This is a genomic window from Nocardia sp. XZ_19_369 (assembly GCF_015355715.1).
Classification (GTDB): Bacteria; Actinomycetota; Actinomycetes; order Mycobacteriales; family Mycobacteriaceae; genus Nocardia.
On record NZ_JACVED010000011.1, the window covers coordinates 1 to 115343 of the forward strand.

The 115343-nt window shown below is 66.6% G+C and carries 78 protein-coding genes and 1 tRNA gene (1 of these 79 running past the window's edge); 29 read left to right on the plus strand and 50 right to left on the minus strand.

Going from position 1 to position 115343, the window contains the following annotated elements; genetic code table 11:
- The coding region (locus tag IBX18_RS34740; protein WP_194837711.1) for a hypothetical protein at positions 1-185 on the plus strand (185 nt) is incomplete at its 5' end.
- A gap of 123 nt (positions 186-308) precedes the next feature.
- Positions 309-830, plus strand: coding sequence for a hypothetical protein (locus IBX18_RS34745; RefSeq protein ID WP_194837712.1), 522 nt, complete (start codon positions 309-311; stop codon positions 828-830).
- Between the two features lie 185 nt (positions 831-1015).
- Here IBX18_RS34745 and IBX18_RS34750 read toward each other — a convergent pair whose 3' ends face one another.
- From IBX18_RS34750 to IBX18_RS34765, 5 genes are all read right to left on the minus strand, one after another.
- Complete coding sequence (locus IBX18_RS34750; protein WP_194837713.1) at positions 1016-1168, minus strand: hypothetical protein; 153 nt, start codon at positions 1166-1168, stop codon at positions 1016-1018.
- Between the two features lie 50 nt (positions 1169-1218).
- Positions 1219-1926: a GDP-mannose 4,6-dehydratase gene (locus tag IBX18_RS34755; RefSeq protein ID WP_306796546.1), complete on the minus strand. Its 708-nt coding sequence runs from the start codon at positions 1924-1926 to the stop codon at positions 1219-1221.
- A 687-nt stretch (positions 1927-2613) separates the two neighbouring features.
- Entirely contained in the window at positions 2614-3477 is an 864-nt protein-coding gene (locus IBX18_RS34760; protein WP_194837715.1) for a hypothetical protein, read from the minus strand.
- Positions 3478-3604: 127 nt separating this feature from the next.
- Entirely contained in the window at positions 3605-3835 is a 231-nt protein-coding gene (locus IBX18_RS43515) for a helix-turn-helix domain-containing protein (protein ID WP_373889252.1), read from the minus strand.
- A gap of 131 nt (positions 3836-3966) precedes the next feature.
- Positions 3967-4623: an HAD family hydrolase gene (locus IBX18_RS34765; protein WP_194837716.1), complete on the minus strand. Its 657-nt coding sequence runs from the start codon at positions 4621-4623 to the stop codon at positions 3967-3969.
- An 847-nt stretch (positions 4624-5470) separates the two neighbouring features.
- On the opposite strand from IBX18_RS34765, the gene IBX18_RS34770 reads away from it, so the two are divergent.
- Entirely contained in the window at positions 5471-6388 is a 918-nt protein-coding gene (locus IBX18_RS34770) for a hypothetical protein (protein WP_194837717.1), read from the plus strand.
- A gap of 12 nt (positions 6389-6400) precedes the next feature.
- On the opposite strand, the gene IBX18_RS34775 is transcribed toward IBX18_RS34770, so the two are convergent.
- The 5 genes from IBX18_RS34775 to IBX18_RS34795 all read right to left on the minus strand — a co-directional run bounded on the left by IBX18_RS34775 (position 6401) and on the right by IBX18_RS34795 (position 10349).
- A complete protein-coding gene (locus tag IBX18_RS34775; protein ID WP_194837718.1) occupies positions 6401-7084 on the minus strand; it encodes a class I SAM-dependent methyltransferase in 684 nt (227 codons plus the stop codon).
- 197 nt (positions 7085-7281) lie between these two features.
- Positions 7282-8448: an oxygenase MpaB family protein gene (locus IBX18_RS34780; RefSeq protein WP_194837719.1), complete on the minus strand. Its 1167-nt coding sequence runs from the start codon at positions 8446-8448 to the stop codon at positions 7282-7284.
- Positions 8449-8482: 34 nt separating this feature from the next.
- The gene (locus IBX18_RS34785; RefSeq protein ID WP_228542283.1) at positions 8483-9559 is read right to left on the minus strand and encodes a polyprenyl synthetase family protein; all 1077 of its coding nucleotides are present in this window, start codon (positions 9557-9559) and stop codon (positions 8483-8485) included.
- Positions 9522-9803, minus strand: a complete 282-nt coding sequence (locus IBX18_RS34790) for a polyprenyl synthetase (RefSeq protein ID WP_107654679.1) — start codon at positions 9801-9803, stop codon at positions 9522-9524. The genes IBX18_RS34785 and IBX18_RS34790 overlap by 38 nt, the downstream gene beginning before the upstream one ends.
- A gap of 186 nt (positions 9804-9989) precedes the next feature.
- Positions 9990-10349, minus strand: a complete 360-nt coding sequence (locus IBX18_RS34795) for a chitin binding peritrophin-A domain-containing protein (RefSeq protein ID WP_194837720.1) — start codon at positions 10347-10349, stop codon at positions 9990-9992.
- A 752-nt stretch (positions 10350-11101) separates the two neighbouring features.
- Between IBX18_RS34795 and IBX18_RS34800 the strand changes: the two genes are divergently transcribed.
- From IBX18_RS34800 to IBX18_RS34810, 3 genes are all read left to right on the plus strand, one after another.
- Positions 11102-11695, plus strand: coding sequence for a transglycosylase SLT domain-containing protein (locus tag IBX18_RS34800; protein ID WP_107654677.1), 594 nt, complete (start codon positions 11102-11104; stop codon positions 11693-11695).
- A gap of 142 nt (positions 11696-11837) precedes the next feature.
- The gene (locus IBX18_RS34805) at positions 11838-12152 is read left to right on the plus strand and encodes a hypothetical protein (protein WP_194837721.1); all 315 of its coding nucleotides are present in this window, start codon (positions 11838-11840) and stop codon (positions 12150-12152) included.
- Positions 12153-12236: 84 nt separating this feature from the next.
- The gene (locus tag IBX18_RS34810) at positions 12237-12746 is read left to right on the plus strand and encodes a DnaJ family domain-containing protein (protein ID WP_228542284.1); all 510 of its coding nucleotides are present in this window, start codon (positions 12237-12239) and stop codon (positions 12744-12746) included.
- A gap of 71 nt (positions 12747-12817) precedes the next feature.
- On the opposite strand, the gene IBX18_RS34815 is transcribed toward IBX18_RS34810, so the two are convergent.
- Positions 12818-13285, minus strand: a complete 468-nt coding sequence (locus tag IBX18_RS34815; protein WP_194837722.1) for a MarR family winged helix-turn-helix transcriptional regulator — start codon at positions 13283-13285, stop codon at positions 12818-12820.
- A gap of 62 nt (positions 13286-13347) precedes the next feature.
- Here IBX18_RS34815 and IBX18_RS34820 point away from each other — a divergent pair, with 62 nt between their 5' ends.
- Positions 13348-14325: a pirin family protein gene (locus IBX18_RS34820; protein ID WP_194837723.1), complete on the plus strand. Its 978-nt coding sequence runs from the start codon at positions 13348-13350 to the stop codon at positions 14323-14325.
- 100 nt (positions 14326-14425) lie between these two features.
- Complete coding sequence (locus tag IBX18_RS34825) at positions 14426-14722, plus strand: excalibur calcium-binding domain-containing protein (RefSeq protein ID WP_107654673.1); 297 nt, start codon at positions 14426-14428, stop codon at positions 14720-14722.
- Positions 14723-14787: 65 nt separating this feature from the next.
- Here IBX18_RS34825 and IBX18_RS34830 read toward each other — a convergent pair whose 3' ends face one another.
- On the minus strand, positions 14788-15009 hold the full coding sequence (locus IBX18_RS34830; RefSeq protein WP_194837724.1) for a DUF3618 domain-containing protein: 222 nt from the start codon (positions 15007-15009) through the stop codon (positions 14788-14790).
- 243 nt (positions 15010-15252) lie between these two features.
- Here IBX18_RS34830 and bcp point away from each other — a divergent pair, with 243 nt between their 5' ends.
- Entirely contained in the window at positions 15253-15726 is a 474-nt protein-coding gene (bcp, locus tag IBX18_RS34835; protein ID WP_194837725.1) for a thioredoxin-dependent thiol peroxidase, read from the plus strand.
- Here bcp and IBX18_RS34840 read toward each other — a convergent pair.
- Complete coding sequence (locus IBX18_RS34840; protein ID WP_306796547.1) at positions 15723-16472, minus strand: TetR/AcrR family transcriptional regulator; 750 nt, start codon at positions 16470-16472, stop codon at positions 15723-15725. The genes bcp and IBX18_RS34840 overlap by 4 nt on opposite strands.
- Before the next feature lie 97 nt (positions 16473-16569).
- Here IBX18_RS34840 and IBX18_RS34845 point away from each other — a divergent pair, with 97 nt between their 5' ends.
- Both IBX18_RS34845 and IBX18_RS34850 read left to right on the plus strand, forming a co-directional pair.
- Positions 16570-17526 carry an ATP-binding cassette domain-containing protein gene (locus IBX18_RS34845; protein WP_194837726.1) on the plus strand — a complete coding sequence of 319 codons (957 nt, stop codon included), beginning with the start codon at positions 16570-16572 and terminating at the stop codon, positions 17524-17526.
- 5 nt (positions 17527-17531) lie between these two features.
- Entirely contained in the window at positions 17532-18296 is a 765-nt protein-coding gene (locus tag IBX18_RS34850; protein ID WP_194837940.1) for an ABC transporter permease, read from the plus strand.
- Positions 18297-18357: 61 nt separating this feature from the next.
- Here IBX18_RS34850 and IBX18_RS34855 read toward each other — a convergent pair whose 3' ends face one another.
- The gene (locus tag IBX18_RS34855; RefSeq protein WP_194837727.1) at positions 18358-19653 is read right to left on the minus strand and encodes a hypothetical protein; all 1296 of its coding nucleotides are present in this window, start codon (positions 19651-19653) and stop codon (positions 18358-18360) included.
- A gap of 242 nt (positions 19654-19895) precedes the next feature.
- Between IBX18_RS34855 and IBX18_RS34860 the strand changes: the two genes are divergently transcribed.
- Together IBX18_RS34860 and IBX18_RS34865 are read left to right on the plus strand one after the other, a co-directional pair.
- On the plus strand, positions 19896-20516 hold the full coding sequence (locus IBX18_RS34860) for a TetR/AcrR family transcriptional regulator (protein ID WP_228542308.1): 621 nt from the start codon (positions 19896-19898) through the stop codon (positions 20514-20516).
- 102 nt (positions 20517-20618) lie between these two features.
- Positions 20619-21725 carry a CdaR family transcriptional regulator gene (locus IBX18_RS34865; RefSeq protein WP_194837728.1) on the plus strand — a complete coding sequence of 369 codons (1107 nt, stop codon included), beginning with the start codon at positions 20619-20621 and terminating at the stop codon, positions 21723-21725.
- An 86-nt stretch (positions 21726-21811) separates the two neighbouring features.
- On the opposite strand, the gene IBX18_RS34870 is transcribed toward IBX18_RS34865, so the two are convergent.
- Entirely contained in the window at positions 21812-22249 is a 438-nt protein-coding gene (locus IBX18_RS34870) for a holo-ACP synthase (RefSeq protein WP_194837729.1), read from the minus strand.
- Between the two features lie 11 nt (positions 22250-22260).
- Positions 22261-31659, minus strand: a complete 9399-nt coding sequence (locus tag IBX18_RS34875) for a type I polyketide synthase (RefSeq protein WP_194837730.1) — start codon at positions 31657-31659, stop codon at positions 22261-22263.
- 387 nt (positions 31660-32046) lie between these two features.
- On the opposite strand from IBX18_RS34875, the gene IBX18_RS34880 reads away from it, so the two are divergent.
- The 5 genes from IBX18_RS34880 to IBX18_RS34900 all read left to right on the plus strand — a co-directional run bounded on the left by IBX18_RS34880 (position 32047) and on the right by IBX18_RS34900 (position 34945).
- Positions 32047-32128 (plus strand) — tRNA-Leu (locus tag IBX18_RS34880).
- Between the two features lie 457 nt (positions 32129-32585).
- Entirely contained in the window at positions 32586-32849 is a 264-nt protein-coding gene (locus tag IBX18_RS34885) for an SDR family oxidoreductase (protein WP_194837731.1), read from the plus strand.
- A gap of 153 nt (positions 32850-33002) precedes the next feature.
- On the plus strand, positions 33003-33539 hold the full coding sequence (locus tag IBX18_RS34890) for a GNAT family N-acetyltransferase (RefSeq protein WP_228541461.1): 537 nt from the start codon (positions 33003-33005) through the stop codon (positions 33537-33539).
- Between the two features lie 46 nt (positions 33540-33585).
- A complete protein-coding gene (locus IBX18_RS34895) occupies positions 33586-34119 on the plus strand; it encodes an N-acetyltransferase (RefSeq protein ID WP_194837732.1) in 534 nt (177 codons plus the stop codon).
- Positions 34120-34303: 184 nt separating this feature from the next.
- Positions 34304-34945: a LysE family translocator gene (locus tag IBX18_RS34900; protein WP_194837733.1), complete on the plus strand. Its 642-nt coding sequence runs from the start codon at positions 34304-34306 to the stop codon at positions 34943-34945.
- Here IBX18_RS34900 and IBX18_RS34905 read toward each other — a convergent pair.
- On the minus strand, positions 34942-35547 hold the full coding sequence (locus tag IBX18_RS34905; protein ID WP_194837734.1) for a TetR/AcrR family transcriptional regulator: 606 nt from the start codon (positions 35545-35547) through the stop codon (positions 34942-34944). The two genes, IBX18_RS34900 and IBX18_RS34905, sit on opposite strands and share 4 nt — an antisense overlap.
- A gap of 190 nt (positions 35548-35737) precedes the next feature.
- Here IBX18_RS34905 and IBX18_RS34910 point away from each other — a divergent pair, with 190 nt between their 5' ends.
- From IBX18_RS34910 to IBX18_RS34920, 3 genes are all read left to right on the plus strand, one after another.
- Positions 35738-35932, plus strand: coding sequence for a DUF5708 family protein (locus tag IBX18_RS34910; protein ID WP_194837735.1), 195 nt, complete (start codon positions 35738-35740; stop codon positions 35930-35932).
- 131 nt (positions 35933-36063) lie between these two features.
- Positions 36064-36798: a TVP38/TMEM64 family protein gene (locus IBX18_RS34915; RefSeq protein ID WP_194837736.1), complete on the plus strand. Its 735-nt coding sequence runs from the start codon at positions 36064-36066 to the stop codon at positions 36796-36798.
- 54 nt (positions 36799-36852) lie between these two features.
- Complete coding sequence (locus tag IBX18_RS34920) at positions 36853-37437, plus strand: dihydrofolate reductase family protein (protein WP_194837737.1); 585 nt, start codon at positions 36853-36855, stop codon at positions 37435-37437.
- A 176-nt stretch (positions 37438-37613) separates the two neighbouring features.
- Here IBX18_RS34920 and IBX18_RS34925 read toward each other — a convergent pair whose 3' ends face one another.
- From IBX18_RS34925 to eccA, 5 genes are all read right to left on the minus strand, one after another.
- Complete coding sequence (locus IBX18_RS34925) at positions 37614-38060, minus strand: nitroreductase family deazaflavin-dependent oxidoreductase (RefSeq protein ID WP_194837738.1); 447 nt, start codon at positions 38058-38060, stop codon at positions 37614-37616.
- A 279-nt stretch (positions 38061-38339) separates the two neighbouring features.
- Positions 38340-39530 (minus strand): cytochrome P450, encoded by a 1191-nt coding sequence (locus IBX18_RS34930; RefSeq protein ID WP_194837739.1) that lies wholly within the window; start codon positions 39528-39530, stop codon positions 38340-38342.
- Positions 39527-40270 carry a tRNA-dependent cyclodipeptide synthase gene (locus IBX18_RS34935; protein WP_306796548.1) on the minus strand — a complete coding sequence of 248 codons (744 nt, stop codon included), beginning with the start codon at positions 40268-40270 and terminating at the stop codon, positions 39527-39529. Before IBX18_RS34935 ends, IBX18_RS34930 begins: the two co-directional genes overlap by 4 nt.
- A gap of 517 nt (positions 40271-40787) precedes the next feature.
- Complete coding sequence (locus IBX18_RS34940; protein WP_194837740.1) at positions 40788-41030, minus strand: hypothetical protein; 243 nt, start codon at positions 41028-41030, stop codon at positions 40788-40790.
- A gap of 112 nt (positions 41031-41142) precedes the next feature.
- Positions 41143-42960, minus strand: a complete 1818-nt coding sequence (gene eccA, locus IBX18_RS34945; RefSeq protein WP_194837741.1) for a type VII secretion AAA-ATPase EccA — start codon at positions 42958-42960, stop codon at positions 41143-41145.
- Positions 42961-43159: 199 nt separating this feature from the next.
- On the opposite strand from eccA, the gene eccD reads away from it, so the two are divergent.
- The 3 genes from eccD to eccCa are packed head-to-tail and all read left to right on the plus strand — an operon-like array spanning position 43160 to position 50048.
- Positions 43160-44614, plus strand: coding sequence for a type VII secretion integral membrane protein EccD (eccD, locus tag IBX18_RS34950; protein WP_194837942.1), 1455 nt, complete (start codon positions 43160-43162; stop codon positions 44612-44614).
- Positions 44607-45995 (plus strand): type VII secretion-associated serine protease mycosin, encoded by a 1389-nt coding sequence (gene mycP / locus IBX18_RS34955; RefSeq protein ID WP_194837742.1) that lies wholly within the window; start codon positions 44607-44609, stop codon positions 45993-45995. Before eccD ends, mycP begins: the two co-directional genes overlap by 8 nt.
- A gap of 15 nt (positions 45996-46010) precedes the next feature.
- Entirely contained in the window at positions 46011-50048 is a 4038-nt protein-coding gene (eccCa, locus tag IBX18_RS34960) for a type VII secretion protein EccCa (RefSeq protein ID WP_194837743.1), read from the plus strand.
- An 88-nt stretch (positions 50049-50136) separates the two neighbouring features.
- Here the strand turns inward: eccCa and IBX18_RS34965 are convergent, their stop codons facing one another.
- The 10 genes from IBX18_RS34965 to IBX18_RS35010 all read right to left on the minus strand — a co-directional run bounded on the left by IBX18_RS34965 (position 50137) and on the right by IBX18_RS35010 (position 94304).
- Complete coding sequence (locus tag IBX18_RS34965) at positions 50137-50523, minus strand: hypothetical protein (RefSeq protein ID WP_194837744.1); 387 nt, start codon at positions 50521-50523, stop codon at positions 50137-50139.
- 164 nt (positions 50524-50687) lie between these two features.
- Entirely contained in the window at positions 50688-52814 is a 2127-nt protein-coding gene (locus tag IBX18_RS34970; RefSeq protein WP_194837745.1) for a hypothetical protein, read from the minus strand.
- A 9-nt stretch (positions 52815-52823) separates the two neighbouring features.
- Complete coding sequence (locus tag IBX18_RS34975) at positions 52824-85223, minus strand: C2 family cysteine protease (RefSeq protein WP_194837746.1); 32400 nt, start codon at positions 85221-85223, stop codon at positions 52824-52826.
- Between the two features lie 3 nt (positions 85224-85226).
- Entirely contained in the window at positions 85227-86435 is a 1209-nt protein-coding gene (locus IBX18_RS34980; protein WP_194837747.1) for a hypothetical protein, read from the minus strand.
- Positions 86436-86581: 146 nt separating this feature from the next.
- Positions 86582-87982 (minus strand): HAMP domain-containing sensor histidine kinase, encoded by a 1401-nt coding sequence (locus tag IBX18_RS43270; RefSeq protein ID WP_194837748.1) that lies wholly within the window; start codon positions 87980-87982, stop codon positions 86582-86584.
- A gap of 12 nt (positions 87983-87994) precedes the next feature.
- Positions 87995-88654 (minus strand): response regulator transcription factor, encoded by a 660-nt coding sequence (locus IBX18_RS34990; RefSeq protein ID WP_107660100.1) that lies wholly within the window; start codon positions 88652-88654, stop codon positions 87995-87997.
- A gap of 74 nt (positions 88655-88728) precedes the next feature.
- Positions 88729-89088 (minus strand): hypothetical protein, encoded by a 360-nt coding sequence (locus IBX18_RS34995; protein WP_194837749.1) that lies wholly within the window; start codon positions 89086-89088, stop codon positions 88729-88731.
- A gap of 305 nt (positions 89089-89393) precedes the next feature.
- Complete coding sequence (locus IBX18_RS35000; protein ID WP_194837750.1) at positions 89394-90989, minus strand: MFS transporter; 1596 nt, start codon at positions 90987-90989, stop codon at positions 89394-89396.
- A 48-nt stretch (positions 90990-91037) separates the two neighbouring features.
- Positions 91038-92471 carry an aspartate ammonia-lyase gene (locus IBX18_RS35005; RefSeq protein WP_194837751.1) on the minus strand — a complete coding sequence of 478 codons (1434 nt, stop codon included), beginning with the start codon at positions 92469-92471 and terminating at the stop codon, positions 91038-91040.
- 36 nt (positions 92472-92507) lie between these two features.
- Positions 92508-94304 (minus strand): serine/threonine-protein kinase, encoded by a 1797-nt coding sequence (locus IBX18_RS35010; protein WP_194837752.1) that lies wholly within the window; start codon positions 94302-94304, stop codon positions 92508-92510.
- Positions 94305-94582: 278 nt separating this feature from the next.
- Between IBX18_RS35010 and IBX18_RS35015 the strand changes: the two genes are divergently transcribed.
- The 4 genes from IBX18_RS35015 to IBX18_RS35030 all read left to right on the plus strand — a co-directional run bounded on the left by IBX18_RS35015 (position 94583) and on the right by IBX18_RS35030 (position 99916).
- Entirely contained in the window at positions 94583-95329 is a 747-nt protein-coding gene (locus IBX18_RS35015; protein ID WP_194837753.1) for a MerR family transcriptional regulator, read from the plus strand.
- A 121-nt stretch (positions 95330-95450) separates the two neighbouring features.
- A complete protein-coding gene (locus IBX18_RS35020; RefSeq protein ID WP_194837754.1) occupies positions 95451-95765 on the plus strand; it encodes a hypothetical protein in 315 nt (104 codons plus the stop codon).
- Between the two features lie 9 nt (positions 95766-95774).
- Positions 95775-98594 carry a hypothetical protein gene (locus IBX18_RS35025; RefSeq protein ID WP_194837755.1) on the plus strand — a complete coding sequence of 940 codons (2820 nt, stop codon included), beginning with the start codon at positions 95775-95777 and terminating at the stop codon, positions 98592-98594.
- 74 nt (positions 98595-98668) lie between these two features.
- Positions 98669-99916, plus strand: a complete 1248-nt coding sequence (locus IBX18_RS35030) for a hypothetical protein (RefSeq protein WP_194837756.1) — start codon at positions 98669-98671, stop codon at positions 99914-99916.
- A 21-nt stretch (positions 99917-99937) separates the two neighbouring features.
- Here IBX18_RS35030 and IBX18_RS35035 read toward each other — a convergent pair whose 3' ends face one another.
- Genes IBX18_RS35035 through eccB form a run of 4 tightly spaced genes read right to left on the minus strand, consistent with a single transcriptional unit; the run spans position 99938 to position 103294 of the window.
- On the minus strand, positions 99938-100294 hold the full coding sequence (locus IBX18_RS35035) for a YbaB/EbfC family nucleoid-associated protein (RefSeq protein WP_194837757.1): 357 nt from the start codon (positions 100292-100294) through the stop codon (positions 99938-99940).
- A 36-nt stretch (positions 100295-100330) separates the two neighbouring features.
- Positions 100331-100795: a YbaB/EbfC family DNA-binding protein gene (locus IBX18_RS35040; RefSeq protein WP_194837758.1), complete on the minus strand. Its 465-nt coding sequence runs from the start codon at positions 100793-100795 to the stop codon at positions 100331-100333.
- Positions 100792-101865, minus strand: coding sequence for a hypothetical protein (locus IBX18_RS35045; protein ID WP_194837759.1), 1074 nt, complete (start codon positions 101863-101865; stop codon positions 100792-100794). Before IBX18_RS35045 ends, IBX18_RS35040 begins: the two co-directional genes overlap by 4 nt.
- 28 nt (positions 101866-101893) lie before the next feature.
- Positions 101894-103294 (minus strand): type VII secretion protein EccB, encoded by a 1401-nt coding sequence (eccB, locus tag IBX18_RS35050; RefSeq protein ID WP_194837760.1) that lies wholly within the window; start codon positions 103292-103294, stop codon positions 101894-101896.
- Between the two features lie 81 nt (positions 103295-103375).
- Between eccB and eccE the strand changes: the two genes are divergently transcribed.
- On the plus strand, positions 103376-105106 hold the full coding sequence (gene eccE, locus IBX18_RS35055; protein WP_194837761.1) for a type VII secretion protein EccE: 1731 nt from the start codon (positions 103376-103378) through the stop codon (positions 105104-105106).
- Between the two features lie 47 nt (positions 105107-105153).
- Here the strand turns inward: eccE and IBX18_RS35060 are convergent, their stop codons facing one another.
- The 14 genes from IBX18_RS35060 to IBX18_RS35125 form a co-directional block, all read right to left on the minus strand.
- Positions 105154-105447, minus strand: a complete 294-nt coding sequence (locus IBX18_RS35060) for a hypothetical protein (RefSeq protein ID WP_147128986.1) — start codon at positions 105445-105447, stop codon at positions 105154-105156.
- Between the two features lie 40 nt (positions 105448-105487).
- A complete protein-coding gene (locus tag IBX18_RS35065; protein ID WP_135235261.1) occupies positions 105488-105799 on the minus strand; it encodes a WXG100 family type VII secretion target in 312 nt (103 codons plus the stop codon).
- 73 nt (positions 105800-105872) lie between these two features.
- A complete protein-coding gene (locus IBX18_RS35070) occupies positions 105873-106658 on the minus strand; it encodes an ESX secretion-associated protein EspG (protein ID WP_194837762.1) in 786 nt (261 codons plus the stop codon).
- 102 nt (positions 106659-106760) lie between these two features.
- The gene (locus IBX18_RS35075) at positions 106761-107831 is read right to left on the minus strand and encodes a PPE domain-containing protein (RefSeq protein ID WP_194837763.1); all 1071 of its coding nucleotides are present in this window, start codon (positions 107829-107831) and stop codon (positions 106761-106763) included.
- 4 nt (positions 107832-107835) lie between these two features.
- A complete protein-coding gene (locus tag IBX18_RS35080; RefSeq protein WP_107654631.1) occupies positions 107836-108141 on the minus strand; it encodes a PE domain-containing protein in 306 nt (101 codons plus the stop codon).
- A 14-nt stretch (positions 108142-108155) separates the two neighbouring features.
- Positions 108156-109502, minus strand: coding sequence for a hypothetical protein (locus tag IBX18_RS35085; RefSeq protein ID WP_194837764.1), 1347 nt, complete (start codon positions 109500-109502; stop codon positions 108156-108158).
- The gene (locus IBX18_RS35090) at positions 109499-109819 is read right to left on the minus strand and encodes a type VII secretion target (RefSeq protein WP_107654629.1); all 321 of its coding nucleotides are present in this window, start codon (positions 109817-109819) and stop codon (positions 109499-109501) included. The genes IBX18_RS35085 and IBX18_RS35090 overlap by 4 nt, the downstream gene beginning before the upstream one ends.
- Positions 109820-109923: 104 nt before the next feature.
- The gene (locus IBX18_RS35095) at positions 109924-110241 is read right to left on the minus strand and encodes a YbaB/EbfC family nucleoid-associated protein (protein WP_194837765.1); all 318 of its coding nucleotides are present in this window, start codon (positions 110239-110241) and stop codon (positions 109924-109926) included.
- The gene (locus IBX18_RS35100) at positions 110235-110705 is read right to left on the minus strand and encodes a hypothetical protein (protein ID WP_228542286.1); all 471 of its coding nucleotides are present in this window, start codon (positions 110703-110705) and stop codon (positions 110235-110237) included. Before IBX18_RS35100 ends, IBX18_RS35095 begins: the two co-directional genes overlap by 7 nt.
- Positions 110698-111483: an ESX secretion-associated protein EspG gene (locus IBX18_RS35105; protein WP_194837766.1), complete on the minus strand. Its 786-nt coding sequence runs from the start codon at positions 111481-111483 to the stop codon at positions 110698-110700. Before IBX18_RS35105 ends, IBX18_RS35100 begins: the two co-directional genes overlap by 8 nt.
- Positions 111480-113153, minus strand: coding sequence for a hypothetical protein (locus tag IBX18_RS35110; protein WP_194837767.1), 1674 nt, complete (start codon positions 113151-113153; stop codon positions 111480-111482). The genes IBX18_RS35105 and IBX18_RS35110 overlap by 4 nt, the downstream gene beginning before the upstream one ends.
- Positions 113154-113166: 13 nt before the next feature.
- On the minus strand, positions 113167-113916 hold the full coding sequence (locus tag IBX18_RS43275; RefSeq protein ID WP_194837768.1) for a YbaB/EbfC family nucleoid-associated protein: 750 nt from the start codon (positions 113914-113916) through the stop codon (positions 113167-113169).
- 43 nt (positions 113917-113959) lie between these two features.
- On the minus strand, positions 113960-114784 hold the full coding sequence (locus IBX18_RS35120) for an ESX secretion-associated protein EspG (RefSeq protein WP_194837769.1): 825 nt from the start codon (positions 114782-114784) through the stop codon (positions 113960-113962).
- Positions 114784-115343: the 3' end of a hypothetical protein gene (locus IBX18_RS35125; protein WP_194837770.1), read on the minus strand. It continues 1336 nt past the right edge of the window; 560 of the gene's 1896 nt are visible here — the last part of the coding sequence; the start codon falls outside the window, past its right edge; it ends in the stop codon at positions 114784-114786. Before IBX18_RS35125 ends, IBX18_RS35120 begins: the two co-directional genes overlap by 1 nt.

The following is a 115343-nucleotide window of genomic DNA, read 5'->3' on the forward strand; positions in this document are numbered from 1 at the left end:
CGGCCGGTGCGCTCACCGGCCTCGGCATCGCCGCAATCCTGTGCATTCCCGCCGTGCTTGCCTTCATCATCGGCTACTTCGCCTGCATCGTGGCCAGCGGGATCAGCTACGTCGTGTTCGCTGCGGTAATCGGCGCGATCCTGGGCGCGGTTGCACCAGATGTGATCCCGCAGGTCCTGCCCTGATCGACGATTCGCAGTGGTCGTGACCGAAGCCATGGAGCCGCTAGCCCTCGTGTCGAACTTCTAGATCGTGCAATTACTACATCGCACGAGCCGAATGGTTGGGCAACGAGTAAACGTACGTCCGTGGTTCCCCGTGAATGGCCAGACCGCCGTGTCGGCGATCTGGCCATTCACGGTGGCCGCAATGCGTCACCGTTCCAGATACCGGGAACGGGATCATCAACAACCTTCGCGCTGTCGTATCGACTGTGCGTTTGGGCCGTCTGCCTCAGCGTAGCTACTGGCCCCGTCCAATCCGCTCCTGCAGCGGTGGTGATGTGCCCGCGTTGCACGGCAGGTGCTGGTGCCGGTACGGGGGCAGCACCTAGCGCCGACCCGGCCCGTCCGGCGGGTCTGCTGGCAGCGATCGGGGACGGGCTCAGCACGCGCCTCGGCATCGACATTTCCGTGCTTTATTTTCCCTACGGCGCCGCGCCGCTGGGCTATGCCGCGGCGAAGACCACTGGTGTGGAGGGGCTTCGAGCCGAGCTGGCCGCGCAGTTTGACTCCGCGGACACCACCTCCGCCGCCGCGCAGGTCGTCGACATCCTCGCCCGAGTTGACGTCACCCGCATTGCCACCGATATCGGTATAGGCCAGGAATGAACAGAACTGGTTTCCGGCCCGTCGGCTGTCTGCTGCCCTGGTGGAAGCTGGCCAGCCGCGCGCATCGGCCCGCACCGACACAACACGGGACTTACTCGCCGGCCCGGCCAGGGAAACCGGCATCCGCTTTCACTCGGGCACGAGGACCGTTCTGGCACACCGTGATCCGCTGTCGGCCTGTCCGTTTACAGCAGTCGGCTCACGATGATCGCGTCCCAGAGCTCGCCGTTTCGGCGGCGGAAGTGTGCGCGCAGAGTGCCTTCGGTGTTGAATCCGGCGCGCTGGTACAGATCGCGCACAGCGTCGGCGCCGAGATAGCCGACTGGTTCACCCGCCACGGCGGACCGTGGCGGGACTCGAAGGGCTACCCGGTGTTGACCGCCAACACCTAGCGTGGGGTCGCCGTGGCAGCCCGGCTCCAGTCGAACCCGAGCTCACCTTTGTCGGCGATGATCTGCTCCCACCACGGGCGGTGCTCGATATACCAGGCAACGGTCTCGGCGATCCCGCTCGCGAAGTCGTGGGTGGGTGCCCAGCCCAGCTGGGACTCGATCTTGTCCGGGTTGATCAGGTAGCGGCGATCGTGGTTCGGACGGTCCGGGATGTGCTCGATCCACTCGTCCGGGTTCAGGTCGAGCGCGGTGACCACCCTGCGGGCGATATCGAGATTGGTGACCTCGAAGCGGGCACTGATATCGAAGATCGGCATCAGCCCCGGATCGGTGGCCGCCGCGGCCGGGATCGGGTCGAGTTCCGCGTGCAGCACCTGGTGCACCGCGGCACAGTGATCGGCCACATGCAGCCAGTCCCGGCTCTGTAACCCGTCGCCGTAGACCGGTACCTTCTTCCCGCGCAGCACATTCGTCACCGCGAGCGGGATCAGCTTCTCCGGCAGCTGGAAAGCGCCATAGTTGTTGGCGCAGTGCGTCATCCTGATATTCATCTCCGGGTAGGTCTGCATGTACGCGCGCACCATCTGATCCCCGGCTGCCTTCGCCGCCGAGTACGGCGTCTTCGCGTTCAGAGGCGATCCCTCGGTGAACCACTTGTCCCCCTCGGCCAGCTCCCCGTACACCTCGATCGTGGACACGTGCACGTGCGAGCGGGACCGGCACCAACCGGCTGCATTCGGCCATCACCTGCGCCCCGAGGGCATTGCTGCGCATGAACGACGACGGCCCCAGAATCGCGCGGTCGTTATGCGACTCGCCGCGAAATTCACCACATAATCCGGCCGGTGCTGACGATAGAGGGCTTCCATCACCTCAAGATCGGCGATATCGGCCTTCTCGAAGGTGGTTATCGGACGGTTACACTGGCCCATCCACCATAGCCTTGAACTGCCCCGGATTCGATGCACACCGGTTTATCTGTCACCGACCGATCGATGGAATCATCCCCGACAGCGTCAGTGACTCACTGAACCGCATCGACGGGTGTTGCGGACCCGGCATCTAAGTGATGAATTGTATTGTCCGACAATGGAAAAGTTCGATGGTCTGCTCGAGTTGGTGTTCTAACGTTCGAGCTCGAGGGTCTCCCGCGCCGCCGCTGCCGAGGTCCCTTCGGATTGCCCGTGGTCAACAGCCGCCTGCCAGACCGAGTTCCGCAGTGTTTCTGCGTTCATCCCCAGCCGGCCCGAGACCGCTGTGATCGCGCCGCGCAACCACGCGTACCACTACGGGGCCATGTCAAACAGCCTGACCCGGCGGGGAGGACCTGTAGTGGAAGGCTCATGGCGACGCACCGTAAGCCCACAGCCCCCATCTGATCAATCTTGCACTCAGGCCGAAAGCGCGATTTCTACCACCTCGGGCACCAGGGCGCGAATCCGGTTCAGGGCTTTGTCAGTTCGGACCGAGTCGACTGCGGCAAGGGTAGGTACGATGTCACGCCAGACATCTACCGCACCACCCTGATCGCCGGTCAGCCACATACCCATACCCGTATCGGCCACTGCTATCGAGTGAACCCGTTGATGAGTACCGGGGTTCCAGATCGACGCGGCTTTACCGAAGTAGTGTTCAGCATTCGGTGTATCCCCCATCGCCACAAACGCTTTCGCGATCTGATTGGCAATGGTCGCCTTATTCCGCATCCACACCGAAACGTAGCGGGGAAGCACTGTAGTCACCTCCGTGCCCGCCCATGGCCCGGCCTCGAGTTCACGCAGAGCAGCCAGTGCTTCGCGGTGGTTCCCCTGCTCTGCATGACAGCGCACGAGCGCCACTCGGAACACCGCCTCAGCATCGCCACCGACGACACCGCGCGCCAGCCGCAACGCCTCCTCTGCCAAGGGTACCGAGAACCCGCGTTCATCCGGCTTGGCCACGTCCACATTCTGTAACGCCAGAATTCGGGTAACGAAGCCCTCATGTCCAGGAAGGCCCATGCGGGCTAGCTCGCGAGCGCCTAGGTAGTACTTCTGCGCGACTCCGTCCATGTCCGCGTCATGGCTCTTGAATCCCACCAAGTATGCCAATTCTGCTGCGGCACTGAATGCTTCGTGCTTTGCGCGGGGGTCCTCGAACCTACCTCGTAGCATCGTCGCCACCTCGGTACCCAAGAACTCCGCGATGGCCGTCCGGCCGGTGCCGCCGCCCATCGCTTCATCCAGCTGGTGGAAGCCGTCCGCGATCTTGTGCACGGCCCGAACCTCCGCCATGCCTACTCGTGACGACGAGGTGATGTTGGCCAGTCGCTGTAAGTCCTCATCTACATCTCTTACTGCCAGCGCCGTTGCCGAGTACCCAACGGTCCGGAGGAACGACCGCCTATCCACGTCGGCTGTCCGAGAGCCACGAGTGAGGTAATTGGGTCGACTGCCGGTCCACATACTCTTTGGTACCTGCGCCGATATCAGCCGGGTGCGTCCGTTCGCCAGTCTCGAAGTACGCCAACGCGGACCGACTGTAGGGAACTCGGGCCGCCATCGCAGTGAGCGACAGTCCAGCCGCCCGGTCCTGGTGGAGCTGGAATCCGAATATCGCCTGGTCGCCGCCCACATGAGCAGCGTAGGCCGTATGTGGACGGCTGTGGATGCGTTTCGGTTACCGAAACCGGCTAGTGCCGGGCCAGCCTTTGGTTGATCCGAAGACCGGCACGTGGAGAAACACCGAACAGCGGGTTGCACTGGTCATCGGAGATCATTTTCTGCCGCAACGATTTCCGGCAGCCCCGCGAGATCGCGGATTCGCCAGTCGGACAGATCTGCGACATCCTGATTGTTACGGAGAATCCATCCCCACGGACCGCGCTGCAAATATGCGGTGCGCATGCCCGCCTTCTTCGCTGGAGCTACATCGTTGTCGATCCGGTCGCCGACATAGATGATCTGCTGAGCGGCGCACGGCGCGACCTCGACGACCTTGGCGAAGAACTCCGGCGAAGGCTTCTCCACACGCCAGTCGTCGGAGGTCGCGATGAAGGCGGCCGGCAGGCCCAAGCTCCTGAGAATTTGGCCGGAGCGCGCCGTTTGGTTACCGACGATCCCGACCCAGACGTCCATCTCCCGCAGCTTCGACAGTGCCGGTCGGACATCCGAGTAGAGGTCACTCTCGTCGTAGGTTTCTGGTTGGCCGGCGTCAGCGCGGGCCTGTCTCTCATCGGCGAGGTCGAATCCGGGCCGGAACACCTGGAACGCCTCGCGGTAATCCTGTCCGGTCGCGATGACAGCGCCGAAAACCGCAGCGAAGGTATGGCGAGGCACACCAAGCCAATCGGCCCATGCCCCGTACTCTCGTGTCTCGTCGACCAATGTCTCACCTACGTCGAACACGACTGCCGAAATCATGGGCGCAACCGTACCTAGTGGCCGCGAAGCTGTCCGGGCCTTCGCACTCCATCCGCCGAAGCGCTCGATGTGACGGCGATCATGACCGCGCGGGCAAGGCCGTCGTCCAGGGCTGCCTCAGACATGGCCGCCGCTGTGGACGCCTCATGGAGCACGTTCGCCGACATGGCGACATCACACCCCAATGCAGTTCAATTCGTCTGTGATCGTTTGGGTTTGCGGTACTCAGGAGACAATGAAGTGTACTCGGCACTGTTCTCGAGCATCGTCCTGCTTGCCGGAGTCAGCCAGGGTGCCGCCGACGCCAACGAGACGACCCGCGATGACAAACGACTTACACCGTCGCCGTGCTCCCACCGGCTGATGCCGTAGGCGATCAGCACCGGATTCGGGCACAGCAAATGAGCTATCTGATCCGCCGGCTTCTTCGCTTCGGCCTACGTGTCCACAACGCCTATTCGAGCTCCCACAACATCTTTCTCTCTGACAGGGGCTCAGACCTCCATGCAGTACCGTCCTGAAGTCGGATGCGCCACAGAAGGTCTCGGTTCCCAGTCCGTGCTGTGATCTAACGTCTTGCATCATTCCGGGCGTCTCGCGATCTACGAACATGCGATGGTCATCATCGACCCGCCTACGGCGCACTGACAACACTGGCCGGTGTTGTAATCGGTGCCATTATTGGTCACAGCGCCAGTAGCAGGGTCGTTGGACCGGCAACAATGCGTGTTGCTCATGGTCGTAGGCTCTCGGCATGCGGGTACCAGGGGTGTGGATTGGGTGCGATGTCATCGCGACTCGGATGCGGCGCGAGACCCGGCTCAGGCGCAGCGGGGAGCACCCCCGATTGAGCCGCAGCGACATCGTGGTGCACTCCGCCGATGGAGAACGCGTCGCGAGGGTGCTGACGCGGTGCGCCAGCACCCTCGGGTTCGATCTCGAAGGCGAGCAGTTCTGGGCCGGAATGGTCGCTGATCTCTTCGACGGCCCGTACGAGGACCGAGCGGCCGACGATGCCGGGATCGCGCTACGCGCACACTGGGTCACCGCGCCCGATGGCGAGCCCATTGGTCTCGTCGTGTGGTTGGCGCCGGGTGCGGTCACGCCTCGCCCGGTCTACAACAGCTGGATTCTCGATCTCGATGCGGTCACCACCAGCAGCGCCGGAGACAACCTCGCAATCCTGGGCACCGACCGCAAAGTCGGCGAACCGCGACCCATCCACGACCTGCTGCGATACGCGAACGCGGACGATGTGCCGAGGTTTCTCGCGTTGTACTGGGATGCCGCGACAGGTACGCAAGGCCTTGCGGCCGAGGCGATTTGGTCGATCCAGCCGCCGGGCGCCCCTGACTGGATGCATTTCTGGAGTGCCGCGCACGCCGGCGTCGGCCCTACCGAGCGAACCGTCTACGGTATGAGCCTGCAGCTGGCCCGGCGTCCCGAGCCGGTCGTATCCACGTTGCGGCACATAGTCCAGTTCACCCGGTCTTCGCTCATCCTGGTCGATGCAGAACGCCGGGTCACCCTGCACACAGAGGGGGTGCTGCGTGCCGAACTGTGCGACAGCAACATTGCCAACCTGCTGGATGAGCTGCAGATCGGGCGGATCGTTTCCGGACCGGAAACCAGCGTCGAAGCGATTGTGACGATCAACGGCCGCCGGTACCAGGCCAGCGCGTGGCCACTGCCGAGCGTGCAGCACAAACCCGTTCGGCCGGCCGCGATCGTTATCCGGCCCGTCGATAGCGACTCCGCAGCTTGACCGCCGCCACTGCTAGGTACTGCGGCGCGGGCCGCGCGCAGTCCACAGTGCGGTCCGGCCCACACTGGTAACCGACACGTCCGACCACGCTCGGTCGAGGGCGTAGCGCAGCCCGTCGAGATCGTCGCGCGGGTCGTCGAAGGCATTGTGCGCCCGGAAGTAACCGCCGACGGCCCGACTCGGCGGCGTTGCGGGCTCCGCCAGGGCTGTGGCGCCGAAAAACACGCCGTCGGCGCTGGTCACATCGGCAACGCGCTGGAACGCTCGCCCCTTCTCGCTCCACGTACCCGGCACACAGTGCATCAGCAAACTGGCCGCGACCGAGCCGAACCGCTGATTCACAGGCAGTTCGCCTAGCACGGATCCATAATGCGCTCTGGCTTCGATTCCGCGTTTCCGGAGGCGCCGGGAGGCTTCTTCTAGTGCATGCACAGACAAGTCCACCAACTCGACTACCGGAGTCCCCGCGGCGCCGAAGGGTTCTCGTTCGAGCAGGTATCCCGTGCCGGGACCGATATCCAGGTGCACCACAGACGACAGTCGCGAGTACTGGTCAAGCAGATGCGTTGTCTCACAGCGCCAGACGACCTTGTTGTTGATGCCCAACACAATACGGTCGTAGACACGCAGTAGACCGGGCGTATACGGACCAGCGCCATCAAGTTCTTCTTGGGTGAATTGGCTGACCTGAACCATATGATGGACTCCAAGAGGCACCGGGGCAGCCGGAAGCGCCCCATTCGAGAATGGGATCTGCTTCCGGGCTCGGGAATCACTCTCCGGCCGGTGCGAGAGGAATAATAGCAAGATCAGTCCCGCAGCTCAGGCCGCCGACTGGGGACCATCGTTCCGGCACCCAGCCGACCAGTGATTCCAATGTGGTTCTGCAGGCGCTAGCCGGTGGCGAAGGTGGGGTCCGGCGGGATCCAGCGGCTGGTCCGTGCGGCTGAGGACGCGAATCCGAAGTCGTGTTTGAGTTCCTCGGGGATGGCGTACTGCATGACGCGACCTCGGGTGAGGGAGCTGAGTTCGAACCAGGTGGTGAGGTGGCCGAGGCGGTCGAGGGCCCATTCGCCCAGGGGGGAACTCTCTTCGATGGTTTCGAGGATGCCGAGTAGGGCGGGGACGGTTTTGATGGCGGTGTCCCAGGCGGTGCGGGGTACTTCGAGCCAGTCGGCGCAGGTGTCGCCGATGAGGTAGCGGATGAGGGCGGAGACGACGGGGTCGAAGAGGGTGCCGGGGACGACTTCTTCGTAGAGGTCGATGAGTTGGCGGGTGAGGTTCACGCCTTCCTGGCTCGGCCCCATGTGTCGAATCATGTAGAGGTCCAAGAATTCTCGGGCGGACTCGATGTCCTTCGGTGCGTGTTCCTGGTCGACGCCGAGCATCGCGCCGACCACCCGCCATGCGTAGAAGTAGGCTTCGGCGCCGTCGACGCTCATGTGAATGTTCAAGCGGTGCAGGCTGTCCAGGACCAGCATCGAGAACAGCAGCTGGCCGCCGATCATGTCCTCCTGGCAGATCGGCGTCCCCCATTTGGCTGTGTCCCAGCGGTTTTCGCGGGAGAGGTGGTGGCGGATCGCGGCGTGCAGCAACCGCACCTTCTGCACGGCGGGAATGAAACGACTACCGGCTTCGAAGGCGTCGGGCTGCATCAGGTAGACGGTGAACTGTCCGGTCTCGGCCATCCGTTTGGACGGATACTCCAAAGAGTGGGTGGCCGACAACAGCTTCGCGACCTGCGGGATGACGTAACAGGCGGGCATGGCGGCGAAGGACAACGCGGTGGAGATGTGCACGTTGTTGTCGATGAAGAACAGCCTGGCCTTCTCCATCTCGTCCCAGTCCACCCAGGCGGGCGGAGCGGCGGTCGTGTGCAGATACTCGCGGGCGACCTCGGGCAGGTCGTCGGGCAGCGGCGAACCGGCGGTGGAGACGTAGCGCATGAGCGTGTTGAACTTGCCCACCTCCCCGCGTTCGAACAGGGTGGCCACGGTGGCATCGGCGAGTTCGTCACCGTGCAGGCGCAGCGCGTCCATCGACGTTTGTGTCTGATTCATCGAGACTCCTTGTGTCGGTGGCGAAGTGGTGCGGTCAGTAGCGGCGCGCGGTGGCGGCGGTGGCCAGTTCGGTCAGCGCGCGGGCGGCGGGTGCGGGCACGTCGGCCAGGGCGTGCGTGGCTTCCGCGACCCGGTCGGTGATCATCTGCTCGATGCGGGCAGGCGCGCCGACCCTGGTCATCAGGTCGCGGACCTCGCACAGGATGTCGTCGTCGGGTTCGCGGTGCTCCAGTAACCGGGTCAGCTGTTCGCGCTGCGGGCGGTCGACCGCCTGCCAGGTCTCGGCGAGCAGGGCGGTGGGGCGACGGGCGCGCAGATCGTCGAGATTCGCCTTTCCGGTACGGGCTTGGTCGCCGTACAGTCCGAGCAGGTCGTCGCGCAGCTGGAAGGCTTCGCCGAGCGGTAAGCCGTACGCGGAGAACGCTTTCCGCAGCGCGTCACTCGCGCCGCCGAGCGCGCCACCGATGAGCAAGGGCTGTTCGACGGTGTACTTGGCCGTCTTGTACCGAACCACCTTCAGCGACTCGGCCACATCCGGAACCCCACCGGTGCAAAGGATTTCGAGGCACTCACCGGCGATCAATTCCCGCGCCAGCACCGCCCACAGTGGGCGCGCCCGCGACAGGTAAGCCGCGGGCAGACCACTGGTGACGAACAATTGCCCGGCCAACGCCATCAGCAGATCCCCGACCAGCATGGCGAGCGCCTTGCCGGTCTGCGCGAATTCCGGTGCGCTGCGCAGCGGTTCGTGCAGGGCGATCTGTGCGGTCGGCAAGCCGTGCCGCAGCGGGCTGTCATCGATGATGTCGTCGTGCACGCTCGCCGCCGCGTGCACCAATTCCAGTGCCGCGGCAGCCCGGACGAAGGCATTACTGTCCGGCTGCCCGGCCGCGCGCCAACCCCAATAGCAGAACGCCGCCCGCAGCCGTTTGCCCTGCCCGCTCGCCGCTACCAGCTGGTCGGCCACCGGACGTAGTCGCGGATCGATGGCGAGCAGCTGGTCGCGTTCCTGTCCGACGAACTCCTCCAGGATGTCGTCGACGCGAGCCTTGAAAGCGCAGGCGTCGTGCCGATCAGGGCGCACCGGAACCGGTTTCGCGCGCGACGACATGCTGCGCGAGGATCTCGAGGTGAGCGGGCGGCAGCAGCGAGGTCCGGTCCAGCGCCAGCCGTCCACGCGCTTTCAGATCGCTCTCCGCCTCGCCGGCCATGCCGGTCAAGTCGGAACGCCGCAGAAAACCCAGCGCCCGATTCACCACCGGGCCTACCCGGCTGAGCGCCAGATCCGCGAGACCCGCCGCCAGGAGGACGGCGTCCTCACCTCGGGATCCGCGCTGATTCGACCTCTGCGACATGCGATCACGCTCCTGTCCACCCGAACGGCACCCACACCGCGACCCGGAAACGCTGAACAGGCCCGGCACCGTCAGTGTCGCAGCGGCGACCCGGTGACGTGCCGAGAATTCGCAGGACAACCAGTTGTCCTCTTGAATGTCGGCTCCGCACATGGTCTTCGGCGCAACACTTCAGCGCCGGGGTTTTCAGCGGGGAGTTCGGCCCACACAGACCAAGCGCCGCTCGTCGTACCACCCGTCCTCCGCACAGCGGAACTGATACGTCGCCATGGGTTGCGTTCGGGAACTCACGCACCGATAGAACACCGCCCGATCGGCCGGATCGACGTAATGTCCGGCACTCTTGCCGTCGCAGAAGTCCGAGCGCGCCTCGATCGGCACCACCGCGTACTGCCGAGCGGCGATATCGCGCCCGGTCCCCTCGGGCATATCCACCGCGGTCATGGTGCCGAGCGTCATGGCCGCGACGCCGAGGGGTGGCAGCACTGCGAGCACGGTCCCGGCGGCAAGGACGCCGGTGCGGCACGCCAGGCTGTTCGATTTCATGGACGGCGGTTCCCTGTCTCCCCGGTCGCGGGGCGTCGGCGGCTAGCGGCTCCCCTGTATTCGGTCCCGCGGACCGACCGGATCGGATCTTCCGACGGAAACGCCGTGATCTGGCGTTTTCCTCGACGTCTCACCGTTCTCAATCCGGACGAACATCCCGGTCCGGCAGCAGATGTCCGGTTTGTCAGCCGAAAATTTCTGTGACGTGTCGCACAATCGGTTTAGCAGCAAACTCCCTGCGTAGGTAACGGTTCGGCAACTACCAGGGAGGTGTTCCAAGATCGGTAGCACCTGTCATTTGCTATTCGTTTACCGTGCGTTCACCTAGCGTGACCATTCTGCGATCAGGTCATAAAGCGACCTGGAGTTTGGTTACACCGAGGAGTTGTTCACACACATTCGGAAAACGACCGCAACGGCAGGCCCCATGCCAGCCGCGGTCGGCGGACCGGGATCCGGCAATGGACCCGCTAACCCCAACCTTCCGCCGAATGGGCGCGCCGAGAGGCCGTCTTTCTCTCCGCATCGAGGATGCGGAGTCCCGCGCGACATCGCGGCCGGGCTCTCAGCGAGCGCCCCGGCACCGCACCACTGAACCGTCGCGTTCCGGGGACCACCGCGTCCCCCACAACAAAACCCGACAACAGCACACAGCCGTACCGGCGAGCGCCCACCGCGTGCCCGCCTTGGATCCGTGCTGCCTGCGCGCGCCCGGACCGAAACCTGTCCCCGACAAAGGAACCGATTTCGTCATGCCTGACAGACGCTTTTTCCCGCTCCGCCGCTCGACGCTTCGCGAGGGCATGACCTTCGCCATCGCCGCCGCCGGCGTCGTGGCCGTTGCCGCCTCCTCGGCGGTCTCGGTGGCCGACGACAGCGTCCCGTCCCGCATCGCGATGGTCGCCGAGCAGCATCCGGCCGCCGAGCCCGTCGCCGCCCCCGCGCCCATGCCCGCGCCGCTGCCGATCCCGATCCCCGTGCCCGAGCCGATCCCGGCGCCGCTGCCCGCACCGGCCCCCAGCTACCCGGACAACCTCGACGGCTGGATCCGCCAGGCCCTCGACGTCATGGCGGCCAACAACATCCCCGGCAGCTACGACGGCATCTTCCGCAACGTGATGCGCGAGTCGACCGGTAACCCGCAGGCGATCAACCTGTGGGACTCCAACGCCGCCGCGGGCATCCCGTCCAAGGGCCTGCTCCAGGTGATCGACCCGACCTTCAGCGCCTACCACGTCGAGGGCACCTCCTGGGACATCTACGACCCGGTCGCCAACATCGTCGCCGCCTGCAACTACGCGGCGCGCACGTACGGCTCGATGGACAACGTCAACGGCGCGTACTGACCCACGCAGCTCCCCGTCCGGCCACGCAACGACGCCTGGCCAGGTAGCGACGACGCCTCCCCACCTGACCGCGGGGAGGCGTCGTCGTCTCTCGCCCGGCCGCCGGATAGGGTCGTGCACCACCGACCTTTGGACTTCCGCGATGACCGATTACGCGCACAGCGACACGGCGGCCAAGAGCCGCGCTGAGAAGGCCCGGCGCCTCGCGAGCTACGTCTGGCACCTGGGCATCACCGGACCCGAACTGCTGGCGATGCCCGCGACGACGCGGCGCAAGCTCGCCAGGGCGGCCGACACGAACCCACCGAGCACCGAGGAGACCTGGGCGACGGTGGCGCAGTTGCTGACGGAGAAGGACGACTGGGCCGCCCGGCACCCCGGCCATCCGGCGGCGCGGCGTGAGCACACCGACGACAAGCTGATGTGGGTGAAGCCGCCGATCACACCCTGGTCGTGATCCCTTGCCGGACACCGGTTTCAGCGTCCGCATCGGCCCGTTCGGTAGCATGGTGGCAATGCACCCGCCGTCAAAGGTGACGCGATGACCGAGCGCAAACCAGCGAAACTGGACTTCGAATCGTGGATCGACAAGCAGATCCGCGAGGCAACAGCACGCGGTGAATTCGAGAATCTGCCCGGTGCGGGCAAACCGATTCCGCGCGGCAGCGACGACGAGAACTGGTGGCTGAAGGGCTACCTCCGTAAAGAAGGAGTGAGGGGCGACGCGCTCCTGCCACCGTCGCTGCTGCTGCGCCGGGATATCGAGCGACTGCCCGAGACTGTGCGCGAACTGAACTCCGAACGCGAGGTCCGCGAGACCGTGCGTGAGCTCAACGAGCGGGTGGTCGACTGGCTGCGCCTGCCGCACGGGCCTTACGTTCGCATCGCCCCGGTCGATACCGAGGAGATCGTCGAGCAATGGCGTGCCGAGCGCCGGCCGAAGCGATCGCCGGACACCTCTGCGAGCACCCCCTCGTCAGCCACGCGCACCAACACCACCTCGTGGTGGCGCCGACTGTTCCGCAGCCCCGACGCCGCGCCCAGCAACTGATCTCACCAGGACTTCAGCCCTGTGCAGGTATGGCGGCTCTGCGAGACCGACTTCAGCCGGCGCAGGTCGGGTCAGGCGCCTACGGCGGAAGGGGTCGATTCCTCTACTGCGACAAGAACTTTGTCGGACAGCGACTGAAGGGCGCGGGCTTCGTCGGGCGTGATGCAGTCGATGAAGACCTCACGCACCAGCCGGACATGATTCGGGGCAGCGTGTTCGAGCAACCGGCGACCTTCGGCCGTGAGCTTGACCAGCACCCCGCGCGCGTCCTCCGCCACCGGCTGCCGGTCGACCAGCCCGCGCGCGTCCATCCGGGCGAGATGCTTGGACAACCTGCTTTTCTCCCAGCAGACCTCGGCCGCGAGATCCTTGGCCCGCAGGCAGTCACCCGGCGCGGCCGAGAGGGCGACCATCAGTTCGTAGTCCGCCGCGGACAGCCCGTCCCGGGTCAATCCCTCCGCGATCGCCCCGTCCAGCCGCTGGCGCAGGCGGATGTAGGCCGACCACGTCGCCTGCTCGTCGTCACTCAGCCACTCCATGGGAATGAAGTCTACTCACATTTGGTTGACATGGACACCAACTCCCCTCTCAGGAGGTTCCGATGCCCGCCATCACCGTCCCCGACCTGATGATCCTGCCGCGCCTGCCCCAGCCCACCGACACCATGCGCGAACGCCCGGTGCGCACCGTGGTCAGCGCGCCGAAACAGCGCGAGGGCGCGGGGTTCGAGGTACGCAGGCCGTTCCCGAGCGTGGACCTGCGCACCGCCGACCCGTTCATCCTGCTCGACCAGATGGGCCCGGTCGCCTACGAGCCGCACGAGGCGAAGGGCGCGCCGTGGCATCCGCACCGCGGTTTCGAGACCGTCACCTACGTCATGGACGGCGCCATGGTGCACCACGACTCCAACGGCGGCGGTGGCGTGATCGGCGAGGGCGACACGCAGTGGATGACCGCGGGCTCCGGCATCCTGCACGACGAGCTGCCCACCGAGCAGCTGGTCATGGCGGGCGGCTGGTTCCACGGCATCCAACTGTGGGTGAACCTGCCGCGCGCGCTCAAGTTCGCCGCACCGCGCTACCAGGATCTGCGCGCCGGTGAGCTGACCCTGGTCAGCTCGCACGACGGCGGCGCGCTGGTCCGGCTCATCGCGGGTTCGGTCGGCGGATTCGACGGACCGGGCTCGACCTACACCCCGATCGCCTACGCCCACGCCTCGATCAGCCCCGGCGGACAGCTGGGAACGCCATGGCCGCAACACTTCACGGCGATGGCGTACGTGCTGTCCGGCAGCGGCACGGTCGGCGCCGAACGCAGGCCACTGCGCGAGGGACAGCTGGCCGTGTTCGGTCCCGGCGACGCGATCACGGTGAGTGCCGATGCGCGCCAACACAATCGGACCGGCGACCTCGAGGTGTTGTTGCTCGGCGGCCAGCCGATCAAGGAACCCGTCGTGCAATACGGGCCGTTCGTGATGAACACTCGCGCCGAAATCATCCAGGCCATGGACGACTACCAGGCAGGACGCATGGGAAACATCCCCGCCGAGCACGTGGCGGGCCATCCCCTAATGCCCTAGTTCTCGGCCGACGCGGTTGACAAGCGGGCGAGGCGTCACAACAGTGGATGCGGCGTCCGGTCGGACGCCTATCCATCGCAGCAACTATTTAGAGGAATACATGAACGTTCGCCGGCTTACCCTCAGCGCTGCCGTCGCGGGACTGACCCTCCTTGCGGCGCCGACCGCGCTGGCTCAGCCTCCCTCAGGTTCCTCCGGAACCGGATCGTCGGCCGTCGACACCGGCTCGGCCGCAACCGGTTCGGCTGGTCTGACGCAGACCGGTTCGGCCGGCGGCGCCTTCGCCAACTGTGAAGACGCCAAGCGCGCCAACCGGGCACCACTGTTTCGTGGTGAACCGGGCTACGGCCCGCACCTGGATCCGGACGGTGACGGGTTCGCCTGCCCCACGGTCTGATACCCGTGAAAGAAGAACACCCGGTGCGCCAAGGCACACCGGGTGTTCTGCTGTTCGGCGCCGACTCAGCGGAAGATCTTGACCAGCACCAGCCCGACCATCACGACGGCCGCGCCGATCAGGCTGTACTTCACCTTGGGCTCGTTCAGCTTCCGCAGCACGATCTGCTTGCTGTCGCTCGCGATCCGCTGCGGATCCGCGCGCACCGCGAGTTCGTCGAGCGTGCTCGCCAGCCGGGTACGCGCGGCCTCGATCTCCTGCTCGATCCGCTCGGTATCCTTCGCCACGTTCAGGCCTCCTGTGTTTGATGTGCCGCGCCGGGGCTCGAATCGCGGTGCGTGTTCGGCCTTCGCGGGTCACCCTCAGCTCCCGGCCGAGTGTATCGGTCCGCGCGGTGCCGACCCGGGGCACGCGGCGTTCTATAGATCCGCACAGTGCTGCCGAGGGGTGCGCGGCGCGGTTCTGTCGGTCCGCACAGTGTCGTTCCGTCTATCCGCAGAGTGTCCGAGCCGTCGGTTACCGTGCAGGACGTGACCGACAACCAACGACTCTCCCCCGGCGATACCGCCCCCGATTTCACGCTGCCCGACGCCGACGGCAAGGACGTGTCGCTCGCCGACTACCGCGGCCGCAAGGTGATCGTCTACTTCTACCCCGCCGCCAGCACCCCCGGCTGCACCAAACAGGCCTGCGACTTCCGCGACAACCTGGCCGAACTCGACGGCGCGGGCATCACCGTGCTCGGCATCTCGCCGGACAAGCCCGCGAAGCTGGCCAAGTTCCGCGACGCCGAGCAGCTCACCTTCCCGCTGCTGTCCGATCCGGACAGGGCCGTGCTCACCGCGTGGGGCGCGTTCGGCGAGAAGACCATGTACGGCAAGACCGTCACCGGGGTCATCCGCTCCACCTTCCTGGTGGACGAGGCGGGCAAGATCGAGGTCGCCCAGTACAACGTGAAGGCCACCGGGCACGTCGCCAAGCTGCGCCGCGATCTGTCGGTCTAGGACTGCTCCTCGAACGTCCGGACGAACTGCTCGTAGCCGTCCAGCAGTCGGGCCAGGCCGAACCGCAGTCCCCCGTCGTCCCACTCCACGTCGTCATCGTCGAACACCTGGGCGGCGAGGGCACGCGTCAGCGCGGGGTAGCGCTGCGAGTCGAGTACCCGGCTCAACATGACCGGGTACTCGGCATTGTCCCCGCTCGCCGCCAGCTCCTTGGCGACGCGCATGCGGCCGATCAGATACAACGAAACATTCATGACGAGTTGCAGTTTCATCGGCTCGGGCACGGCCGTTTCGGCGAACATCCCCAGGCCCGCGTCCAGCCAGGCCATATTGCACGGCCCCATCGGCGGCGCGGCCAGCGGCAGATCCACGAACCACGGGTGCCGTCGCAGCGACTCGGACACCCCGTCGGCCCAGGCCTCGATCCCGGCCCGCCACCCGACGCCGACCGGCAGCTCCGGCGGTAATCCGAGCGCGCGATCCGAGATCAGCACGAGCAGGGTGTCCTTGCTGTCCACATAGCGGTAGAGCGACATGGTGGTGAAGCCGAGCCGCTTGGCGACCCGGCTCATCGACAGCGCCGCCACCCCTTCGGCATCGGCCACCTCGATCGCCGCGTCGATCACCTGATCGAGACTCAGCCCGCGCTTGGGCCCGCGCGTGCCCTGCTCGTCCAGACCCCACATCAAGGCGAAGGGCTTGGCCTGCGCGGCCGCGCCGCTGACCGTCTCCGGCGTGTCCACCACTGTCGACCCCTTTTCTCGTTGCCTCTTCCCTCGGGCCAAAAACTGTGTACCGTCTAAACTAAGTTTAGCCCATACACAGTTTTGATCGAGGAACCACATGACAGTCCCATCTACGCCCGCTGTCAGCATCAGCGGGTTGACCAAAACCTTCGGCGACCGGACGGTGCTGGCCGGGATCGACCTGGAAGTCGCGGCGGGCACGGTCTTCTCGCTGCTCGGCCCGAACGGGGCGGGCAAGACGACGATGGTGCGCATCCTGGCCACGTTGACCAGCGCCGACAGTGGCGAGATCCGGGTCGGCGGTCATGATCTCGCGCACGAGGCCGATACCGTGCGCCGCCTCATCGGCGTCACCGGTCAGTACTCCGCGGTGGACGACGTGCTGACCGGCGCCGAGAATCTCCGGCTGATGGGCAGGCTGCTGCATCTGGGCAAGCAGCAGATCGCCGATCGCACCGCCGCTCTGCTCGACCGATTCGAGCTGACCGCCGCCGCCGACGCCCGCGTCGCCACCTACTCCGGCGGCATGCGCCGACGGCTGGATCTGGCCATGAGCCTGATGGGTGCGCCGCGGATCATCTTCCTCGACGAACCGACCACCGGCCTCGATCCACGCAGCCGCCGTGAACTCTGGCAGGTGATCCGGAACCTGGTGGCCGACGGCGTGACGATCTTCCTCACCACGCAATACCTGGAGGAGGCCGATCAGCTGGCGGATCGGATCGCGGTGCTGCACAACGGGAAGATCGTGGCCGAGGGCACGCCGGGCGACCTGAAGCGGCTCGCCCCCGGCGGGCACATCCAGCTGCGCTTCGCCGACCAGCACGACTTGGCCGCCGCGGCCCGCGCCGTGCCCGGCGCTGAGATCGACGCCGAACAGTTGGCGCTGCAAGTGCCCTCGGACGGCAGCGTCGGCACCCTCAAACAGCTGCTCGACCAGTTCGAGGACCAGGCGATCACCATCGACGGGCTGACCATCCACACCCCGGACCTCGACGACGTGTTCTTCGCCCTTACCGGGCACCCCACCACGCAGAAAGCAGCAGCGCTGTGACGATCATGAATACCCGGCTCGCCGTGCAGGATTCGGCCACCATGCTGAGCCGCAACCTGCGCCACACGGTGCGCAGTCCCGAAACGATGCTGATGACCGTCGCGGTGCCGATCGCGATCCTGCTGATGTTCGCCTACGTGTTCGGCGGCGCGATGAACGTCGGCGGCGCATACATCGACTACGTGGTGCCCGGCATCATCCTGCTGTGTGCCGGCTTCGGTTCGGCCACCACCGCGGTGAGCTTGGCCACCGATCTGACCAACGGCATCATCGATCGATTCCGCAGCATGGCCATTGCCCGGTCGTCGGTGCTGACCGGGCATGTGGTGGAAAGCGTGCTGCGCAATCTGATCACCACCACGCTGGTGATCCTGGTGGCCGTGGCGATCGGCTTCCGGCCGACCGGTGACCCGCTGCGCTGGCTCGCCGCCTACGGCATCATCGCGATGTTCGTCCTCGCGCTGTCCTGGGTCGCGGCCGCGCTCGGGTTGCTCGCGAATAGTCCGGAAGCCGCCAATGGGTCCACCTTCTTCTTCATGTTTCTGCCGTACGTGAGCAGCGCCTTCGTCCCGCCGCAGTCGATGCCGAGCGGGTTGCACTGGTTCGCCGAGAACCAGCCGGTCACGCCGGTGATCGAAACCTTGCGCGGTCTCCTGATGGGCACCCCGATCGGCAACAGCGCGCTGCTGGCCGTGCTGTGGTGCGCGGGCATCGGGCTGGCGGGGTACCTCGCCGCGGGTGCACTGTTCCGGCGCAGGACCAAGGACTGACCGGCCGGCGTAAGGTCCGATTCCGGGAGGGGACGGACCTTACGCCGCAGGCCGTTTCGGCTCAGGTGGACATGATCTGCTGCGCCGCCCACTGCACCATCATCCGGAAGTGGTTGTCCCACCAGGTATACGACTCCGCGGTGAACGCCGGCGGGGGCGGTGACTCGCCGGGGAAGAGCAGCGACCCGTTCGGGGCACCGACCTTGTTGGTGGCCGCCGGGACGCCCGAGCCCGACGTCAGCGGCGGCGTGGCTTTGGCTTCGGAGTCGCGCGCGGGTTCGGCGGGGATCAACGATTCCGTGCGATCCTGCGGCGTGCTCCCCCACAGCTGGGCGGAGTACTGAGGCTCGGATTCGACGGCATCGAGGGTGACGACCGTTATCTCCGGCTCCGCCGCGACGACGGGTGCGCGCCGGTCCAGCACGGGCCCCTCGACCCGAGGAGTATCGACCCGGATCCGGTCCGGCTTGTCCGCGCCCGACCCGCTGACGACCACCTTCGATTCGGCGGTGACGTGCGCGTCCTTCACCACCGCACCCGGCAACGTCCGCGACGAGCCGCCCGCGACGTACACACCGCCGACCACCAGCCCGCCCGCGAGCACGCTGGCCGCGGCGAACACCGCGGCGCCACCACGCACCCGGCGTACCCGTTCTTCCGTCTCGCCGACGCCGTCCACGTCCGCCATCGCATACAGCGCGGCACCGGCGGCTGACGCGGCGGCCGAAGTCTTGCACGGGATCACCGGCGCTCCGAAGGCGTCCACGGCCGCGATGACCGCGGGTTTGCCTGCGGCCGAACCGATCAGCACCACCGCGTCCGGCCGGACCGCCGCCGCCTCGAACTGATCCCAGGCTGCCGTCACCGCGGCACCCATCGAGTCCGCCGTCGCGCCGCCGGCCTGGCTGATCGAGGCGAGCACCCGGCGGCGGCCGCGGTCGACGAGGGTGAAGGCCTGATGGCCGGGCACCACCTCGCAGATCAGCAGATCGTCGAATTCGTCGAGCCAGGTCATCATTCCGGCCACGCTGAGATGCGCGGACTTGGCCGACACCAGGGACGCCGTGTGCCACTGCCCGGACGCCAGCCTGGTGACGACGGCGCGCCGCTCGGCAGCGTCCCGGTAGGTGACGGCCGCGCCCACGATCTCGTGGTCCTGGCCGAGTTCGGCGGCGAGTTCGTCCAACGCCGTCTCGACCGCTTCCGCCAAGTCCGCTTTGCCGTCACCGAGTGTCCGTTTCACCCGATGCAGCAGCACGCGCTCGGGTAGCCGTGCGCCGGTGTCGGCGAAAGCTACCGCGTGCACGGCGCCACGTTCGGTGGAAACGCCGAGAGTTACCACTGATCGAGCTACCACAGGTCGCGCCCTCCTGGTCCGTTCGCGCGTCAGAAGCCACGCGCGCTCGGTATGTGTTCGGCGCCACATTCGATCTGGATGGGTAGTGAAATCGGACAGAAGATGAACACGCAGAAGCCGTGCGCGTGTCGTGGGTGTGTCCGTACCGTTAGCCTGGATACGTGGAAGTACGCGCAGAGACCAGGTCGAAGCACCAACGTCTGGACCCTGCGTTGGAGCTGCAGGACGACCCACAGGAGCTCATGCCGCGGCGACGGCCGACGCAGGAGCGCAGTAAACGCAAGTTCGACGCGCTGTTGCAGGCGTCGCGCGAACTGCTCGTGGAGGTCGGCTTCGAATCGTTCACCTGTGAAGAGGTGGCGGCGCGCGCCGAGGTGCCGATCGGCACGCTGTATCAATTCTTCGCCAACAAGTACGTCATCGTCTGCGAACTGAATCGGCAAGACCTGGTGGCCGTTTCGCAGGAGCTCGCCGATTTCCACGGCGAGATCCCGTCGCTGGACTGGCTGCGGCACATGAACCAGCTGGTCGACCATCTGGCGAACCTGTGGATGAACGACCCGTCCCGGCGCGAGGTGTGGCTCGCCATGCAATCCACGCCGTCCACGCGGGCGACGGGCGCGATCCACGAGAAGGAGTTCGCCGAGGTCGTCTCGCAGATGCTGCGGCCGCTGACGCCGCGCACGCCGCGGGCGCGGCGCACCATGATGGCCGAGGTGCTGGTGCACGTCGTCTACTCGATGCTTAACTTCTCGGTGCAGGACGAGCAGAGCCACGCCGAGGCGGTGTCCGAGCTCAAGCGTCTGATGGTGGCGTATCTGCTGGTCGCGGAGAAGGAATCCCGCTCGGCCAGCGGACGCTGATTCCACATAGCCGCCTAGTTGCTGAATCCGAAACAAGGGCTATCCTTCAGGAGTATGTCCAGCCCAGGGCCGTCGGCTAATCGCCGCGCACTGTTTGCTCAGATGTCCGCGCGGTCCGCAGAACTGACCGCGCTGGCCATCAAGCGACTGCGCGCGGAAATCCCCGCCTATGCGCAGCTGGACCCGGAGACGCTGGCGCCGGCCACCCGCCGCACCATCGACCAGCTGATGCGAGTGCTCGCCGAGGGGCGTGACCTGACCGCCGACGAACTCGCCGTGTTCACCGCGCACGGCGAAACCCGGGGCCGCCAAGGGATTCCGGTGACCGAGATGTTCCGCGGCTGGCGGCTGGCCGTGCGGATCGCCATCGATCAGGTGGTCGCCACGGGCCGCAGGCTCGGCATCGGCGACAGTCAGCTGCTCGGCCTTACCAACGAATTGCTCGCGCTCACCGATACCGCGATCCTCGCGGTGGCCCGCGGTCATATCGACGCCGATTTCGAACGAACCCGCCACGACCAGCAGCGCCGCGCCGATCTGGTCCGCGGCATCCTGTTCGGCACGCTCAGCCCTGCCGAGATCCGCGTCCAGATCGAACGATACGGCTTGGACTCCGATCGCGAATACCGTGCGATCCGCGCCCGCCCGCACCCCGAACTGCCCGCGGACCGGGTGGCGCGGCAGCTCGAGCACACACCGTCCGGCGATCGGCCGCACGGCCTGCTCGCCCTCGTCGACGGCGACATCGCCGGCGTGGTGGACCACATGCCCGCCAGGGAGATCGAGACCGCGGTCGGCATCGGCCCGCCCGCCCGGCTGGATCGGATGGAGCCGTCGTTTCGCCGCGCCACCCGGGCCATGGCCACCGCCGAGGCCTTCGAACGCACCGGCGTCTACGAGCTGGCCGATCTCGGGCTGCTACCCGCCGTGCTCGCCGACACCGAGGTCGGCGACGAACTCGTCCGCCGCTACCTCACGCCGCTGGGCCGCAACGACAGTGCCGCGGCGCTGCTCGACACCGTCGCGCACTATCTGGGCAACGGCATGCGGGTGGACAACACCGCCAAGGAGATGGGCCTGCACACCAACACCGTGCGCTACCGGCTCCGCCGCTTCCAGGACCTGACCGGCATCGATCTCACCGACCCCGATCGCGCCCTCGAAGCATGGTGGGCGTTGCAGCGTCGCCGCCTCAGCCGGGAACGCTGAAAAGCCGCACACCTCCTGATGTCCTACACCGCAGGTGATTTCGGCTGCGGGACATCAGTTGGTGTGCGGCTGTACAGGTTTGACGCTCAGGCGGGGTTTTCCCGGCCTTCGATCAGGTCGACCAGTTCGCCCGGATCTTCCAGCACCACCATCGCGGCGGCGGTGTCGCCGTCGTGCGTCAGCGACAGGTGAACCCTTGCGCGAGGCAGGAATTCGGCGGCGAGGCCGTGCAGCTTGATGCTCGGCCTGCCCCACGCGTCGTTGACCACTTCGATCAGCGGGTACGGATTGTCACCGATCTGTGGGCGGCGCGCGAAGCGGGATGAGGCCCAGGCCTTGATCACCGCTTCCTTCGCCGCCCAGCGCACCGCGTAACTACGCGCCGGATCGGTCCCCTTGCTCTGACAGTAGCGCCGCTCGCCCGCGGTGAAACTTTCCCGGAGCATGGTGGTTCCGGCGCGTTCGAGCTGTTCGGCGAACTCGGAGATGGTCACCAAGTCCAGGCCGATACCGAGGATCGTCATATGCCGGGAGCCTACGACCTGCTCTGGCGGTCCGTGCCCGAACCGGCCGCAGTGTGGCCGGTGCCGCAGCCGAACCCGTCGGCCCGGTAGGCGCCGTCCGCGTTGAGGCGAGCCTCGGTGGACAGCAACACATCCGCCTCCAGCTGCCGCGACTGCTTGGCAGGCGTGCCGTCACCACCCATGCGACGGTCCGCCGGACGCTCGTACAGCGGAGCGCCGCCGCACATGGCCTCGGTGAACCGCTGCCGCCCGGCGAGCTGACGCTGCTGCGCCTGCCGCTGGTAGGCCTCGCGCCGCTGCGGGTCGATCGCCTGGATGAACGCCTCCGGATGCACCACCGCGAGCAGACCGTTGACGTGCCCGAAGCCGAGCGAGGTCAGCAGGCCTGCCTTGAGCGGGAACCGCTCGCCGAAGCGCAGCGGCTCGCGCGCCCACACCAGGTGCGGGTACGCCTGCATCTTCTCGTCGACACAGTCCAGGCTCCGGTTCGGCGGCACCACACCGGTTTCCAGCACCTGGCACAGGCCGATCAGCTGGAACGCGGCCGCGCCGCCCTTGGCGTGCCCGGTCAGGCTCTTCTGCGAGATGACGAACAGCGGTGCGCCCGCGGAGCGCCCGATGGCGGTGGCCAGCCGGGTGTGCAGCTCGGACTCGTTCGGATCGTTGGCCGCGGTGGAGGTGTCGTGCTTGGACACCACCGCGATGTCGTCCGGCCCGACCCCGAGCTTGCGCAGCTCGGCGGCGAACCGGGACTCGCGCCCGCCACGCCCCGCACCGAGCGCGCCGAGACCGGGCGCCGGGATGGAGGTGTGCACGCCGTCGGCGAAGGACTGCGCGAAGGCGACCACACCGAGCACCGGCAGACCCATCTCCACCGCCACGTCACCGCGGGCCAGCAGCACGGTGCCGCCACCCTGCGACTCCACGAACCCGCCGCGACGGCGGTCGTTGGCGCGGGAGAAGTACCGGTCGCTGATGCCCTTGGCGCTCATGGCCGCCGAGTCCGCGGTGGCCGACATGTCACCGAAGCCGACGATGCCCTCGATGCCCAGATCGTCGAATCCGCCTGCCACGACCAGCTCGGCCTTGCCGAGACGGATCTTGTCGACGCCCTCTTCCACCGACACCGCGGCGGTGGCGCACGCCGCCACCGGGTGCACCATGGCGCCGTAGCTGCCGACGTAGGACTGCACCACGTGCGCGAGGGCCACGTTCGGCAGCGCCTCCTGCAGGATGTCGTTGGGCCGCGACTCGCCGAGCAGGTTGTCGACGTAGAGCGAGCGCATCGAGGACATGCCGCCCATGCCGGTGCCCTGGGTGTTGGCGACCAGGCTCGGGTGCACCCAGCTCATCAGCTCGGCCGGACTGAAGCCGGAGCTGACGAACGCGTCCACCGTGCAGACGACGTTCCAGAGCGCAACGCGGTCAACCGAGTTCGCCATCTCCGCGGAGATGCCCCAGATGGTCGGATCCCAGCCGGTGGGGATCTGGCCGCCGACGGTGCGCGACAGCTTGGCCCGGCGCGGCACCCGAATCTCGGTGCCCGCCTTGCGCGTCACCGTCCAGTCGGCGGCATCCGGCACCGGGGCGATGACCGTGTGCTCGGGGTCGGCCTCGTGGAAGGCGCGGGCCTCGGCCTCGCCGCCGACCGTGAACGTCAGGTCCTGATCCAGGAACACCGAGGTCATCAGCGGCGCGCTGTTGTCGATCATGGCGCCGTCGTCGCCGTAGCGGCGCACGCCGCAGCGGGCGACGACCACGTCGTGGTACTTGTCGGCGATCTCGGATTCGGGGACGTAGTCACCGGATTCGGCGTCGTACCAGCCGGGCTTGGGGTCGTTCTCCCAGGTGACCAGGCCGGTGGTCCAGGCGAGTTCGAGCACGCCCGCGGCCGAGAGCTGATCCTCGACCTCCATCTCGAACCGGGTGCGCGCCGAGCCGTACGGGCCGAGCTCGCCCGCTCCGACGATCACCACCATGTCGGCGAGATCGGTGGTGACCGAGCCCCATTCGGGCACCGGCAGCACCGAGGACATGGTCGGCGGCGCGGGCAGTGCCGAAATCGTGGCTGCCGCATCGGCTTCCACGGTCTCCTCGGCGGCCTGCTCCGCGGCCTGCTTGGCCAGTGCGGGCAGATCGAGCTTGGCCTTGGCGAGTCCGCCGGTCAGGTCGATCTGCTGCGGCCCGGCCAGGGTCACCTGGCGAGCGCGCGAGGTGCACCACTTGAGCAGCTCGTCGGCCATCTCGGCGGTGGACCAGGTCTGCACGCCCGCCTGCTCCACGGCCTCGACCATCGGGTCGTTGTGGCCCATCAGCCCGGTGCCGCGCACCCAGCCGATCATCGCGTGCACCAGGGTGACCCGGGTCGACCACGACTTCTCGGCGCGCCACTTGGCCACCACCGCGTCGAGCGCGGCCTTCGACTCGCCGTACGCGCCGTCGCCGCCGAAGAGGCCGCGGTTGGGCGAACCCGGCAGCACCACATGCAGTTTCGCGTCCACGTCGTGGTCGGCGCCGAGGGTGGACAGGCCACCGATCAGCCGTTCCACCGACCAGAGCAGCACGCGCATTTCCATCTCCGCGCGGGCACCCGCGTCGGCGAGGTCACCGGCCACCCGCGGCGCCGCGAACGGCAGCAGCATGGTCGGCGTCATCGCGTCCTTGGTCTTGATCTTCGCGCCACCGGCGTTGTCGACCTGTTCGGTGCCGACCCACTCGATCAGCGCGTCGATGTCCTGGTAGGAGGCCATGTTCGCGGGCACCACCCAGAGGGCGGCACCGTGGCGGGCGTTGTCCCGGTACAGCTTCCGGTAGAAGCTCAGGCGATCGTCGTTGAGGCCCGACGTGGTGACCACCACGGTCGCGCCGCCGCCGAGCAGCCGCCCGGTGACCGCCGCCGCGATGGAACCCTTGCTGGCGCCGGTGATCACCGCGATGTCCGCAGACCAGATCCCGCGATCGTCGGCGGTCAGCGCCGCCGTGGCGATGCGCTCGTACACGCCGGCGAGCACCGAGCGGGCCTCGTGCTTGGCCCGTTCGCGCCACCAGTTCGCCTGCGCTGCAACGGCTTCACCCGCGCCGAGGTAGCCGTCGACCGGCAGCTGCGCGGACTCGGCGTCGTCGCCGAGCCACAGCTTGGCCAGATCCTCACGGGCCGTGGCCCAGCGGTCGTCGAGCAGCACAGCCTTGCGGGCGTCGAACGCGGGCGCGACCAAACGCGGCCAGTCCGAACCCAATTCGGCCGAGACCAGGTCGACCAGCGTGGTGTCGGTCGCCTCCGGCGCGGACACCTGCTCGGTCAGGCCGAGCTGTTCGAGCACCACCCGGGCGGCGGTCGCGAGCACGCCGTCGCGGCCGGTGATCTGCTCGGTGAATTCGCCGAGGGCGGCCGCGTCGACGGTCGCGCCGCCGCCACCACCGGTGGAGGGCAACGAGACCGCGACACCGCGGCGGGCGGCGACCGCCTGCACGGCGGCGTCGATGGCCGCGTCGACCGAGGCGGCGTCGCCCAGCGAGCCGTTGACCAGCCCGCCGAGGTCGCCACCGCGGACGCTGGCGCCTTCCCTGGTGCCGAGGGAGACCTCGGCGGTGACATGGCTGGCCCAGCCGTCGCCGAGCTCCCAGACCTTCTTCACGCGCTCGCCGATCGCGGCCGGGCGCTTGCCGGACGGACCGAACACCTTGCGCAGGTGGTCACCGATCGAGTCGGACAGCACCGAGCCGAAGGGCTTGTAGGTCCGGGCGAGTCGCTCGACGGTGACCGAGAGCGCACCCATGTCCGCGTCGGCGGCACCGTCGATGGCGCCGAGCGAGAGCTCCGTGCCGAGGTCGACCAGCAGCTGGTTGCGGCGGGAGGAGACGCCGTCGCACAGGCCCTCGATGGTGTCGACCGGGCCGATCTGGTCCAGTCGCAGCTTGGTCCACAGCGCGATGAGCACGCGGGTGGCGTCGGCCGCGGTGAACGCGATGTCGTCCGGGCGCGGTCCACCGGAGCTGGCCACCGGCGCGGCGGCCGCGACCGGTGCGGCAGCCGTGGTGGCCGAGGCGGTTTCGACGGATTCCTCGATGGGCTCGTCGACGGGGGCGGGATCGGTGTCGGTCGAGTAGACGATGCCCGCCTCGCGCTCGATGTTGAGCACCTCGACCGTCGCGCCGCTGAACGCGGGCAACTTCAGCGTCTGGCTGGCCAGGTTCGCCACCGTCGGCGTTGCGCCCAAACCGATTTCGACGAAACGCTCCACGCCGAGGCCGCGCTTGGGGACGGCAGCCGACGAAGTCGGCGGGGTGGGTGAGCTCAGCGCGGTGTCGGTGAAGAGCAGGTCCTGGGTCTCGATCCAGCGCACGGGGCTGGCGAACTGCCAGGCCAGCAGCTCGACGAGCACCACGCGGCACAACTCGACCGGGCGCGCCGCCCAGCTGTCGAAGTCGGCGAGCACCGCGGCCAGCGGCTCGGACGGCACCAGATCCGCGATCTCCTGGATGAATTCGCGTTCCAGCGAGAACGGGCGTGGCACCAGGTTCGGGATGTAGCGGCCGACCAGGATTTCCGGGTGCAGGTCGGCGGGCAGCAGCTGCTCGAGCTTGTGCCGGAACTCCGGCACACCCTTGCGCAGCACCGTGGAGTGGAACGGCACGTCGATGCCGGGCACCAGGATGAACGCCCGCTTGCCGCCGAATTCCGCACGGCGCCGGTCGATCTCGGTCTCCAAGGCCTCCAGCCCGGCGACCGTGCCCGCGATGGCGTACTGCGAGCCGCGCAGGTTCAGGTTGACGACCTCGAGGAACTCTCCGGTCTGCGTGCCGATCCCGGTGACGAAGTCGATCACCTCGTCGTCGGGCAGGCCGATCTGCGAGGGACGGATGGCGGCCATCCGGTAGTCGCTGCGGCCCTGCGCATCCCGCGGCACCAGCTCGTGCATCGCGGAGCCGCGCTGGAACACGACCTCGAGCACCGCCTCCAACGGCAGCACCCCGGCGACCGCGGCGAGCGCGTTGTACTCACCGACCGAGTGCCCGGCCAGCATTGCGCCCTCGACGAACGCACCGGCCTCGCGCAGCTCGGCCACCTGGGCGACGCCGAGCACGGCCATCGCGACCTGGGTGAACTGGGTCAGGTGCAGCACGCCGTCGGGGTGCCGGTGTTCGACACCGCGCGCCTTGAGATAGGTCGGGTTGTCTCGGACCACCGCGAGGATGGAGAAGCCGAGCGCATCGCGGGTGTGCTTGTCGGCGCGGTCCCAGATCACCTTGGCGGCCTTGGAACGGGTGCGCGCGTCCAGGCCCATGCCCTTGCGCTGAATGCCCTGGCCCGGGAACGCGTAGACCGTCCTGGGCGCCGCGGTCCGTCCGGTCGCGGTCAGCACCAGATCGCCTGCGGTCCGGCAGGACACCTCGACGATCTCGCTGCCCGCGTCCACCGCGATCCGCTCGACGCGCACGTCGATCTCCGCGCCGGGGCGAACCATGCCGAGGAAACGGGTGGTCCATGCCGTCACGGTCCGGGCCGGAATCGCGCTTTCCGGTTCGATCGCCGAGACCGCGTGCTGGGCCGCGGCCGAGAGCCACATGCCGTGCACGATCGGGCTGCCGAGACCGGCCAGCTTCGCGGCGGAATCGCTGGTGTGGATCGGGTTGTGGTCGCCGGAGACGGCGGCGAACGCGTGCATGGTGCGCGGCGCGACGATCGTGACGTCGCGACGGCGGCGCCGCGGGGTGTCGATGGCGGCGTCGGACACCGTGCCCGCCGCGCGCGGCGGATCGGTGAGCTCGCCCGCGCCGTTGCGGCCGCGGATGGCGAACCGTTCGGTGAGGGTGGCGACGGTCGGCATGGACAGCCCGGTTTCGGGACGGTCCAGCATGCCCGCGATGCGCACCCGCACCTCGACGACGCGGCCGAGGTCGGTGTCGAGCGTCTCGCCCGCCTCCGCCCGCACCGCGAGAACGCTCGGGCTGGTGGGCAGTTCGCCCGCCAGCTCGATCTGGTGGTCCAGGTGGACCAGGTCGAGCATGCCCTCGATGACGCTCGCACCGTCGGCGGCCCGCGCCGCACCGAGCACGGCGAACACGGCGGGCCAGCAGGCGCCGACCAACACGTCGGGGACGGTGCGGCCGAGCGTGCTCAGCGCCGCGGGCAGACCCGAGCCGGTCACGCCGGCGTGGTCGGCCACAAGGTCCGGCGACCAGGCGATGTTCAGGTGGGCGACCTTGCCCTTCACCTCGGGCAGCGCCTGCCCGGCGGCGACGGCGAGCATCGCGGTCATGGCGTCGTGCGCGTCGGCCTCGGTCACCACCGGAGCGCCACCGTTGTAGGTGGTGGTCGGCACGGTGATGCGAATGCGAACGACGTTGCTGCCCAACAGCGGAACGGTCAGCTCGACGTAGGAGTTGTCGGCGTCCGGGCCGGTGGTCTCGGTGAGCGTGGCACCGCTGGACGGGTGCACGGCGCCCTTGCCGTCCACCGTCCAGTCGGACACGTCGCCGAGCCGGTGTACCGGGTTGACGGTGGTGCGGCCGGACCATTCGATGTCCGGCGCGGCGAGCACCGTGTCGATCGGGCCGGTGGTCACGCCCGCCACTCGGCGCGCGTCGATCGCGACCGGCACGACGCCCGCACGCACCAGCGAGTACGCGGTGTCCTGCTCGAAACGGTCGAGCAGTTCGCCGACGGGCTCGTCGACCCGGGTGATGCCCGCGACGGAGACGGTGCCGGGGATGACGCAGACCTGGTCGGCCGAGTAGCGCGGATCATGGGCCTGCCACAGCGAATCCGACCGCCACCAGCGGCGCACATCGCCGTCCACGACCGGCACGAAGTTCACCGGCTTGCCCGGGGTCTTGCACAGGGTCACGAAGAACGGGACGTCGGCCGGGTGCAGCAGCGTCTGCTCGGCGGCCGGGTACTGCGCCTTCAGCGTGCAGAGCGCGTTGACCGGGTTCTCGAACTCCTCGTCCGAGGCGAACAGCGTCGGGATCTCGCCGCGGTCGGCCAGGTGCAGCCGAGATTCGGTGCGGCGCATCATTTCCGCGAAACGGTCGCGCCAGGTGATGTCGAGCCAGACCGAGCGGGTAGCGTCGGTGATCGCATCGCCGATGTCGCTGCCGCAGTCGAAGTCCTTGCGGCGGTCCAGGCCGACCGCGAGCTCGATGTAGCGCTCCAGCCAGTCCAGGTAGGTCATCGTCGCGACGTCACCGAAATACGGCTTGGCCGTGGCGTTCAGCGCCTCGATGATCTCCGCGCGCCGCGCGGCGACGGCCTCGGCGTCACCGGCGACCTCGTCGAGCAGGCGGCCGGTGCGCGAAGCGGCGTTGTCGATCTCGTGGATGTCGGCGCCCAATTGGCTACGGCCCGAGGCCATTCCGCCGGACGCGGTGCCCGCGCCGACCCAGTCGGGGGTGCCGGGGGTGTCCACCAGCAGCTGCTTGACCTCGGCCGCGGTGGTGGCCTCCAGCGTCGCCATGGCGGCCGTGCCGACCAGCACGCCGTCCAGCGGCATCACCGGGTAGCCATGCGCGGTGGCCCACTCGCCGGTCAGGTATTCCGTTGCGCGCTCAGGGGTTCCGATGCCGCCGCCGACGCAGACGACCACGTTCTCGTGGTTGCGCAGCTCGGCGTAGGTCTCCAGCAGCAGGTCGTCCAGGTCTTCCCAGGAGTGATGCCCCCCGGCCTTGCCGCCCTCGATGTGCATGATCACCGGGTAGTCCGGCACCTCGGTGGCGATTCGCAGCACCGCGCGGATCTGCGCGACGGTGCCCGGCTTGAACGCGACATGCGAGATGCCGACCTCGGTGAGTTCGTTGATGAGTGCGACGGATTCCTCGAGCTCCGGAATGCCCGCCGTGACAATGACTCCGTCGAACGGGGCGCCCGCGGTGCGGGCCTTCTGCACCAGTCGCTTGCCGCCGAGCTGCAACTTCCACAGGTAGGGGTCGAGGAACAGCGAGTTGAACTGGACCGCGCGGCCCGGCTGCAACAGCGTCTTCAGCTCGGCGACACGATCGGCGAAGATCTGCTCGGTCACCTGGCCGCCACCGGCCAGCTCGGCCCAGTGGCCCGCGTTCGCCGCTGCCGCAACGATTTTCGCGTCGACCGTGGTCGGCGTCATACCGGCCAGCAGAATCGGCGAACGACCGGTCAGCCGGGTGAACGCGGTCTCCACCACGATCCGGCCGTTCGGCAGCCGAACCGGCTTGGGCGCGTACGCCGTCCACGGCGTGGACCGCTGCGGCGCGGCACCCGGGGTGAGCAGGCTGCGCTGCCCGGCCCGGGTCGCGGCCGCGACCATGCCGACGCCGGTGCCCTTGAGCGAACCGCCGGTCAGCCTGGACAGCAGATCGCCGGGGCCCAGATCCAGAATCCATTGCGCGCCAGCGGCAACCATGCCGTCGACGATCTCGACCCAGTCGATCGGATCGACCAGAATCTCCTGCGCGAGCGAACCGGCCAGCGCGGCGTCGAGACCACACTGGTTGGCCCATCCGGTGACCAGGTCCACCGTGTCGGCCAGCGCCGGGTGGTGGAATGCGACATCGACGGACACGTCCTCGAAGACCGGCGCGAAGATGGCGCCACCGCGCACCTTGGCGTCGCGTTCGCGGGACTGCTCGTCGTGAATCTGCGCGCAGCGCTGGCGGACTCGCTCCAGCTGGGCGGGCGTGCCGGAGAGCACCGCGCGCCTGCGTCCGTTACGAATGGACACCACCGCGGCCGCGGCCGGGTCGACGCCCTCGGACACCTTCACCACGACGTCACGCAGCTGCTCGGGGTCGACGTTGGACACCGCGACCATCGGCGAGCGCTCACCCACCGGCATCAGCCCGCGGCGGCGCGCCACCAAACCGGCTGCGGCGCCGATCAATTGCGCGATGGCCAGCAGCTCGGCATCGCGCCTGCCGCCGGCCTCGACCGCAGTCGCCGCGAGGCGGCCCTGCGAGTGGCCCACAATCGCCACCGGCGCCTGCTCGGTCGGATCCAGTCCCTGCAGGCGCAGCGCGCGCATGGCCGCCACCTGAGAGAGCAGCACGCCGGGCATCGACACGGCGGCCGATCGCAAAATCTGCGGCGACGGGGCCGCGGAGACCTCGCCCTGGTCGGTGTCGACCAGTTCGTCCTCCAGCATCCACCCGATCGGATCGAAACCGACCGGACGGACCACCAGCAGCTGTGCCGCAACGGGTTCCAGCATCGCTTCCGCCTCGTTGACCAATGCGGTCAATTCGGGCTCCAGCGCGCTGTCGCGTCCGATCTCTTCCAGTTCATCGAGCCACTGGGCGCCCTGTCCCCCGAAGGCGAGCGCGTAGGGCGTCCCGCTCAGCAGCCGATCCAACAGCGGCGAGCGGTCCCCACCCCCGTGGGTGGCTCCAACCTTCGCGCTCTGTCCGGTACCGGTCTCGGTGCTCTCGTTGATCGTCAAGACGATTCGACTTCCTTTTCCTGGCGACGCGCCCTGCGAGACACGCCGCTCCCTCCGGTGCGCAGGTGTTCCTCAGCGTTGGGGCCTGATACGGGCGAGGATAGCCAAAATCATGAGGAAATCCTCACGTTTGCTCGGCGGCTACGGGGCATACCGCCGAGTATTCGTGCACATCCGTACCAGAATGAAGTCAAACATGACCCTTCCTCATGTTTGAACACGCTGGTCTATCGGGTTACTAACCCGTACGAAACATGAGCTCTCCTCATGTTGACAGTTATCTAATCGTTATAATCCCTGGTAGGGTTACTGACCAGTACGCCACGCCCGCCCGGAGCTTCGCGAAGTCGGTCAAGCCCGGTAGAGTTTGCACGGTCGTACCATCACGCGCGAGTGGCGAAATTGGCAGACGCGCCAGATTTAGGTTCTGGTGTCCACGGACGTAGGGGTTCAAGTCCCCTCTCGCGCACAACTTTGCGTCACGCGTGACGCAGCCGCGGGTCGGGTGCCCGAGGGTTCTCGAACACCCGGGCACCACCGCTAACTACCAGCGTTTATCAGCGCAAACATGTCGGCCGTCGGCCAGGTACGATGCTCCCCCGCGATACCCACAGGCGCTTCCACATGGAGATACAGACCATCCGCGCCGGTTCTGCCCAACTCCCCCACCGGAACTGATCCACCGTCCAGTTCGCCGCGCCCAGATTGTCCGAGTAGCTGACGTCGCCCACACCAAAGGTGTGTCGCCGGTAAACGATGACCGCCGAATCGCTGACAAGCACATCCTTCGCGCGCTAGGGTGCCAGCCCAGCATTCGCCTGGAAGTAGCGGCCGATGACTCCAGCGCTTGCTGATCCGCCCCGCGCGACCACGGCACGGTCATCGCTGCCAGCACCGATGGCAGGTCTGCTCCCACATCCGCAGCCATGGGCCGCGCCGGCATAGCTCTCAACGCGATCGCACCCGGCACGACCGTCACCCCGTTCATCCAATCCATGCTCGACACCCCCGAAGGCCGGGCCCAGATCGATGGCAGCGTTCCGATGCCACTGAACGGTCATGCCAGTCCCCAGCAGATCGCACCACTGTTGTCGTGGCTCACCTGTTCAGAGAACACCCACGTCACCGGCCAAATCATCTTCATCGACGGCGGTGCCGACGCGGTCGTGTGCGGCGATCGGGCCTGGTAGGAGGAAGTGCCGCTTTCCACGGCCGGCCCCGCGATATCTAACGAGACGCCAGCTCGGGGCGGCGAACTACAAGTCACGGGCGGCGGCGCCGCCATGTGATCATGGGCGCGGGAGCGGACGCGAGAAACGTCACGATGCGAGATAGGAGTAGCGATGGTGTCCATCGAGATGGTGCCGACGGAGGCGGCTGGCGATACCGCGCTGCTCGCGGAGCTTACCGACCTGGTGAATCGGGTGTACGAGGTCGCCGAAGCGGGTATGTGGCGTGACGGTGCCAGCCGCACAACGACATCCGAGCTGGCCGGGTTGATCACCGACGGTCATCTCGCCGTGTCGCGCGATGACGACAGCCGAATCGTTGGCGCCGTCCGCATTCAGCAATTGGCCGATGGCATAGGCGAATTCGGCATGCTGGTGTGCGCGCCCGAACAGCGCGGCACCGGAATCGGCAGTGCCCTGGTCGATTTCGCCGAACGCCACTGTGTCGATCAGGGCGCACGGACGGTGCAGCTGGAGCTACTGGTGCCCCGCAGCTGGGCGCATCCGGTGAAGGAGTTCTTGCGCGGCTGGTATCTGCGGCTCGGGTACGCCCTCGAACGTAAGGGTGAGCTGGAGGAGAGCTACCCGCACCTGGTGCCGCTGCTCGCCACCCCGTGCGACTTCCTCATCTTCCACAAGCCGATGCGCTGACTCGCGCGCCGCATTGTCCATCCGCACCACCGATCAGGAACCGCTCATGGCCACACAGTCACCGAAGCAGATAGAACTACCCCGCGACGCCCTCTCGGACGTGCTCCCTGACTCCACACTGTCCCTGTTCACCGCAGACGATCTCGCCGAACTCGTTGTCTTGCAACGATGCTGCTGGGTCCCGGAAGCAGCGCTCAACAACATGCTCGACCTCCCCCCACTGCACGAAACCCACGACGAGGTACTGGCATGGGCCACCACATCGACGACTCTGGTCGTGCGGGAACGCGAGCGTCTGGTCGCCGCGGTGCGCGGCCAGGTCGAAGGCAGCGACTGGCACGTCGGCCGGCTCATGGTCGCTCCCGACCTGGCCGGCCGAGGAGCCGGTTCCCGCCTGCTGCGCCTGATCGAAAGTCTCGCTCCCCCACACGTCGAGCAATTCATCCTGTTCACCGGCGCACGCAGCGAACGCAACATCCGCATGTATCAGAACGCGGGCTACCAACTCCTCCCCACACCGGACCCCCTCCCGCCCAACCACATCAGAGGTGCGGTCCACATGGCGAAGCCCAGGCTTTGATCAAGTCGACCGGCACAATGCACACCGACCAGATGCACCATGATCCCGCTGCGCGCATGATCCGGAACAGTTGCAGCTGCGGGCCGTCCACCGCGCCCCCCATTGGCCCGGCGTCGACGGCTAGCAGTCCAGTGCGTCGGAAGTGGCGGTCGACAGCCGCTACGGGTGTCACCGAGGATGAGGCGTGATCGAAACTACGGCGGTGCTGGGCGTGGCCGCGATCGAGCTGGGCATGGTGCTTACGCCAGGGCCGAACATGGTGTATCTGGTCTCGCGGACCGTATCGCAGGGACGGCGCGCGGGCCTGGTTTCGTTGTCGGGTGTGGCGATCGGGTTCATGGTGTATCTCGTGGCCGCCACCGTCGGGCTTACCGCGATCTTCGCGGTGGTGCCCGGGTTGTACTTGGCCCTGAAGCTGGCCGGCGCAGCGTATCTGGCGTACTTGGCATGGAAGACGTTGCGCGGCGGCCTCTCGGTGTTCGAGCCGTCCAGTCTGCCCGCCGACTCCACGCGGAAACTCTTCACGATGGGGCTGGTCACCAACCTGCTCAATCCGAAGATCGCGATCATCTACATGGCGCTGATCCCGCAGTTCGTGACCCCCGAACACGGGCGCATTTGGCTGCAGAGTCTGCTGCTCGGCTCAGTGCAGATCAGTATCGCGCTGATCGTCAACGGCCTGATTGTGCTCGGTGCCGCCAGCCTCGCATCGTTCCTGTCCGGCCGACCGCTGTGGCTGCGGGCACAACGCTGGGTCACCGGCACACTGCTGGGCGCCGTCGCGGTCCTGCTGGCCACCGACCGCACCCGCCCGGTTGCGGCCTAGGTAGACCGGCCTCGCCGGGGGCGGACGGCCAGGTGCGCGTCGAGGGTCGCGATAGCGGTATCGGCGGGCAGGCCGACCGGGTCGGTCAGCATGCGCACCGATAACCCCTCGACCAGTGCGGCCAGTAGTCGCGCCTCGAGTGCGGGATCGACCTCGGCCGCGTATTCGCCGGATTCGATACCGGATTCGATGGCCTCGATCAGTTGCGCCTGGGTGCGCTGCTGATAGGCGGACTCGATCGCGGCGAGTTCGTCGGTGACGACGGCGCGTGCGAGGAACGCGATCCATACCTTCACCAACCGCGCCCGTGCCGCGTCGACCGGAAGCCAATCCACCATGACCGCCCGCAGTGCCGCTGCCACGCCGTGCTCGGAGCTCACCTGCGCCGCGCGGTCGTCGAGGAGTTGTTCGACGTGTCTGAATGCGGCGATCAGCATTTCGTCCTTGGTGCGGAAGTAGTACTGCACCTTCGCTGGGGACACCCCGACTTGTGCGGCGACCTCACGCACGCTCACCGCTTCCATTCCCCGGGTCGCCGCGACGTCGAGGACGCCGTCCAACAGCTCGGCGCGCCGCAGGGCGTGCGCGTTGTCCGTCACCATCGCACCGCTCACTGCTACTCGACCGAATCGAGATAGACGGTGACGGCGTCGCGGGTGACACCGGCGAACTTGATCATGAATCGACCTCCAGCTCGAAAACTAGCGACGATCAGTGGCGCCGTGGCCTGACGATTCGCCGGTCCATACGACTGTACAGTACAGTCGTATGGACTACTGGGAGAGGTAGGAGATGAATTCAGGTTTCAAAGCCGTGATCACGGGCGGCATTACCCTCGTCATCGGTTTCGTGCTGTGGCGCTTCACCGGCGATATCGAGACGCCGGTCGTCACGTTGACCAAGCTGGGCATCGTATTGATGGTCGTCGGTGGACTGGAGGTCCTCTACGGACTCTTCAAATCTGTCGTCGGCAAATCCGTCACGTAGTTCTCGGGCTTGTAACGATCTACCTGCGCCCACGACATCAGAACCGCCGCAACGGAATTGCTGCACTATGCCGCGGCCATCCCGCCGTCGATTCGAGGGTCCGGTCCGCATGCGGCAAGATTGCCCGCATCATGACCGAGAACGGCAGCCCCTATCGCATCAGTCGGCGACTGGACATCGCCCGCCTCGTGCTGTTCGCCGCGTTCTTGTGTGTGATGTTCTATCTCGTCGCCGTTGCCCGCGTAATCGACATCGAGGCCGTGCGCGAGCTGATCGAGTCGACCGGACCCGTCGCGCCGCTGGTCTATGTGGTGGCCTCGGCGGCCCTCGGCGCGATCTTTGTCCCCGGCACGATCCTGGCCGCGGGCAGCGGGCTGCTGTTCGGTCCACTCGTCGGCACTTTCGTCACGCTGGGCGCGACCGTGGGCACGGCCATCATTGCCAACCTGCTCGGACGGCGTGCAGGCCGCGAGAGTGCGCGCAGGTTGATCGGAGCCCGCCGCGCCGAGCACATTGATGCGCAGATCGAGCGACGCGGTCTCTGGGCTGTCGTCGGGCAGCGCTTCGTCCCCGGGATTTCAGATGCGCTGGCGTCGTACGTTTTCGGCGCGTTCGGGGTTCCGGTGTGGCAGATGGCTGTCGGCGCCTTCATCGGCTCGGCACCGCGCGCCTTCGTCTACACCGCACTCGGCGCATCGATCGGCGACCTGTCGGCACCCTTGGCCTACACCGCGATCGCGGTGTGGTGCGTCACCGCGGTCCTCGGCGCCGTCGCACTACACCGCGGATACCGCGGCTGGCGTAGGCGTGGCGAGCGTCGAGACGCTGTCCCCGACGCAGGTTCGAAGCACGACCCCGCTGCCTGAGGATCCACCGCTACCGTCTGTACGTGTGAGATCGACTCACGAGAGGCTGATGTCTTGCGGAAACTGACCTTTGGCATGAATGTGACCCTGGACGGCTACATCGCCGCGCCCGGCGACGACCTCGGCTGGAGCGAGGGCGAGGGACCGGACTCGTCGCCGAGCGACGAGCTGTTCCAGTGGTGGTCCGACCGGGTGGCGGCGACGGGCCTGGCGTTGTACGGGCGCAAGCTGTGGGAGGCGATGAGTTCCCACTGGCCGACCGCCGACCAGCAGCCCGGCGCCACACCGGCGGCGATCGAGTACGCCCGCCGCTGGCGGGACATGCCGAAGGTGGTGTTCTCCGCGACGACCAGCACGGTCGACTGGAACGCCCGCCTGGTCACCGGCGACGCGGTCACCGAGATCACCCGGCTCAAGGCCGAGGACGCCGACCCGATGGACATCGGCGGCGCGACGCTCGCCGGGGCGGCCATGCGGGCCGGGCTGATCGACGAGTACGTGCTGGTCACCGTGCCGGTTCTGGTGGGCGGCGGCACGCCGTTCTTCACCGCGCTGGACAGCTGGGTGAGCTTGAACCTGGTGGAGACCCGGACGTTTCCCGGCGGCGTGCTGCTGACCCGATACGAGACGAGGCGCTGAGCACGGGCCAGACGATCGGCGCAATGCAGCGTGCGGTCCACGGGCCCACTTGCTGGAAACCCTGCGCGCCGTGTTCCAGATCCAATGCTGTTGTGCGTGGTCAAATTTCGACCGGGATGCAACATCCGGGCCCTAGCGATCAGTAAGCCGCCGATTCTCCTGGGCGGTAGCCAGGGTCAGTCCTGCGGAGTAAGCAGGACGATCGGGATTTCGCGGTCGGTCTTCTGCGCGTACTCGTCATACAGCGGAAAGATGCCAGCCATCTGAACCCAAAGGGACGCACGTTCGGCCGGGGATGCGACCCGCGCGCGAGCCGTGAACCGACGGCCGCCGACCTGCACCCCAACACTCGGATCGGCCAGAAGGTTCTTGAACCATGCCGGATCTTCATCGGCCCCGCCTTTGGAGGCGACGACGACGAAATCCTCGCCTGCGGTGCCGTAGATCAGGCACGTTCGACGCGGAATGCCGGTCCGGCGTCCGGTCGTGGCCAGCACGAGGGTGTAGACACCGTCCGATTCGTGTCCCTCGGTGCCGCCCGAAGCCAGATACTTCCGAGTCTGATCAGCGACCCAGTCCCACTGCGAGTCGGTGGCACGGTCGAGGTCGTTGGCGACAGCCATGATGAAAGTCCTCTCTGGAACGGAAAACTGGTGCGTCGTTACGCGACCCGTTGTGGCCGCTCTGCCCCTGGGACGGAGCGGACGCCTTGTTCTCTACACAATGCCACCTGTGACGACCACCACATTTCGCTGTGAGCCCGGCGTAGGGATATCCGATGGCGTCGTGGGTCGTCAATTCACTGACAGCGACGCAAGTTTCGATGATCTCATCGGCGGGCTCACCCGAGAACTCCCGTCGAAGGCGGAGCGCCTCGGACGGGAGTTATCGGACGGCGGCGGCTACCACAAAATGGGTAGGCGTTCTGGGATTCGTTTCATGAAGCGGGTGCGCCAGACGAGTTGGTCGATGGGTACGGCTAGGTCGAGGGTGGGGATGCGGTTCAGTAGGACTTCCAGGCCGATTTGGGCGTGCTTGCGACTCAGGGCGGTGGCGGGGCAGAAGTGTTGACCGCCGCCGAAGGATAGGTGGGCGCTGGCGTTGGGGCGGTTCAGGTCGACAGTCTCGGGTGCGGGGAAAGCGGCGGGATCGAAGTTGGCGCCCTCCACCAGCACCAGGACCAGCTCACCCTTGCTGACCAGGACATCACCGAGTTGGACGTCTTCGGTCGCCAGTCGTGGCAGACCATCGCCGATGGACAGGTTTATGCGCAACACCTCCTCCACTCCGGCGGGGATCAGCGCCGGGTCTGCGAGCAGTTGAGCCTTCAGTTCCGGATGCTGAATGAGCGACACCAGTGCCATGGTGAGAAAGCCGCCGGTGGAGATGACGCCGGCCCCGAACAACGTGACTCCGACGGTGGCCAGCATCTGTTCGGAGACTTGTGCGTAGTCCGGATCGTCGCGCAGGGCAGCGAGTTCGGCCATCAGGCCGAAGGTTTCGGGGTCGTCGAGGCGTTCGACCATGTAGGCGATATCCCGATTCCAGTTGAGCTCGGCCGCTGGGATGGGTTCGGCGGAGTTCATGAACGCGATGTGCAGACTGCGCATCAGCTGGGGTGCGTCCTGCTGCGGAATGCCGAGGAGGTGACAGTGCAGGGCGGCCGCGAACGGATCGGCGAAATCGTTGCGCAGATCAGCGGGCGCGCCTTCGGCGACGAGGGCATCGACCAGGTCCATGGCGGTGGTTCGCATAAACTCTTCGAGGCCAGGCGATTTCGGGCTCAGCGCCTTCATCACTGCCTTGCGTAAACCCGCACCGGTGATGTTGCCCATGTTGTTCACCACCTCCGGCGGGATGGTGAGCGCGTACTGGCGGGGAACTCCCGGCGCGGACGTCTCCTTCAGCGAGAACCGGCGATCTTCCAGAACCTGTTTACACAGGGCGTAGGAGCTCACCAGCCAGGCCTCGTCACCGGCGATGGTGCGCACCTTACGCACTGGTGTTGTTTCGCGAAGTGCGTTGACCTCCTGGGGAATTCGGTCGCCACGGGCGGAGAACGGGAAAGCGAGCAGGGTGTCGAAGGTTGTCATGCGCCTACTCCTTCGAGAGGAGTGACGATGGCGTGACCCTGGTTCCGCGAGGCGCGAAGTCCGGACCCGCGCGCATACAGCAGCTCCGCCATCGGCAGCAATTGGTGATAGCAGTTCAGCGACGAGGGCACCCCGAGGATCGCGGGCGTGTCCAGAAACAGTGGGGCCTCAGCACGGATGTAGTCGAGGCACACCTCGTGCTGACGGGGTGTAGGTGCGCGTCCATCCAGCACCTTCGAGGACAGGAAGCGTGCCACCAGCTGATGACACACCGCACGGAACTCCTCATCGTCGGCCGATCGCCTGACGAGATCCGCATGCAGGTCCCGGTACGCTTCGTCGGCCCGGAACTCCGACATCGCTTTCGCGAACAGCCGCCTCCCCTGCGGATCGGCATCATTAACTGCCGCAACGATTTTGGCGCGCACACCGCGAATGTTCTTGTCTGCCTTACGGCGAGCGTCGAGCGCGGAATACCCTATGGCTTCGAACATTTCGGCCACATACACATCGGTGTAGACGATGTCGACCCGATCGAAGTGCGCGAGTCCCCACTTGGCCAGATCCCGGATCCGCTGACCCGAGAAGTAACTGTTTCCTGGTGACACACCGATGACCGCGTGATCACCATCGTGCTGGACCACCTGACAGTGCCGAGTGAACGGCTGAACCAGAAAGCCCTGTTGGACAGTGGGTTTCAGTGATTCTGCTGCAGATCTGGAGAGCGTTGCCGACGTCACGATTGCGCGCCTTTCGCCGAAGGGGATCTACCGAATTACCCGCTCTGCCGAGGCAGTGGTGCACGCCGTTGTCCCCGAGCCCCTGCATCGCTCGCGAGTGCTTTAGATCCTCGCGGTGCTCACCGGGCCTCGACAACGGTGAGAGATCCAACGCCCGCAGCGCACCCGCGGGCCGAATTCTCATGATCGCACAATTCCGTGCCGGGTCGCCAGGCTCGCCCGTAGGAGCCGGATCCCGACGGAACTGATCCGCCGTCCAGTTCGGGTCGCTCGAGTCAGCTCGGTAGCTGATGGCGACCTCGTCTACGGTGTATCTCCGGTGCACGATGCCGACCGACGCGCTGACGAGCACATCGTGCGTGATCTCGGCATGAACCCAGCCTTCGCCCGAAAGTAGCCACTACCCTGGCCCTGCCGTCTCCTGCGACCACGCCGAGGCTGGGGCATACCCGCCGATCGACCCGGACTGACCGATCAGCTCCCACACTGGCAACGACGTCCGAAAACGTCGCAGTGCTTACGGCAGATCACCATCGTGACGCGTTCGCCGCTGCCAGATCCGCCAGACCGGTTCCGACGAAACAGGCTGCGCCGCAGACCGATACGCCCGGGCCATCCCCACCAGCCCTTCGGCGGCCTTGCCCATGAACATGCCGACCAGCACCGACACCATGACTACCCATACCCCGTCGAACCCGAGTACGAACATCAGCACCGACGCCACAGCAAAAACGAACGGAATCGCATACGCGGTTTCCACGAGAAACCTTCGCAGTCGCGGCATTTCACTTACCTCCCCAGCGCCCGTACACACTCAAGCGTAGCGGCTTCGGCCCGCGAGGTAGTCACGATCGTCTCAACCACGCCCTCGTTTATGTCAACGTGGCGAGCACGATATCCAGCGCCTTCCGCATATCGTCCCCCTCGATCCGCATCAAAGTGTCTTCATCGAGGGTTCGCGGATCAAGGGATTCGTCCATGGCCAAACGATATTCGCGTTCTTCCTCCGCACTCTCGATCACATTACGGATGAACCGCCCGTTACCCGCGATATCGACACCGCGCCGCGGCAGACCACTCTGATCGGTGCGTTCGGCCGCGTACAGCTGCACGCATGCTTCGCGCAAGATCTCGACCGCTTCGTCCGACAGCGCGGAATCACGTTTGCTGGCAATGAATTTGCCGATGTCACGGAGTTCATCGGGCGAGTAGGAGTCGAACTTCACCCGTTTGGCGAAACGAGAGGCGAGTCCGTCGTTGCTGGCCAGGAAGCGATCGATCTCGCCGTCGTACCCAGCGATGATCACTACCAACCGGTCGCGGTCGTTCTCCATCCGAGCGAGCAACGTGTCCACTGCCTCGCGCCCGAACGCGTCCCCACCGGAGAGCCCCTGCTGGATCAGCGTGTACGCCTCGTCGACGAAAAGCACACCGTCCATGGCGGAGTCGATCAGCGCATTGGATTTGATCGCAGTGGAACCCAGATGCTGGCCGACGAAATCGGAGCGCTTGGTCTCCACCACCTTGTCGGTCTTGAGCAGTCCGAGCCCGCAGTAGATCTTGGCGACCACGCGGGCGATGGTGGTCTTGCCGGTACCGGGCGGACCGGTGAACGCCAGGTGCTGCCCGCGCGGCATGCTGCTGAGCCCCTTCTCCGCGCGGATCTTGGCCATGGTGGCCGAGGACTGCAACTTGGCGACCTGGACCTTCACCGCCGCCAATCCGATCTGGGCCTGCAGTTCCGCGCGGGCGGTGGCCAGAATCGTCTCAGCCCGGTCCTGATGTTCCTGTTCGGCGGCCTCGTCCAAAGACGGCGCGGTCGCGGGATCCCAACGGTTGGTGCGTGATTCGATCTGCTCGCGAGTAGTGACCATGATCCGGAACGTCGGATCGCTCATGGCGCGCGCGTTCGAGGCGAAGCCGGGCACCTGGCTGTACACGGTCTCGAACAGCGACCGCGCCTCGTCCTCGTTGCCTTGCTCGCGCAGCGCGAGGCCGCGGCAGTACATGGCAGCGGTGCGGGCAGCCGGGATCGGACCGTGCTCGGCTTGTTCGAGGCGGCGCGTCGCCTCACCGAACAGCCCGAGGTGCGCGCACGCGGTGCCGACCATGACGTGTGCGCCGACGGCCATGTACTGGTCCTGCCATTCGGCCGACCCGGCAAGGACAGCCATCACGTCGGGCCAGAGCTGGGCGGTGAAGTACAGGACACCGCGGGCATAGGCGCAGAGGCGGTCGTCCAGCGCGCCATCAGGGTCGTCGGTGATCTTCTTGCGCCGCTCGTCCAGCTCGTCGAGCACGTGCTGCGCCTCGTCGAACTGCTTGTCGTCCAGCAGCCGCATGGCGTGCGCGATCCAGATCTCGGTGAAGCCGGCGACCGGGTAGTCGATGTACTGGCCGATCTGGAAGCGGCCCGCCAGCTGGCGCGGCGGCAACCCGAGCCTGCGCTGTTCGCGCATCAGCGAGGTGGTCGACGTCCGGTGCAACTGCCCGAGCACCTCGTTGGACGCATCCCCCGCGGCGAGGCGGCCCAGCCAGGCGTCGCACATGTCCGGGTCGAGCTCGGTGGCCCGGCGGAAGGCCACCTTGGCGTATTCGAGGTTCTTGGCGGCCTGCTGGCCGTCGACCATCAGACCCAACGACAGCACGCCCGCGTCGAAGACCTGTTGGGCTGAACGAATCGCTGACATGCGGCGCAACGTAGCCGGAATACGTTGCCGCGTCACTCCTTACCCTGCGCGCGAGCATGCGGCATTCACCGGGGATTAACCGCGCGAGACCACCGCCGCCACAGAACCGCATGTCAGCGCCCGACCAGGGTTACGACTGAGGAAACTCACTGCTCAGCCCGCGCGACCGAGCGACTCCGTTGTTAATTTCCCGAACGTGATGGAGTCCACGGCGATCGAGCCGCAACTGTGCCGGGTCTCGGTGATCGGTGGCAACACCCAGGTGGATGTGGTGCTGCCCGCGACCGTCGCGATCGCGAATTTCATCCCGGATGTGGTGGCGCTCATCGCTTCTCGCAATCCCGACCTGTCCGAACTGGAGGACAACGGACCGCTCGCCGCCCAGCACTGGACGCTGGCCCAGCCCGGTCAGACCGCGATCGATCCCGGGCGCACGCTCACCGAGGCCGAGGTGTTCGACGGCGACCTGCTGGTGCTGCGCGCGGTGGATTCGGTCGAGTCGCCGCCGCTGTTCGATGACGTGATCGACGCGGTCGCCCGGCTGACCGACGACTCCTTCAGCGGCTGGTCGGGTGAGTCGGCGGGCCGCGCCGGGATGGGCGGCGCGATCACGGCGGTGGTCGGCACCTGTTTCCTGCTGCTGTTCGCGGCGGCACGCGGCTGGTCGGTGCTGGCCGGATCGGCCGGCCTCGGCATCGGTCTGGTGATCCTGATCGGCGCCGCGCTGGTCGCCAAGAAGTACGCGGCGACCGCTCCCGCCACCGCACTAGCCCTCTGCGGCCTGCTCCTGATGGGCAGTGGCACAGCGGCATTGGTGCCCGGCCGCCCCGGCGCGCCACACCTGCTGTTCGGTGCGGCCGCCACCCTGCTGCTCGCGGTGATCGCGATGCGGGCGATCCCGGTGCGCACGACGATGTTCACCGGGGTCATCACCGTCGCGACGTTCGCCGTCGGCGCCGCGGGCACGGTGACGATCTGGGATGTCGCACCGCTGAAGGTCGCGGCCGGGATCATCGTCTTCGCGTTGCTCGGCATCACCCTCGCCTCACGGATCGCGGTGGCGGCCGCGCGGCTCCCGGTGCCGCCGGTACCGACCGCGGGCGGGGCCATCGACCCGCGCGACCACGAACCACGGCCGACCATCGAAGGCATCGGCGCGGTCGGCGCGACCGCCATCCCCTCGGCGGCCGGCCTCGGCGAACGATCACGGCGGGCCAACGACTTCCAGTCCGGGATGATCTTCGGCATCGTCGCGATCACCGTGCTCGCGACGATAGTGATCGTCGCCTCGGCCACCGAGCATCGCTGGCAGTGCGCGGTGCTCGCCGCAGCGGTCGGTGTCGTACTCGCCAGGCGTGGAAGAGCTTTCGCGGATCTGACCCAGGCCGCGGTGCTGGTGGCCGGTGGCTGCGCGGCGTTGATCGTGCCCGCGGTGCTGTGGGGTGTGCGGATGCCGGAACTGGCCCTGCCCGCCGCAGGCGCGCTGCTGTTGGTGGCCGGCCTCGGCATGCTGATCGGGGTGGCCGGACCGAACATGGAAGTGTCGCCGGTGGTGCAGCGGGCGGGCGAGATCTTCGAATACCTGCTGATCTGCATTATCGGTCCGCTCGTTTTCTGGATCCTCGACGTCTACGCCATGGCGCGGAATGCGTGAGCTCGCCCGGTCGGCCGTCGTCGTCACCTTGGCGCTGACGCTGGCCGTAGGTCCGGTCGGTGCGGCACTCGGCGTGGCACCGCCCGTGGTCGATCCGGGGGCGCTGATCACGAATGCCCCAGTGGCCCCGCCTGTTCCGTCCGAGCAGCGACTGCTGTGCTCCCAACCGATCTGGACCGGACCCGCGCCCGTCGGAGTACCCGCGGCGCAGAAGGCGCTCGGGCTCGAAGCCGCCTGGCAGTTCAGCCGAGGCGAGGGACAGACCGTCGCGGTGATCGACACCGGCGTGAACCCGCATCCGCGACTGTCGGTGCGACCGGGCGGTGATTACGTCTCCGATTCCGACGGCACCGCCGACTGCGACGGACACGGCACCCTGGTGGCTGGTCTCATCGCCGGTCGGCCCGCACCCGAGGGCGGCGACGGCTTCTCCGGCGTCGCGCCCGCCGCCACAATCCTCACCATTCGCCAGACCAGCCTGGCCTACCAGGCCAAGAACAGTTACCGCTCCGACGATCCCGGCGCGATGTCGGCGGGCGGCTACGGCACGGTCGACACCCTAGCCAGCGCGGTAGTGCACGCGGTCGACAGTGGCGCGACAGTCATCAATATCTCCGCGGTCTCGTGCAGGCCCGTCGGTGCTGAGGCGGTCGACGGCTCGCTCGGCGCTTCGCTACGGTACGCCTACGACCGGAACGTCGTCGTGGTCGCGGCAGCAGGCAACCTGCAACAGCAGGGCGCGTGCAAGGAGCAGAACGGCACTGCGGGCTGGAATGCGGTCGCTACGATCGCGACGCCCGCGTGGTTTTCGCCCTATGTCCTGTCGGTGGCATCGGTGGAGCCCGACGGATCGCCCTCGGCCTTCACCCTTTATGGACCTTGGGTTTCCGTGGCCGCGCCTGGCAGCAATCTGATGTCGCTGGACAGCGCGCCGGGCGGCACCGGGCTGGTGAACGGCACTCCGCAGGCCGACGGCCAGGTGGCGCCGGTGAACGGCACCAGCTTCGCCAGCGCGTACGTCGCGGGCCTGGCCGCCCTGGTGCGCGCCCGCTTCCCCGGCCTCTCCGCGCAGCAGGTGATGGACCGCATCATCCGCACCGCGCATGCCCCGGGCAGCGGCCACGACGCCAGGGTCGGCGCGGGCCTGATCGACCCGGTCGCCGCGCTCACCGCGGTGGTGCCGCCCGCCGCGAAAAGTGATCCGGCGCAGGGCTTCCCGATCGCAGGTCCGACACCACCGGCTTTCGTGAGCCCGTGGCCGCGCCGCATCGGCCTCGCGGGCGCGGTGAGCTGCCTGACGCTGCTGGCCATCGTGCTCGCCCTCTCCATTCCGTTCCGGCGCGAACAGCGCAGGCCCCTCGTCCTGCCGGGCGATGACTAATCGAAGGAATTGTCCATGGGCACAAAGGGGTTCATCCGCCTGGCCAGGATCGCACCGCCGCGGCCACCGGGCGGCGAGGTAATCCTCAACGCACCGCCGGAGATCACCGCGCCGGTCCCCGCGCCGCTGTGGCAGCGACTGCTGCCGGTGGTGATGGTCGTCGCCATGGTGGGCATGATGGGGCTGATGTTCACCATGGGCGGCAAGTCCATGTTCTCCAATCCGCTCACCATGATGTTCCCGATGATGATGCTGATGTCGATGGTCGGCATGTTCGCCAGCCGCACTGGCGGCGGCGGGAAGCCGGCCGCCGAGCTCAACGAGGAACGCAAAGATTACTTCCGCTACCTCGACCAGCTGCGCCGCGACGTCCGCAACACCGGCACCGCCCAGCGCGAGGCACTGTTCTGGAGCCACCCACACCCGATCGACCTGCACGCGCTGATCGGCACCCGCCGGATGTGGGAACGCAGGCCGAGCGACCCCGACTTCGGGCACATCCGGATCGGCGTCGGCAGTCATCGCCTCGCCACCAAATTGGTTCGGCCGGAGACTGTTCCGCTGGAGGATCTGGAACCGGTGGCGACCGTGGCGCTGCGTCGCTTCGTCCGCACGCACTCGGTGGTGCACAGCCTGCCGACCGCCATCTCGCTGCGCGCGTTCCCCGCGGTGAACGTGGAGGGACCGCGCGAGCACGGCCGCGCGCTCGTCCGGTCGATGCTGATGGAACTGGCCACCTTCCACGGACCGGACAGCATGATCTTCGCGATCGTCACCGCCGACCCCGACGGCGAGGTGTGGGGCTGGACCAAATGGCTTCCGCACCTGCAACATCCACGCGACACCGATCGGATCGGGTCGGCCCGCATGCTCTACGAATCGCTGTCGGAACTGGAGACCTCACTGTCGGAGGACCTGCTCGAACGCGGCCGGTTCCTGCGCAACGCACCGACCACGGCAGGCAGGCTGCACCTGGTCGTGGTGATCGATGACGGGTATGTCAGCGGCGCCGAACGCATCATCAGCGACGCCGGCCTCGACTCGGTGACCGTGCTCGACCTGACCGCACCGCAGACCGGTCTCGCCGTCCGGCGCGGACTGCAACTGGTGGTCGAGGAAGACGTGATCGGCGCCCGCACCGGTGGTTCCGTGGAGAACTTCGCCGGACCCGACCGCGTAAGCCTGGACATCGCCGCCACTTTCGGCCGCGGGATGGCGCGCTACCGGATCGCCACCAGCGCCCAGGTCGTCGACCTCGGTGCCGAGGTGAACACCGACCCGGGCTTGATGGCGATGCTCGGCGTCGCCGACGCGGCGACCCTCGAAGCGGACACCGTGTGGCGGCCCAGGTCGGCCCGCGAGCGGCTGCGGGTGCCGATCGGCTCGACCCCCGACGGCACCCGGGTCGAGATCGACATCAAGGAGTCCGCCGAGAACGGCATGGGCCCGCACGGGTTGTGCATTGGCGCAACAGGTTCCGGCAAGTCGGAGTTCCTGCGCACCCTGGTGCTGTCGATGGTGACCACCCACTCCCCCGACCTACTGAACCTGGTTCTGGTCGACTTCAAGGGTGGCGCAACGTTTCTCGGGCTCGATCCGCTGCCGCACGTGTCCGCGGTGATCACCAACCTCGAGGAAGAACTCTCGATGGTGGACCGCATGCGCGACGCGCTGGCCGGTGAACTGACCCGCAGGCAGGAACTCCTTCGATCGGCAGGCAATTTCGCCAACGTCACAGAGTATGAGAAGGCCCGCGCCAACGGGGCACCGCTCGACCCGCTGCCCGCGCTGTTCATCATCGTCGACGAGTTCTCCGAATTGCTCTCGCAGAAACCGGATTTCGCGGAACTGTTCGTGATGATCGGCCGCCTCGGCCGCTCGCTGCGCGTGCATCTGCTGCTCGCTTCGCAGCGACTGGAGGAGAACCGGCTGCGCGGCCTCGACTCGCACCTGTCGTACCGGATCGGCCTGCGCACGTTCTCGGCTGGTGAATCCCGTCAGGTGCTCGGCATCACCGACGCATACCATCTGCCCGCCCAGCCCGGCGCAGGCTATTTGAAGAGCGATTCGTCGGATCCGTTGCGGTTCAACACCACCTACGTCTCCGGGACGTACGTGCCGCCGGTCGCGGGACGGACGACCGGTCCGACGGCCACGGCCGGGACGGTCGACCTGTTCACCGCCGCCACCATCGAGGCTGCCGCACCGAGCACGGAAGAGCAGCAACCGATCCCGGTCGAACTGCCCGACCTCAGCGAACTCCTCGGGCAGGCGCCGTCCGCCGAACCCGAGCGGTCGCTGCTCCAAGTGGTGGTGGATCGGCTGACCGGGCACGGCAGGCCCGCGCACCAGGTGTGGCTGCCGCCGCTCGATATCTCGCCGACCGTGGATCTGGTGCTGCCCGATCATGATTGGCGCTCCCAGGTCAACCAGAATGCCAATCTGTGGCTGCCGATCGGCATCGTCGACAAGCCGTACGAACAGAAGCGCGATGTGCTCGCGATCGATCTGTCCGGCGCCCAGGGCAACGTCGCGGTGGTCGGTGGACCGCAGTCCGGCAAGTCGACCACCCTGCGCACCATCATCCTTTCCGCCGCCACCACGCACACCCCCGAACAGGTGCAGTTCTACTGCCTCGACTTCGGCGGCGGCACCCTGGCCGCTCTCACCGGACTGCCGCACGTCGGCTCCGCGGCCGGGCGGCTGGAGAGCGACCGGGTGCGGCGCACCGTCGCCGAACTCAGCATGCTGCTGCGCAGGCGCGAGGCTCGCTTCCTGGAACTCGGCATCGAGAACATGCGCGAATTCCGCAAGCGCAAGGCCGAATTCGCGCTGCTGACCCCCGAAGAACGGGCCGCGCACCCGCTCGCCGCCGACGCGTTCGGTGACGTGTTCCTGGTGATCGACGGCTGGGCCGCCTTCCGCGAGGATTTCGACCTGATCGAGGGCCAGGTGCTCGCCCTCGCGGCCCGTGGGCTGTCCTACGGCATCCACCTCATGCTCGGTGCGAATCGGTGGGCCGAGATCCGGCCCAATGTGAAGGATCAGATCGGCACCAGGATCGAGCTGCGCCTCGGCGACCCGTCCGACTCGGAGATGGATCGCCGTGCGGCGGTGAATGTTCCGATCAACCGTCCTGGCCGCGGCATGACCGGCGACAAGCTGCATATGCTCATCGCCCTCCCCCGCCTGGACACCGACGTGAACCCGGAGACGCTCTCCGACGGCATTGTCGCCGCGAAGGCCGAGCTCGCCGAGCTCTACGGTGACCGCCGGGCACCCGGGGTGCGGATGCTTCCTGGCGAACTAGACCGCGAACAAGTGCTCACCACCGCGCGCGAACTGAATATGCGCCTGGACAACAAGCGGGTGCTGATCGGGTTGAGCGAATCGGAGCTGCTGCCGGTGGTGCTCGACTTCGAGGAGTCGCCGCACCTGCTGGTGTTCGCCGACGTCGGCTGCGGCAAGACCACGCTGCTGCGCAATATCGCGCAGGGCATCGTGGAGAATTCGCATCCGAACGAGGCGCGGGTGATCCTGGTCGACTATCGGCGCACCATGCTCGGCGCGATCGACGGGCAGCATCTGGCCGGGTACTCCACTTCGGCGCAGACCTCGATTCCGACGCTGAAGGAAGTCGCGGGATTCGTGTCGCAGCGGCTGCCCGGCGCCGACATCACCCCTGCGGAGCTGCGGGAGCGCAGCTGGTGGACGGGGCCAGAGGTGTATGTGATCGTCGATGACTACGACATGGTGGCGTCGAACAATCCGCTGGTGCCGCTCCTGGATCTGCTGCCGCAGGCGCGGGATATCGGTTTGCATGTGATCATTGCGCGCCGATCCGGTGGTGCGGCGCGGGCGCTCTACGATCCGGTGCTCGGGCCGATGAAGGATATGTCGGTGGACGGGATTCTGATGAGTACGCCGAAGGACGAAGGTGTGCTGCTCGGGGACGTGCGTCCGGCTCAGTATCCGCCTGGGCGTGGGTTGTTGGTGTCGCGGACGCGGGGGCGGGATCTTATCCAGATCTGCCATCTGCCGCCGCCGGGCTGAGCGGGTGTTGCTCGGCGATGTATGCGCGGAGCAACATCATTCTGGGCGTCGGCTTTTGGTGTCCCGTGCCATCCAGCGGGCTGGGCGGTCAGGAGAATGCGGCGGTGGCGTTTTCCTCGGTGCTGTCGAGATCGCCTGCGGCCCGGCTCATTCCGTGGGCAAATTGGGACAGGGTGTGCGCCAGGTCGAATCCGCCTTGGAGCAGGTCGGTGCTGAGGTTTACGTAGCCGGTGTTGCCGTCGGCGAACGACTTACCGTATGAGTCCGTGCCCCACGGCGGGTTGGCGCTGCTGCCTGCGGCGACCGCCGATTCAGCGGTACTTCCGTTGTGCTGCACTGTGATCGGGTCACCGAGCAGCGTCAGGGTGTCGGCGAGCACGCGCACCGCACGGCCGACCGCGTCGGCCACACTGTCCATCACCACAGCGGCGGAATGCAGGTCGGTCGTTGAATCGATGGCGATGCTCTGCTCCACCTGGACCACTCTGGTTAGGACAGGCAGCGCCAGACGGGATTGCGGGCGACCGGAACCGAAACACTATGCGAATTATGGGTTTCGAGCTTAAGCCGCACACTTTCTGATTCTTCGCACACCGACTTGCCGCGCTGACACGCGTGCGTTTGCAAGAAGGAGTGCGTCTAGCGGTTCTCACCGTCCTGGTTCTCGGAATCCGCAGGATTCCAATCGGTTTCGGAGTTCGGCGGTGGGTTCCACGCGGCCGGGTCGGGTGCCGATGGCGCGGCATACGGTTCGATCATCGGCTGGTGGTAGGAATCGAGTTTGGGCCGGGTCTTGGCGCGCAGATCGGTGCCCTTGGGTTGATAGTGGTCCGTTCCCGGACCGCCGGTGCCGTATTCCTTCCCGAGCTGCTCACTGCGGAGCAGAGCCCGCTGCCACCAACTGTTCTCCGCGCCGATCGGGCGCACCGTCGGCTTGGCTTCGGCATCGGCGCTGCGGTTGATCACGTCCGGATGGACGCGCACCATGCGCAGGTCGTCGGCGCGGTGCTGGGCGAGATCGGCCCTGCGTTGCGATTCGTCGGCGCGGGACTGGAATTCGTCGGCTCGGCGCTGGTGTGCGTCGGCCCGCAGGCGCGCGGCGGCTTGCTCGAACTCGGCGCTCGCGTGCTCGACCCGGGCGCGGGCGACCTGTAGTTCGGCCCGATCGACCTGCCGATGATCGGGAGAGTCGTTCGCGCGCAACGCTTCCAGGCGAGCTTCGGCGGTGCGCAGCTGCTGCTGTGCCCGTTCGGTGTTCGTCCGTGCTTGCTCGGCGACGTTGTCTTCCGTTGCCGCCCTTGTCTGTTGCATGGTGGCCCGCCGCTGCACGGTGTCGGCACCGGCCTGCGCGCGATCCGCGGTCTGCTGGGCCGCATCGGACCGATTCTGCATGTCCTGGGCACGGTCGGACATGCGGGAACCCCACTGCGGTTGCCGGTCCGACGATTCCGGCCCGTCCGGCGCTCCGAGCGCGCGAGCCCGCGGCGGGTTTTCGACGGATTCAGAAGGCTGAGCACGTAATTGGGGCTGAGCGGCACGCGCCTGCCGCTGGTATTCGCGCAGGTTGGCCGCGTCCTGCCGATCGAGCTCGCGCAGCCTGCGCTGATACTGCGGCGTCGACTCGACCGACCGGTCGACCGAAGGTCGCGCCACCGGTGCCGGTCGCGGGATGGGCTGGTCGCTCACCGACCCACCGACCGCCGCAGCCCGGCTCGCCGGGACATACACGTTCCCTTCGGCATCCAGCTGGAAATGCCGGAGAAACCCGGTGCGCGCCGCACTGCCCGGCACGCGGTTCAAATGGAACAAGCCGCGCGCACCACCCGCCACCGCACCACGAAACGCACCACCCGACGCACCGAGACCGAAACCGCTCGCAGTGAACGCCCCCTGCCAATTACCGCTGTTCATCGCCGAGGCCATCGAACTGCCGACCGTGCCGACCGCACCGGCGAACGCACCGATCGCAGCACCCCGCCCCACATCCGCCGCACGACCGAGCTTGTTGGTGAGCCTGCCGATCGACGCGTCGAACCCGATACCACCCCAATGCCCGGCCGCCCGGCCGAACAACCCGCTGGCATAGGACGCACCGAACGAGAGCAGTGCCTCATTCCCGTTGAACCGACGCCGCGTACCCGCCGCGATCTGACCACCCTGAATAGCGGCATCCACCAGCACCGCTTGCCCACCCGACACCGCGCCCTTCACCGCGTACGTAGCCAGATTCTTCACCACCAACTTCGTCCAAGCCTGCTGTCCCACAGCACCGAAAGCCCGCAATATCACCTGCTCGATCCGCGTGATCACCAGATCCTCCACCCGCCGCAACCCCGATCGGGTTCCGGCGATAGCCGCGGCCTCCACAGCCGGCGCGGTGGGCGGAAACATCGACGCCCACAGGATCTCCACGGCCAGCATCGCGTAGGAGACGATCATCATCAGCTTCGCCGCCTGCACGGTGGTGCCGAAATCGAAAGCGGCGTTGCCGAGTTCGTCATAGTCGGCCGCCAGCTTCGCCAGCGAGGAGTCGCCGTCGAGCAGGTCGGTGAACAACGCCGAGATGGTCTCGGCACCCGCACCGTCGGTGTACGCGCCGCTAGCTTTGCGCCGCACCTGCGTCAGCGGGTCGACCTGCGCGGCAAGTGATTTCGATGCTTCGCTCCAGGCGCGACCGATGGCGAAGAGCAGGTCCTCGTTGCCGGCGGGCAGGTCGACGCCGACCAGCCAGCCGAGCCATTTCAGATCCTGCGGTATGTCGATCATCGCCGGAGGTCAGTGATCGAACGCGGTCGGATCGAAGAAGTCGGCGGCGGAATCGGCGGCGGAGTCCTGCGCAGCAGCGTCTGCCACGATCGGTGAGAACCTCCCGAATACCGGTCCTGTCCCATCCCAGCCATACGCGGATCGACTACCCGAGCCCTCGGACGACAGGATCGCGAGCTGGTTCAGATACCGCAGCGGAACCACGATTTCATCGCGGAACTGCTCGCCGTTCGTGTCGATCAGCCGTAGTCCGGTGACCCGGCCCGTATTCTCCTCGAGCACAACGCCCGACACAGAATATGCGTGTCGCGGCGACAGGCCGGTGCCGGAATGCTCTGTCACGCCGTCGGGGAGCGGGAGGGTGGATATCACCACCGTGTCGCCTCGTCGCAGAAGGGCGGCGATTCGATCGGCCACCCACTGTGCTACCACCGAATCATCGAGCGGCGCACCGGATTCCCACCGCGTCATCTCCGCGTACACCGGCGCGAGTTGTGCCGCCAGTTGCCCATAGCGCTCGGAACCCAGCCGATCAGCTAAGAAGGTGCGCAAACCGGTCGCGGTGCGCGGATCCTGGGCATTCAACCACTGCACGTAAGCCGAGTTGGCGTCCCGGCCGGACAGGCCGAGCCCCTCGATCCTGAGTGCTTCCGCCTTGGCGATGTCCCAAGTTTCGTGAGCGACCCAGTTGTCCAGGTAATCGCGCCAGTCGTGCTCCAGGTCCAGCAACTCGTGCGCGACCGCGCGGCTGCCACCGGCCACCTGCGCCAGCACATCCGGCCCCAGCATCATCGGATGCGCGAACAGTGCGTCATCCACCCCGCGTATCGGCAGTACCCGCCCCATCGCGCTGTACGCTTCCGCCGGCCACAGCGAGCGCGCGGCCTCCCCGGGCATCCCGCTTTCGATGCCCGCGTAGCCCTCGTCTCCACCGCGATAGATCGCCCAGGCCTTCTCGATCACCGCGGGCCACAACGGCTGCCCGCCCGCCTGTGCCCCGTACGCCACTTTTCCGTCGTAGGCATAGAACCGCCGATCCACCGGCACCCACACGGCACGCCGTTCGGGCGTGCTGAGCGCTGCTTCGCCGGTCGCCGATGTCACTCGGCCGTCGCCGTCCTCCTCCATGAACCGCACCTCCAGATCGCCGTCCGCGCGGAACCGGATCATCTGGCGCACCCACTCCGGGTGCCGATCCGCCAGACCGACGAGATCGGCGAGCAGGTAGCAGGTCCCGGCTTCCCCCTGCTGCACGTCGGAGGCGCGGGGCACATCACCGACCCCGAACAGCGGGCCGGGAACGTGCACCATGGTCGGCACCCGCGCACCGGCGCCTACCAGCAGTGCGCGATCGACCCGATGCCACACGGGCGCATCGCCGACTCGGGGGTCACGCACCAGAACCCGATCGGGGTCGGTCTCGTCGATGCGTATCACGACAATGGTTCCGGCCGGCAATGTCACGGTCTGCCCGGCCGCCACGAAGGTGATCGGCGCGCCGTCCGGGATACGCAGACCTGCCGCCGGAATGCGTTGCCGGGCTTGCGCCGCATCCACCGGAGCCGGCGTGAAATCACCGGCCGCTTCCTCGAGGCTTTGGTCTTCGAACTCCTGGAAATCCAGGTACGCGAAGTCCGCATGGGTTCGCAACCCAGCGGCCTGATCGTTCAGGTGAAGGAGCACAGCGACATTCAGGTCCGTCATATCCGACGGCTCGTTCGCGTAGTCGCATTCGGTCCCCGCGTCGACCATGACTTGCAATACTCCGGCACGGACCTCGATCTCCGCCGCCGCGGCGGCAGGAGCGCCGCCGAGCAGCGACGCATGAGTGAAACTCCGACCGCGGCCGAATAGACGCTGCTGTTCCTTGGTGATCGCGTACATGTTGCCGTATTCGTCCATCACCATGACGGCGAGCCGTTCCTGCGCATTCTGGTTGCCCTGCAACGAGTCGAAGTCGCGCGTGCTTGCCGTACCCCGCTCCATGCCTGCGGTGGTGTCGAATACCGCACCGTCGACCGAGTACAACCGGCCGTCCGGACCCACCACGATCCGGAACTTCTCGCGATCGGCGAACGAGATCGGTTCGTACTCCGTACCTGGCACCATCGGCCGCCCGGTAAACAGGCGATCGGCCGTTGTGTTCCGCTCCGGCACGCGGATATCGGTACCCGCGAAAACTGGTCGGCTGTATTGTTCCACAACGGGTTCGGTGTCCGGCTCCGTGAACTGTGCGCGGAAGGTCTCCCACCCTTCGGGCAGTGCCGTACCTTCGACGCCATCCGGAGCAGACGAATTGGTCGTATCGATGAGGTCGGCCGAGGGGTGAGAGTCAGCAGGAACTTGCTCCGGAGAACCGGCCAGGGCAAGCGGTAGCGCGACCGTATCCGAGCCATGGGCAAATCGAGTGCCCGGACCCGCGGAGGATAGAAAGGCGAACTGGTTGAGGTGCCGCAGCGAAACCACGACTCCATCACGGGACCGATCGCCGGATTGCCGCACGTTCGAGTCGATCAGCCGCAATCCGGTCACACGTCCCGTTTGTTCCTCGACCACCACGCCTGCGAGAAAATATGCGTGGTTGTGGAACAGGCCGCTGTCGGCATACCTTGTCGCACCGTCCAGCAGGTGCCGGGTAGTGATGATCACTGTGTCGCCTCGCTGCAACAAGTTTGCGACCCGGTCGGCCACCCACTGCCTCAAGACCGAATCATCCAGCGGCGCAGCTGATTCCCACCGCGTCATTTCCGCGTATACCAGGCGCAACTGTGGCCCGAGCTGTTGACAGCGCTCGACGCCCAGCTTCTCCTCCAAGAATGTGCGAAAGCCGGCGGCCGTGCGCGGATCGTGGGCTTTCAACCACCGCGCATGCGTCGACCTGGCATCACTCTCGGACAGGCCGAGCCCCGCGATCCTGATCCAGTCGGCGACAGCCTTGTCCCATGTCACGGGAGCGGTCCATTTTTGCAGGAGATCGCGCCAGTCGTGCTCGAGGTCCAGCAGTTCGTGCGCGACCTCATAGCTGCCTCCCGCCAACTGCGCCAACGTATCCGCACCCACCATCATCGGATGCGCGAACGTGGCATCGTCCACAGCACGGATCGGCAGTACCCGTCCCGCCGCACCGGGCGGATAAGCCGGCCACAGCACACTCGAGGTCGCCCCCGGGTACCCACCGTCGATTCCCGCGTACCCCTGGTCTCCTCCGCGATAGAGCGCCCAAGCCTTCTCGATCACCGCGGGCCACAGCGGCTGTCCGTCCTCGTGAGCCGCATAAGCCATCTGCCTGTCGTAGGCATGGAACCGTCGATCGACCGGAATCCACACCTCACGCCGAATCGGCTCGGTGAATTGCACTTCGCCAGTTGCCGATATCGTCCGTCCATTTCCGTTTTGCTCGATGAACCGCACCTCCAAGTCACCGTCGGAACGTGAACGGATCATCTGGCGCACCCACTCAGGATGCCGGTCCGCCAGACCGATGAGATCGGCAAGCAAGTAGCAGGTACCAACGTCACCCTGCTTCACATCGGAGGCACGAGGCATATCATCGAGCCCGAACAGCGGACCGGCGACACGCGTCACGGCCGGTACCCGCACACCGGCGTCCGTCAGCATCTTGCGCTCGACCTGATGCCAGACCCCGCTGTCGCCGGGTTCGCGCACCGAAACCTGAACGGGGTCGGTCTCGTCCACGCGCACCGCGACCGTTGTGCCTCCCGCCAACGACACAACTCCCCCGGCTGCGGCGAATGTGATCGTTCTACCTTCAGGGATTTGCACGGCTGCCGCAGGCAGGCGCTCCCGTGCTCGCGCCTCGTCCACCACCGGTACCGGTACCAGTACCGGTACCGGCATATTGGCCGCTTCCGCGTAACTCAGGTGCTCGAAGTCCGCGCCGATCCGCAAACCGATCCGCTGAGCACGCAGATAACTCAGCGCCGTCGAATTCAGTTCCGCCAGAGCGATATCCGTCGGTTCGTCCTCGTAATCGTATTCCGAGCCCCAATCGACCAGGACGCGCAGCACTCCAGCCCGCACCTCGATCTCCGCTGCCGCGGCGGCGGGAGCGCCGCCCAGCAGCGACGCATGGGTGAATTCCCGGCTGCGGCCGTATCCACGCTGCTGTTCCTTGGTGAGCGCGTACAGATTGCCGTACACGTCCATCACCATCATGGCGCGCCGTTCCGGTACGTGCGGATCGCTCTGCAACGCCTCGAAGTCGCGCGTACTTCCCGAACCCCGCTCAGCCGCCCACGTCGTATCGAAGACCGCACCTTCGATCGAGTACAACCGGCCGTCCGGCCCCACCACGATCCGAAACTTCTCTCGATCAGCGACCGACATCGGTTCGTAGTCCTCACCGGACTCCATGGGCTTCCCGGCGAACGGCCGGTCGGCCGCTGTCTTCCGTTGCGGCACCGGGATATCGGTGCCCGCGAACAGCGGACGCCCGTCGGGGCCGGCTGCGGGTCCGGCGTCCGGCTCCGTGAACACATCACTGAAGTGTTCCCAGCTCTCCGGCAGCAACGAACCCTCGCCCCGCTCACGCTCGACCCCACCGACCACCGACATCGATACACCGGAAACATCGGGCCGCGACGCCCGCGCAACAGGCGGGCCATGCACAACCACCTCGGGCGACTGCGATACATCCGGTCGAGTCGCGCGTGGCATCGCCGGAGCCTCGACCACCTCTTCGTCCCTCAGCGAAACGTCCGGTCGAGTCGCGCGCGGGACCGGCGGAGCCTCGACAACGGCTGCATCCCACGGCGAAACATCGGGTCGGGTGGCACGCGGGACCGGTGGCGGTCCGGCGGACGTCAGGTGGGTTGAGTACCCGGGTTCGGCACGAGCTGCCGCAACTTCCCCGTCCGACTCGAATCCCGCCGAGTCTGAATCGAAACTCGACAGGTTCGACAGGGCGTCCAGGTCGGTGCTGTCCCCGTCGCTTTCCGATTCGGCGGTGCCCGCCACGGCTTTTTCATTCGCGCCATGGAAGAACCAGGTGCCCGGGCCGGAAGATCCGATCCTGCCGAATTGATTGAGATGCCTCAGCGGGACGGAGACCTCCGGGTCGCCGTGCGGGTCACGCACGACAACCGCTGTGGGTTGTCCGCCCTGCCCGCCGGCGTGCTCGACCCGCACGACGGAATACGAATGGTTCGACTGTAATTCGGTATAGGTGCTTCCCGCGGCTTGCTGCTCCGATTTCGTGATCAGATTCACCGTGTCACCGCGCCGGAGCAGCGATTCAATGTAGTCGGCCAGCACCATTGCGGTCCGCTCGTCCGCCAAAGCGGCGTTCCCGTCCCATGCGGTGAGATAACCGATCAACCTGTCCGCCGGTACCCGCCACTGCGCTTCGAGGAAGTTCGCGAAGTCGACGGTATCGTCGAAGTCGACCTCGGTTTCCGCATCCTCGATCGCTTGGATGGCGGCAGCCATCTCCCCGTAGCTGACTCTCCCCTTGTAGACCTCATCAATAGTGTGGACGAGTTGCGCACGGTCCATGTTCGGCAGATCTTTCGGAGCCGAATTCGCCTGCACCATGACCGCCGCCGCCACCCTGGACGCGACCATCGACAATTTGAGATGCATCGTGCCTGCCGAAACGAAACCGGTCGAGTCGGCCCAACCCGCTACCATCTGGGCAAATCCGGAGAGCGAGACCTCGGGACCATCGGCGGATTCCTCGGTGGCATCTTCGGTCAACTCGGTCAGCAGGTCCGGGTCCGCCTCGAACAGGTGACCCACCGACAAGTCCAGGCTACGTGTCGGTTGCACACGACCGGCGAAGCCCGGCATCTGCGGCGGGCGCAACTGTCCGGCGGATATCCCGGGATTTCCTCCGTCGATACCCCCGTATCCCAGTCCCTTTCCACGCAACACTGCCCATGCCTTCTCGATCACCGCTGGCCACAATGGCCGCGAATCGTCCTGGGCCGCGTACAGCATTCCCCCGGTGGAGTTCTTGTAGAAGCTGTCGTCCACGGTGACCCACACCCAGCTGTCCTTCTCCGGGTCATAGAACCGAACGCTGAAGGTGCGTACCGGATCTGCTACACCCGCACGGATCTCCTCGCCCTCACGAATCATGTTTTCGATCAGGTCAGGATGACGTTCGGCCAACCCGATGAGATTCGATAGCAGATAGCAATCTCCGACCCTGCCCTGTCGAACATCCTCCGGTCGTGGACGGCCGTTGAACAGGAGCCCCGATGCCTTCTCAACATCGAGACTGAATATTCTGGTGGCATCAACGGTCAGCCACCCGGTTTTTGGGAAATGTAGATCGACCTTTTCCGGCGCCAGCGAATTGACCCGGGCAGCAACAGTAGAGGCGTCCAACCGCACCACCTGATCCGCGTCATCGACGCAGAACAACCCGGTAGCCTTCGGAATCCACCCGCTGCGGCTTTTGTCGTATTCGAATGCCGCAGCCGCCACAGCAGCGGGAAGTTCCACAACGGCTCCGTCGGACTTCCTGAGCTTACGAATCGGCGAATCGCCCATCATTGTCCAACCGGCGTGCTGAAAAACGGCACGCTGGGGAATCGGCACCAGTTTTCGGTGCGCGTCGGCCACCACCAGCTCGCCGTTCAATAGCTCGACGCTGGCAGCAGGCATGACTATCTGCGGGTCCGCGGGCGGTGTGGTCCTCTCGCCGCCCGGCTGCCGAACCGCCGAAGATTCCTGGAACCCGGCGGCTTCCGGAACCTCGGCCCGGAACGCCGCCGCCTCGGGCGTGGGTCCGACCGGCTCGCTCGGCAGCGACTGCACGAAATCCCGAGCGAATAGCAGTGCGTCCTCGTCGTCAGTAGTGGCGGCGGTTGGCACCCCGGGAACATCTATACCGCCCCGCGTCGAATGCCCTGCCCAGCTGTCCAATTCGCTCTGCATATGCTGGTAGTGCAGGGTGTCCACAACACCACCGCCGCCGGTGTGCACTGCCACCCAATAGTGCGGAGCACCGTCGGCACGGTTCAACATGAACGTGTTCAACTGCTGATGCGGTGGCCCGAAATGCAGGTGTGTCACACCACCATCCGAGTCGAACACATCCAAATTCAACGCCAATGCAGCAGTCGCCGACCGCAATAAGTAATCAGCAGCATCACTATTCCACGCCCCCTCCTTCAACAACTCGGTCAATTGCTGTGTGAACGCGACTCGCCGCTCCGCCACTGGCTCCGAAACCATGAACCCACCCATATAGTCATCCGGGCGAGCCAGCATCATCTGCACGACTCCATCTCGGAAGTCCCTCTGCGCGTCCCGATCAGCCACATCGATACCAATCGCCCGCGCCAGCGCCTCCCACAAACAATTCCCTGCACCGGGCTGTGACTCCCACACCCCATCCATACCTGGCGCACGAACGCCACCGATCCATTCTCGCACCTCACCCCCAAGACGAAGGGCGAAAAACTCAGCCGCGGACACCGACTCATCAGCCCCGCCACCGCGCAACCGCATTACGGACGTATCGGCCGGATCCGGCGCAGCATTCTCGCCCGTCGCAGGCGACGGATCCTGACTAGCGGCAGCCGTCCCGCGCTGCTTCTTCGCAGGCCTCTCGCCGATCTCCTCAGCCGCCCGCTGTCCCCCGGCCGCCGAACTGTCCAGGTCCAACCACTGACCGAATTGCTCTGGCCACTCACCTACCTCGTCCAGAGATGCCGGAGCATCCGGCTGAATGGCATTTGAATTCGAGACAGGAACCGATCCTTCAGCCGACGTACCGTCGGCGGAACCAGTCATGGGCGTATACCTGCCGCCTTCGGCCAGCAAGGCTACCGCCGGCCCATGCCCTTCGACAGCGTCGGATTGTCTGCCAGAATGCGACTTACCCACCACTAGGTCCAGGTGCTGGCGCCTGATCCACACCTCCTCCACAGCCAACTTGATCCTCAGAGAGTCGAACGTGGCACTGGTGTGCCCACCATCCGGTTTCCTGAAATAAACGCTGACCCGACCCCTGTCACCTCGCACTCTTGTAGTCGCCTGAACCAATGTTCCCTCATATCGGAAGACAATCCAGAGACCGGACCGGCGTAACAGTTTCGCGGCACTCTCGATCGAGATCCGCACCGGCGGACCGTACAACAACCCCTGGACGTCGTCGAGTTCACGTGAACGCAGTGTCCCCAAGACACTGGACAGGTTTCGTGCATTGGGCCCGACCACCGCCGCGGTCTGCACACGGCCGGGCACACCGACTTCCTGGACTGCTGATTCACCGGCTACACCAGCGGGGCCCGCGGGCGGGAAGAGATTGTCCAGCCAGGCGAAGTCATCTCCGTCCAGCTGTGCCGAATTGCCATAAGCGCCTGGTTCGGCATTCCCTGACGACTGGGCACGGTTTTGCTGCTCGTCGATGTCCGACTGCCATATGGCCTCGGACTGCACGCTGATATTCGACTCCGCAGCCCGGCCCAGGTCACGCCGGGCAACCCACACCTCGTGTACGCCCCGACTTGTCAGGGATTTCAATGATCTAGCTGTGGGTCGCCCGCTGGGCTGCTCGAAATTCAGTAGCAACGCACCCTTGCCATTTATTGTTGTAGATCCACGAACCAACGCTCCCGTCTCGTGCCGGAAGACCACCCAGATACTGGAGCGCGACAAACGGCGCTGCACACTCTGGAGCTCCTCGACACCGCTTATAGACAACCGTTCCGGAACGTCGCCAAGCAATCCTCGAATCTCAGCAAGCATAGAATCCGGCGCAGTCGGGCCCGATTCGATCCCCGCCCTACCGTCAACCGGCACAGCCACGGCTGCGTGAGCCGCAGCATCGCCGAGCGTGATCGGCGTGGGCTCACCAGCCAGTGCGGCTCGGACCTCGACAAGTCCTGTATCCACTGCGGACTGCGCAGCTACCTGATCCAGTCGCGGAGCGGTAACACTCGGGCTCGTGCCGGGCATCCCGAACACAGCCGGTTCCGAATTCAGCGCCTCCCGATCGCCACTCCGCACTGCCATGGTCGCGTTGTAATGCGCTCGCCCCACATGCAGAACCGTCAACCGTCTGCCGTTCGCTGGACCGAAGCTGTGAACCGCTCCCTCGCGCATCAACTCAGCCGACCCATCCGCGCCGGTCCGGAATGCCGAACCCGACACGATCCGGAGCGTAATCCCGCGCTCGGATAATAAATCTCCCAACGCTATAGGTGCAATGTCCGCGACGGGATTGGCCCACTCTCCCGGCCGCAAAGCATCCTCCAGTTGATTACGTGACCACCCGCGTAATCCGTACTCGTCACGATCCCATACCCGCTGCTGCGCCAGCCAGATCAGGACCATTCGCCGCAGCCCAACGACACTCCGCCACCTCGGCGGCAATAGATGCACTACGGACGAACGCAAGATCGATTCGTACAAACAATCTCCGGACGGCGCCACCACAACCTCCTGCAAACCCTCCCGCGACAAGCGATCCCGCTGCCCCGTGTCTGCCTGAGGTGGCAACCCCGGCAAGGCACCCAGCCCATGGTCGAGGCCACGCCATCCGATCCACATCTCGCCGACTCCCAGGTCGGCAAGCTTCCGCGAGAAGCTCTCGATCGCCAGTTTGATCTTTTTATCGCCACCGACGTGGGAAAATTCGGCAATGACTGGACCGAATTCCGCAGAAGGGTTCGTTCTGTATGTTGATCCCCGAACCAACCGGCCCTCAGTATCTCGATACGCAAACCGCGTCCGTGGCCAGCGCAGTTGAACTGCCGCAACAGCGAGCGGGGCCAGTACGAGCTCGCCACCCTGTGGTTCTCGGGTCTCGACAAGTCCCATATCCCCAGCAGTTCCGGCCGACGGCTCGAACTGCGTTACTTCGGGCTCCGAGCGCGGCACTTCAAGCGGCTCGCGCATCGGCAATGACCAGGCGATCGAGTCGAACACATCCCGGCGAATCCACACCTCGCGCACACCCCGTAACCGTCGGAGTCTATCGAACGTGGTATTCGTCCTCCTGCCGTCAGGTAGCTTGAACCTCAGGTGTATGACCGCCTTAGTCGCCCATGTGTACCCATAAACGAACCTGCCCGATTCATCTCGAAAGACGACCCCGACACCAGGCTTGCGCAACGCCGCCTCGGCGTCCTCGATAGAGATCCGCACGGGCTCACCAACCAGCCGTCCGCTTATCCGATCGAGTTGCTGTTTCGTAACGGCCGGGCTCGTTCCAGACCTCCCGAACACGGCGGCTCCAGACAACAGCTCCTGTTCATCGATTGTGGCACGCGCATCATCCACCCAGGTGTGGTCGATCTGTCCGAGATCAGCGGCGACAGACTGCAGCTCCATCGCGTCGATAGCCGCATGCGCGTCATCCAGCCACGAGAAGTCGTCCTGCTCGAGGGCAGAGCGGGTCGGGTCGCTGTGCTGTTGCGTGCTGTGGCCATCCGAGGCATCCATACCGCCCCGCGTCGAATGCCCCATCCGGCCATGCAGCTCACCTGGCATATGCTGGAAGTCCACGGTATCCACGACCGCGCCACTACGTCTGTGCACCGCGACCCAATAGTGCGCACCGCTACCAGCACGGTTCAACATGAAAGTATTCAACTGCTGCGTGGGCGGCCCGAAATGTAGATGCGTCACAACACCATTCGAGTCGTGCACATCCACGTTCAACTTCAACGCAGCGGCCGCCGAGGGCAACAAGTAGTCAGCGGCATCACTGTTCCACGTGCCCTCCTTCAGCAACTCACGCAACTGCTGCGTGAACTCGGCTCGACGCTCCGCCACAGGCTTCGAAGCCATGAACTCACCCAGGTACGCATCCGGGTTCGCCAGCATCTTTTGCACGACACCCACCCGGAAATCCCGATGTGCGTCCCGATCAGCTACATCGACACCAACCGCCCGTGCCAACGCCTCCCACAAGCAATTCCCCGTACCGGGCTGCGACTCCCACACACCATCAACTCCCGGCGCACGAACACCGGCGATCTCTTCACGCACCGGCAGCAGCCGCGCCTTGATCAACCACTGCACCCGGCTGTGGTACCGATCTCCCGATTCGGGCAGAGCGGTGCGAGGGTTCGCCACCACCTCGGTGATCACATACCGCATACCTGGCGGAAGCAGATACTCCCGCTCCCCCACCTTGGTACTGGCGGCACCGATCCAGATACCGGGCGTACCGGCCGGCAGTTCCAGCTCCAGCTGGTAACGAAGGCTCCGGTACATGTTCGGTGCCGCGACGCCGATGCTCGTCGACATAGGCGCAGGCTCGACCTGTATCGAGCCGATCAGGTTGCTGAGATCTGCTGGACTGACCGGATTTCCATTCGTCCCACGCAGGTGAACGATCGTTCCGACCCCGCGCACCACCCGGACCGGCTCCGGCAGGGCCTGGCGGTGCAGGCCCGTGACGAAGGTATTGATGTACGTGGCGATCTGTTCGTAGGTCACGTGTGCGCGTCCGTCGGCCATCGCGCCCATATCCGCGGAGAGCTTTCGATAGCTCATCGAGTTTCGCTCGAACTCTCGCAGCCTGACTCTCAGGGCTGCCGGATCGCCGCTGCTGAGGAGGTGGTCGTACACATCGGCCTGCGGCCCCGCTGGCAATTTCGCTCGTAGCGCATGGATTTCGTCCGCCGAGGGCAGGTTGGCCATGATGCCGTCTTTGAACGAGATCGTGTAATCCCGCTCGTAGTCGTCGCGCAACGTCCGGAAGAGCTGCTCGGGATCGTCGGCCCGCATGAAGTGGACGACCCCGTCGTAGTTCGTGTAGTTCCGGATGGTGTCGTACTCGACGGGATGCTCAGCCGCTAGCCTGTCGCGCACCGGCCCGAGCAATTCTTCGGCGTAGCGCTCGGCCTCCGCATCGGAGGTGAAAACCCTTGCCACGGAACCCGCTTCGTCGGATCCAGCACCGCGCAACCCCGGTATGTTCGGATCGTTTGCGAGCAGCGGGGTCTCCCGGTCGGTGAGACTGTGGCCGACCGGGCCTGAATGCGTTGTCGCCTGAGGGTATTCGTGGGGGAGTGCGGATGACCCCGGCGCCGAGGGTGCGGAGCGACCACCTTCGACATGCTCGGCTGCTGCCGCGGTCTTCGACGGATAGATGGTTGCCGCACGGGGACCCAGCTCTCCGGACCCGAGCACCCACTCGTTGCCGACTCCAAATGCGTGGAGAACCGTGAACTGGTGCAACTCGACCAGCGGCACAAAGATCGACTCGTCAGGCCCGTTCGGATCACGTACCTGTATGCCGGTGGCCCTGCCCGATTCCCACTGGACGTGATCCACAACGTAGGAGTGCCGGTCGACCAGGCCGGTACGCGGGTGCTGCCGGCTGCCACCAGGCCAACGCACTCGGGTTGCCAATGTCACCAGATCGCCCCGGGCGCGCAGCTCGTGGCATCGACCGGCCAGCCACTCGGCGACACATGTGTCGGTCAACGCCTCTTCGCCCGAGATCCACTGCGACATATGCGTTTCCATGCGATCGAGCGCATGCTTCAAGTGGCCGTGCACAAACTTCGCGAACTCCCACGGATCCGACAGGTCGAACGCGGATTCCTGCGCGCCGCGCTGTCGCTCGATGATCGGCAGTACGTCCTCGATCACCCGCGCGAGACCCGCACTTTCGAACAGCTCCACCAATTCGTGGCGGTCCATATTCGCGAGGTGTGCCGGGCTGGTCGCGGCGATACCCAGCTGTTCACCGATCTTCCACAGGAGATCGACCAGCAGCACGACGCGCACGTAGTTCACAAAGTCGGGGCGCCCGTTGTTCTGGCCCGCCACCAACGGGTGGGAGTGCCAATCGCGCGGCACCCACTCCAGAATCAGTTGAGCGAAACCGTCGCTCGGCGCGCCCGCCGAGGCCAGGAGCCGGGCCAACGTGTCGACATCCAGCTGTGTGGGATCGGCCAGAATAAATTCGCGGATACCGCGGCGAAACTGCGGTGCACGCCACCCTGGTGCCGTGCTCGGCAGCAGGCTCGTCGCGGCCTGTGCGGGCTGCCCACCATCAATGCCGAAGTATCCGAGTGCACCGCCCCGGTAAACCGCCCAAGCCTTCTCCCACACCGCGACGGCCAACGGCTGGTCACGTCCTCCGGCATAGAGCAGCTCATCGGCACTATCGACGTAGAAGACGTTATCGACCCGGATCCATATCTCCCGGTTGCCCTCGAAGAACAGCACGCTGTAGGTGTTGTCCTCGGGATGTGAGCGGATGAGCTTGTCGAGTAGGTGCGGATAGGACAGCACCATGGCGATGAAGTTCGATATCTGGTAGCACGTGCCGGCATAGCCCTGGGTGAAGTCCGCCGGGCGAGGCCGCAGCAGCTCACCGTCCGCACTCCGCGGCCACAGCGGACCGGTGACAGGTTCTGCCCACACGGTAAGCAACCGTGACGGTACGCGCTGCCACCGGCTCTCGGCGGCGTGATACAGCTCGATCACCGCATCATCGGTGGTAAGCCGCGCGGCGGCCATCGGCGGCGCCAACCACAACAGTTCGCCGTCGAGATCCCGGTAGACCCTGCCCATTACGTTCGCAGATAACGTCACAATGCCGTCGTCAGCCGCTGTCCGAGCGAAATACCTCTCGACCAGATCCCGTTCCAGAACTATCGCTGCAGTGTCGGGTTCATCGACGGTGTAGTGACCGTCCGGGCCGACGATGGCGCGAACAGAGACACCCGCGTCGAACGCGACGTGTTGGCCGCCGACAATCGGAAAGAAAAGGTACTCGTCGATGATTCCGACGGAAGCTGCGGGCATCACCGCCGGCTGCTCCGGCGGCTCGGTGGCCGGGGCCCACTCCGGGCGGAGCACCGCTACCTCGGGCGCGCCCGCATCCGCGCGGCCTGTCATCGACAGATCGGCGATAACAACCGATCCGGCGGTCTCAATGCCGTTCTCCGCGAACAGGTTCACCAACTCGCCGTCGGCCCACGGTTCGCTGTCGACCGGGCGGCCCTCGAAATACCCCGGCCCCCAACCATTTATCGCCCGAAGCAAGCCATCCGCGAGATCCGATCCACGACGCTCGGTCGGTGCTATCGACGCCCCGGCGGGTGCTGTCTCGGGGCGCAGACGAGTCAGCAACACCCCGTTCTCATCTACTGCGACGTGAAAGTGGCCGCGACCATCACCGACCGCCCGCAACAACGTGTGCACCGGCAACTCGGGCCCGTAGTGCAGATGTGTGGTCATGCCGGTGGGATCGTCGATGTCGATATTCACCCCGAGCTCGCGGGCGAAGAATGGCAGGAACTCCTCGGCGACGGGATCCACGAACTTCCCGCCCTTCAGCAAAGTGTTCAACTGTTGCTCGAACATTTTCCGCCGGATATCATCATGGACCCCCGGCAGGAATTCGCCGAACGACTCCCACTCGTGAACCGCCTTCGCTCGCAACCCCTCTACTACATTCCAGCGCAAAATCTCATGCGCAGCAGGGTCATCCATACCGAGCAACTCCGCCAGGGCATGGAACAGGCAATTCCCCTCGCCCGGCATCGACTTCCATGCTCCGCCGCCGGGCGCCCACACACGCTCGACCTGCACACTCACCGCACCCGCTACCACCGACTCGTCCGCGCCGGCGATCAACGACGGCTTATCGGGCGCACCCGCCGTCTGGTCCGCGCCGCCAGGCAAGGGGACTCCACCGGCCTGCTCGGACCGGGCCTGGGGCCCGGATGTCGACTGCTGCCCGGTCCCCGGCTGTCCCGACAGGTCGGCGCTCGCAGGCGGGATCGCCGCTACCTGGAAAATCGGCGCACTCAACTCGTCGGGATCGAAATTCAGCACATGCACAGGCGTAGCGTCCGTTCCGACGCCATAGAGCTGGACCTGTAGTTCCAGGTCGGCCAGCTCGAGCTGCGTACGCACCACATATCGCCAGCGCGGTGCTGCGGGATCCATGACAGGCCTCCGCAATTCGGCTTCCAGGTATGCCCGATTGAGTGCGCCGCGAACGTCGAGGGGAATCTCGTCGGAATTGCGCAAGCGCGGGAAATCGAAGGCCAGTCGATACTGGTATTCCGGCGACAAATCGGAGAAGTGCAGGCTGATCCACCACTGGTGACCATGCTCGTTCCACCAGGTCGTCAGCTGTCCGGCCTGGTCGGGGCGCAGCTGCGCCGTGTCGCCGGCATCGACTTCGGCAGGGAAGCCGGGCAGCACGATCCGGTCTTTCGCATCGACGGGATCCGGGTGTGCCCACAGATTAAGCCTGTGTGACGGGAGTACCTGCCCTTTCATGAGCAACTGCTCCCAGGCGCGGAGATCTGTCTGCTGCTGGGTCAGCCAGCGCCGTTCCTCCGCCAGTTGCAGCGGTACCTGTCCGGCATCCGGGCCTCGCTCCCGCCTGCTCAATGCCGAATCGTAGGCGCGCAGCCACCGTCCCTGTCTGGCGGTCTCGGCGCTTTGCCGTTCCGATTCGCCGACTCGTTCGCGGACCTCACCCAGCAGGCCGGTGAGCAGATCGGTGGAGTCGAATCCCCTGCGCTGGAAAGTGTCCGCGGGTACCAGGCCCTGGCGACGGAGCAGATCGAAGGCATAGTCGTTCATCTGCGGGGTGGGTTGGTAATGGCCGCTGTGGTCGGTCATCACCTCGACCCAGCCATCATTCACCACGAGGTAACCGGCGGCAGTGACCGTCCGCCCCCCGAGGAACGAGGAGTGGTAGCTCACTACCGATGTAGAACCTGAATACAGGTTGCCGAACTCGTCCATGACGAACTTCGCACCTGGATCGTGGAAAGGGGCACCGTCGCGCGCTTGATACAACCGGCCATCGGGGCCGACGAACAGCCGATGCTGTGCACGTTCCTTTCGAGTCATGTAGTGGGTCGGGGTGTTCACCGCTTCGGTGCTGATCTCGAGCCTGCCACGGTCGATCACCGCCGATTCGTCCAGGTTCAACTCCGCGAGGACGTCGGTCACGGGCCGTTCGGCCCAGCCGAGCTCGGTCAGGGCTTCGATCATCGTCGCCTCGGCGGTCATGCCCTTCTTGCGCAGGTCACCGATCACACGGGGATCGACATCGAAGCGCGTCAGGACGTCGACTGCATTCGATTCGGCCAGGCCGAGCTCCGCCAAGAGGTTGCTCGCTTTCGCTCCAGCGAGGTCGAGCGTCGTCAGCGGGCGCAGCGGCCGGGTCTCACCGGCGTAATGCTGCCCCAGCACCGCACCGTCCAGCAGCGGTATCTGCCGGGAGGCCAGCACCCGATCCAACTCGGCCGGAATCTGGTGCTGCGGTATCGCTCCCGGTATCGGCGCCGCCGGGGGCTCGATCGGTGCCACCGCAGCCCACAGTGAACCGTCTGCGTTCAGTCCGATTTCGTAGTGACCGTTCAGCGACTGCCGCAGCTGCATGGTCGGGCGTTGGGAGTCTTTCGGCGAGGAGACGGTCGGCAGCTCCGGTTGGTGTAGAACGAGGTTCGCCCAGAATTGGTTACCCGCGAGGGTCAGCAATTCCTGCTTCGTCAGGCCGCCTGCGAGCTCGGTGCGCGCGTCGAAATCGCTTCCGAAATCTCGCAGATTCGCTGCCACCGAATGCAATCTGTCATCGACCTGCTGCCAGTACCAGTCATCGTAATTCTGTCGCTGCCGTTGTTCCAGCACGATCTCTGCTGGATCAGCGGATGGGGTCGCGTCGTAGATATACCGTCGGGCGCTCTCCTGCGTCCACGAGGCCGCTAGCTCTTCGGGTATGAACGTTTCCTGGTAGTACTGGAAATTCCCGACGAGTTGATCGGCGAGTGCGGAGCGCAGGGTGCGCGAGTCACCGAGGTTGAAAGTCAGTGCGAGCGCGGTACACAACGGGTCGGCGTGACTGTGCACCGGAAGCCAATCCGGTGGCATGGGTTGGGAAGTGCCCGCTGCGACTTGCGGCGTCTCGTTGGTCCGCGCATCGGAGCCGACCGCGCGATCGACCGTCGTACCGATGTGCTCGGCGAATTCCGAAATCTCTACCCGCTGGGTCCCCCACCACTCGACCGTCGGTGAGCCGATCTGGTGGAACCCCGGAAGTGCCTTATCGGCACCGTCGGCCACCGACCTCAGCGTGCCCGCTATCGCTGTCTGGTCCGCGGCGCCACGGACCGCGGCTCCACCGGCCTGCTCGGACCGTGACTGCTGTCCGGAAGCGACCTGCGGCAATGCACCGATCCGCGGGATCGGGACGGTGTACTGCCAACTGCCATCGTTCGCCCGGCTGCCGTAGAGCGGCGGTTCGAAAGTGTCCGGTTCGAATTTCAGCAGATACACCGGTGCGACGGCTGTGCCGGTTCGGGCAGCGTCGAGGCGGGACTCGAGCTCCCGCTCGGCCAGGTGCAGCATCGCTGCCTTGGCGTACTGTCCACGCGGTGCTGCGGAGCCGGCCGACACCCTCAATTCCGCTTCCACATATGCTCGGTTGAGCGTATTACGAATGTCGAGGGGGATCTCCGCGGAATTGCGCAAGCCGGGGAAATCGATGACCAGTCGGTGCCGGAATTCCGGCGACAGATCCCGGAAGTGCAGGCTGTTCCACCACTGGTTGCCATGCTCGTGCCACCAGGTCGCCAGCGTGCCTACGCCGACTTCGGCCGGGAAGCCGGGCGGCACGATCCGGTCGTTCAGATCGAACGGGTCTGGGTGCGCCAGCACACTCACCCGGTGCGACGGGAGTACCCGCCCGGTCGCGAGTATCCGCGACCAGGCGTCGATCTCTGCCTGTTTCCTGGCCACCACAGCGCGTTCCGCCTGTAGATGCGCCCGCACCTGATCGGTGGCCGCGTTCCGCTCCAGACTGTCCAACGCCGAAGTATGCGCCAGTAGCCACCACTGCAACCTTGTGGTCTCGGCGCGTTGACGTTCCAGTTCACCGACTCGTTCGCGAACCGGACCCCACAGACCCGTGCCGGTTGTGTTATCCATTCCCCTGCGCAGAAAATTGTCCGCGGGCACCAGGCCCTGGCGGCGGAGGAGATCGAGCGCATAGTCGTTCATTTGCGGGGCGGGTTCGTAATGCCCGCTGTGGTCGGTCATCATAACGAGCCGGCCATTATTCACCACGAGATAACCGGCGGCGGTGACCGTTCGTCCACCGAGGAAGGAGGAGTGGTAGCGCACCGCCGCTGATCGGCCGGAGTACAGATTGCCGAACTCGTCCATGACGAACCTGTCGCCCGGGGTATGGAACGGAGCACCATTGAGTGCTTGATACAGCCGGCCGTCCGGTCCCACGAACAACCGATGCTTTTCACGTTCGGCCCGAGTCATGTAATGGGCCGGTGTATTGATCGTTCGGGTTTCGATCTCGAGTCGGCTGCGCTCGATCACGGTCGAACCGGCCGGGTCGAACCTGGACAGGACGTCGCGCACGGTGGATTCGGCGAGGCCGTGATAGTTCAGGACGCTGAGTACGTTCCATTCGGCGAGGCCGATACTGATCTGCAAGGAGACCGCGTCCGTCTCCGCCAGCCCGTGCTCTACCAGGTAGGCGGTCGCATTCGGTTCAGCCTGGTTGAGTATCCGCAGGACTTCGAGTACATCCGAGTCGGCCAGGCCGAGTGCCCTCAGGTGGTCGAGCACGCCGGAGTCTGTCAGCCCAAGAATCCGCAGGTAGTCGCGCAGCTTCGGGACAGCCTGGTTGAGTGCCCACAGGGCGTTGAGCATGGTCGAGCCGGCCCAGCCGAGCCTGTTCAGGACCTCGATCACAGTCGTGTCAGGCTGGTTGAGCATCCACAGGACTTCGATAGCATCCGAATCGGCCAGGGTGAGCACCTGCAGGCGATCGAGCACGTCCGACTCGGTCAGGCCGAGCGTCCGCAGGTAGTCGATCGCGTTCGATCCGGCCAGGTCGAGCGTCGTCAGATTACGCATCGGCCGGGTCTCGCCCGTGTAGTGCCTGCCGAGCACCGAACCGTCGAGCAGCGGTATCTGCCGGGAGGCCAGCACCCGATCGAGCCGGGCCGGAATCTCTTGCCGCGGTATCGCTCCCGGTATCGGCGCCGCCGCAGGTTCGATGGGCGCCACCTCGGCCCACAGTGAACCGTCTGCGTTCAGTCCGATCTCGTAGGAACCGTTCAGTGACTGCCGCAGCCGCATGATCGGGCCGAAGACACTCTTGAACGAACGGATGGCCGACCCATTCGGTTCGTGCAGCACGACATTCGCACGGAAATGGTCAACCGCCAGAGTCAGCAATTCTCGTTTCGTGAGGCCGCCCAAGTCCTCATGAATCGACTCGAAACCGCTCCCGGCATGCCGCAGATTCGCTATCGCCTGAAACAATCTGTGGTGGACCCGCTGCGCGAGGTCCTGGTCGAACTCCCGCCGAGTTTGTTCTTCCTGCTCCCAGTTATGCGGGATTTCGGCCGGATTGGTCGACAAGGTGGTGTCGTATTTTGCCCTGAGAGCTTTCTCCCGCGCCACGGAGGCCCGCTGCTGTTCGGTGATGAACAATCCCCGATAGTCTCGAAAGTTCCGTTCGAGCTGGTGTGCGAGCGCGGCCCGCAGAGTCAACGAGTCAACAAGGTTGAAGGTCCGCGCCAGTGCGGTACACAGTGGGTCGACCGCGCTGGGCACCGGGAGCCAATCCGGCGGTACGGACTGGGCGGGAATCATCCCGATCTGCGTCGTCTCGCCGGTCCGTGACTCGGGGCCGACGGTAAGACCGACGGCCGCACCGCTGTGCTCGCGGCCGCCGTCGGGCTGCGATTTGTCGTCTGCGGCCAAATCATGCCGGGCACGTCGCTCATCCGCCACCGTGACACGCACCGGCAAGCCGTGGGCGGTGTAGACGACGGCATGCGTGGCGGTCAGGTCCGCGGGAGTAACCGGCGGGAATCCGTACCTGCGGTTCGTGCTGGGATCGATCACGACGACCGCGCCGTCCGATACCCGTAGCAAGTAAGCATGCGCGCCAACACCATTGGCGTCGGCCGGGCCGTGATACGTATCGACGACGAGGGCCGTCGCACCTTCCCCGATGCCGAGCAGCTGGACCGCGATGCCGTTGTGATCAGCGAACCGATGCAGCCTGGCTCCGGCTGCCGCCTCCAGTTCCAATTTCGACATTCCGGCGTCGCCGACCGGATCCGCCGGCAGCCGCACCACGGTGCTGCCGGTGAGATCGAGGAGTCGCCGCAGGGCGAGCGGCCCGCAGTCGTTCGCCCGCCGCGTCGAATCGAACGTGGTGCCGATGCGAACGTTGTCCGATGCAGTCTCGGACTTGACTTGTTCCTCTGCGGAATCGCGCTGAACGGCGCGGTTTTCGGCCGGGTACGGCGTGCTGCCGTCGGCCGTCCGGCTCCGGTCCGACCGTGGACCGGCCGGCGGACCCGCGGCTCCCCACACGCTACGTGCGGCAGCCGCTGTTTCTGCGTTGAACTCGACGAATTCGGTGAACGTGGCCGTTGCGCGTCCCCACCGCTCGACCGTCGATCGGCCGTTCTGGAATACAGCCGGGGCCGTATCGTTCGCAAGTTGCCAGGATACGTTCTGCCCCAGCAATATCGGCGTTCTGCGCTGCTCGAGGCCCGTGTACCACCGAGGCGTCGATGGGGTGGTCGCCGGCGCAGCACGACTTTGTTCGTGCGCCTGCACCGCGGCATGCGCTTCGAGCAACAGCAAAGGCCAGACCGGCGCGCTGTCCGACTGCGGGACCGGCAGTGCGGTGGCCCTGTCCACACGCACCCACCGTGGCTCGCCGGCCACAGTCAGCAAGACATCGAGGCCGATCACATTCGCATTGCTGACGACCACCGTGTTTGCGTTGTCCTGCAAGATATTTCCGGCGGCATCGCGGACATCGTTTCCGTAGTAGTCGCGTGAGATGTCCCCAGTGGCGTCGTGCACGACGTTGCCGGTGGCATCGACGCGATTGCCGCGTGCACTGATCACATGACCGGGGACAGTCGCCACGTTCCCGCCGTCGGCGACGACGAAGCGCACCATGCTCGCGATGGCTCCCGGCACGGCGACCTGCTCGCGCAGCTGCTGGACGGCAGGCCAATCCGGCAGGTGCGCAAGGTCTTCGAGTACCGGACCGCGCGCACCGAACACGGACCCGGCGAGCCGCCGCGGCCTGCGCAGCCCGGCGCGGGCGGCCTCGTCCGCTGCGACCCAGTGCTGCAGTTCCCCGGCGTGCAGCAACACCTGCCCCGGCCGCGCGGTCGATGGGTCGACGACCACCTGCCGTTCCCCGAACGACACCACCGCACCGTCCGACCTCAGCTCGCTGGTGACCCGGATGCCCGAAGGGCGGACGAGGCCTAGATTGCCCGCTTCGTCCGCACTGATCCAGTGCCGCTGGGCACCGACGTGCAGCAACATCTGCCCCGGCACCACGGTCGCCGGGTCCACGACAACCGGATCATGTTCGAAGATGAGTGCCCCGCTGCGCAGCGGTACGGCCCTGGCGTACCACCCGTTCGCCGCGTCCCAGTGATATCCAGCGGTGCTCAAGTGCGCTGCGGTGAGCTGACCGGTCTGATTCGCGCCACGCACCGGAACTAGCTGGTTGCCTGCGGCGTCCAAAGACGGCACCACGCTGTTGTCGACCAGCAGGATGCCACCGTCGTAGGGCTCGAGCACCCGATTGCCATCCACCAGCGGTAGATATCCGTGGACGATCCGGGTGCCGTGCCCGGCGGGTGCCAGTGCGGGTTCGTCACTGAACGCACCGAGCGCGGCGAACGGGATCGCTGCCTCGGCACTGGCCGGAGCCCACGTCCGCGTGCTTTCGCGCACGAGCTGCTCGCTCGACCCATAAGCCGAGAACACGACGAACTGGTTGAAATGCTTTGCCGCAACCCAGGTCTGCTGGCCTGCTTCGTCGGTGAGCAACACCGTTGTCACCACGTTGGAACTTTCGTCGGCCAACACGTTCGACACTTCATAGCGGTAGTCGCCGAGCAGTCCGGTGTCGCCGGGGCTCGTCCGCCACGTCGGCCTGGTACTGACGATCAGAGTCGAGCTGTGTTCGAAGAACCGCTTGATTCTGGAACCGGCCCAGCGCGTCAGTGGAGAATCTTCCAATGCGGCATCGGATTCCCACGCCGACATTTCGTCCCACAGCTGTCGCAGGCCTTCGCTGTGACGCTCATAGTCCCTCAGCCGCTGCTGTAAGAATTGCTGGAAACCAGCTGCGGTGTTCACATCATTGCGCTGTATCCAGGCCGCGAAATCGTGTGCGTCGCCGAGCCTGACCAACTCGTCGAACAACGCATTCCAGCCGGACCAGACGCCCGGGCCGCACGCGAGCAAGTGGTCCCGCAGGCGCCGTAATGGACCAGCGAACCGCCAGCCCTGATCACCTAGGGTTCGCCACAGCATCCGATCGAATGCGGAGTTGTCCCGGATCCGCTCGGTCTGCAGGAATCCCGATATGTGGCTGGTGTCGACACCCGTTCTGCGCAGATATGTGAGGACGGTTTTTGCCTCGCCCCAGATGTCGAGATTGCTTGATACCGACCGCCGCGCTTGCCAGGCGTCGCGCTGCTCCAAGACAGTTCGTGCCGCATCCGCGTCCCCGAGCCACTCCCCCAGCGTGCGCTCGCTCATCCGCATGGGATGCGCGATCACCCGATGCTCGTCCCCTCGGGTGGCGCGCCACCCACCCGCCGGTGCCCACTCGCCTGCCGGGCGCAGCGCGGCGGCCGCACCGAGCGTCCGCGACCCGACCAGCTCGTCGGCGAGTACGTTTGTCCCGCCGCGCAGGATCGCCGCGTGCTCAGCGCCTTCGGCGGCGTCGCCGATTGCCTCGCCACGCAGCACCGCCCACGCCTTCTCGACCACAGCGGGCCACAGTGGCTGGCCGGGCACGTGCGCCCCGTATGCCATCCGGCCGTTGTAGGCGTAAAACCTGCGGTCTACCGCGACCCGAAACGCCTTGCCGTTCGGGTCGGTGAATCGCACCTCGAAGGTGCCGTCCGGACGCTCACGCACCATCCGGCGTACCCAGCCGGGCCGTTCCCGGACCAGGTCGAGGAGGTCGGCGTGCAGATGGTGACTTCCGCTGTGGCTTTCGCCGTTGTCCCACACCACATCTGACGGCTTCGGGAGGCCGTCGACACCGAAGAGGGGACCGGTGGCCATCGCGAGTGTCGGCACCACGGACCCGAGCGTCGTGGCCGGCACCGTGTGCCAGGCCCTCGCCGGATCGGTGGCGGCCGGGTTACGGACGAGGATGTGGTCCGGGCTGGTCTGGTGTCGATACATCGCGACGGCAGTGCCGCTCGACAGCCGTACCCGCTGACCTCTGGTCTGCGGCTCGGCCGAGGTGAACACCGCATCGGTGGTGAGGTGTACCTCCGCACGCGGCTGGGCGAGTTCGGCGTTCCACAACCGGCCGGTGTTGCGGCCACTCGACCGGCCGCGGTGTTCGGCAGTCGTCCCCCACCGATGATCGACAACCTCGACCGACACGGGACGAGGCGATGATCCCTGAACGTCCCGTGCCGCATGGAAACTGGTGAGCGCGTCGGCGAGCCGCTGCCCGCCACTGTTCAGCGGCGACAACAACCGATCGCGTGCTCGCGTAAGCGGGCCCGAGTCGAATGCCTCGGCATGCGCCAACCACACCACCGTCGCGGCGGGGGTGTGCGCGCCCATCTGTTCGAGCGCCGCGTACAGATCCATACCGGCGGCCAAGCCGTGCTGGAGCGGCGACGACGCAGGCTGATGCGCTCCCGGCACATGCCAAACCACCGATCGGGCGCGGTCGGTGTTCCCGATGCTCAGCACCACCGAACCGGCTCCGCCGAAGGCCCTCGGTTCGAGTCGTTGCAGGTACACCTGCGGCATCGCGATCCCCGACGCATCCGCCATCCGCCTGACGGTTGCCTCGGCTTCGACCAGGCTCGAATGTACTTTTCGCACAACGGAAAGCAGCCGCTTTTCCGTATGCGTCAGCGATCCCGCTACCTGCTCCCGCTCGGTGAGCCGCGCCAGCTCGGCGCGCAGATAGCCACGGTTCATGATGTCGCGGACATCGACGGGAATGCCGTCGACTTTCCGGAGCCGGTGATATTGCGTTGTCAGTTGATACTGTGCTGCCAACGGTAATTCGGTGAAGCGCAGCGCGTTCCACCATTCACTACCATGCTCGGACCACCATTGGACCGTCTGTCCGGCGCGAGTACGGGTGTTCGACTGGAAGCCGGAGACCGTCAGTTCGGCGGGCAATCCGGGTGGGGGCGTGAACTGCACACTGCCGGTATCCGTCGGCTGCCGCCGCAAGCTCCGCGGCATGCCGAACAGGTCCGATGCCGTTGTCCGCGAACGGTTCTCGCCGGATGACGTGGCGACCGGACCGAACGCGGCGAGCGAACCCGCGCCCGCCGAGCTGAACACGACGAACTGGTTGAGCTCGGCCAGGGGGATGCGCAGGTTCTGACCACCGTTGTACGGATCGGCGAGCACGACCGCAGTTGGGTTGGTCTGCGTCGTGTCGGCTCGCTCGACGCCGAGCACAGCGTACGCATGCCGTGGCTGCAACACAGTGTTGTCGTAGTCGGCGGTAAAGCGCCGTTTGGTGTTGAGAACGACGGTGTCGCCGTGCTCGATCAGTCGATCGATCCGTTCGGCGAGCCACACCGCGATCGTGGTGTCGGCCAACCTCGTATTGGACTCCCACGCGGCCAGCTGCTGCTGGAGCACGTCACCCGAGGCCCGCCACTGCTCGGCCAAAAATCCGGCTAGGTCGTCCCTCTTGTTCCACTTCGCCAGCACTTCCCGCACAGCGTCGACCGAATGGTCACCGAGAGCGGCCAGCGCGGCATCACCGATCTCTACCGTGCCCTCTGGCGTCAGCTTCACCGTGTTCACAATTGGACCCACGCGAGTGGTCTCGGCGCGCAGTCCTGCGCTCAGGAATTCTCTGAAATTTTGATCAGTCCACGAAATGATTTTCCCGGGCTTTCCGGTCGGGAAGGACCTGTGCTCCCAATCGAGCACCATTCGAACGAATCCTGGCTTGCCCACCGCACTGCCCAGCGTGTCCCGATCCAGCTCGAACGGGTGCGCGAACAGCGACTCGTCCACGCTACGGGTCGGCTGCGACCGGCCGCCGCTGCCCGGCATCTCCGGCGGACGCACAATCGCGCCGGTCAACCCTGATCTGCCGCCATTGATCCCCCAATAGCCGTTCTCACCTCCGCGGAACACCGCGAACGCCTTCTCGATCACCGCTGGCCACAACGGCTGCGTTGGATCGTTCACCGCGTATTTCATCGCGCCGGTGGCGTCGGTGTAGAAAGTATCGTCGACGGTGACCGACGACCAGCTCTGCTGCTCCGAATCGAAGAACCGAACAGTGAACAGGCGTTTGCCGTCGACCTCCGATGTGGTGATCATGTCTTTGATCAGGCCGGGATTCCGGGCCGCCAGACCGATCAGATTCGACAGCAGATAGCAGGTCGCGGCGCCACCTTGACGGACGTCCCTCGGCGCGGGCATCTTGTCGACACCGCCGTACAGTGGCCCGGTCGCCCTGCGGACCTTGGTGGCAAGTCGGGCAGGATCAATCGACAACCAACCGGCCGGACCGGCGTTGATGTTCATCATGGCCGGGTCCACCGGATCCGGCCGCACCGGGACGGGTCCGGTTCTGGATCCGGCCGGGAGCAGATTTCTTGTGTTGCCCTCAGTATCGGTGACGAACAGCCCGGTTCCGTTCGGCTGCAACAGCATTGAACCGTCGGGCTGCATATCACGCCGGAAAGCCAACGCGCCCATGTCATCCGAGAACACGAACTCGCTGTTGTCCGGCAGCTGTACCCGGACACCACCGTGCTCGTCACTCGGCAACACCCGCAGCGACGCCGTGGCATCGAGTGGCACGAGATGACCGTTGATGTCGCTGACCAGCACACTCGCGTTCGGGTACGGCGTCATTGCCACCGGCATCACCGGTGCCACGCCGGCCCGCGGCGAATCCGCAGACGTGTCCGGTGCACGACCGGACGACTCGACCGCACTGTCGAACAGTGCGGTGAGTTCCGCGCCGGTCAACGAGTCGAGCGCGTCGGTGAACGGCTGCTCGCGGAACAGATGGGCCAGCTCGTCGCCGGTCACTTCGTCACTGACCGGGCGCAGGCTCTCCGTCATCGACTCGGTGCCCAGTGGTGGCGGCTTCTCGTTTGTCGGGACAAAGGCCCGGCTCGGCGTGCTCTGCTCGATCCCCGGAAGTGCGGCGGGCGGGTCAGGGACGATCTGACTGGTCAGGTGTGCGGCATTGCGCGCCTGCAATGTCGAAGCCAGCTCCAGCAGTTCGGCTTTCGCGGCTGAATACTCCGCCTGCGCGACTTCCCGGGCGGATCGCGCCGCGTCGAGGTCGTCGCGCGCCGCGTCGAGTGTGGTGCGATCGCCACGATGCTGCTCCGCAAGCGCGTGCACCGCCTCCGCGTCCTGGTACTTGACTTGGGCAGACTCGTGAGCCGTTACCGCATCGGTGTAGCGAATCACTGTCACGGCGTGCTGGGTCGGCTGTACGAAGAGCGCGTCGTCGGCGGCCAAGTAGTACTTGACGCTACCTTCCTGCCCGGCGCGGGCAGCCCGGTTCTCCGCCTGAATGTCGATGTCGCGCAGGTTCGATTTGCCCGACACCTTCACGTGCAGACCGCCGGCGTCACTCACGGCCTTGCTCACCGGAATGTCGACACCGCGGCCACCCTGCCGGTTGATCAACAGCACCTCGCCCGGCCGACCGGCCTCGTCCAAGATCTTCTGCAGCCGCGCTTCCGCATGAACGCCGTTGTCCAGGAACCACTTCGCGTCGATGGCAATGTGCTTGACGCCTGCCGCCGTGAGCAGCGCCGACACCTGCGCGACTTCGCTGTTGCGGTTCATGATCACCAGCTGCGGACGCGCCTCGGGACTGTGGGTGCTCGCAATGTCGTCGGCGATCATCTGATGTTTGGCCGCCTGGTCGAGCGCCACAGCGGCATCGAGGGTCGTCAGCTTGGATTGCTCGAAGCGCGGGACCGTCACCACATCGGCCATGCCGTACCGCGCGGTCAGCTCACCGGCGACCCCCTTGGCGGTGCCCGACGCACCGGTCACCGCGTCAAGGTTGTCGCTGGAGACAAGCTCCTTGGCGGTGACACTGCTCGAGGTCGCTGAATCGGCTCGGATCGTCAGACCGTGCTTCGCCTCGACCGCCTGTGCCAGTCCGCCGTTCCAACGGCTCTCGGTCGAGGTCTCCGGATCGAACATCACCTTGTGGGTGGTCTGATCGATGATGAAGACCTTCCCGCTGGTCTCGTGGATGATGTAGTGGTCGTTCTCGACGAACTCCCAGCGCGCCGTAGCCGCCGAATTGATCCGCTGCAGTTCGGTTTCCAGCGAATCCTTGGGTCGGCCGTCCGCTCGCAGCAGCTTGGTGACCTCGGCAATGCCCTCTTCGGTGAGTTTGGCAGGGCCGCCCACCTGATCCTGCTTGCGGCCGAAGTGGTCCGGGGTCAGCGCACCGGAATCCAGGTGGCGGTCCAGGAAATCCTTGGCCCGCACAACGCTGTCAATGACGTCGCGCGGGGCCGGCTGCGCGGCACCGTCGGAAATGATCCAGGTGGTGTCGGCGTGCACCAGCGCTTCATCGATCTCATCGATCACGGCCATCCGGCCCGGCACCACTTTGCCGCGCAGATGCCCGAATCCGGCGTCGTTCAAGGTACCGATGTAGATCGTCGGTTTCCCGTCTGCCGGAAGCACATACCCTTCACCATCTGGATTCATCCGGCCGACATGAAACCCGTAGGGCCCCAGGACCCGCTGGTACAGGTCGAAGGCCTGGTTGGCCAGGGTGTCGCGGGTGGTGAACACCTGCAGTGATTCACCGGCGGCGGCGTGCAGGACCGCGTCGGCGAGAAACGCCAGGGTCTTGCCCTCACCGGCGTCCATGTTGATCGGTCCGTGCCGCATGGCCATGGCCGCCATCGTCTGTGTCCAGCGCAGGGTCTTGCCAACGACCGGGTTGCCGTGCTCGTCGAAACCCTCGGTTCCGCGCCGGATCACCTCTATTGTGGCGGTGACGGCCCGGTGGTATTCCGCGATCTCTTTCGGGTCGGTAGATGAGTGGAACTTGCTGCCGCCCAATGCTTCCCGGAGATCATCGATAGTGCGCCCGCGCCAGTCCGCCGGGCGGTAACCGTCGACGAGTTGTTTGCCTTCCTCCTCGAAGTTGCGGGGAGGACGGCCTTCGAAGTCCATCACGTCGTCGGATTCCGGTCGGCCACCGAACAAGTCCGGATCGGTGTCGCGGCCGGGAGCCGGGTCCTCGTCATCTGCGGACGTCTTACGCACCGGCGGGTCGGCGGGCTTTACCTCCGCGTCGCGCGGTACCCGAATTTCGGTCAGTCGCGGGTCGGACAGGATGTCTTCGACGGACCGGTCGAGCGGTTCGTCACTGTCGGCTCGCCGCCAGCCGCCGTCCTTCGTGGCATCGTCGGCGCCGTCGGGGCGTCGCCAAATGTAGTGTGCCGCTGCATTATCGCCCAGAACGACAACCTTGACCTCGGAGACGTCCGCCGAGCCGTACTCTTCCTTGGTCAGGACGCGCGGCTCGTCGCCGAGTCCGTCGACCTTGCTCCACTGCAGCCCGTCGCTCAGCGGCGGCCGGGTGCTGTCGGGCTCGTCCTTCGGCCCGTTGGACGCGCTGTCCGAATCGCGTTTCGACTCGCTGTCCGAATCGCGGTCGGTCTTGCTGCTGTCGGTGTCATCAGCGGCGGGTTTCTTTGCCTGCGGGGTCTTTTCGGCCGCCGGTGGCCACTTTTCCACCTCTTCCGGCGGGTACTTGCGTCCACTCTGATCGAAGTGGTCGAGGTCCTTGTAGAGGTCGCCGAGTGCGGCCTTGATCCGGGCGGGGGCCGGGTGGTACGAACCCGCCCAGTCGCCGATCGCGGTCATTTTTCCGTCCACGAAGTGAGCCTGGAAGGCCACGTACACGCCGGAATTGTGGAACGATTCGTGCGGCTGATCGCTGATGTAAATGCGGCCGTCGTGATCGATCACCACGTTCCGCATCACCGGGGCGTGGCGCTCGGCCCAACGATTGAGCAGCGGGCCGCTCCGAGGTAGCTCGGTGGTGATGGGGCGGTCCTCGCCGACCATATTCCTTCCGGGCTTGCCCGGCGCCGACTTCGACTTCGACGGTTCGTCGGAGTCGGTGTTCGGCTTGCTCGACTTCGACTTCGACTTCGAGGAGGTGTCGGACTCGGCCTTCGACTTCGACGTCGAGGAGGTGTCGTCTGAATGGTCGCCCGTCGGCTTCTTGCCCGAAGGGTTGGGAACTTTGGTAAAAGTCCCGTCCTTGGAGACAACGTAGATGTGGTCGGCCCGCTCCGACTCGGTGAGCCGGAGCATGCCGCGGGATCCCCACTTGTCGACACCGGGGGAATCGCTGACCGCTTTGCTGCCGTCCTTGTCAGCAGCCGGCGGCTTCTTCTGACCACAATTGGAAAGCAGCGGCAAGTCGTTGACGCCGTCCTCGGGATGACGGAAGGGCTCTCGACCCTCGTGCGGGGACTTGTTGCCCTTGATCCACTTCTCCAGCAACGCGGCCGTCTGCTGGAAGCCGAGGATCTGCCGGAGGAACGACATGCCACCCGGCCACACCGGTCCGAGCAGCATGGGATCGATCTGGCGCCAGCGCGGCTCGAACGCCGCGGCCTTCAGATCGGCGAGCCGACCGCTCGGCTTCTCGGACTTCGACCCGCCGGTGGACGCGCCGTCGGTGCCGTCGCCGGTCTTGCCCGCGGCGGTGGACGCACCGTCGCCGTCGCCGCCAGCCTTGCGGGTGGAGGTGGAGGAACCGTCGTCGCCGTCGCCAGCGGGCTTACGCGAACGGGTAGAAGAACTCTCGTCGCCGTCACCACGGGTTTTGCGTGAAGTAGTGGAGGCGCCGTCGTCACCGTCGCCACGTGTTTTGCGGGACGAGGCAGACGAACCCTCATCACCATCACCACGGCCCTTGCGCGAAGTAGTCGACGCACCCTCATCGCCGTCGCCACGTGTTTTGCGGGACGAGGCAGACGAACCCTCATCACCATCACCACGGCCCTTGCGCGAAGTAGTCGACGCACCCTCATCGCCGTCACCACGGGTCTTGCGGGACGAGGCAGACGAACCCTCATCACCATCACCACGGCCCTTGCGCGAAGTAGTCGACGCACCCTCATCGCCGCCACCACGGGCTTTACGCGAACCCGCAGGCGAACTCTCATCACCGTCGCCACGGGTTTTGCGCGGCGAGGCAGCTGAACCATCATCACCATCCCGACGGCCCGCCGCATTGCTGCGCGGGGCATTCGAGTCCGACTTGTTCGATGTCGATTCTTTGACCGGGGGTGTCTTGTCGCCGCTCGCCGGAGCCTTGTCGCTCGCCGAACCTGTCTTGTCACCAGACGACGAGGTCTTGTTGCTGAGCGGCGGGGACTTGTCGCCGGTCGATTGTTCGGGGCCCGACTTTGTCCCCTGTGCGGTCGCTTGTGGGTCCGGCGTGCCAGCCTTGGTCTGCGGGCCCGCCTGTACCTGCTGATCGGAATCCGCCGAGCGCTTGCCGGATTGCGTTGCGGCCGTGTCGAACTGCTTCGCCTGCACGCCCCGGACCGGATCGCCGGCCGACGATGCGCCCGATCGCGGCGGAGTGGAGCCGCCGGTCGACGCGGACGACGGTGCGGCATGCGAGGCGCCGGCCACCGCCGGTTTCGCACCCGACTGCTCCACCTTGGGCGGCGGCGCAGAGCCCACTGCGTCTGCCTTGGGCGCTGCCCCGGCCCCGGACTGCGCAGCCCCGCTCTGGCCGGCCCCGGACGCCCCACTGCCGGTCTGCGCAGCCCCGGGCTGCCCACCACCGGTCTGCGAACCGCCGGATTGGGCGCCACCAGCGTTCGAAGCTCCGCTCTGCGCGCCACCAGCTTGCGCGCCGCCACCCTGCGCGCCACCTACCTGCGAAGCCCCACCCTGAACGCCATTACCTTGCGCGGCCGCAGCCGCCTGCGACTGAGCGGTCTGGTCCCCTTGCGACCGGTTGTCCTGACTCGTGGACGATTCCGGGCGATCGGCGGAAAGCTGCGATGTGCCATCGCCTTTCGGTGCCGACCCGGAACTGCTGTCGTCCGTACCAACGGTCCGATCCCCGGAATTCCCAGCAACCGAAGATGATTCGTCGTTGTTGACCGACTGCCCATCCTCGGACGCCGACGACCTACCCGAAGCCGCGCCGTCGTCGTGCGATCCACCGGACTGCCCGTCACTGGCCCCGGCACGCCCGGACCCTTCACTTCCAGCCGACCGGTTCCCGGAAGAACCAGCAGCCGAGGACGATTCGCTCTTCCCGCCCGAACTTCCCTCTGCTGGCGGCGGTTGCGTACCCGGAGCTCCGGCCTGCCCGTCACCATTCGGCTTCGTCCCCGTAGGCGTTTCCGACACAGGCGGTTTGGCGGACGGACCATCCCCCGCCACGGGCACATGCACCGACGGCGGAACCTTCCCCGCATTCCCTACCTCGGGCACATCGACATGCGTCGACGTATTGGGAGTGCGGAACCCACGCCCGGCACCGGCGAACGCACCACCGACACCTGCGGCGAGCATGCGCGGATCGAATTCGAATGGACCGCCGTTGATCATCTGGTTGGCGAGACCGCCACCGACCATACCGCCGACACCACCGGCGCCACCTTGCACGAAGCCGGTGGCTATCCGCTGATACCACTTGTTGAATTCTGATTTGGTGACCTTGCCACCCAAATGTTTGAAGAGATCCGCACCGACCTTGCCGAACAGCGAACCGAACGCACCACCCATCGCACCGCCGAGCGCGTACTGGCCGAGTGACTTGCCGTCGAAGCTGTCCTTGTGCCCTGCGGCCATCTGACCGAGCTGAAGCAGGATATTGAGGATCATCTGCTGGCCCATGGCATTGAGGGCAGCGATCACCATCTGCAACATCATGGCCTTGAGCCATTGGAAAACGAGCTGGTACCAGGCGGTCAGCGCCGCCTGCGTCCCGGGCGCGGTGAGCGGAGAAGCCCAGGCGAGCCAGATCTCGACCAACAGCTGTACCAGGCCGACGATGATCATGATCTTGTTTTCCTGAATCGCGCAACCGACCTTGTCACACGCTTTGGAAAGCTCCATCATCGATTTCGCGATCGACTGCATCGACGCGTCTTCCGACTCATCGGTGAGGTGCTTCAACGTCTGCACCATCGACGAATTCAATTCTTCCGCCGACGGGTACGCCTTCAGCACATCCTTGATCGCGTCCTCGATGTCGGACACCAACGCCGACAATTCGCCGCTGGCCTCCGACCACGCGTCGGCGAGCGCGAACATGCCGTTCTCGCTGCCCTTGGGCCATTCCCCACCGGCGACGTAACTCAGGCCGTGCAGGTATTCGGGCAGATTGATGTCGGACTGGGAGATCGCGTCGGGAACCGACATTCGCTACCGATCACCGGTGCGCCAGCCGGAGCGCTGCCACGGATCGCCCGGATCCGGGGTTTCGCTCTGTTCGTCCACCTGCGGCGACGACTTGCGCCGCTCGCGTCGCTTCTCTTTGCCGTCGCCCGAGGCGCCACCTTGGCCGCTGCCGGGCGGCATTCCGCCGGGCATCCCGGGCGGAATTCCGGTGCCGGGCATGCCCGCCCGGGTTTGCGGACCACCCTGCCCGTTCTTGCCCGCCAGTTTCTCACCGTCGAACGCAGAGGTGGACCGTAGCATCGGATTACTCAGGGGCGCACCGGGACCGCCGCCCTTGCCGCCTTGACCGCCCGACTTGTCCACTGGCGCACCGGTTACCGGATCGATGGCCGGCTTGTACGCATTCGGCCCGAGCAAGCCCGGCACGCCCCCGGCGAGACCCGATTCCAGCCCGAAGTTCTTCGCGTTCGGCGAGATGCCGCCCAGCAGGTCCTTCGGATTGCCTGGCCCCGGACCGGGACCCGGGATGTGCGGCGTGTTGGGGCCGGTCATACCCGAGGAAGACAAGTTCGCGACCGGCGGACCGGTCACATCACCGATATTCGGCCCACCGGCATTCGAGCCACCGGGGCCTGGGCCCGATCCCAACGCGCCCGGTCCTGGACCGCCACCACTCTTGATCTCCGGACCGCCACCCGATCCTTGATTCCCGCCGGGCGGCGGAGGCGGCGGAGGCGGTCCGGTCGGACCGTTCTTTCCGTCGTTCTGCTCGTCCTTCTCGTCTTTGTTGCGGTTCGGATCAGAGCTGAGCGGACCCTTGTACGGTCCGGGGTCACCCGAGGCGTCCTCATCGATGTAGTTCTTCAGAATCCACTCGGCGAAGAGGTCGTCACCATTGCCGAAGACCTTGCCCGCTTCTTCGATCGTGCGGCCGTAGTTCACCAGCAACTGCCCGTAGACGGGTACCGCGCCCTTCGCATCGGGACCGGTACTGGCGTTGCCGACCAACGCGTCCTTGGACTTCAGATAGCCCTGATCACCTTCGGCGAACTGCTTGCCCATCTTGTCGTCGCCCCACGGCTGGCCGAGGCTCTGCAGGTTGTTGTTGAGTTTGGCGAGAATCTCGAAGAGCCCGTTCGGCAAACTCGGCAGCTCCGCCAGCTTCTTGCCCTTGTCGATCAGGGCTTCGGGGTCGACGCGAACCGTGCGGCCGTTGTTCGACTGCGATGCCATCACGATTCCTAACTCATGTCCTGCGGCGGGCTGACGCGGCGGCGCGGAAGGGAGCGGGGGTGGCCGCGCGGCACGACAGTCATCGTGGCGTGGCGCGCGCAAAAGTCGCGTGCCGGAACGGGATTGTTCACCGTCCCTTCAGCAGTTCACCCAAATGTAAGGTCGGCCGGATCGGCGACGGCGGGCAGACTCACCGTCACCACCAGCCCGTGCGGCTGCGCCGATTCGACGAACAACAGCCCGTCGTGCTGCGCCGCCAGGGTGGCGGCGATCGGCAGCCCGAGCCCCGACCCACCGGTCGTCGCCTGCGCCCCACGGAAGAATCTCGTTGTGAGAAGGTCGATTTCCTCCGGCGACACTCCGGCCCCGGTGTCGGCGATCGTCACCACGACCGACTCGGCTTCCCGGTCGACGGTGACCGTGGTGCTCGCGCCCGCCCCGGCATAGCGCGCCGAATTGCTCAGCGCCACATCGAGAATCTGCGCGAGCGCACTGCTGGGCATGCACGTTTCGGCCGTCGTGACCAGCGATTCGAAGCTGAGCGTGATATCGGCGCGGACGTAGGCGTCGTGCCAAGCGCCGACCCGGTCCGCAGCCACCGCGGCCGCATCGCACCCGGCGGCAGCTGGGCGGACCTGCTTGTCTTGCTCGGCGTCGGCGACCGCGGCGGTCAGCAACCCGTCGAGCAACTCGGTCAGTCGATCCACCTCGCTCACCACACTGACGAAGGTGGCGGCGGCCTGGTCTTCGGCGAGCATCGGCTGCAGCGCCTGGAGCCGAACCGCAAGCGCCGCAAGCGGATTACGCAGCGAGTGCGCGGTGTCGACCACATGTCGACGCTCAGCGGCGGCCAAGGCGGCCACCGCACGCGTCACCGACTCGACACCGGCCGCCAGCTGCAAGATCTCGGGCGGGCCTTCGCTCATCGGCGCCTGCCGCCGGGGCGGGCCGTGGTGCACCGGCAGGGTCGAGGTGAGCGCGTCGACCTCGCGCAACAGCCCGGACACCGGGCGCAGGATCCAGCCCGACACCAGCAGCGCCAGGCCGGACACCAGCAGCAGCGCAGTCGCGGTGACGCAGGCCAGCTGCGTCCACCGAACCAGGATGTCGGTGCGGGTCTGCGAGGTCGACACGTCGATCACCACCACACCACCGGACTGCGGCGGCGTCCCGATCGGCTGCGCAACCAGCAGCGGCTCGGTATTCCACGGATACAGCGGGCGCGGCATCTCCAGCCAGTGCCGTTCGCGGGCCGCCGAACGCACGCGCGGATCGGCGAAATCCATTCCGAGACTGCACAGCACCGTGCCGTCGGCGCCGAGGATGAGCACGCCATTGCTGGTGCTGTCGCGATAGTTCTGTGCTTCCTCGCACAGGTTCGTCGGTGTCGTCGCGGCCAGGACCCCGAACCGGCTGGCGTCCTGTACTCGGTCGATGACCAGCCCGCGGGTCCGGCTCGTGGCCAGTTCGTTGGCGATGCCGACGGCGAAGCAGATCATGCAGAGTGTGGCCAGCGCGGTGAACGCGGTTACCAGCCGAGCGCGCACGCGGCGAGCCTCTCAGCGCGCCCAGCGATAACCGAAGCCGTGGATCGTGACGATCAGCCCGGGCCGGTTCAGTTTGGCGCGCAGCGCGCCCATATGAACATCGAGTGAACGAGAGGTCGCCGCGGTTTTCTCACCCCAGACCTCGGTGAGAATCTTGTCCCGACCCACCGCGACGCCGGACTGCTCGGCCAGCACCCGAGCGACGGCGAATTCCTTCTGCGTCAACGAAATCGGCTGCCCGGCCACCTCGACCGAACGTGCTGCCAGATCCATGGTGACATCGCCGGTGACCACGACCGACGAGTCCGGTTCGGTGGCCCGCCTGCGCCGCACCACCGCTTCGAGTCGCGCGACCAGCTCGCCGACCCGCGGCGGCTTGACCATGTAGTCGTCGGCGCCGGCCCGCAGGCAGGACACGACGGCGACCTCGTCACCTTCGGCGGTGAGCACGAGGACGGGAACGTCGCTGACCTTACGTAGTTGGCGCAGCACGAGATAGCCATTGAGGTCGGGCAAGCCGAGATCGAGGATGACCGCGTCGTAGGCGGTGTGCGAAGTCAGGAGGTCGAGCCCGAGGCTCAGGTGGTCGACAGCGCCGAAGCCATGTGCCCGCAATCCGTCGACGACGGCACCGGCCATCCCGGCATCGTCCTCCACCACTACCACACGCAGCACCCAAGACCTTTCCCGCAAGCCACCACCGGGTAGTGAGATTACCGTAGGCGCAGCAGGACTCGACCGTTACGTCATGCGGTGGCTTGCGGGGCGGTGGGCCTGGCTCCGTTCCCGAGCAGCGGCGCGACGGCGACCGGCGGGTAGCCGACCCGGCGCGGCGCGGGCGGCAAGCTGGGGAAACGCCTGCGCAGGCCACCCAGTTGCCGATAGACCTCACGCAGTTCCTCGTGCAGCGCGCCGAGTTCCTCGTGCAGCCGCTCGGCCTCGTCCACGAGATTCCCCCAGAACAGCCGGCCTTGCTCGAGCTGCGCGCGCTCGGCACGCGAGCGTGCCAGGGTTTCCTCCGCCGAGGTGCGCGACGGGCCACGCCGCGCCGCGGTGGCACGGCGGTTGGTGCGGGGGGTGGCAGTACTGGATTCGGTATTCCGCATGGCAGATCCCGGCCTTTCGGTAAGTCTCCGGACACAATTATGCGCACAATTCCGAATTCGTCAATCGAACCGATTTAATTTACATCGACTTAGGCATCACAGAGAACTTGTTGAGAATCTTTAGAAACTATTTAGAAGTCGGCATACTCGTGCAGTTTCTTGAGAAATAACGCATCTACCTGGGCAAACGACGACCGCAGGCGGCACGCACTCCGCCTGCGAACATTATTTAACGCAGCAGCTACTCGTGATAAATGCGTGCTAGAAAAGAAGGGTGCCAATACCCCCGGTAATCACCGAACGCGCTACCGGCTTCGCTGCGCCGTGTTCGATTTCCGAGCAAGCACACTGGCGACGAGCATAACGACGACAACACCCGCGATCACCCCGATCGTAGCGAGCAGGCCCTCGCGATAACCGGCGACGAACGCGTTGCGGACCGCGACGGCGAGCGGCACACCGAGGTGATCCCCCGCGATGTTTATTGCCCGCACCCCGTCGCCGACCGGATCACGACCGATGGCCGCGCCACCGATGGCGAGCACATCGGCGGGCACCACGAAGCGCGCCTGATAGCCGCGATCGACGAGTCCGCCGACGATCGCCACCCCGAGCAATCCACTGAGCTGAACGAGCATCAGCTGTGCACCCCACGGAATCCCGGTGCGCGAGGCCGGATGCACCGCGCTCACCACCTCCAGCGCGATGCCGAGCACCAGGGCGCACCCCAGACCCGTCACCGTCACCATGGCGACGAGCGGGACGAGATCACCCGGCTCCCCCGCGGTCAGGCCGATGGCGAGTCCGTCCATGATCGCGGTCGAGCCGATGATCACCGCGGCGACGACGCACCCCGCACGCTGCAGTGCCGCACCCACTTTCGCACCGATCGCGGTGGCGAGGCAGGCGGGCACGAAGAGGGCTACCCCCGCGACCACCGGCACCCGGCCGCCGAGCACCTGGAGATATTGAATAACCAGGAAGACCATGCCGAACATCGCCAGGATCGCCCCGCCGAGCGCGAGCATGACCAGCCGCACGCGCGGCTCGGCACTCAGCAGCCAGTCGTGCGGCAGCGAACCGCCGCGCCGAATTGCCGCCGCTACCACCGCGAGCGCCACGCCGGCGCCCAGCGCGATCGCGAACCCCTGAGATGTCCAGCCCCACTTGGGCGCCTGGTACAGCGCGAGCGCGAGGAGTCCACCGGACAGCGTCATGGTGAGCACAGCGGGCCAGTCGACCGGACTCGCCGGGTCCGCCGGGACAGCAGGGAGTATCACGATCACCCCGACGAACACGATCAGATTCGCGGTCACCACCCCGGCCATCGCGTGTGGCCAGTACACCTGGTTCAGTACCACCGCGGTGACGAACAGCGTCATCATCACGCCCGCCGAGGAGCAGCCTGCCCACACCGTGACGGCGCGCGCCCTGCGGCTTCCTTCACCGTAGACGAGCACCACCATCGCCAGCGTCGCGGGCAGGATGGCCGCGGCACCCACACCCGTGACCGTTCGTGCGACGAGCAAGCCGATCGGGTTCTCCGCACAGGCCAGATGCAGCACTGCGCCTACGACATACACCAGATAGCCGCCGACAATGACCCGCTTGGCGCCGAGTCGGTCGGCGAGCGCACCGCCGACCAGCAGGAGCCCGACGTAGGCCAGCGTGTGCGCCGCGGGCAGCCACAGCGATATCGCCATGTCGGGCCGGTGTCCCAACTGCCGCAACAGCGTATGTACCGCGATGCTCTGCATCGCGGTGTCGTAACTGATCATGAACGCGGCGGCGCACAGGGTCAGCAGCACCATGCGACGACGCCCGCGCCCGAGGCGCATCGGCCCGACCCCGGTGCTCGCCGTGTCGGTGGCGTCTGCGAGCGGGTCCATCTCCAGTGTCATCACGTGCCCTTTGTCCAACCCCGGACATCAGATGTCCAACCCCGGACATCAAACTACCGGGTCGGCCGTCCCGTGGATGACCAGCGGTGGCAATCCGGCCAGCCGACGGCTCGACAGCAGCTCGCCGACCTCTGCCCGGCTGAGCAGTCCTTCGGAAACCACGATGTCGGAGATCATTTCGCCGGTCGCCAAGGCCCGCTCGGCCACCTGCGCACACGCCTTGTAGCCCAGGCGCGGCGCCAGCGCGGTGACCACGCCGATCGAATTGTGCACGCCATCGGCGAGATGCTGACGATTGGCGGTGATGCCCGCGATGCAGTCGGTGGTCAGGGCGTCGACGGCGGCGCTGAGATGGCTCAGCGACTTCAGCATGCTGTAGACGATGACCGGTTCGAACGCGTTGAGCTGGAGCTGCCCGGCCTCGGCCGCCATGGTGACGGTGAGGTCGTTGCCGATCACCTCGAACGCCACCTGATTGACCAGTTCGGGGATCACCGGGTTCACCTTGCCCGGCATGATCGACGAGCCGGCCTGCACCGCAGGCAGATTGATCTCGCGCAGGCCGGCCACCGGGCCGGAGGAGACGAGCCGCAGATCGTTGCAGATCTTGGACAGCTTCACCGCGACCCGCTTGAGAATGCCCGACACCTGGACGAAGGCGCCGCAGTCCTGCGTCGCCTCGATCGGGTCGGCCGCCTGCACGACCGGCTCACCGGACAGTTCGGCCAAGTAACGGCAGGCCAGCGCCGGATAGTCGGGGTGCCCGTTGATTCCGGTGCCGATGGCGGTGCCGCCGAGATGGCATTCCAGCAGCAGTAGACAGCCCTCGGCGAGCCGAGCCCGGTCTTCGCGCACCATGGTGGCGTAGGCGGCGAACTCCTGGCCGAGGGTCATCGGCACCGCGTCCTGCAGCTGGGTGCGGCCCATCTTGATCACGTCGGCGAACTCGACTGCCTTGCGGTCGAACTCGTCGGCCAAGCCACCGAGTACCACGCTCAGAACGCGGAGATGGGTGACCAGACTCAGCTTGATCGCGGTCGGGTAAACATCGTTGGTGGACTGACCGAGATTGACGTGGGTCAGCGGATCGAGTTCGGCGTAATTCCCGCGCTCGAAGCCGAGGATTTCCAGTGCCCGGTTGGCAATCACCTCGTTGGCGTTCATATTCGACGAGGTGCCCGCGCCGCCCTGGATCAGATCGATCGGGAACTGGGCGAGCAATTCCCCGTTCCGCAATTCGGTGCAGGCGGCGATGATGGCAGCGGACCGGCGTTCGTCGAGCAGACCGAGATCGCGGTTGGCCTGGCACGCAGCCTGTTTCACCGTGGCCAGCCCGGCGATCAAAGCGGGATAGGTGCTCATGGCCGAGCCGGTGACCCGGAAGTTCGCCATGGCCCTTGCGGTGTGGACGCCGTAATACGCCGCGGCTGGTACGGCGAGCTCGCCGAGTGAATCCTTTTCGATGCGGGTTTCGACAGCCATCAATACCTCCAGTTGTACTTGCTGTTCATCGTTCGTTCACCACCACGTGCGGGCGCGCACGGCATTGGCCCGGTCCACGAGGGCGAACCGGGCCCAGCGGTCCGGGGTCGCGAAGGCGAGTTCGCGCAGCGCCGCTTCTACTCCGTCGCGCAGGCCGCGCTCGGTGTACGGATGGCCGAAGATCGTGTCGCAGTGCGAGTTCGGCTTCCCGCCCGCGCAGAGCCACGCGAGCGCGTTCTGCAGGACCGTGGCTCGTAGTTTCAGCACACGCCGTTCGGCGGGCACGGTTGCGAGGCCGGCCGCCGCCTCATTCAGCAGCTCCTGGGTGAGCTCGGTGAGCGGCAGGTCGGCGAGCAATTGCGCGAAGGCGCGGCAGGCGATGTCATTGTGCGGCAATGCGGTTCGCACCTGCCGGACGAGACCGATTGCCGCGACGGGGGTACCGTCGCGCAGCTCCTGCCTGGCCAGCCCGAACGCCGCGGCGACCACCGTGTGGTCGGTCTGCCACACCGCGCGGTAGTGGTCGGCGGCGAGCCGGTGCCACTCCTGTCGTAGCTGCTCGTCAGTCGCGTCGTCAGCGCATAGCTCCGCCGTCGCCGCCAACGCGAGCAGTGGCATGAGCTCACCTGGCACCGCCTTGCTGACCTCGCCGAAGCTCTTGTACGCCTGCGTGAGTCGGTCGGTGGTCAGCGCCGTGATCGCGTCGTACCAGTCGATCCGCCAGCCGGAATCGTCGGAATCGAGCAGCGGGATCGGCAGTGCGGCGGCGAGATCGGCCGCGGTGAACCGGTCGTAGCTGCGGAAATCGCTACGCACGGAGCCGAATACCGCCGAGACATGCGGGTCTTCGCGAAAGCCGTGGTGGGCGCGCACCATTCGCAGCACACCACGAAGTTGCTCGGACAGCGCCGCCACCGAGGGGAAGCGCCGGGCGGGGTCCTCAGCGGTTGCCCGGTCGAGCAACCTGGCGAAAGCCGGGTACCGGCGCAGGATCGGCGAGTCCGTCGGCAGCGGATCTGTGGGTTTCCCTGGCAGGGTGAGCGCCGCCAGCGTCCGGCCGACAGTGAAAATATCGGACGCTACCGTCGGCCCTGTTGTCGTCACCTCCGGTGCCTGGTATCCGGGAGTGCCGTACAGGCTCCCGCCGGAGTGCAACGCGGAGACCGCACCGAGATCGATGAGTTTCACCTCGTCCTCACCGGCCATGATGTTGGCCGGTTTGAGGTCGTTGTAGGCGAGTCCGAGCGTGTGGATGTAGCCGAGTGCGGGTAGGATCTGCACCACGTAGGAGATCGCATCGCCGACCGGAAGCGGTTCGGGCGCTTGCTGTTCCAGCATCACATCGAGCGACCTGCCGCCCACGTACTCCATGACGATGTAGCCGCCCGCGGTGCCGTCGCTGCCCCGGTGGACGACGAAGTTGTAGATCTCGACGATGCTGGGATGCGCGAGCTCGGACAGGAACTGCCGTTCCACCAGCGCCGTCACGTGGGCGTCGATGTCCTGCGGATTCTGTAATCCCTTGAGCACCACCCAGCGTCCGCCCACCCGCCGGTCCTTGGCCAGGAACACCCAGCCGATGCCGCCGTAGGCCAGGCAGCCCTTCACCTCGTACTGGTCGGCGACCACGTCACCTTCGCGCAGGGCGGGCCGGAAGCTGAACGGAGCCCCGCACTGCCCGCAGGTGCCGCGCAACGGTCCGGGACCGTGCTGATCGTGGCGGCCGACCGGGCGACCGCACTTCCAGCAGAATCGCTTGTGCTCGGCCACTTCCCGGATTTCCAGCACCGGCACTTCTATTTCGGTCGGCCGTACCTTAGTCCCGCCACGCATGTCGTTCGTCATGGTTGGTCGGCGCGGTGTTCCGGCGCTGCGTGAGCCGACGGAATACCGTGTGGCCTAACGGTTGTCATGATTCGGCCTTCCCGCCCAACAATCATGCCGGTGTTCAACGTAACATACCGCCATGTGATGGCACACACAAGAGGTCGCGGACCGACCCGTACTGACCTCCCGCTATCGCTGCTGCGACGATTCAATCAGCCACCAAGCCTGCGAGCAGCACGGAGGACAGCGCCGGAGACACTGTTCACCTGTGGTTTCCTGGAGGCATGGCGAAGGAAGCAGAGTTGACCATCAGCGATCTGGCCGAGCGGTCGGGGATGACGGTGCGGACGCTGCGCGACTACAACGAGCGCGGCCTGCTGCCACCGCCGAAGATGAAGGGCCGCACCGGCTTCTACGGTCCCGAACACCTCGACCGGATCCGGATCGTGGAACGGCTGGTCGAGCGCGGCATCACGCTGAGCGGGGTACGCGGACTGCTCGAAGCCTGGGATCGGGGCCAGGATCTCGCAGACGTGCTCGGCGTCGCCACCCCGGCCACTCCCCCGCCGACGCAGGAGGCGACACCGGACGGACTCATCGCCGCCGCCGACCTCGCCGACCGATTCGCCACTGCCCCTGACGGTTTGGCCCGATCGGTGACGGCCGGACTGTACGAACCGGTCGATCCGGGCACTTACCGGGTTGCCGAGCCTGCCCTCCTGGAGGTCTTCGAGCAGCTGCTCGACGCCGGGGTGAGCACCGATCGCGCGCTGGACGAAGTGGAGCAGCTGCGCCTCGACTGCGACCACATCGCGCGGCAGTTCACCGATATCTTCGTGCGCACGGCGGTCCGGGAGTTCCAGCGCTCGAACCGTGCCGAGCCGGATGCGGAAGCCCTTGCGGCACAGCTGGACTCGGTGCGAACACGACCTGCCGCGATCACCGCGACCGTGGTCGGCAGATTTGTCGAGCGCTATGTCGGATCGGTGGTCAATCGCGAGTTCCCCGGCATGTTCTCGCCCGGAACATGATCCGTTCACCTTCCGCCGAAACTCTGGTCTGGGCCACGGAATTGTGGTACCTACATTGGAACCACTTACCGGCGTAGGCATTTCGCCGAACCTGGGGCACCATGAAGGTGAGGCGAGTAACTTGGCGGAAACAATAATTGTCGACCCCGCACATGTGCGCGCAGGCGGCACGGAATTGATCGCGGCAAAGACCGCATTCGAGACCACGATGAATACCCTGTCGGAAGCCATCGGCTCGCACGGTCCGGAAACGTGGGGCAAGGATTCCTACGGCAAGGAGTTCGCCGACGGCGAGAAAGGTTACCGCAGTTCCCGGAACAACCTGCTGAGCGGCGGGCGGGAAATGGTGCAGACGGTCGACGAATTCGGCAACGGATTGATCCGCGCCGCCAACAGCTCCGAGTCCGCCGATGTCGGCAATTCCACCGCGTTCTGAGCGACGCCGATGTCGCTGCATTGGCCGGAGGAACTGCGTTTTCTGACCTACGTGGTCGGCCAGGCGTGGCCGGACGGCGACGAGGATCGCATGTTCGCCATGGCCCAAGCCTGGTTGACTGCCGCCGAAGACCTGGAGCAGCAAGTACTTCCGTTGCTTCGCACGGCGGAGGGGCGCACCCTGGGTGGGTACGAATCCGGTGCGGGCCGGGAGCAGATCCGGTCGGCGTTGCACCAGTTGCAGGCCGGTGATCATTCGGTCGAACGGCTCGTCGAGGACTTCCGGCAGGTCGGCGGCTCGACCCGCAATGCGGCGACCACGCTGGAAGCCACCAAACTGATGACCATCTTCGCGACCACGATGCTGGCCGCGCAGATCGCCGGGGCGTGGCTCTGGCCCCCGACCGCGCCCGCCGTCGAGGCCGCGGCGATCGGGGCGACCCGCGCCTCGCTGTACCGGGTGAGCAATCGGGCGCTCGCGGCGCTCGGCAATCTTCCGCACGTGGGCGAATACCTGGTGAAGACGCTCAGGTACCTGCCTCGGCTCACCGACGAACCAGGGCGCATTGCCGGGCTGGTCGCGAAGTACCCGACGGCGCTCACCGCGAAGGCGACCCCCGGACTGTTCAAGGCCTTCGTCGACGCCGGTTTTCGTGCGAGCACCGCGCGCACCCTGGCCGGACTCCCCGCCGACGCAGTGCAATTCCTCATCTCGAAGGCGACGAACAACCTCATCTGGGCCGGCGGACTCGATGCCACCATCCAGGGCATCCAGATGTCGAAGGGGCATCGCGACGAGTTCAACGCCACCCAGTTCGGGATGTCGGTCGCCGCCTCCACCGGCGGCTGGTACGCGGGTGCGCTCGTCGCGACCAACGTGAGCAAGTACGGTGCCCGGTTCTTGACCAGCCGAGGCAAGGACCCGACAGCCGGGGTCTGGGGCGCGGCACTCGGCACGGTGTCCGGCACGGTACCGACGGTCGTCGCCACCCTGGTCGGTGGTGGCATCGCCATGGGGTTCACCGGGTCGTTCGACCCGACGATGGGGCTGATCGGAGCGCTGGCGAGCAATTCGTTGATCGGTACGCCGCGTGGATATATCGGCATGCGTGGGCAGGAGCCCGCGGCGACCAGGACCGATGATGTTGTGCCACAGTCGAGTCCGGCGCCGGCGAGCCTGGGGGCAAGCGGCGCTGGTCCGGCGACCGGTCGGCCGCTCGCGTCCTCGGACGAGCTGATCTCGCAGATCCGGGCACGGGATGATCAGGGGTATCAGGCGGCGCGGACGCAAGACCGGGCGGCGTCGCGGGAGGCTGCGCCGGACAGCGGGCCGGTCAACCGACGGGCGCATCGTGACGCGCATGTCAGCGAACAGCGCAGCCAGATAAAGGAACTCGCCGACGCTCGGCGGGCGGTGCTCGATGCGGAACTGCAGAATGTGCGGGCACGGGATCGGGCGGCGGCGACACCGGACGATCCGGCCGCGCTCGATGCCGTGGTGCAGACTCGGCTACGGATGGACGAAGCCGTCGATGCCGATGCTGCGGTCCGGGCGCGCATTCAGAGTCGGTTGGAGGCTGACAACCAGCAGGGTGGCGTGGTCGAGACCGGGCTGCCGACACGGTCTAGCACGGATATCGAGCAACCACTGCAGTCACGTTCGAGCTCCGATGGTGAAGGTGCGGTCACTTCGGAAGGACAACGTGATTCGGGTGCTGATGGCCGGTCGATCGCCTCGGGGCGGAGCCAGGCGGACAGTGAAAGCGGCGACTCCGCCAAGGAGTCCGGCGGCAACGCCTCTGCCAACGGATCCGACGGCAGCGCTTCCACCAGGGAATCCGACGGTGGCGACGCAACGGGCAGTCGAGCATCGAACTCGGGTGCGCGGGCGCACGGCGACGAATCCGAGATCAGGCCGGCGACACCCATCGGGCATGACCGCAGGTCTTCGAACGCCGAATCGACCGATAATGTGGCCGCGCGCAACGACATCGAGCACAATCCCGGATCGGCCGCGCGTGCCGAGGACCCGACGGTGGCGACTCTGCGGAGCAAGATGGCCGCGGCCGACGCGCACCTCACGACCCTGCGCGAGGCCGACAGTCGAGTCGACAAGGCGTACAAGAGCGCGGTAGGCAAGGGGCTCAACGACCTGGTCGAACAGCGCGGCAACCATCGGAGCACCTTGGCCGACCTCAAAACCGCCAGGGAAGCGACCAACACCGACCTGCGCCAAGCGCGCACCGGCCATGACAGTGCGTCCGTCGAGCAACAACCCGCGCTGCGGCAGCGGATCAACGATCTGGAAAGCACGCTCAAAACGCAGGACCGTGCGATCGAAGACCAGACCGCACGCCTGGCCGTCGTCGACCAGCAGGTCACCAGGACCAGCGCAGACCTCGACGCGGCTATCGGCGCCCGCGAGCGCGCCATGGCCGACGCGCGCAGGTCCATGGCCGAACTCGAGGACGCCGGGCGTGCGGCAGCGGCCGCGAGCACCGCCGACCCCGGTAGGCCCGGAGCCGCGCACCCCTTCGCGGACCAGGAGCAGCTACAGCGCGATATCGATCAGCGCCGCAACGACCTCGACTCGGCGCAGGCCAACCACGAAGAACTTGCGCGGGCATCCGGAGCGGCCGAGCGCAAGCTGGAACGACAACTCGCCGACTTCGAGACGAGCATCCGCACCGAACGAGCAATGCTCGACGGCGGCTACATGAGCGGAAAGCCGAAGTCCAGAAAGCTCCCGCTCGACCACGGCATGCCCGACCCGTTCACCGCACTGCCACCACCCACCTACGACTTCTGGCGGTATGGGGGAACAAGGTGAACGACAGCCGACGCGCGAACCCGAAAAGCCCGGCGCACCAGCGGAACCCGAACCCTGCGATCCAGGAGACTCCGATGCCGACCGAAAGCCACGACCAGGCCCCCGCTATGGCGACAGACGAGCCGGGCAGCCCCGACGTGGCCTTCACACTGATCACCGAGTTCGGCGACGGCACAACCATTCCGGCAGTGGCCGATACACCGGCACCTGTCTCTGCACCAGAGGCACCGGCCGAGGACCACGCGTCCGAATTGCGCCGGTCCGCGGATCAGCTCGCCACCGCCATCACCGATCTGTTGTTGCCGGCGGCCCCACCGCAGTGGGAACAGTTGCGGTTGGGGTTCTCGGTGACGGTGGCGGCAGTGTCGGGCGATGCGGTGTTCCTGGTTGATGACGCGCCTGTCGTCGTCGAAATACCGACGGAGGCAGGGGAACTGGTTCAGGCACTGCGGGCGGTGACGGTGCTGCCGGGTGAGCGGGCGTGGTGGCAGGTGACCTTGGTGCGCGATCGGACAGGCGCTACCAGTTACGAATTCGGGTACGGCGATGTTGCGTTTCCGGTCGACCGGCTCCTTCCGACCGAGGCGTACCGGGCCGATCTAGAGCACTTTCCGCGCGAGCGACTGCCGGTGTGGCTGGCCGGACGGCTGCGGGTCGAGGCCGGTGCGCAGCAGTTGCCGCAGGTGCTGACCCAGGCCAGACTCGAGCGCGCGCCCGCGACGTCCGTTCGGTTCCTGGCGGCGCAGACAGTGTGGGCTCGATGGGCGACGGTGGCGGCAGCGGCGGTGGCGATCGGTACCGAGTGGGGGCCTCGAATACATGGGGCCACAGCGATTTTCGAGGGGACAGACGGCAGCGGCTCAACTCTGCATCTGCTCCCCCGCGGCCGGGCGGTGCTGTCCGGCGGGCTGTGGAACGCCTCGGAGCTGGACGCGGCCTACAACGACGGCGCGCAGTTGCCGCAGTACTTCGCGGGTGTCCCGGATTGGCTTGACGGCTCGGTCGTCAACCATCGCGCATTCACCGGACAGCTGTCATTCTGCTACTGGTGGGACGGCGCGGACTGGTCGTGCGGACAGTCTCCGGAGCCCACCACCATCGGCCCGGCGATCCCCGGCGTGTGGACACCGGCGACGGTGGTCGACATCGTGTGCGCCGTACTCGGCACCTCGGCTTCCCGGCCCGCAGTCGAAGATCTGCTCACTGCCGCCGAATCAGGCTCGGTGACAAGCGACTTGGCCGAAGCAGCTTTCGCCACCGAGGACTACACCGACGTGCCGGCCGCCTGGTCCCAGCTCGCGCTGGCCGGACTCACCCGCTGAGTCCGGACTCACCCGCTGAGTTCAGCGCAAATGCTCACGCAGCGAGGCGATCGCATCGAGCATCCCCGCCAGGTTCGGCGCTTCACCTTGGTCGATCGAGATCGGTGCGACCACTTCCGTTGCGCGCTGGGCGACTTCGCGCACCGCGTCCTGCGAGGCCTCGGTGACAGCGGCCGCGATCTCGTCGTACGTCAGATCTTTGACGCCGGCACCGAACTTGATGTCGATGGCGATCCCGTCGGCGTTCACCGTCACGCGGACCCGGCGGCGTTGCGCCCAACCGGTAGCGACGAGTTGCGCGCATTCTTCCTGTACCTGCGTCACCTGCGCCATCTTGGCCTGGAATTCGGTGACGGCACTGGCGAATTCGTCATCCATCGGAGTGGCTCCTTTCGCACGCGGTCCGAGTGTTGCTCAACGGTCCAGGATTCGGTTGCTCTTACCGCGCGACCCGCCTGCGTCGCGCTCGGCGGGCGGTGTCAGCGGCGCCGACTTCGGTTCGGGCAGTTGGGCGCGTAGCGCGACCAGCTCCTCGGGCAGCTCCATCATCGACGGCAGCCCCATCCGCATCGCCGACAGCGGGCCCAGCAGTTGCTTTTTCTTCCGTTCGACCTCTGCGGCCGCCTTCTGCGCCGCCTGCACGGTGGCGCGGGCGATCTGCCCGTAGCTGAGTTCGTCGATGCCTTCGGCATACACCGTCTCCATGATGGAGCCGGAGGCGTTGACCACCACGGTGATCCGGCCGTGCTCCACCGTCGCCGACGCGGTCAATGCGGCACTGGCGGAGCGCATGTCGGTCATCTTGCCGAGCGCGCCGACGACAGCATCGATGAAATCGATCGCATCGCTGGCTGTGTGCTGGTTCTCCGGTCGAATCATGCCTGCATCGCCTCCGCCATCACGTCCACCAATCCTTCTGATTCCACCCGCAACCCGGCGTAGCGCTCCAGGTAAGCCGTCACTTCCGCGGGGTCCTGCTGATCTTCGGCATCGGGCAGCAACACCAGGAACCGAGTGGGGTTCGGTTCCGCGTCACCGACCAGCGCGACCAGCTGCCCGCCGCGTATCCGCAGCACCAGCAACGGGTTTTCGCCGTCGGGCACGTCGGCGAAGGGGGCTTTCACCGCCCACTCCAGGTCGCTGATGGCGATGTCGACCCAGCCGATCGGCACGCTGGACCCCATCGACGGCCAGGTCTGCGGATCCACCGACACCAGCGCGGGTTTCGGCCACGGCCTGCGCCGATCGAGCTCGGCGACCAAGCGCTGCACGAAGTCCAAGATCTGGTCCTCGGTGAATCCGGCGGCAAGTTCGACCGCCAACTCGGGCACCACCCCAGCCGTAACCACCTGTGCCAGCGCCGGATAGAACTCCTCCACCTTCGCGAGATAGCTGATCCGGTCGATCAGGTCCGTCGCCGCGTCGGCGATGATCTCCGCGCCGGACAGATCTTGCACGTGCGCCATGGACGCACAGAGCTGGACCACCAGGTGTGGCTCATCCGATTCCGGGTCGAACTCTATTGCTGCACTGTCGGTCTCGGTGAGAGCGAAGCCGTCCAGTGAGAACGGGCGGTCCACCACGGCCAGCGCTGCGCTGTCTGGGTAGGCGTCACCGGTGTCGTGCCGATAGCGCAGATACAGGTCGACCTCGGCACTGCTGAGTCCGGGCCGGTCGGCGTCGCCCGGCACACCGTCGACGTACCCGACCTCCCAGTCGAGCATCGCCGCGATCTGGTCCGCCGAGAGCAGTCCGTCCGGCATCGGCTCGTCGGCGGGGGCGAATCCGGGGTCTGCCGTGACGGCACCGACCAGGGTCACGCGCAGCTCCTCCGGTGCCGTCACGCAGTGCCCGGTGTCGTCCACCAGGTCCGGCCCGACGACCACACACGCTCCGCCGACCGCCACCACCAGCGCGCCATCGGCATACTTGCCCACAATCCGTGGCATCGCACTTCCTTCCTTTCCGTGCCTGCTGTCACCCCGCGGCGACGATGTCCCGCGCGATCAGGGCGGACTGCCGGTCGAGCATCGGCCCGCCCGGCAGCTGGCTGACGATCTGCCACGGCGCCAGTTTCGGCTTGGTGAGTCCGAGCACGGCAGCCGTCGCGGTGTCGGGGATGCCGAACCGCACCCCGGTATCGGTGACGTAGAACAAGGCATCCCGTCGAGTGCTGTCCGGCTCGACTCCGGTCACCTGGATGAATTCACCGGTGGACGCGGGCAGGTACGCGGCGTCGGCGCCGGTACTCGCCACGAGCGTCATCGGTGCGGCCCCGCCGGCCAGCGGCAAGCTGCTGCCTAGCAACACCTGCAATTGCGCGGCCTGATCGCCGTCCGCACGCGTCCAGGAGACGCATGCCACCGGGTCGGCGTCGGCGGAGATGACGGTCAGGTCATCACCGGGAAACTGGTCGACCGGCAAGCTGTCGACCACCGGAATACCTCGGATCGCATCCGGTGAGAGTTTCGGAATCGCCGTGAGCCCCATGGAATTCGCGGTCCGCAGCACGCGCGCGGTGAACTCCGAGATCTGCTGAACACCGTCGGCGAGCACCACATACGGAGCCGAACCGGTGACACCGTGGACCCTGATCACCGATCCGATGACGAACTCGCCACCGCGCACCGCACTCGGCTCACCCGCTCGCGGGATCACCGGCACCGCGAGATCGGGGACCGCCACGCTGGCATTGAGCAGGCCCGTCCCGATCGGTCGTGGCCGCAGGGCACGCAGTTGCGGCAGTGCCGAGACGATCGCGTCGTTGTTCTTGTCCACCCGTGCGTGCTTGCCGTCGTAGATCAGGTAGGTCGCACCGTCGTGCGTGGCCAGCACCGCCTCACCCGGTGCGGCACGGCGCATTTGGGCGCCGAGCCGCGGTGCGCCGGCCAGCACGGTGCTGCGCAGTCCGGTGGTCGCGTCTTCGCACAATGTCCATTCCGAGCGGCTGCGGTCGGCGGGGCCGGGCAGCGCCGACGGTGCGCCGGGAATGCCGAGCAGCGGCCCGCGCGGCAGCGACGACAATTTCGCGTCCTTGACCGAGGTCGGCGATTCACCGCTGCCGGTGATCAACCGGGCCGACGCGAGATTGAGTGCCGGATGCAAAGTTCCGTCGACCACCGCATACAGGGCGCCGGTGCCGGAACCCAGCACGATCTTCGCGTCGCCGACCTGCCCTTGCGGGCGCAGAAACGACAATATCGCGCAACCCGCGGTGACCAATACCGCCAGCACGATACCGGTGATCAGCGACCGGAATTGGATGCGCATGGGATCGTGCAACATTCGCACATCTCGGCGCACCATCGCGTGCCCGTAACGCTGGAGCAGAAAGCGATATCCATTCACCTGCGCACGGGTAGTCAACTGGGCAGGCACCACAACTCCTTACGCAATTTCGGCTGACCTGTGAGACGCTAACGCACAATGGAGGGTTTGTGCTGAATGGAGACAGGCCGAGTGAATAACGAACAAATTCCGGGAACTACCCCGGCGGAGTCGAATGCAATTCCGGTACCGGCGCTGTGCCGCCGCACCCTGTTCGACCGGGTGCCGTTGCCCATCGTGTTGCCGTGCGCCGCCGCGGGCACCGTGGCCGCTACCTCGGCAATCGCGTGGAACGCCCCGCCATGGGCGGTGGCAGGCGCCGGTATCGCGGTTTCCGCGCTCGGTGCGGCCCGCGTGCGGAAGACAAACATTTGGCGAATTCTGGGCATGCGCACCGCACTGTGGTTGCGCAATCGAAGCAAGAATGCCGCCCCGTCGCGCACCGAACCGTTCGATGTTCCGATACCCGAAGCCGGCAGCAGCCGGTGCGGAATGCGCTGGGACGGCCGCTATCTGATCACCATGCTCATGCTGGACAGCGCCGCGGTGACGCCCACCCTGCTCGACACGACCGACGTGCACTCGCCCTCGACCATCTCCCTGGCCGACGTGGCGGGTTGCGTGTCCCAGTTCGATATTCGGCTCGCGGCCGTCGACGTGATCGCCCACGGCGTCCGCACCGATGGCCCGCACAATGTGGCCGGACTGTACAAGAAGCTGCTCGGCCCGCTACCCGCCGCGGCATCGCGCACGGTGTGGCTGATCCTGCGTTTCGACCCACTGGACAACGCGGGTGCCATCGAGAACCGAGGCGGCGATCAGGAGGGCATGATCCGGACGGCGCTGGTCGCGACCCGCCGCGTCGCGAGCCGCCTCACCACCCGTGGAGTGCGCGTTTCGGTGCTGACGGCCACCGAGCTGGCCGCAGCGGAGGCGGCCGCGTTGCACGACACCGAGGTGGCGCAGTGGTCCGAGGACTGGCGCACGCTGCGCAACAACAGCATGGAGCTGACCGGCTACACGATCCCACCGGCCCGGCTGGACTCCGGTGTGCTGTCGGCGGTCTGGACGCTGCCCGGCAAATCCGTCCTCACCAGGCTGCGCCTGACACCACAACCAGAGTCGAACACTCCTGGTAAACGGGGTACCGCGGTGGCTTTGACCGCACTCGTTCGGCGCGACACGACGGGCACTGCCGACGCTGAACCAGACACCGCCGCAGAGGATCTCGGCCTGTTGGCGCTGCCGGGTAACCAGCGGCGAGTGCTGCTCGACGGCGGCCACCTCGACTCGTCCGCCGCACTGAGCGGTCCCCCAGCGGCGATGGCTCGCTTCACCGTGCCGGTCAGCGGCTGCGGTCAGGTGATCGGTGCGACGGAAGCCGGTGCGGGCGTTGCCGTTCCGCTATTCGGTCCCGCGGTCCGGCGGGTGGAGATCGTCGGGTCGCTGCGGCTCACCCAGCTGATGGTGCTGCGCTCGGTGGCCGTCGGCGCCCAGGTACTGGTGCACAGCGTCCGGCCCGACGACTGGGCACACCTCGTCAACGAGGTCGGCGCCCCTGCGGCGCTGGCCATGTCGTCGGCGGGCGGCTCGCACCAGACGGCCACGATGATCGTGTACGACGGGGTCACCGCCGCCGGGCAGGTCTCGGACGCGACCGCGGTCTACGTGCGCGAACCAGCGGAGGCACAGGTCATCCCGGATGCCGACGTGGTGCTGATCGAATCCCCGGACACCCCCGGCCGGGTGGTGCTGCGCACCGCGGGCGACGACCTGACGGTCCAGCTGGTGTCCATCTCGGAGGAGTTCGAGTACCTCGGTGCCACCGCGACCGAAACGCGAGCGCTGGTTCCGACGGCATGAGAAAAGGCCCGTCGCGGTGGCGACGGGCCCTTCTCGGTGTCAGCTGTTTACCAGACGAAGTCGTCGGCGACGTTCTGGTCGGTGGCCTGTGCCTTCTCCAGCGCGGCCCGCACATTGCCGATGCCCTTGCCGAGAATGACCAGCAGGTCGTCCATATCGGTCATCAGGGTGTTGTGCTTCTGCTGGAAGGACGCGGAAGCCCCCGCATCTCCACTCTGCCACGCCTGGCTGAGCAGCCTTTTCGCCGAGTCGTCGGCGTTGGTCCGTTCCGTGGTGATATTGGTCTTGTACCCTTCCAGATCGGTGATCAGCGCGTTGATTTTCGCGGGGTCGTAAAGCATGGTGGTGAAATCCCGTTCTCTGGTGTGTATTCGGTGCGATTCAGAGGTAGTTGGTGTTCAGCGTGGTGAAGCCGGACATGCTCTCGTCTTCAGCCGACGCGACCTTCTTCTCACCGGTGTTCAGTGCGTCGGACACCAGACCCAGGTCGACGTTCACGGCCTTGATCTTCGTCTGGAGTTCGGTGGCGAATTTGTTGAAGGCAGTGTAGGCCTCGCCTTCCCAGCCGCTCTTCGCGCTTTCCACCGCGACACCCAGATTGTCGACGGTCTTGTCGATCGGGGGAATGATCGCGGCATATTCGTTCGCGTACTTCTGGAAAGTAGCGAAATCAAGGTGAAGTGCACCGGCCATGAGACGTCCTCTCGAATGAATGGATCTGTGAAACTGCCGGAGCGATCACTCCGGACGATCGGGAAATCGGCGGTTACGGCATCCAGCGGCCCTGCGGCAGCGCCTCGATCTGCGCGGCGACCGCATGGGCCAGTCGGCGATCGCTGCCTGCGGCCAGGGTGGTCCAGGCCCGTCCGTCGCCGGCGATACTGCCGCCGGCGATGATGCGGCCCACTGCCGTGTCGTACACCGCGGCGGTGGCGGGCGAGCGCACGGCGACGCCGTCGACGTGGGCGTAGCAGACCAGCTCGGCGAGCGAAGTCCATTGCCGCAGTGCGAGTCCCAGCGTGACCGCCTCCGCTTCCGGCATACCGAGCTGGTACACGGCGTTGGTCGCGCTGGTGCCCGCCTCGTCGAGTCGCTGCTGCAACTCGTCGGTGGGGGCGCGGAAGGTCGGGATATCGGCGGGCTGGGCCAGACCGAGCGCGTCGAGCAGCGGCCGGGCCAGCAGCTCCGGGTCCTCGTCGCCCCACACAGGCCGAATGTCTAGTTCGTCGCCGACGCGAACCGCGACGGCATGGTCGAGCCCACGCCGGACCAGGCAGACCCGGTGCAGCACCCCACCGCGCCGGATCCGCAGCACCAGTTCGCGTTCCGGGCGGGCGAGGGCGAACAGCGCGGTGGCCAGTTCGTCGTCGCGGACGTCCCCGTCCGCGTCGAGCAGGCCACGATCACGCAGATCCAGTACCGCGGCGGAGCGGGCCGCCGAGGCGGCCGCGTGATCGGCATGACCTGAGCGCAGCGCGAGCACCGCGGGGAACGTCTGCACGCCGAGCGCATCCGCGACGACGAGCGCGCCGTCAGTGGTCAGGGTCGCCATCGGTCCTCCCCTCTCGGGATCGATCGGCGCTGATTGCCGTTGCGCTGCAGCATGTTCGAGCGGCGTAGTGCGGTGACGCGGGCAAGCCCTCGGTGGCGCGCATCATGACTGCACCTCCTGCGGCACCGGCTCCGCGCGCCGGACTTGCCCCATGGCACCGCCACCCGATACCACTACCGGGCCGCCACCCGATGCTGCAGTGGCGCCCAATACCGCTGGCGCGGTGGTGAATCCGGCGTCCACCACGATCTGCTCGCCGATGTCGCCCGCATCGGCGACCCCGGCGCGGGCCGCGGCCTGTTGCGCGGGCGACGCGGACTGTGTCGTGGTGGGCGGCGCGATCGGCGGCGGCACCGCTGCCGTGCCGACGGGCATCGAACCGGAAGACGGCACCGGCGTGATGGCCGGGCCCGGCTGCGGTAGCGGGGTGAGCATCAGCGATTCGCTGCCGACCGGCACGGTCGGCGGCGGCGGTGTCAGGTCGAGCGCGGACAGATCGATCGTCACCGCCGGCGCGTGCACGACCTCAGCGGGCACCGGCGTCGCGGCGGGCGGCTCCGGGGCGGCGGGCGTATTGCCTTGGCCCCGAGCCTTTTCGGCGAGCAGGTTGGCACCCGCCGACACCGCAGGCGCCAGCTCCTGCGTCCACGGCACCGCCAGTTTCTCTCCGGCCGCCTCGTAGGTGCGCATCACCTGGGCTGCCTGTTCGCGCAGGGCGTCGACCTGACGTTCGGCCAGGTCGAACAGCCCGGCCAGCGGTGCGCCGAGCAGGCTGCCGTGCAGCATGTCCTCGGCCGAGCGCACGGCCGCGTTCAGCTCGCCCACCGGCGGCATGGCGAGTTTGGCCAGCTCGTACGAGGCGGCCTGCTGGGTGGCGGTCGCGGCATTGTCGGTCGCCGCCGCGGTGATGGCGTCGAACCAGGTGGACAGCCCGGCCAGCTGAGCCAGGCCGTCCTCGCTGGAATCGGATCCCCAGGCGCCGCCCACCACCGAGAGGATGGCGCGAAATTCCGTACCGGCCTCGCCGAGCCCGGCGGCGAACTCGGCGTAGGCCAACCCGGCGTCGCCCATCTGGGCCGCGCCGGGACCGGTGGTCAGCTCGTGCGCCAACTGCTCGGCGGGCACGGCTGCCCAGTTCGTGCCGGTGAACCCGGCCAGCGGTGGCTCGACCATCGCGCTACATCAGTGGCTTGAACGAATCGACCACGTCGCCGTCGGCCACGGCGGCGAGGTCGGCGTGCGAGCGCAGGTTGGCGGCGATCTTGCGCAGTTCGCCGACCCCGCTGAGGTACGACTCCTGGAACGACCCGCCGACCGCGCCGATGGTCTGCGCGGTCTGCCGCGACACCGGATCGAGGCCTGCGGCGGCCGGGCTGAGCGCGTCGCCGCGCCGATGCAGCGTGCCTTCCAGGCCGTCGGCCAGGGTGTCGAGGCGACCCGCCGCCAGCCGGGCGAGCTCACCGTCGAATGCGATCTGACTCATCGAAATCTCCTCTGCTACAAGCTGTACGGGTTGTCTGTCTTGCTCGGTGGCGCCGCCCCGATGACCGGCGCCGCGGTCTCGGGGGCCGGGCCACCGACGAGCTCGTCGACGTGCCTGGCGTCCACCAGCGCGTCGGCATCCCCGTCGACCGGCCGCGACCGATCACCCACACTCGCGAGCCCACCCATGCCGGGCACGAGGGGCGGCAGCACCTCCCCCGCGAACCGGACGGTCGAGGTGGTGGCGCCCGGCGCCGGACCCGACGACGTGGCGACGACGGTTTCCGCCTGCCACCCACCCAGCGGTGCCGCCGCGCTGGTCACCGGCGGGGTGGACATCAGCGGCCCGATCGGCGCGCTCAACGCGGCAGCCGTCGGCGGCCGATTCGGCACCGGCGCTGTGGTTTCCGTGGCCGGTTTCGGCGGCAACTGGGCGGTGACCTGCTGGCCAGCCTGGCGCGCCGCCGAGATCAGCGGCTGCACCAGTTGCACCAGCTGCTGGACGACCTGGTCGCCCGAGGTGGTCGAACTGGCCGCCGCGGACTTCGCCGACATCCCGCCCGACGTCTGCACCGAGCCGGGGGCCGGGGTCGCCTTCCCCAGGTTCACACCCTTCATCAGTGACTGCGACGACTTACCCAGGCTGCCCAGCTTCGGGGTGGTCGGCTTGCGCACCGCCACCGGCTTACCCGCTTGCGCCATCTGCGCGGACTGCCCGGCCAGTTGCCCCTTGGTGTGCGCGGTGATCGCGATCGCCTCGATGCCCGCCTCGATCGCCGACGCCAGCAAGGCGGTCTGCCCGGCCGGGGTCGCCAGGGTCAGGCTGAGCGCGGCGGTGGTCGCCGCGAATCGAGCTGCCACCGCGGCCATTTGCAGGTATCCGATGGCCACCGTCCCGGCGGCGCCCGCGGTGATGCCCTTCATGTGCGTTGCCTGCCCGGCGATCTCGGTCGACGTCGCGACCGTCTGTACGGCGGCCGAGGTGGCGGCACGGCTGCCCGCGCTCTGCATCTGCTGCAGCAGCTGAATGCCGGTCGTCGCCAATTGCGTTGCGATGCTTATTGATTGGGTAACCTGCTGGAGCACGGTCTTCGGGTCGAGCGGGCCGTTGGCGCCCAGATTGCCGTCGCCGAAGCCGCTGAACAGATCGGTGACCGGCTTGATCAAGTTCAGCGGATCGATCGTCGGCAGCGGCGGCAGGCCGGGCAGCGGCGGCAGCGCGGGCAGTTGAGGCAGCGGCGGCAGCCCGATGTGCGCCAGCACCTGTTCGGTCGGCCGGTCGAGGAAGGGCGCTACCGGGGTGGTGCGGAGCGCGTCGAGCACGGTCGGTGACAGCGGCGCCGCGAGGTGCGCGGCCGTCATGCCTGCGCGCCCGCGGGCGGGACGAAGGCCTCGGCGTTGGTTTGATCGGCCAGCTCGTAGGACTGCGCGGCGGCACGCGCGGTGAGCGCGGTCCCGGCGAAGTTGGTCACCAGTTCGCCCACCGCGGTGAGGTGATTCGCCTGTGCGTAGGCGAAACTCACCAGGAATTCTTGCCCGATCAATCCGAACACGGGGGCGGCGGCGGCCACGACCGCGGCCTGATCGACGGCACCGGCGACGGCGACCGCCGCGGCCATCCCCTCGGAAATGTCGCCATATTGACGGAATGTCTGCGGCTGCACATTGACAACATTCATCGCGGTACCCTCCTGGGCTGATCTGCGAACTCGATACCTGGGCGGTTCACCCGGAAATCTAACGAGCACACGGTCTTTCGCAAGATCAGCGCGGGTCGCGGATCCTACTGTTCACCTTGCTGTTGTTTGTTCACCTTGCTGTTGAAGTCCTCGACCAGCCCGCCGCGGACCGCCAGCGCACGCTGCGCCGCGACGGATGCCGCGGTCACTACCGCGCCGTCGAATTCGCTTGGTGACAAACGGGATATGCCCTCGGTCAGGCGAAGGTCGAGGAGCCGGCCCGCGCCGTCGACGACGGCCGTGACCGTCGCATCGTCACTGGTGTGCTCGACCTTGATCGCGGCGATATCCTCGGCGAGCCTGCGCATCCGATGTATCTGCGCGGTCGCATCTGCTTCGAGTGCGGCGAAATCGGTCACCATGTGCTCCCGTCCTGATCGAGCCAGCTGCGCGGCTCGTATTCGTGTTCGGCCTCGTCGGCGAGTTCTGACTGCTCGACCGCCTGCTGGGTGGGCAGGCCGAGCAGTCGCAATGCGTCTTCGCCGAGCCCGAGGCCGGTCAGGTATTCCCGGCGGCGCACGCCCGCCCGGTCGGTGGCGAGCCGGCACAGCCGCAGCACGTCGTCGGCGAGATCGTCCGGATCGCGACGGAGCTGGTCCGGGGTGACGCGCACCATGGTCGGGAGTCCGGAATCCGTTGCGGTAACGACGATGTCGCCGCCGCGTAGGGAGGCTTCACCGGTGGCGAAGGTTTCGAAGTCCGGCACTTCGGGTGCTTCCGGCGCCGGTTCGGGCTCGGCGCCTTCGTACACCGGGTCGTCGTGCACAGCCGACTGGATCGCGCCGGTGTACCAATCGGTGTCGGCGGCTCGGGTTTGCTCAGGCACGGCGCTCGTCCTCCAAGGTCTGCAACACGGTGGTGATGTGGGCGTTGATCATGGTTGCCAGCCGGGGGCGGTCGGCGGGCGTCGCGACCGGCCCGGCCGTGTCGGTGACGGCGTAGCGGCCGTCGTCGACCAGGTCGTGCCATTCGATGCGGTAGCGGGTGATCCCGCGTGGCCCGAAAATCGAACTACCCAAACGGGTTTCGATGACGCCTAGGAACTCGGCCTGCTTTCCGAGCCATTCGGCGCTGCGCCGGTCGACATCGGCATAGCTCTCCTGCACCTTCGACCGGCCGTAATAGTGGTCGGTGGCACCGTCGTTGGGCGCGGTCACCAGCGGTGTATCGGGCAGGCGCCCTGCGGCCCGCTCGGGCAGCGCCCCGGCAATGGCGCCGGCGAGCCGATCCGCAGCACCGGCGGTGATCACGTAACCGCCGCTGTGCCAGATACTTTCGCCCGGCAGCTGACTGATCAGCGTGGCAACTGCCCCCTGCCGTGCACCGAGCACCCGAACCAAGGCGTCGGGGCGGTCCTGGTGCCGTGGATCGAAACCCTTGGCCGACACCAGGACATCGGCCCGCGCGACGCGGATGAGCGCGTCGTGCAGGGCGCCGTCATCGATATCGGCCGTGCGCGCCCTGGCCTCGGCGCGCAACCGTGCCCAGTCCTCGGCGCTCTCCCCGCGGTACAGCGCGAACAGCGGAGCGGGCAGCCTATCCTGAAACATGCTGTCCCACAGATCGATCAGCTCGACATCGGTGAGCCGCCAGGTGCGGCTCACCGGTCGAGCACCGGACGGATACCGCGTCCGGGCTCGCCGAGTGCCTCGTCGAGATGGTCGGTGGAGTTCAGGTATTCCGAACGCTTCTTCTCGCGTTCATCGTTCGGGTTCGACCGGCCGGGGACGCCACCGTACGGCGCGCCCGGCTGGAGTCCGCTGCCCGGCCCGGCCCGGCCGACCACCTTCGCTTCCGTGGGCACCACGGCGCGGGGAAACAGCGGGCTCGTCGCCGCACCGAGCGCGACCGGAGCGCGGCCGACCAAGCCTTTGCCGCCGATTCCACCGCCGCCCTTGCCGACCGGAGCTCCGGTGTGTGTGCCGACCGGCGGCACCGTGCTCGCGAAAATCCCCGGGTTCTTCGAGGGGTCGGTGGACAGATCTCCCAGCGGTTTGTTCAGCGGCGACAGCGATTTGTTGCCGATGCCCTCGAGTGGATTCGGTGGCTTGCCGGGGTTGGTGGGCGGCGGTTTCGGTCCGGGGTCGGGGTTGCCGATGATGGGCGGCTTGGATCCACCCGTGCCGCTGTCTCCGCCACCGCTGCCCTCACCGCCTTCGCCACCGCTACCTTCGCCACCGCCGCCTTCGCCGTCGATCGGCGGCGGCTTGTCACCGGAATCGCCACCCGCGCCTTCGGGTTTCTCCTCGCCGTTCGGGGGCGTCTGCTCGGTCATCGGTACCCCGGGCGTCTCGTCGCCGACGAACAGCGCCGGGGTCGTCACCGGATCGGGCGACGGCAAAGTAACGACGCGGCTCAACGTCTGCGGGTAGCTGTCGGAGTAGTGGAGCTGAAAGTTCTCCTGGTACCGGATCAGGTTGACCTCGTTCGCCATATTTTGCGAGATGGAGGTGGCCGGCGGCGGCGACGGTGTCGGCGGCATCGCGGTCTGCTTGGTCTGCTGGAGCCAGCCCGAGGTGTAGACCAAGGTGTCGCCCAGCAGGTTCATGTCGCCGGTGAGCTGCTTGGAGGCCTCGGTGTAGCCGGTGGTCGCCGTGATCGCCGACTGCGAGCCGACCCCCTGCCACCGGTCCGAGGTGGACGCGATCGTGGTGCGCAGGGTGGTGAAGCCGGTTTCGAGGGTCGTGGACAGCCAATGCCACACCTCTCCGGCATTGGCCACTGCCTGCGGGGTCATCGAATTGCAGATGATGTAGAGCATTTCCCAGCCCAGCTGGCCGCCCATTTCGGGGCCGAACCCGAACGAGTCGTATTTCGTCACCGGGTCGGGTTTGCGTGGACTGGTCGGGATGGTGCCGGTCGGTGGGGCCCCGCTCGGCGGCGTGCCCTTCGGGTTGAAGGAGATGTCTTCGAAGCTCGCCGCCGACTCACCCTCGGTACGCGCGTAGCGCTTGCCCGCGGTGACGAAAGTGTTGCCCATGTCGACCAATATCTGACGGTGCCGGTCGATGCGCTGGCGCAACTCGGTGCCGAACTTCAGGCTGAACACCGTCCACATCAGCTGGCCCGACACCGAGGCAGCGATATGCGGGCTCGCCGCAGCGGTGTTCTGATTGATCCAGTTCTGCACGCCCACTACAACTTCGAGCATGTTCTCCACGTGCTGGGCACACTGCTCGGCCGTGCCGGGTTCGAGTTTCAGATTCCCGTTCTTCGCCGAGGTGAGCAGGCCAGCCCAGAGCGTGCCCTCGGAAGGATTCGGTTCAGGTGCCATGTGTTTTCTCCGATCACCGCAGTTGGTCGCGAAGACGTTCGATGCCCGCCAGCACGACGTCCGGTCCGGGGAAGCGCGGCCGGTCGTCCTCGACGGTCGGCGCGTAGAGGTCGGCGACCTTGCGCGCGACCGCCGCCACCGCCGCGCGCGACGCCGCGACGATGGCCTCGGCAATCTCCTCGTAGCCGAGATCGGCGATGGCGCCGGAGAATTGCAGATCGATCAGCACGCCGTCGGCGTTCACCGCGACGGTTACCCGACGACCCTCCGCGGACGCGGTGGCGAAGAGGCGAGCCCGCTGTTCCTGAAGTTCGACAAGGTCGGTGTGCTCGCCGACAACGGCGAGGGGCTCGCGCTCGGCGGGTGGGGTCCGCAATGCCGGTGGCGGTGGCGGCAGCTGCTGTTCGTCCGGCATCCAGTCGACCAGATCCGACAGTTTCGGCAAGCCCAGCAACGCCTCCCGCTGCGCCGAAAGAATCTCGTCGGCTTTGCGCTGCACCGCCGCGGCCGCCCGCTGCGCCGCCTGCACGACGCCGCGGGCGATCTGGTGATAGCCGAGATCCTCGATGTCGTCGTCGAAGTCGACCTCCGTTACGGCACCGGACACGTCTGCCACCACCACAATTCGCTCCCGCTCGGCCGACGCCGACGCCGTCACCGCCTGGTGCAGGCGTTTGGCCTCGGCGAACCCGCTGATGAGCCGGTGCACGTCGTCGACCACCTGGGCGACTTCCATTCTCAGCCGATCATTCGGACCGTGCACCGGGCCTCCCTCTCCTGAGTGCGGCATATGATTCGCTCGCCGCTCATCGGCCGTGGTCGTAGACGCTGGCCCTGGCCACCCCGCGGCGTGACTCGTCTTCGCGGACCAGCATGAGTTCGTCGCAGTGCCGATCGATGAGGGCGCGGAATCCGTCGCTGTCGACCGCGACGGCGGCGGTAGGTGTTTCCATCCCGATCGCGTAGCAGCCGTCGCCCGGATGGTCCTCCCAGACAAGCCATTTCGTTACTTGACCGGCCGGGCCGAAGTTCGAGTGGCCCTGGGTGATGACGACCCGGCCAACGGTCGCCTTCGGCGCCGCCTGCCACTGCCTGCACCGGGCGTCGACATCGCGGTCGCCCTCGTCGTACAGCGTGCTGCGGCCGTGCCAGTGATCGAGTTCGGCCACCCCGCCGGAGTCGAGCAGCTCCACCCTCGGCTGATTGCCAGCCGTCATTGGCGGCAGCCTGTCGACCAGCAGGCGGGTCAGCGACGCCGCATCGCACTCGGTGATCTCCAGCTCGTCCTGACTTTCCAGCATGGTCGGGCTGAAACCCTGGATCAGTACCGCGCGATCACCGAACTTCCGGCCCGCCATCACGATTCGACCATCCAGCACCCGCGCGGCGCTGTAATCGTCGGCGTGGACGGCCAGTCGGATATCGGCCCGCAGCGATTTGACCAGCACGTCGGCCAGTGCCGGGTCCCACGCCGCTTGCAACTCACCCCAGACTCGCGCCTTGGCGAACTGGTAGTCGTAGTAGCCGCGAATGGGTGAGGTGTAGATGAACGGCCAGTTCCGATCGCGGTCGACGAGTCGTTCGCGCAGCACTCGATATTCGAGGCCGCTCAGGCGCCAGGTGCGTTCCACTATCGGTTTCCCTCCACCGTGCTGCCGGGGGTCCCGGTCGCTGTTTCGCCCGCCACCTCGGTGGTCGACCTGGTCGCTGTGAAGTCCTCGAACACCTCCGGCTGATGCCCGCCGGCTCGGCCGGGAAGATCGAGCCGCAACTGCGGTGCGCCACCAGGGGGCAGCGCGAAGGACACGCTGAGCGGCCCGGTCGCGCCCGAGGGGAACAGCTGCTCCTCGAGGTCGTGTACCTGCCGTCCGATCCGCTCCGACGCCTCGTCCAGCGCCTGCTTCACCGTCATGGTGCCGTTCTCCACGGCCTTCGCCAGCTGCTGCAAGGCGGGGCCGAGCTGGGCGGCGAGCTGATTGCCGAGCTGGACCAGTGTCGGGATCGCCGACGCAATCAGTTGCAGCGCTTCGGAGAACAGACTCATCATGTCGGCACCGGATGCGCCGCCGCCACCTACTCCGATCGGACCCATCGGCCCAGTAGGGCCGATGCCTTGACCGGGATTGCCCGTAGGGTTCGAACCACCGCCACCGGTGCCGCCACCGGATTTGCCGCCGCCGGAACCGGTTC

Coding starts and splice junctions, on each gene's coding strand:
- IBX18_RS34860 (WP_228542308.1), top strand. CDS start 19,896: ATGCCGCGGCGACGGCCGACGCAGGAGCGCAGTAAACGCAAGTTCGAC.
- IBX18_RS35060 (WP_147128986.1), bottom strand. CDS start 105,447: ATGCTTTACGACCCCGCGAAAATCAACGCGCTGATCACCGATCTGGAA.
- IBX18_RS34885 (WP_194837731.1), top strand. CDS start 32,586: ATGGGCCGCGCCGGCATAGCTCTCAACGCGATCGCACCCGGCACGACC.
- IBX18_RS34995 (WP_194837749.1), bottom strand. CDS start 89,088: ATGCGGAATACCGAATCCAGTACTGCCACCCCCCGCACCAACCGCCGT.
- IBX18_RS35000 (WP_194837750.1), bottom strand. CDS start 90,989: ATGACACTGGAGATGGACCCGCTCGCAGACGCCACCGACACGGCGAGC.
- IBX18_RS34790 (WP_107654679.1), bottom strand. CDS start 9,803: ATGTCGCAGAGGTCGAATCAGCGCGGATCCCGAGGTGAGGACGCCGTC.
- IBX18_RS34915 (WP_194837736.1), top strand. CDS start 36,064: ATGACCGAGAACGGCAGCCCCTATCGCATCAGTCGGCGACTGGACATC.
- IBX18_RS34825 (WP_107654673.1), top strand. CDS start 14,426: ATGAACGTTCGCCGGCTTACCCTCAGCGCTGCCGTCGCGGGACTGACC.
- IBX18_RS35040 (WP_194837758.1), bottom strand. CDS start 100,795: ATGATTCGACCGGAGAACCAGCACACAGCCAGCGATGCGATCGATTTC.
- IBX18_RS34780 (WP_194837719.1), bottom strand. CDS start 8,448: ATGAATCAGACACAAACGTCGATGGACGCGCTGCGCCTGCACGGTGAC.
- IBX18_RS34820 (WP_194837723.1), top strand. CDS start 13,348: ATGCCCGCCATCACCGTCCCCGACCTGATGATCCTGCCGCGCCTGCCC.
- IBX18_RS35015 (WP_194837753.1), top strand. CDS start 94,583: ATGGCGAAGGAAGCAGAGTTGACCATCAGCGATCTGGCCGAGCGGTCG.
- IBX18_RS35045 (WP_194837759.1), bottom strand. CDS start 101,865: ATGCCACGGATTGTGGGCAAGTATGCCGATGGCGCGCTGGTGGTGGCG.
- IBX18_RS34850 (WP_194837940.1), top strand. CDS start 17,532: ATGAATACCCGGCTCGCCGTGCAGGATTCGGCCACCATGCTGAGCCGC.
- IBX18_RS35065 (WP_135235261.1), bottom strand. CDS start 105,799: ATGGCCGGTGCACTTCACCTTGATTTCGCTACTTTCCAGAAGTACGCG.
- IBX18_RS35095 (WP_194837765.1), bottom strand. CDS start 110,241: ATGGTGACCGATTTCGCCGCACTCGAAGCAGATGCGACCGCGCAGATA.
- IBX18_RS34795 (WP_194837720.1), bottom strand. CDS start 10,349: ATGAAATCGAACAGCCTGGCGTGCCGCACCGGCGTCCTTGCCGCCGGG.
- IBX18_RS35110 (WP_194837767.1), bottom strand. CDS start 113,153: ATGGCACCTGAACCGAATCCTTCCGAGGGCACGCTCTGGGCTGGCCTG.
- eccCa (WP_194837743.1), top strand. CDS start 46,011: ATGGGCACAAAGGGGTTCATCCGCCTGGCCAGGATCGCACCGCCGCGG.
- IBX18_RS34980 (WP_194837747.1), bottom strand. CDS start 86,435: ATGGCATCGCAGTCGAACAACGGCCGCACGGTTCGCGTCGACCCCGAA.
- IBX18_RS34800 (WP_107654677.1), top strand. CDS start 11,102: ATGCCTGACAGACGCTTTTTCCCGCTCCGCCGCTCGACGCTTCGCGAG.
- IBX18_RS35025 (WP_194837755.1), top strand. CDS start 95,775: ATGTCGCTGCATTGGCCGGAGGAACTGCGTTTTCTGACCTACGTGGTC.
- eccA (WP_194837741.1), bottom strand. CDS start 42,960: ATGTCAGCGATTCGTTCAGCCCAACAGGTCTTCGACGCGGGCGTGCTG.
- IBX18_RS34775 (WP_194837718.1), bottom strand. CDS start 7,084: ATGGTTCAGGTCAGCCAATTCACCCAAGAAGAACTTGATGGCGCTGGT.
- IBX18_RS35080 (WP_107654631.1), bottom strand. CDS start 108,141: ATGAGTCAGATCGCATTCGACGGTGAGCTCGCCCGGCTGGCGGCGGGT.
- IBX18_RS35030 (WP_194837756.1), top strand. CDS start 98,669: ATGCCGACCGAAAGCCACGACCAGGCCCCCGCTATGGCGACAGACGAG.
- IBX18_RS34845 (WP_194837726.1), top strand. CDS start 16,570: ATGACAGTCCCATCTACGCCCGCTGTCAGCATCAGCGGGTTGACCAAA.
- IBX18_RS34865 (WP_194837728.1), top strand. CDS start 20,619: ATGTCCGCGCGGTCCGCAGAACTGACCGCGCTGGCCATCAAGCGACTG.
- IBX18_RS34905 (WP_194837734.1), bottom strand. CDS start 35,547: ATGGTGACGGACAACGCGCACGCCCTGCGGCGCGCCGAGCTGTTGGAC.
- IBX18_RS34815 (WP_194837722.1), bottom strand. CDS start 13,285: ATGGAGTGGCTGAGTGACGACGAGCAGGCGACGTGGTCGGCCTACATC.
- IBX18_RS35035 (WP_194837757.1), bottom strand. CDS start 100,294: ATGGATGACGAATTCGCCAGTGCCGTCACCGAATTCCAGGCCAAGATG.
- IBX18_RS35010 (WP_194837752.1), bottom strand. CDS start 94,304: ATGCGTGGCGGGACTAAGGTACGGCCGACCGAAATAGAAGTGCCGGTG.
- IBX18_RS34975 (WP_194837746.1), bottom strand. CDS start 85,223: ATGTCGGTTCCCGACGCGATCTCCCAGTCCGACATCAATCTGCCCGAA.
- IBX18_RS34810 (WP_228542284.1), top strand. CDS start 12,237: ATGACCGAGCGCAAACCAGCGAAACTGGACTTCGAATCGTGGATCGAC.
- eccD (WP_194837942.1), top strand. CDS start 43,160: ATGGAGTCCACGGCGATCGAGCCGCAACTGTGCCGGGTCTCGGTGATC.
- IBX18_RS34870 (WP_194837729.1), bottom strand. CDS start 22,249: ATGACGATCCTCGGTATCGGCCTGGACTTGGTGACCATCTCCGAGTTC.
- IBX18_RS34925 (WP_194837738.1), bottom strand. CDS start 38,060: ATGGCTGTCGCCAACGACCTCGACCGTGCCACCGACTCGCAGTGGGAC.
- IBX18_RS34805 (WP_194837721.1), top strand. CDS start 11,838: ATGACCGATTACGCGCACAGCGACACGGCGGCCAAGAGCCGCGCTGAG.
- IBX18_RS35090 (WP_107654629.1), bottom strand. CDS start 109,819: ATGAATGTTGTCAATGTGCAGCCGCAGACATTCCGTCAATATGGCGAC.
- mycP (WP_194837742.1), top strand. CDS start 44,607: ATGCGTGAGCTCGCCCGGTCGGCCGTCGTCGTCACCTTGGCGCTGACG.
- IBX18_RS34910 (WP_194837735.1), top strand. CDS start 35,738: ATGAATTCAGGTTTCAAAGCCGTGATCACGGGCGGCATTACCCTCGTC.
- IBX18_RS35075 (WP_194837763.1), bottom strand. CDS start 107,831: ATGGTCGAGCCACCGCTGGCCGGGTTCACCGGCACGAACTGGGCAGCC.
- IBX18_RS34970 (WP_194837745.1), bottom strand. CDS start 52,814: ATGATCGACATACCGCAGGATCTGAAATGGCTCGGCTGGCTGGTCGGC.
- IBX18_RS34895 (WP_194837732.1), top strand. CDS start 33,586: ATGGCCACACAGTCACCGAAGCAGATAGAACTACCCCGCGACGCCCTC.
- IBX18_RS34890 (WP_228541461.1), top strand. CDS start 33,003: ATGGTGTCCATCGAGATGGTGCCGACGGAGGCGGCTGGCGATACCGCG.
- IBX18_RS35005 (WP_194837751.1), bottom strand. CDS start 92,471: ATGGCTGTCGAAACCCGCATCGAAAAGGATTCACTCGGCGAGCTCGCC.
- IBX18_RS34785 (WP_228542283.1), bottom strand. CDS start 9,559: ATGTCGTCGCGCGCGAAACCGGTTCCGGTGCGCCCTGATCGGCACGAC.
- IBX18_RS34930 (WP_194837739.1), bottom strand. CDS start 39,530: ATGACAACCTTCGACACCCTGCTCGCTTTCCCGTTCTCCGCCCGTGGC.
- IBX18_RS35085 (WP_194837764.1), bottom strand. CDS start 109,502: ATGACGGCCGCGCACCTCGCGGCGCCGCTGTCACCGACCGTGCTCGAC.
- IBX18_RS35070 (WP_194837762.1), bottom strand. CDS start 106,658: ATGGCGACCCTGACCACTGACGGCGCGCTCGTCGTCGCGGATGCGCTC.
- IBX18_RS34765 (WP_194837716.1), bottom strand. CDS start 4,623: ATGATTTCGGCAGTCGTGTTCGACGTAGGTGAGACATTGGTCGACGAG.